We start from the raw sequence: 83,667 nt of genomic DNA, 5'->3' as shown, positions 1-83,667 counted from the left end.
AACTCGGCCTCGACCCCGCCAAGGTCAACGTCAACGGCGGCGCCATCGCCGTCGGCCACCCCCTCGGCATGTCCGGCGCCCGCATCGCCCTGCACCTCGCCCTCGAACTGCAACGCCGCGGCGGCGGTATCGGCGCAGCCGCACTCTGCGGCGGCGGCGGACAAGGCGACGCACTCATCGTCCGCGTCCCCAAGGCCTGAGTGTCTAAATACACCTGAACCAGCGCTCTCGCTCTGCGACGCCCCGTGGTTTTCCTCACACAACTACGGGGCGTCGTAGTTGTTCGGGCACAATGGCCTCATGGCGAACATCTTTGACGTATCCACTCCCGCGAAACGCTTCCGTCTGGTGGCGTGGTGGGAAGCTGTGACCTGGGCGGCCTTGCTGGTTGCCATGTTCTTCAAGTGGGTTCTCGGACACGAAGAAGCGATTCGCATCCCCGGAATGGTCCATGGCACCGCGGGCTTCCTGGTGTTCATCGTTGTTGCACTCCTGACCGCGTGGTCGCTCAAGTGGGACGTCAAGACCACGATCCTTGCGCTGATCTCGAGCGTTCCGCCCTTCGGCACCGTCATATTCGAACGCTGGGCAGTGCGAAACGGCAAGCTCGGTGAGCTGTCCACGGAGTTCGAGGCGTCCAAGGGCAACGCGGCGCTCGTCTGAGTGCTGCATCCCTCTACGTAGCTTCTCGCAACTCGTGACAAACTGGGAGCCGTGACTCGACCAGGTTCCAGGCCCCCCGCGCGTTCGTCCGCAGTTGCTGCCGCCATGAGCGGCGCAGTCGACTTGTCCGCCTTCAAAGAGCGGGCCACGGCCCCACCACCGCCGCGTAACACCAGCGGCGACGGGGCCGTTTCTGCTGTCTCCGGGGCAGTGATCGAGGTGACCGAGGAGAACTTCGAAAGCGAAGTCCTGCTGAAGTCGAGCCAGGTACCGGTGATCGTCAACATCGGTGGCCGCGCATACGAGCCCTCGGTCGTGTTCACCGAAGTTCTCGAATCATTTGCAGCGCGAGCCGGCGGCAAGTGGATTCTTGCCAACGTCGACGTCGACGTGAGTCCTCGCATCGCGCAGGCATTCGGTGTCCAGTCGGTTCCGACGGTTGTTGCTGTCGCGGCTGGTCAGCCGTTGGCCGATTTTCAGGGCGCTCAGCCAGAGGCGCAGCTCAGCCAGTGGTTCGACGCAGTGCTCCAAGCTGTCGAGGGCAAGTTGAGTGGGCCGGTGTCCGACGCGGACGAACCGGCGGAGGAGGTCGAGGATCCACGCTTCGTGGCCGCTGAAACCGCGCTGGACGAGGGCGATCTCGACGCCGCCATAGCTGCGTACCAGGTGATTCTCGACGCCGAACCCAACAATGCGGAGGCCAAGAGCGCTGTCCGCCAGGTGAAGTTCATGGCTCGGGTTCAGGGTGTCGATCCCGAGTCGATTGCGGCCGCGGATGCTGATCCGTCCGATCTCGAACTGCAGTTCGCTGCGGCCGACCTGGAAATGTTCGCCCAGCAACCCGAGGCGTCGTTCGCCCGCTTGATCTCGGTGGTCTCGCGAACTGCCGGCGACGACAAGGCTGCCGCTCGGACGCGCTTGCTCGAACTGTTCGAGCTGTTCGACCCGGCAGAACCGATCGTCATCGCGGCCCGTCGTAAGTTGGCTTCCGCTCTCTACTGACGTGTGGACCGGCAGTCGCTACTCCGTGTAGCGGCTGTCGCACACTTCCCGGCCACCGAGAACGCCGGTCCGGAACGCGTCGACACGTGCGAACCCGCTCGGAACCGTCTCACCGTTGACGTCACTGGCAGCCAGGCCGTCGGTCAGCAGCCCCGATACGGCTTCGTCGAGGTCGCCGGGGGAGAGTGTGACCTGTGCTCCGGACGCCGCGGCGTTGGTGGGACTGAGCGCTGCGGTGATGACGCCGGACAGGCAGGCGGCGCGCAGGGCAGTCTGCGGAGTGTCGAGCGATTGGCCGTTCTCCTTCTGCATCGCGAGGGTGTACCTCGACGCGAGCAGGACATAGGCGTTGTAGTCACCGGTGATGTTGGTCTGGATCAACTCGCGTCGCCCGACGCGACCCGGCGTGCCGCGCTCGGCAAGGTCGTTGACGCTGATTCCGATGGTGTTCGTCGACGGGCAGTACGAGACGGGTTCGGTCGCAACGGCATCGCTGCACCCGGTGTCTGCGCCGGTGAACACGACCTTCGGTGGCTGCGGTAGATCGAAGATCGCTTGGAAGGTCTTCACGAACTCGTCGAGAGTTGCCTCGGTGACGGGCAGTTCTCCGGAATCGTTGCCCTCGGCGAACTGCTGCGGGAGGTCTGCACGTCGTGACTCGATTTCGTCGGCGTCCATCTTCGCGCACGCACCGGCGCCGTCGGTGAAGCCGATCTGAGTGGCGGTGACGCGCTCGAACGCCGAACCATGGTGGCTCTCAGGATCATTAGGGTCTTCGTCGCGGATGGCGACCGCCGACGCCAACACCTTGTTGAGTCCGTCGGAGGTGTTCATCGTGAAGTGCGCGGCCTTGTCCTCGGCGACGTGCCGCAAGAAGGCGCCACCGAAACAGTCGGCTTGCTGTTCTCGCACCAGGGCTGCGTCTCGTTTACCGCCGACGATCCCGGCTTTGCGTTGAACCGCGTGGCCGTACTCGTGCGCAAAGATGAAGGCGACGGCCACTTCACCGAACTTCTCGCGTACCTCCGGCAGGAGCAGTTCGCGATCCCAACCGATGGTGTGATCGATGCTGCAGTACCCGGCGTTGATGAGTTCTTCGGTGGTCTCCTCACAGAAGTCCGGGCCGTTCGATTCGGTGGGGTCCCACGAGATCAGCTCGTCGACCGGTTCGAAGGGCTTGTCGAACAGAGCCGGGTACTCGGCGGCCCAGTAGGTTTCGATGTCTGTGATGGCGTTGGCTGCCAGCGCGTCGACGTCCCCGCCGTCGGTGCCGGTGATTGCTCGGTCGGCGTTGGGGGCTCCCGGACGCAACCCACTTGGTCCTGCCGTTGCGTCGAGTCCGGCGACGCGGAAGGGATCGTGATAAATCGAGACGGCGTGGCCACTCGTTCCCTGGGCACAACCGGCGAGCAGTGCGGCCACTGCCAACAGTGACGACGTGACAATGACTACTCGCCGGCCGACCATCAACGCTCCAGACTTATCCAAATCGCTCCAGCAGCTGGCAGCGCCACCTGTGCGGAGGCTGGCCGACCGTGCCACGAATGCGACGTTGCCGTGACCGCTCCGAGGTTCCCGACTCCGGAGCCGCCGTACACCTCGGCATCGGTGTTGAGAATTTCCACCCATCGGCCGGGCTCTGGTAGCCCGACGCGGTAGCTCGAGTGCTCACTGCCCGAGAAGTTGAACAGGCAGGCGACAATCGAACCGTCAGTACCGTAACGCAGAAAACTGAGGACGTTGTTCTCGGTGTCGTTGGCGTCGATCCAGGAGTATCCACCGGGCGAGGTGTCGAGGGTCCACATGGCCGGATGACGTCGGTACGCGGAGTTGAGATCGCCGACCAGTCGCTGGACGCCGCGATGGAGAGTGCCGGTGTACTGATCGTCGAGCTGCCACCAGTCGAGGCCGCGTTCTTCCGACCATTCCGCACTCTGACCGAACTCCTGTCCCATGAACAGCAGTTGCTTGCCTGGATGCGCCCACATGTATGCAAGCAGTGAGCGCAGGCCGGACGCCTTGGCGAAGTCGTTCCCGGGCATCCGGGTCCACAGAGTTCCTTTGCCGTGCACCACTTCGTCATGGCTGATCGGTAGCAGGTAGTTCTCACTCCACGCGTACATCAGTGAGAACGTGATCTCGTGATGGTGGTAGGTCCGGTGTACCGGGTCGTGACCGAGGAACCCGAGGGTGTCGTGCATCCACCCCATGTTCCACTTCATGTTGAATCCGAGGCCGCCGACATTGGTCGCCCGAGTGACTCCGGGCCACGCCGTCGACTCCTCGGCGACGGTGACGACTCCTCGATGGTTCTTGTGGACGGTGGCGTTCATCTCCTGCAGGAACGCCACGGCTTCGAGATTCTCGCGGCCGCCGTGAATGTTGGGAGTCCATCCACCTTCCGGGCGTGAGTAGTCCAGGTACAGCATCGATGCGACAGCGTCGACGCGAAGTCCGTCGATGTGGAACTCCTCGAGCCAGAAGAGTGCATTGGCGACGAGGAAGTTCCGCACCTCGCGGCGACCGAAGTCGAATACGTATGTGCCCCAGTCCAACTGCTCGCCGCGACGCGGATCGGCGTGCTCGTACAGGGGAGTTCCGTCGAAACGAGCCAGGGCCCACTCGTCTTTGGGGAAGTGTGCAGGCACCCAGTCGACGATGACACCTATCCCTGCGGCGTGCAGGTGGTCGACGAACCAGCGGAAGTCGTCCGGGGTGCCGAAGCGGGAGGTCGGTGCGTAGTACGAGGTGACCTGGTATCCCCACGATCCACCGAACGGATGCTCGGAGACGGGCAGCAGTTCGACGTGGGTGAATCCGGTTTCGGTGACGTAGACGGCGAGTTGCTCGGCCATCTGCCGGTAGTCGAGCCCGGGACGCCACGATCCGAGGTGCACCTCGTACACGCTCATCGGGGACTGCGAAGGATCGACACCGGCGCGGGTTTCGAGCCAGGCCGCGTCGTTCCACTCATGCGAACTGGTGGTCACTCGCGACGCAGTCGCCGGCGGGATCTCGGTACCGAATGCCATGGGATCGGCCTTGTCGCGAACGGAGCCGTCGTGGCCGTGGACCCGGAACTTGTACAGCGAACCGACTGCGATGTCGGGCAGGAAGAGTTCCCAGACCCCAGTGGATCCGAGGACTCGCATGGGGGCGAATTGCCCACTCCACCCGTCGAAGTCGCCGACGACGGTCACGCCGCGGGCGGCCGGAGCCCAGACGGCGAACGAGGTGCCGTCGACGGGTCCGTCCGGTGTCTCGTAAGAACGCGGATGTGCACCGAGGATGTCCCACAGTCGTTCGTGCCGACCTTCGCCGAACAGGTGAAGGTCGAGTTCACCGAGAGTCGGCAGGAACCGGTAAGGGTCGGCTGCGAGAACCGTGTGTCCACCCGGGTACGTCACGGAATAGCGATAGTCGATCAGGTCGGGGTAGGGGACCAGAGCCACGAAGATTCCGTTCGAAACATGTTCGAGAGGAAAGTCTTTGCCGCCGATGACGGCGCTGACGGACTCGGCGTTGGGACGCAACGCTCGCAGAACGGTGCCGTCGGCGTGGGGATGGGCGCCGAGGACACTGTGCGGATCGTGATGTTCACCGCGCGCCAACAGCTCCAGATCGTGATTGTCCGGTGCGATACCCGAAGGGAACTTCTCGGTTGACATCACTTGCCTCCACCTGCGCGGTGCGCATTGCGTGCTTGGTAGGCCAGAGAGATCCGGGCCGGATACGGAACGGGTGGGAGCGCGAGGATGTGCGCCACCGAACGCCAGGGCTCGAGGCGGACGAAATTGGCTTGGCCCCAATTGAACTGCTCACCGGTTACCTCGTCGAGCACGGTCATGTGGTCGTGCCATTCGCGTCCGAGCGCCGGCATGTCCAACCAGACGGTGCCCTCTTCTGCAGCGAACGGGTTGAGGTTGATCACCGTCAGGACGGCGTCACCGGTCGAGGCGTCGAACTTCGAGTAGGCGATCAACGCGTCGTTGTCGATGTGGTGAAAGTGCAGGTTCCGCAACTGTTGCAGGGCCGGATGTGCACGCCGGATGCGGTTGAGCGCGGTGATCCACGGCTCGAGAGACTCGCCTCGCGCTGCTGCTTCGGCGAAACGGCGCGGCCGAAGTTCGTACTTCTCGGAGTCGAGGTATTCCTCGCTGCCGGGGCGAACGGCTTGGTGTTCGTAGAGTTCGTAACCGGAGTAGACGCCCCACGTCGGCGCCAGGGTGGCGGCGAGAGCTGCTCGCAGTGCAAACATTCCGGGCCCACCGTGCTGGAGGGACTCGTGCAGGATGTCCGGCGTGTTCACGAAGAGGTTCGGTCGGGCTTCGTCGGCCTTCGCCGCCAGCTCGTTACCGAATTCGGTGAGCTCCCACTTCGCAACTCGCCAGGTGAAGTACGTGTACGACTGTGTGAACCCGCGCCGGGCAAGGCCGTACATGCGCGCCGGACGAGTGAAAGCCTCGGCGAGGAACAAGACGTCGGGGTCAGTTTTCTTGACCTCCGAGATCAGTGTCTCCCAGAAGTTGGGCGGCTTGGTGTGCGGGTTGTCGACACGAAAGATCTTGACGCCGGCACTGATCCAGTGTCGGACGACTCGCAAGATTTCCTTGTCCAGACCGCGAGGATCGGTGTCGAAGTTGATCGGGTAGATGTCCTGATACTTCTTGGGCGGGTTCTCGGCGTAGGCGATGGTGCCGTCGGGAAGGACGTTGAACCACTCCGGATGCTTCTTGGCCCATGGATGATCCGGGGCACACTGCAGCGCGAGATCCAGTGCCACTTCGAGATCGAGCTTGCGGGCCGCAGCGACGAAGGCCTTGAAGTCCTTGAGCGTGCCGAGTTGCGGGTGAACAGCGTCGTGCCCGCCGTCGACCGAGCCGATGGCCCACGGCGAGCCGACGTCACCGGGTTCGGGAGTGAGAGTGTTGTTGCGTCCCTTCCGGTTGATCTCGCCGATGGGATGGATCGGCGGAAGGTAGACGACGTCGAAACCCATTGCGGCGATGCGGGGTAGGTCTTCGGCCGAGGTTCGGAAAGTGCCGTGTTGCGGCACCCCGTTCTCGTCCCAACCGCCCGTCGAGCGGGGGAAGAACTCGTACCACGATCCGAACAGTGCACGGCTGCGATCGACGACGACGGGGTGCGACTCGCCCTTGGTGACCAGTTCACGGAGCGGAGTGGCGCGGAGCAGTTCGGCGACGTCGGAGGCGAAGGCCGGCGCGACGCGAGCAGTCAGTGCCTGATCGCTGCGCAGCGACGCCGTGACGGCCTCGAGCCTGGACCTGTTGCCCCGCGGTACCTCGTGCGCGGCCTGTTCGAACAGGCGCGCACCGATTTCCAGGTCGTTGGCCAACTCGGCCGCCCCCTGCCCGACGGCGAGCTTTGCTTCCACGGCGTGCTTCCAGGTGGCGATGGGATCGCTCCACGCCTCAATCCGAAATGACCACATGCCTTCGGCGGACGGTGTGAACACCGCGTCGACGGTGTCCGGTTCGGTGCCGGGGTCCATCGGAATGCGCAGCGGCTTGGTACCGCGCGGACCACGCACGACCAAAGTGGCGGAAATGGCGTCGTGGCCTTCTCGCCACACGGTTGCGTGCACTGGGAAGACTTCACCGACCACGGCCTTTGCCGGATAGTTACCCGAGATCTCGGGTACCACGTCGTCGATACCGAGGCGTCCTGACACGGGAAGCTCCATTTCTGATGATGGATCGCGGTAAAACGTTCTTTCGCCGGGTTCAACCGTAGTGGGTGCGGCGCCGGAGTGCTGATAACGACGAATTCGGGTCTGTCGGTGGTCAGGTCGGCTCGGCGTTCGGTTCCACCGGACAGAGTGCAAGGAACTCGACTAGGGTTCGCGGGGTGAAAGCCTTGCGTCGGTTCACTGTCCGAGCCCACCTTCCGGAGCGCCTCGCCGCGCTCGGCCCCCTGTCCACCAACCTTCGGTGGTCGTGGCATCCCGAGACACAGGATCTGTTCTCGCGACTCGACCCCGAACTCTGGCAAGCAGTCCAGTTCGATCCGGTCCGCATGCTCGGGGAAGTCGACCCCACCCGTCTCGACGAACTCAGCAGTGACGAGGCATTTCTCGGTGACCTCGACACTGCAGCAGCTGATCTCGACGCTTATCTGAGCACCCCGCGTTGGTATCAGTCCCAGCAGGCCAAGGGCGCATCGTCAGCCGGCGGAATTGCGTACTTCTCCATGGAGTTCGGAGTCAGCGAAGTTCTGCCCAACTACTCCGGTGGATTGGGCATCCTGGCGGGCGATCACCTCAAGGCCGCGTCCGACCTCGGGCTGCCGCTCATCGGCGTCGGACTGCTCTACCGATCCGGCTACTTCCGCCAGTCGCTGACCGCCGACGGTTGGCAGGCCGAGCACTACCCGCCGCACGACCCTCAAGGGTTGCCTCTTCGTTTGCTGACGGACGCAGGCCCGGCTTCCGAAGACGGATCGCCGGTCGTCATTCACGTCGCCATGCCCGGTGGCCGGGTGCTGCGTGCGCGAGTGTGGATCGCTCAGGTCGGACGAGTGCCGTTGCTGCTGCTCGATTCCGACATCGCCGAGAACGACGCGGATCTGCGCGGCGTCACGGACCGTCTCTACGGCGGGGACCAGGATCACCGCATCAAGCAGGAGATCCTCGCGGGTATCGGCGGCGTCCGCGCGGTGCGCGCCTACACCGCGGCGTACGGATTGCCCGATCCCGAGGTGTTCCACATGAACGAGGGGCATGCCGGATTCCTCGGCATCGAACGGATTCGGGAACTTGTCACCACCAGCGGTCTGGACTTCGATTCGGCTCTGGCCGCGGTCCGTGCCGGAACGGTCTTCACGACGCACACTCCGGTTCCCGCCGGAATCGACCGCTTCCCGGCGGATCTGGTCCGTCACTACTTCGGCGGAGCGAACGGCGAGAACGAATCGAGTTTGCTTCCCGGCCTGACCGTCGACCGCATCGTCGGGATGGGGCGTGAAGCCGATCCGTCGATCTTCAACATGGCGCACATGGGTCTTCGCCTGGGCCAGCGAGCCAACGGCGTCTCGAAGTTGCACGGCATCGTCAGCCGCGACATGTTCAACGGTCTCTGGCCGGGCTTCGACGCCGACGAGGTGCCGATCGGTTCGGTCACCAACGGTGTTCACGCGCCGACGTGGGCGGCGCCGGAGTGGATGGACGTGGCCAGGCGGATCGTCGGTCAGGAGCAACTCGAAGAAGCACGCGGGTGGGAGCGCCTGCACGAGTTGTCGGCAACCGAACTGTGGGAAACACGTAATGCGTTGCGCGGCAAGTTGGTCGACGAAGTTCGTCGTCGCGTCCGAGCGTCCTGGCTCGAACGCGGCGCGACCGAGGCCGAACTCGGCTGGACCACTGGAGTATTCGATCCCAACGTCTTGACAGTCGGGTTCGCGAGGCGCGTTCCGACGTACAAGCGGTTGACGCTGATGCTGCGTGATCCCGAGCGTCTGCGTGCGATGTTGCTCGACGAGAAACGTCCGGTGCAGTTGGTTGTGGCCGGCAAGTCGCACCCCGCCGACGACGGCGGTAAGGCACTCATCCAGCAGGTCGTGCGGTTCGCCGACGAAGCGGATGTGCGTCACCGCATCGTCTTCCTGCCTGATTACGACATGTCGATGGCCCGCTACTTGTACTGGGGCTGCGACGTGTGGCTCAACAACCCGCTTCGCCCACTCGAGGCGTGCGGTACTTCCGGCATGAAATCCGCGCTCAACGGCGGCCTCAACCTCTCCATTCGCGACGGATGGTGGGACGAGATGTACGACGGCGAGAACGGGTGGGCCATTCCGACGGCCGACGGTGTTCTCGACGACGTGCGGCGTGACGATCTGGAAGCCAGCGCCCTCTACGAACTTCTCGAGCATGCGGTACTGCCGACGTTCTACGACCGTGATGCAGCCGATCTGCCGACGCGCTGGGTCGAGAGGGTTCGCCACACCCTCGAGAATCTGGGCCCGAAGGTGTTGGCATCACGCATGGTTCGTGACTACGCCGTCGACTACTACGCCCCTTCGGCGGAATCAGCTCGAGCGGTAGTGGCGGATGATTTTGCCGGCGCGCGTGAGGTGGCCGAGTTCCGTCGCCGTATCGAGTCGCAGTGGCCGTCGGTCGCCGTCGAGCAGGTGGACGGTTCCGGCCTGCCGGACACTCCGGAGATCGGTGCGACCATCTCTTTGAAAGCCAAGGTCCGCCTCGGCGGCTTGTCGGTCTCGGATGTGGAGGTTCAGGCAGTCCTGGGACGCGTCAGCCCAGGCGAGGAACTCACCGACGTGGTGACGTTCCCGATGACACATTTCGGAACCGAGGACGGAGCCGAGATCTTCGAAGCCGAGGTTGCGCTTCCGGTCTCCGGCTCCGTGGGTTACACCGTGCGGGTGTTGCCGCATCACCGGTTGTTGGTCGATGCGTCCGAACTCGGGTTGGTGACCACTCCGAGCGTCTGACGTAATACATTCTGCCCCGGTCCGTTCGGTCGGTACCGGGGCAGAATTGTGCCCGCGTGAGAACTGGGTCAGGGACGTGAGTCGCGGATGCGGGTGAGCGCCTTGCGGACGACTTCGGGGTTGGTCGTCTCCCAGAACGGCGGCAGTGATGCGCGAAGGTAACCCGCGTATCTCGCCGTGGCCAGACGCGGATCGAGCACGGCCACCACACCTTTGTCGTCGGTGCTACGAAGCAGGCGACCCACGCCCTGTGCCAGGAGCAGCGCCGCGTGATTGGCCGAGACGCTGAGAAAGCCGTTACCGCCATGGGATTCGATGGCTTGTTGGCGAGCCATCAACAGTGGGTCGTCCGGGCGTGGGAACGGAATCCGGTCCAAGATGACGAGGCTCAGCGATGGGCCAGGGACATCGACGCCCTGCCACAGGGACAACGTGCCGAACAGTGACGTGGGTTCGTCCTTGGCGAAGGCCTTGACGAGGGTGCCGGTGGCGTCGTCGCCCTGGCACAGGATGGGGGTGTCGAGGCGTTCGCGCATCGCCTCCGACGCGGCTTTGGCGGCGCGCATCGAGGAGAACAAGCCGAGGGTGCGTCCGCCGGCGGCCTCGACGAGTTCGGCGATCTCGTCGAGATAGACAGGGGAGAGGCCGTCGCGGCCGGGCGTGGGCAGGTGGCGGGCAATGTAGATGATGCCGGCCTTTGCATGGTCGAAGGGCGACCCGACGTCGAGTGAGTTCCAGCGGAAAGCCGAAGCGTCAGAGGGTGCTTCGGTGCCGATGGCGGTACCCGAGTCGGGGCGCGCGGACGATTCCGCAGGAAGACCCCAGTTGACGGCGAGACCGTCGAACGATCCGCCGACGGTCAGTGTCGCGGAAGTGAGAACGACGGTGGATTCGGCGAACAGTCGCGAGCGCAGCAATCCGCCGACCGAGAGCGGAGCCATCCGGACGGAGCGCCGCACCGATCCGCGGAACTCGTCCGAGGACAGCCAGACGACGTCCTTGCGCTTGGCCGGGTCGGGTTCGTCGAAAGCGGTGAGAATACGCACTGCACTGTCGTGGACGTCGTCGACGGACGAGAGTGCGGCGTTGCGGGCCGCAGCGGCTTCGGGATCTGCAGCAGCCATACCCGGTTTGGCCGGACCGATAGCGGTGCGCAGCGACCAGGCCGCGTCGCGGATCGCAGCCAGTGCGGGTGCCGCCCCGTCCGGGAGGCCTTCCCAGCGACCTGGGCGCAATTCCTCGAGGAGTCCAGCCCACCCCTCGCCGGCAGCTTCGAGGCGATCGGCATCCTGCTCTTCGGCGATCTTGCCGCAACGCCGGGCCGCGGCACTGATCGACGCGGCAGTGAGATCGGCCGTGGCGACGCCGGTGACGCGGTCGACCAACTCGTGGGCCTCGTCGATCACCACGACGTCGTGGTCAGGCAGGATCTGGATGCCGGTGATGGCGTCGATCGCGAGCAGTGCGTGGTTGGTGACCACTACGTCGGCCTTCGACGCCTCGACTCGGGCGCGCTCGGCGAAGCAGTCCTCACCGACCGGGCACTGGTTCTTACCGATGCATTCGCGGGAGGTGACACTGACCTGCCGCCACGCCTGATCGGATACGCCCGGCACCAATTCGTCCCGATCACCGGTTTCGGTGTCGGAGGACCATTCGGTGAGGCGGACGACCTCCCGGCCGAGACGCGAGACCGTGAACGGATCGAACAACTCGTCCTCGGGTGGCTGCTCGGACGCGCCGGTATGGATCTTGTTCATGCACAGATAGTTGTTGCGGCCCTTGAGGATTGCGAACTCTGCGCGTCGGCCGAGTGGCTTCTTCAGGGCATCGGCGAGTCGAGGCAGATCTCGGTCGACGAGCTGACGCTGCAGCGCGATGGTGGCGGTGGACACGACCACGGTGCGTCCCGATTCGACCGCGTGGCGCAGGCTCGGAACGAGGTAGGCGAGCGACTTACCGGTACCGGTGCCGGCCTGGACGGCCAGATGCTCGCCGGTGTCGATCGAGTGCGCCACGGCGGACGCCATCGTCAGCTGACTGGTTCGTTCGGCACCGCCGAGCGACCGCACCGCTGTCTGGAGCAGTTCGGGAACGTTCGGGAGTTGATCGGCCACCCACGAAGGTTAATGGATCCCTACGTCAGAAACGTCCACGGATGATTCCCGGGGTGGTTCCCCGGCATTCGAGTCTTCTTGCGACGAGGCCTCGTCTCGCCCGATCAGCTGCACTCCCGCCTCCCGCATCTGCACCAATGCCGACTCGATCGTGGCGGTCGACACACCAGCGGTGAAGGGGAGAAGGACAGTCGTGGCGAACCCCGCGCGCGCGGCATCGACGGCCGTGGCCTTGACACAGTGATCCGTGGCAATTCCGATCACGTCGACGTCGGTGATCTCGTGGGCGCGGAGCCAGTCCTCGAGCGTCGTGCCGTCCTCGGCTGCTCCTTCGAAACCGGAGTAGGCCGCGCTGTAGGCGCCCTTGGAGAAGATCGCCGACCCGGCGACGGAAGCGTCGAACGCCGGATGGAACTCGGCGCCGGCTGTCCCGACGACGCAGTGAACCGGCCAGCTGTCGATGAAGTCGGGATTCTCGGAGAAGTGCGCCCCAGGGTCGATGTGGAAATCGCGAGTCGCGACTACGGCGTCGTACTCGTGGGAGTTGACGAAATCGTTGACGGCTCCCGCAACCGCAGCACCGCCGTCGACTGCAAGAGCTCCACCTTCACAGAAATCGTTCTGAACGTCGACAATTATCAGTGCTTTTGCACTCACTGGTGCTCACCTCCGGTGAATCGAACGGGCACGGCCGAGTCTCCGCGCGAGAGCTTGAGGCCTTCCCACGGCAGGCTCACGAGCCCTGCCTTCAGAACTGCTCTGCTCTCTTCGAGCGTCGGCGCGCTGTCGACGACCTTGCCTTCGCGAACCAGCGGGATCAGCAGTTCGGTCGCGCCGTCCGCCTCGGAGACAGGTGACGGTGATCCGGCGGGGTAGATGACTTCTTCGACGATCGTTCCGGTCGGACGCACTACGCGCAGTGCCTTCTTTGCGCCGCCGCGAGATGCCTTGTTGGTGCTTCTCTTCTCGACCGCGATTCCGTCGACCTCGACAAGTTTGTAGACCATGCCGGCGGTGGGGGCGCCTGATCCGGTGACCAGGGAAGTGCCGACGCCGTACGAGTCGACGGGTTCGGCGCGCAGAGCCGCGATCGCGTACTCGTCCAGGTCGCCGGAGACGACGATGCGTGTTTTGGTAGCACCGAGATCGTCGAGTTGTTGGCGTACCTGACGAGCAAGAACGCCGAGATCGCCGGAGTCGATGCGAACCCCGCCCAGCTCGGGACCGGCAACGGCGACAGCCGTTTTCACACCCTCGGTGATGTCGTAGGTATCGACGAGCAACGTGGTGGATACGCCGAGTGCCGCGACCTGACCGCGGAATGCCGCTGCCTCGTCCGGACCGTCTTCGGTGGTGTGCAGGAGCGTGAAGGCGTGCGCGCTGGTACCTGCGCTGGGTACGTCGTGACGCCGCGCGGCTTCGAGGTTGGAGGTGGCGTCGAAGCCGGCGAGATAGGCGGCACGTGAAGCGGCGACGGCGGCCTGTTCGTGTGTACGACGCGAGCCCATCTCGATCATCCGTCGACCGCCCGCTGCGCTCACCATGCGGGCTGCGGCCGAAGCGATCGCGCTGTCGTGGTTGAGGATCGAGAGAATCAAGGTTTCGAGGATGACGCACTCGGCGAACGTTCCGCGGACCGAGAGGATCGGTGATCCGGGGAAGTAGAAATCTCCCTCGCGGTAGCCGTCGATGTCACCGGAGAATCGATAGTTGCGCAGCCACTCGACGGTCGTGTCGTCGAGAAATTTTGCAACGATCGCCAGTTCAGGTTCACCGAACCGGAACTGCTCGAGTGCGTCGAGAAGGCGCTCGGTACCGGCGACGACGCCGTAGCGACGGCCGTCTGGCAGCCGCCGTGCAAATACCTCGAAACTGCAGTTGCGGAAGGCAGATCCGTCGGCGAGAGCCGCCGAGAGCATGGTCAGTTCGTACTGATCGGTGAGCAGTGCGGTGCTGGCACCGGCGTCGCGGATGTCGGAAATTTGCGTAGGCACGCACACAACTCTATGCGCGAGACGACGTGGGTGGGTGTTGTCGCCTCTCGTCGCGCCGTACCCTGGATACATGGTTTTCGGCGGCGCGACCGTGTCCGGCACTTACTCGGCGAACGTAACGATGAGAGGCGCTACGGCTTCTTCTCCTCAAGCCACGCCCGAGCAGTCGGAGGCTGTTGCGACCATCGAAGCCGCAGATCGGCCCTGGGTGACCATCGTCTGGGACGACCCGGTCAATCTCATGCATTACGTGACTTACGTGTTCCAGAAGTTGTTCGGCTACAGCAAAGCCAAGGCCACCGACCTGATGATGCAGGTCCATTCGGAGGGCAAGGCCGTGGTCTCGAGCGGTTCGCGCGACAAGATGGAGGCCGATGTTCGTCGCCTCCACGCTGCCGGTCTCTGGGCCACGATGCAACGCGACGACACCTGAGAAAAGCACTTTTTCGACCGATTTGTTCGCCTAACTCGTAGACGGGAGTCCGACGCGTGCGGACGTGGAGTAGGAAGAGTTCACTCGGCGGAGTGAAGTTCAAATCCGAGATGGACGGCCACGAGGCGGCGGTTCTGCGCTCGCTCGTGGAGTCGGTGACCGGGCTTCTCGACGAGCGCGCGTTTTCGGCGCCGCAAGACGAGCTCGCCGCGCTGACGGGTCTTCGTACCGGAAATTCGGAGCCGCCCGACAATCCGGTGTTGGCGCGTTTGCTTCCCGACTTCCAGCGCACCGATCCGGACAAGGTCGCTCCGGACAGTGACGATCTCGACGACGCCGGCGCCAATGTCAACGGCGCGCTGCGCAGTTTGCACGAACCCGAGATCATCGACGCCAAGCGTGAGTCCGCTCGCATGTTGTTGGCTTCGCTTCCGGAGGCCGGCGGCAAGGTCGTTCTCACGCAGGAACAGGCCGACGCCTGGCTGTCCTCGCTCAACGACGTCCGTCTCGCGCTCGGAACCAATCTCGGCATCGACGCCGACACCCCGGAGAGCCTCGGACCCGACGACCCGCGAGCCCCGCATCTCGACGTCTATCACTGGTTGACGTGGATGCAGGACTCCCTCGTCCAGGCGCTCATGCCATGACCACAACTCGGACCGGGCCCACTGATTCACTGACAGATGTCGCCGGCCTCGCCGTCGGTCATCACCACAAGCTCGACGAGGGAGCCACTCTCGGAAGCGGCGCAGCCACCGGCTGCACGGTCGTGCTCGCGTCGGCCGGTGTGGTCGCCGGAGTCGACGTCCGGGGCGGCGGTCCGGGTACCCGCGAGACAGACCTGCTCGACCCGAGCCATTCGGTTCAGCAGGTCAATGCCGTGCTGTTGACCGGTGGTAGTGCCTACGGACTTGCCGCGGCCGACGGAGTGATGCGCTGGCTCGAGGAACACGATCACGGGATCGCGATGGGCGCTCCCGGCCAGGTGGTACCGATCGTGCCCGGCGCCGTGATCTTCGATCTGCCGGTGGGGGACTGGACCGTTCGTCCGACCGGCGATTTCGGATTCCTCGCTGCCGACACTGCTTCGCGCGAATTCGCCACCGGCACGGTCGGCGCGGGGGTAGGTGCCAGAGCCGGGGCGCTCAAGGGTGGGGTGGGAACGGCCAGCGTCGTGATCGCCGACGGCCCCGCCGAGGGGACTACGGTCTCCGCCTTGATCGTGGCGAATCCGGTGGGTTCGGTCTTCGACCCCAGAACAGGCCTGCCGTGGGGCGTCGGCTCGGACGGCGCGGAGTCGTTCGGCCTCAGGCTCCCCGACGCGTCCGAACTCGCGGCGGCCAATGCCGTTGCAGCCAAGGGAACTGTCCTCAACACCACGATCGGTGTGGTCGCCACTGACGCCGCCTTGACGAAAGCCGGGTGCCGACGCGTCGCCGTCGCAGGTCATGACGGCCTGGCCCGAGCGATTCGGCCCGCACATTCGCCGCTCGACGGCGACACGATCTTTGCGCTCGCCACCGGTGATCACACTCCGAATTCGGAGATCACGGTTCCGGACGCTTTCCCGAACGATCTGCCGATACTCGACGCGGTGTGCGCGGCTTCGGCCCAGGTGGTCGAACGTGCGATCGTCACAGCGATTCTCGACGCCACGTCGGTAGCCGGAATCCCGAGCTACCGCGAACTCTTCCCGTCCGCATTTCTCTAGGCAGCACTCCTGGAATCGGCGGTAATCTCGAATTGAGCCTGGTCGCAAGTGACCGGATCAGAAGACCGGATCGACGGTGGAGGACGCACACGATGACGATGGATTTCAACAGTCCGGACTTCGGCACCCGGACGCCGGCACGGAAATCCGGTCCGCCCTCGGTGTGGAAGCAGTCGGCCGTGTTGGTGGGCGGCTTCGCGATCCTGCTCTACGTGATCGAGATCGTGGATGTCATCTCCGGTCAGAACGTCCAGAACGCCGGCGTCACCCCGCGCACGCTCGACGGCCTGTGGGGAATCCTGTTCGCCCCGGTGTTGCACGACGACTGGGGTCATCTGATCGCCAACACCATTCCGGTGCTGATCCTCGGATACCTCGTGCTGGTGTCGGGAATTGCGCGGGGACTCGCGGCGACCGGCATCATCTGGGTGATCGGCGGCGTCGGGACCTGGTTGTTCGCCGGCTCGAACTCGAATCACGTCGGTGCGTCCGTGCTGATCTTCGGCTGGGTCACCTACCTGCTGGTGCGCGGGTTCTTCACGCGGAGTTTCACACAGATCCTGATCGGCGTTGCCGTCTTCGTCGTGTACGGCGGAGTGCTGTGGGGCGTTCTGCCGAGCGATCCACGGGTTTCCTGGCAAGGGCATCTGTTCGGAGCGATCGGCGGCGTGGTTGCCGCCTGGGCGTTGACGTCGGGGGAGAGGGCCAAGCGCGCCGGGTCGGCGCCGGCCGTTCGACCACCGAGTTTCTGAACGGACGTGGGTCACACCCTCACTGCGGTGTGACTTCGACGCGCCAAAACCACCAAGAGCTTTTTCCCAGACGGGTAGACGTGGCAGCATGACCGGTATGCGCATGACCGTCCTGGGGTGTTCCGGCAGCGTCACGGGTCCGGATTCACCGGCTTCGGGATACCTGCTCACGGCACCGGGAACTCCGCCGCTCGTGATCGACTTCGGCCCGGGAGTTCTTGGGGCGTTGCAGCGATACGCCGATCCGGGCGAGGTGACGATCCTGCTTTCGCACCTTCATGCGGACCACTGTCTCGACATGCCCGGCCTGCTCGTCTGGCGTCGCTATCACCCCAACCCGCCGGTCGGCCGTGCTCTGGTTTACGGCCCCACCGACACCGCGTGCCGCATCGGAGTGTCCTCCGCCGAGTGCGCCGGCGAGATGGACGACATCTCCGACACCATCGACGTCCGGCTCTGGGCCGAGAACGAGCCGGTGACGTTCGGTGAACTGAGCGTCGTCGCCCGCCGGATGAATCATCCACCCGAGGCTTACGGTTTCCGGATCACCGGCGCCGACGGCCGCGTCCTCGTCTATACAGGCGACACCGGTATGTGCGACAACGTCGTCGAACTCGCGCGTGGTGCAGACGTGTTGCTCTCCGAAGCGTCGTGGACCGACAGTCCGGATCGCCCCGAGGGAGTTCACCTCTCCGGTAAGGAAGCCGGCCGTGTGGCTGCGCTCGCCGGCGTCAAGGAACTTCTCCTAACGCACATCCCGCCGTGGACATCGCGTGAAGACGTGATCGCCGAAGCGAAATCCGAATTCTCCGGACCGGTCCATGCCGTCTCCGCCGGAAGTGTCTACGACATCTGATTCCCCTCACATTCGGTGCAGCGCTCACCGGGCGACCGCTAGGCTCACGAAGGTGACTACACGAGAAGACGGTAGGGCGGACGACGAGCTCCGCACGGTCAAGATCACCCGCGGGTTCACCAGTCACCCGGCCGGATCCGTTCTGGTCGAGTTCGGGAACACTCGCGTCATGTGCACGGCCAGCGTCGAAGAGGGTGTACCCCGCTGGCGCAAGGGCTCCGGCTTGGGTTGGCTGACAGCCGAATACGCGATGCTTCCCGCCGCCACGCACACACGCAGTGGCCGCGAATCGGTCAAGGGCAAGGTCGGCGGCCGCACGCAGGAGATCAGTCGACTCATCGGCCGATCACTTCGAGCGTGCATCGATCTCGCGGCAATCGGTGAGAACACCATCGCCCTCGACTGTGATGTCCTCCAAGCCGACGGTGGCACTCGCACCGCGGCAGTGACGGGGGCATACGTGGCCCTGGTCGACGCCGTGACGTACCTGCGCGCAGCCGACCTGCTCTCCGACCCACAGCCCATCTCGTGTGGCATAGCGGCCGTCAGCGTCGGCGTCGTGGACGGACGAGTGCGTCTCGACCTTCCGTACGAAGAGGATTCGCGTGCTGAGGTCGACATGAATGTCGTGGCCACCGATACCGGCACGCTGGTGGAAATTCAGGGAACCGGTGAGGGCGCCACCTTCCCACGCTCGACGCTGGACAAGCTGCTCGACTCCGCTCTGGCTGGTTGTGAGCAACTTTTCGAGATCCAGCGTCAAGCGTTGGCCGAGCCGTATCCCGGGGTGCTACCCGAACCGAAGAATCCGGAACCCAAGAAGAAGTTCGGTGCCTGAGCTGTGAGCGTACGAGTACTGGTTGCCAGCCGAAATGCCAAGAAACTGAAGGAACTTCACCGGGTGCTCGACGCCGCCGGAGTGAGCGGAATCGAACTGGTCGGGCTCGACGAGGTCCCGCCGTTCCCCGAAGCCCCCGAGACCGGAGCGACGTTCGAGGAGAATGCGCTCGCCAAAGCGCGTGACGGAGCAGCTGCAACCGGAATGCCCTGCATCGCAGACGATTCCGGTGTCGAGATCGACGCACTCAACGGTATGCCCGGCGTGCTGTCCGCGCGATGGTCGGGCAATCACGGAAACGACGGCGCCAACACGGCTCTGGTCCTGGCTCAGCTGGGAGACGTGCCAGACGAGCGTCGAGGCGCGGCGTTCGTCTCCGCCTGTGCACTGGTGATCCCCGGCGGCGACGAGACCGTCGTGCGCGGCGAATGGCGCGGGGTGATCGGCCGCGAACCAGCCGGCGACGGCGGCTTCGGATACGACCCCATCTTCCGTCCGGACGGCGACACCCGCTCGGCCGCAGAACTCACCCCGGCCGAGAAGGATGCGGCGTCACATCGAGGGCGCGCGCTCGTACAGCTCGTTCCCGCGCTGGCGGCACTGGCCGGCTGAACCGAATCCGAAAAGTGGAGCCCTGAACGCGTCTGCGTTCAGGGCTCCACTTTTTGAAACTCTCAGAGCTGGTAAGCCTGCTTCACCTGGGCGGTTCGCTTGTGCTCGAACACGAACGACAGGAACGGGATCGTGCCGGCGAGCGCGGTGGCAACCGTCGTACCGGGCTTCCACCGGGCCTTGATCGCCAAGTCGATCGTGAATACGAGATAGAGCATGTAGAACAGGCCGTGGATCTGGCCGATGTAGAACAACCACGACGGTGCGTCCGCCGAATTGTCGAGAATCAGGTACTTGTAGACCATCTCACCGGTCAGGAACAGCAGCCAGAGGCCGGTGATCCAGGCGAGAACGCGGTATCGGACCAGCGCCGACGCAACCTTCTTCTGCTTTTCTGCGTTGACTGCGGGGGTAGCGATGCTCGCTTCCGAACCGGTACTCACGTCGTGCTCCTATCGGACTCGCGAGCGGCGAGCTGCGCAAGGTAGTCGTTGTATTCCAGCATTTGGCGGGCTTCAGGGTCGTCGACGTCGAGGTTCACATCGTCGAACTCGGCCCGCGGGCGTTGCGGCAAGAGGTCGGCGGGAATCTCACGCGGCTCAGCGGCGGCTTCCTCGGCTTCGGCCTCTTCGGGGTCCACGTCTTCGAGCTGAACGAACTTGCGATACGCGTACACGACAAACGCCGCGAACAGCGGCCACTGGAACGCGTACCCGAGATTCTGTCCCGAGCCTCCGACGGCTTCGAAGCGCTCCCACTGCCACCAGCCGAGCGCGAGGCAGCCGGCAGCTGACACGATGACCAGCAGAATCAGCGCAGGTCGGCGTTTAGTAGCGTTCTTGGACACACTAAGACGGTACCTGAGAGCTATAGTGCCTCGCCCTGCGATCTCCGACACGGTGTCGTAGAAGCCGTGCCACGGCGTGTCGTAGGAGCCGTGCCACGGCGTGTCGTAGAGGCCGTGCCACGGCGTGTCGTAGAAGCCGCTCCACAGCACCTGTGCGCTATGCCCATCCTCACCCGCAACGCCAGGGCACTGAACACATTCTCCCGGCTGTGCTGCATCGATAACCTCGGCGCGTATCCGAAAGCAGGGGAGTGTTTGATGCACATCAGAGTGATTCGCCCGGTCATCGACACCACACTGACTCCGGCGGTGACAGACGAGGTGGAGCACTGGGCGGCGCCCGGCACGACGGTCGACGTCGTTTCGCTGCCTACCGGTACGGCGAGCATCGAGTCCGAGTACGACGAGGCACTTGCCGGCCCCGGGATCGTGCAGCGGGTCGAAGAGGCGGCAGCCGACGGCGTCGACGGTGTATTCATCACGTGTTTCGCCGATCCCGGAGTGCATGCCGCCCGAGAGGTCATCGACGCTCCGGTGGTCGGCGGCTTCGAGCCGTCATTTCTGACAGCGATGAGTCTGGGCGATCGCGTCGGTGTCGTGACCATCCTGCCGAATGTCGTTCCGATGCTCCGATCGCTCACTCGGCGGTATGGACTCGATAGTCGGCTGGGCAGTATTCGAGTCGTGGACATGCCGGTGCTGGGCCTCACCGATCGGGAGGAACTGATCGATCGACTGGCCGCACAGGCGTCTACGGCAGTGGAGAACGGTGACGCCGACTCCGTCGTTCTCGGTTGCACCGGCATGCTCGGTGTGACCGCCGCAGTCCGAGACAGGCTGCATGGCAAAGGGATTCATGTTCCGGTTGTGGACCCGACGGCAGCGGCGATCACATGGTTGGAGAGCTCGGTCCGTCTGGGGCTGACACCGAGTCGGACGACGTACATGACTCCACCGGTCAAGGATCGAAAGCGCTGACCTTGCTCACGAGAACCGAAAAAGCCCCGCCGGATCAGATCCGGCGGGGCTCTTCGTTGTGCGCGAGGGGGGACTTGAACCCCCACGTCCTGAGACACTGGAACCTAAATCCAGCGCGTCTGCCAATTCCGCCACTCGCGCGCGGAATTCAAAGGATACGCGAGTGGAATCGCTCGCGGGCACACCACCCTGGTCGGGATGCGCCCGCCCGCTCTCAGGCCGTTTCGGCGAGTGGATCCGCTGCGGGCGGCATGGTGGATTTCTTCGATCGGCGAGGTTGCTCGGCCGTGCGTTGATACCGCCACGCAGCGTGGGTGAGTGTCCGAACATCGACATCGAGATGTTCGGCAACCGCAACGAGCAACTCGGCTGCGTCGGTGCTCGACAACAATTTCTCGCTACTGCTTGCTTCGGTGGCGAACCGTGCAAGCAGGTCGATCGAAGTTACCGTCAACCTCCCGGACAGGAACATCAGTGTCTCGAAGGTCCTGGGGCCGAGGCCTGGAACGGAGACGACTGCCGAACGGAGGCCTTCGGTGTCCTCGACGTCGGCACCGCACCGGCAACCGGCGTCGGCGAGCGCTTTGGCCGCACGAGCCGCGCCTTCGGCTTTGGTGAAGTAGTTGCCCGGCACGCGCTGGCGATTGCCGAGAATCGTTGCGAGCTCGTCGCCACGGTCGGTGAAGGCGGCGAGAGCGGGCAAGCTGTCGAGGCGATCGTCGGCGGCTACCGAGCGGTGTGTGCGCCAACGGTCGACGACGGCGCGGACTCCGGTCTTCGGTGTTCCATAGGCGGCGCGCGACGAGAAGATCGCATCGAGAAGGGCGGCTTCGGACTCGCGCGGCCATCCCTGATTCCAATGCGGCCACGCCTCGCGCGGAAGCTCGGCGCCGATGAATTCGGCCGCTCTGACTACGTCTGTGTCTTTCATGATTTCTCCCCCCGAGAAGTTGTCCGGTGTGGACGCGCTGAACGTAGCGAGGGGGTCCGACAGATTGAGGCCCGGAACGCACGGGATCGACCGTCCGTCAAGGAGGTCACGAATTGGTAACAATAAATATGAGGGGTTCCTCAGGTTTCTGAAAATCCCGGTAACAGTCCCAGGCAGGGCGTTCGCGACCTACTCGCGAGTCACTTTCTCGAAGTCTCGTGAGGAAGATCACGGCCCCGAAAGTCCAGATTTCCAGGGTGCCGACAAACGTGAGGAAATCCTCATGATTCTGTGTAAACCTTGTCTTGCACGAACGCCCTGACTCCGTCGATTCTCTCGACGAATTCGCGAGCACTTCAGCCGGGCAGCACACCGCAAATCCCACCTCGCCGCAGAGGTGACCAGGAGAGGACGTACGCGTGACGATCGATGACACGACACCTACAGGAAACGGACGCGACTCGAAGGGTGGACGCCGTTTCGGCGTCGATGGGGGACAGTCCCGCACGACCAGCAAAGGTGCCCTCGTCGATTCGCTGAACAACGGCGTTTCCTACGCAATCGCTTTCGGTGGACAGGGCGCTCCCTGGCTCACCTCGCTCGAGGAGCTCAGCCGTGACAACGGCCTGGAGCCCGTTCTGACCGATCTGGTCAACGACGCAGCAGCACGCCTCGCGCCCGTCGCGCAGGATCTCCTCGTGGTTCGCCCGGTCGGATTCGATCCGATCGCGTGGATGCTCGAAGCCGAGATCGTCGACGAAGAAGAAGGTGAGAAGTCGGCCGGGCCTTCCGCTGCCGCGCTCACCGCAGCTCCGGTGTCACTCCCCGGCGTCTTCCTCACGCAGCTTGCGGCGTTGCGTGCACTCTCCGCTCAGGGTCTGGATGTAGCCGGTAACCCGCCGGCTGCCGTCATCGGCCACTCGCAGGGCCTTCTGGCCACGGCTGCCGTAGCCGCGCAGGGCAACGACGACGGTGAACTCCTCGCCGTCGCACAGCTCGTCGGTGCTGCTGCCAGCTTGGTCGGCCGTCGCCGCGGCGTCATCGCCGGCGCCTCCGCGAAGCCGATGGTTGCGGTCTCGGGCGTCGATCCCGAGCGTCTCGCCGCCATCGTCGCCGAGCTTGCCGAGGGTGTGGCGCCTGAGCGCGCGGCTGTCCTCGCCATCCGCAACGGCCGTCGCCGCGTCGTTCTCGCCGGGCCGCCCGCTCAGCTGGCACGCGTGCAAGAGCGTTGCGAGCAGATCGAAGCCGAGGAAGCCCGCGAGCGTGAGGCTAAGAAGCGTGGCGGTTCCGTCTTCGCGCCGTCCTTCGATCCGCTCGACACCGAAATCGGCTTCCATCACCCCGCATTGACCGAGGCCGTCGAACTCGTCGGCAGCTGGGCGACCCGTTGCGGTCTCGACGCGGACCGTGCGCGCGAACTTGCGCAGGGTGTCCTCGTCGATCCGGTCGACTGGGTCGAGGCTGTCGACGGCGCAATCTCCGCCGGCGCCAAGTGGATTCTCGATCTCGGACCCAGCGATCAGCTGACCCGTATGACGTCCTCTTCGCTGCGTGGACAGGGCATCGGCATCATTGCCGCAGCCACCCGCGGCGGACACCGCAATCTGCTCACCCCCGGTGCAGCACCTGAGGTCTCACGTTCGTGGTCCGAGTTCGCGCCGAAGCCCGTTGCGCTTCCCGGCGGCCGTATCGGCGTCGAGACCGCGTTCACGAAGCTGACCGGTCGTTCACCCATCCTGCTCGCAGGTATGACGCCGACGACGGTCGACGCCAAGATCGTTGCCGCGGCAGCCAATGCCGGTCACTGGGCCGAGCTTGCCGGTGGCGGGCAGGTCACCGAAGAAATCTTCGAAGACCGTGTCGCAGAGCTGAAGATGCTGCTCGAGCCGGGCCGCGCGGTCCAGTTCAACTCCCTGTTCCTCGACCCGTACCTGTGGAAGCTGCAACTCGGTGGCAAGCGCCTCGTGCAGCGTGCCCGTACCGCCGGTGCTCCCATCGACGGCGTCATCGTCACCGCCGGTATCCCGGAACTCGAAGAGGCTGTTGCTCTCATCGACGAGTTGTCCGAGATCGGCATCACCAACATTGCATTCAAGCCCGGCACCGTGGCGCAGATCCGCTCCGTGATCCGCATCGCCAACGAGGTTCCGAACTTCCCGGTCATCGTCCACATCGAAGGCGGCCGCGCCGGCGGACACCACTCGTGGGAAGACCTCGACGACCTGCTCCTCGACACGTACGCCGAGCTGCGTACACGTCCGAACCTGGTCATCTGCGTCGGTGGCGGCATCGGAACACCTGAGCGCGCAGCCGATTACCTGACCGGTCGCTGGTCTGCCGCAGCCGGTTTCCCGGCCATGCCCGTCGACGGCATCCTGGTCGGCACCGCAGCCATGGCGACTCTCGAGGCCACCACCTCTCCCGAGGTCAAGCAGCTCCTCGTCGACACACCCGGTACGCCGGACTGGGTCGGTGCAGGTACCGCTGAAGGCGGAATGGCCTCCGGCCGTAGCCAGCTCGGTGCCGACATCCACGAGATCGACAACGCGGCTTCGCGTACCGGGCGCCTCCTCGACGAGGTTGCCGGCGATTCCGAGGCAGTGGCCGAGCGCCGCGACGAGATCATCGCCGCCCTCGACGTCACCGCCAAGCCGTACTTCGGCGACGTCGAGACCATGACGTACGCACAGTGGCTGCGCCGCTACCTCGAGCTGACCGTCGGCATCGACGCGGCGAAGGAATTCGACTGCGGCGCCGATCTTCAGGACGCCATCGTCGAGGCGACGTCGAGCCCGTGGCTCGACATCACCTGGCGTGCTCGCTTCGGCGAGATGCTCCAGCGCACCGAGGCGCGTCTGCACCCGGTCGACCGCGGCCCGATCCCCACGCTGTTCGCTGACGCCGAGACCCTCGAGCGCCCCGAGGCTGCAATCTGCGCACTGCAGGCGTCGTACCCGGACTACTCGACCACCGTTCTGCATCCCGCAGACGTCTCGTTCTTCATCTCGTTGTGCAAGACGCCGGGCAAGCCGGTCAACTTCGTTCCCGTCGTCGACGGTGACGTGCGTCGTTGGTGGCGCAGCGACTCCCTGTGGCAGGCACACGACCCCCGCTACACCGCCGATCAGGTTTGCGTCATCCCCGGCACCGTTGCCGTCGCCGGCATCACCCGTGTCGACGAGCCGGTCGGTGACCTGCTCGATCGCTTCGAGAAGGCGACCTACGACGAATTGGTTGCTGCCGGAACCACTCCGGTTGCACTCGCGAGCCGTCGCCACCAGGATTCCGCACCCGGACTTCTCGACGCCGTTCTCTCGGCTCCTGACCTCCAGTGGGCCGGCCGCCTGACCCAGAACCCCGTCCGTCGTCTCGGCGACCTCGACGAGTGGAGTGCAGAGTCTGCCGACAAGGCAGTTCACGGCACCACCGGTTCCAGTCTGACCGTCGTCGATTCCTCGCACGTGCTGCTTTCGGTTCCGTTGGTGGCAGGCAAGTCGGTCGACATCACGATCACGATCCCCGAGTCCGTCGTCGACGGCGGCGCTCCGGTTGTCACCGAAGCCGATGCCGAAGGTGCGATGTCCGCGCTCCTGGCAGTTGCTGCCGGACAGGAACTTCCGACAGTCAAGAACGGCAAGGCTCGCCTCAACGTCGCGTGGGTTCCCGATCGCATCGCCGATCACGCCGGTGTCACCGGTTCGGGTCTGCCCGCCACGCTCAGTGTCAGCGGCAAGGCTGTTCCGGACGTCGTCGTCGGAGCATGCTGGCCTGCAGTGTTCGCAGTCCTCGGCGCAGCCAAGCTCGACAGTCTTTCCGTTATCGAAGGCATGCTCGACCTGGTCCACCTCGACCACACCGTCGACTTCGTCGGTGAACTTCCCTCCGAGACAAGCATTCTCGTGGTCAATGCCGAGGTCGCCTCGGTTCTCGACACCGACCTCGGTCGTGTCGTCGAGGTCAAGGTCGAGGTCGGTGCCATGCTCGGCGAGGGCCTCGACGCCCCCGCAGTCGTCACCATGACCGAGCGTTTCGCGATCCGCGGACGCACCGGTGCAGGCGAACTCGCCGACCCGGCTCGCGCCGGTGGATCGATCAGCGATGCGGCTGTCGACACCTCGCGTCGTCGTCGCCGTGACGCGAAGATCCTCGCTCCGGTCAGCATGGGCGCCTTCGCTCAGGTTTCCGGTGACCACAACCCGATTCACACCTCCGACAACGCCGCTCTGCTGGCCGGCCTCGGAACCCCGATCGTGCACGGCATGTGGCTCTCCGCCGCAGCGCAGCAGGTAGTCACCGCAGTCGACCCGGCCGAGACCCGCGTCCCGCCGCGCCGCCTGACCGCCTGGACAGCTCGCTTCCTCGGGATGGTTCGACCCGGCGCCGAGATCGACGTCCGTGTCGATCGTGTCGGTATCGACCAGGGCGCGGAAATCGTCGAGGTCGGCTGCCGCATCGACGGTGAACTGGTCATGGTCGCCACCGGCCGCACCGCCGCGCCGAAGACCGTCTACGCCTTCCCCGGCCAGGGCATTCAGCGCCCGGGCATGGGCCTCGACGCTCGCGCACGCTCCAAGGCCGCCCGCGACGTCTGGGAGCGCGCGGACAAGCACACTCGTAAGGCACTCGGATTCTCGATTCTCGCTGTCGTGCGCGACAACCCGGTGACCGTCAAGGCCCGTGGTGTCGAGCACAGGCATCCCGACGGTGTCTTGCACCTGACTCAGTTCACCCAGGTGGCCATGGCCGTTCTCGGTGTTGCCCAGGTTGCCGAGCTGCGCGAATCCGGAACCTTCATCGAGGATTCCCTTCTGGCCGGTCACTCGGTCGGTGAGTACAACGCACTCGCCGCTGTCGCCGAGGTTTTCCCGCTCGAAGCACTTCTCGAGGTCGTCTTCCAGCGTGGCTCCGCCATGCACCAGCTCGTTCCCCGTGACGAAGCCGGACGCTCCGACTACCGCATGGCCGCTATTCGCCCGTCGCAGATCGGTGTTTCCGACGACGACGTGCAGGGCTTCGTCGCCGGTGTCGCCGAGACCTCCGGTGAGTTCCTCGAAATCGTCAACCTGAACCTGCGCGGCAGCCAGTACGCCATCGCCGGTTCGGTAGCCGGTCTCGACGCACTCGAGGTCGAAATCGACCGTCGCCGAGCAGAATTCGGTGGCAAGCGGGCATACATCCAGGTTCCCGGCATCGACGTGCCGTTCCACTCCACCGTCCTTCGCGGTGGCGTGGCGGACTTCCGCGTGTGCCTGCAGGACTTGCTCCCGCACGACATCGACCCGGACATCCTGATCGGCCGCTACATCCCGAACCTGGTTCCGAAGCCGTTCTCGCTGCGACGTGACTTCGTTCAGGAAATCGCCGACTTGGTGCCGTCCGAGCCGCTGCAGGAAGTCCTCGCAGACTTCGACAGCTACGCAACGCGCACTCACGAGTTGTCCCGCATCATCCTGATCGAGCTGCTGGCTTGGCAGTTCGCCAGCCCGGTCCGTTGGATCGAGACGCAGGACCTGCTCTTCGGTGACGAGTCCGAAGGAGGGCTCGGGGTCGAACGCTTCGTCGAGATCGGTCTCGGCGCTGCCCCGACCGTCGCGAACCTCGCGTCGCAGACCCTCAAGCTGCCGGGCCGCTTCGGCTACCCGGTCGAGGTTCTCAACGTCGAGCGCGAAGCTGCGATCGTCTACGGCACCGACGTCGACCCCGCTGTCGATGACGACGACGAGATCGAAGCGCCTGCCGCGCAGGCTGCTCCGGCCGCCGCGGCCGCTGCTCCGGTTGCCGCTGCCGCGCCGGCTGCACCTTCGGGTGGACCGCGTCCGGACGACCTCACCTTCAAGGCGCCCGACGCCACGAAGGTCCTGATCAGCCTGTGGACCAAGCTCCGTCCCGATCAGGTCGGCCCCGCGGACACGATCGAGGCACTGTGCGACGGCGTTTCCTCGCGTCGCAACCAGCTTCTGGTCGACCTCGGCTCCGAGCTCTCCCTCGGTGCCATCGACGGGGCCGCAGACGCCGACATGGGCTCCCTGGGGGCAACCGTCGACAAGCTCGCCCGTACGTACAAGCCGTTCGGACCGGTGCTCTCCGATTCGATCAACGATCACCTGCGTAAGGTCTTCGGCCCCTCGGGCAAGCGTCCCGGCTACATCGCCGACCGCGTCAAGAAGGTCTGGGAACTGGGCGACGGCTGGGCACACCACGTCACCGCAGCAGTGGCTCTCGGTACCCGTGACGGCGCCAGCATCCGCGGCGGCGACCTCGGTGGCCTGAGCTCCGGCGCACTGGCCGACGCGGCAGCAGTGGACGCAGTCATCGACAGCGCAGTTGCCTCGGTCGGGTCTGCTCGTGGAGTTAGTGTCTCGTTGCCCGCTACCGGCGGCGGAAGCGGCGGAACTGTCGACGCAGCTGCTCTGGGTGAGTTCACCGAGAACATCACCGGTCGCAACGGCGTTCTGGCCTCGGCCGCACGCCTGGTACTCGAGCAGCTCGGACTGAACGAAGAAACGGCAGTCGCGACGGTCGAGGACACCGAACTGGTCGACCTGGTCTCGGCCGAACTCGGCTCCGACTGGCCGCGTCTGGTTGCTCCGGCATTCGACGCGCAGAAGGCCGTTCTGCTCGACGACCGCTGGGCAAGTGCGCGTGAGGATCTCGCTCGCATTTGGCTCGGTGACACCGCGTTGTCGGTCGAGAACTTCATCGGTGCCGGCTCCACCGTCGCCGCACAGGCGAAGTGGTGGGCCACCCGTGCAACCGACGAAGGCCGCACCGCACTCGCCGAGGTCTACACCCGCATCGCTGATGCGGCTGCTGCGGCAGAATCCGACGCACCCGAGTGGGCAGGCGAGGTCGCAGTAGTGACGGGCGCCAGCAAGGGTTCCATCGCGGCAGCGGTCACGGGCAAGCTCCTTGCCGGTGGCGCAACGGTATTCGTGACCACCTCGCGACTCGACGGTCAGCGTCTCGGCTTCTACCGCGACCTGTACCGCGAGAACGCTCGCGCCGGTGCCGCCCTCTGGGTGGTTCCCGCGAACATGGCGTCGTACACCGACGTCGACGCACTGATCGACTGGATCGGCAACGAAGCCACCGAGAACGCAGGCGGCGCAAAGAAGCTCATCAAGCCGGCCATGACGCCGACGATGCTCTTCCCGTTCGCAGCTCCCCGTGTCGGCGGCGAACTCTCCGACGCCGGCGCTCGCGCCGAAATGGAAATGCGCGTGCTGCTCTGGTCGGTGGAGCGCCTCATCGGCGGTCTGTCGAAGATCGGTTACGACAGCGACGTCGACACGCACCTGCACGTGGTGCTGCCCGGTTCGCCGAACCGCGGAACGTTCGGCGGCGACGGTGCTTACGGCGAGGCCAAGGCTTCGCTGATCGCCGTGGTCAACCGCTGGAAGGCCGAGCGCAACTGGGCCGAGCGGGTCACGTTGGCACACGCGGTCATCGGTTGGGTTCGCGGAACCGGACTCATGGGTCACAACGATCCGATCGTCGACGCGGTCGAAGCTGCGGGCGTCCGCACCTGGTCCACCCAGGAGATGGCGACCGAACTGCTGAAGACGGCAACCCGCGAGTCGCGGCGCGCTGCAGCAGAGGCCCCGCTCGAGGTCGACCTGACCGGCGGACTGTCCGAGGCCAACCTGGATCTGGGTGCTTTGGCCAAGGAAGCTGCCGAGGTTGCCGAGATCGCCGAAGCTGTCGACGAAGCAGTGGACGAGTCCAGCATCCTGGCGCTGCCCGCGCCGGCTCGCATCGACGACTCGGTCAAGGCTCCGAGCTGGCCCGAACTGGACGTCACCCCCGCGGACCTCGTGGTCATCGTGGGTGCCGGAGAGCTCGGACCCTACGGTTCCTCGCGTACCCGCTTCGAGATGGAGGTCGACGAGCAGCTCTCTGCCGCAGGCGTTCTCGAATTGGCGTGGAACACCGGACTCATCGTCTGGGAGAACGACCCCAAGCCGGGCTGGTACGACGTCGAATCCGGTGACCTGGTACCCGAGGCGGAAATCGCCGACAAGTACCACGACGCAGTCGTCGAGCGTTGCGGCATCCGTCGCTACGTCGACGAGGGCGCGATGATCGACAACACCGCTCCGCTGCTCACCTCCGTGTTCCTGGACAAGGATCTGAGCTTCGTGGTCGGCAGTGAGGCAGAGGCTCAGGCCTTCGTCGAATCCGATCCGGAGAACACGACGGCGACGGTTTCCGCCGAGTCCGGAGACTGGACGGTCACCCGCCGCGCAGGCACCGAGATCCGCGTCCCGCGCAAGATGAAGCTGACTCGCAGTGTCGGCGGCCAGATCCCGACCAACTTCGACGTCACCAAGTGGGGCATCCCCGCCGACATGGCAGATTCGGTCGACCGCGTCGGCCTCTGGAACATCGTCGCAACGGTGGACGCCTTCCTCACCGGCGGCTTCACTCCGAGCGAACTGCTCCGCTGGGTACACCCGAGCCTGGTCGCCAACACGCAGGGCACCGGCATGGGCGGCATGACCTCCATGAGGAGCCTGTACATCGACACGCTGCTCGGCGAGAACCGTCCGAACGACATCCTGCAGGAAGCGCTGCCGAACGTCATTGCAGCGCACGTCGTTCAGTCGTACGTCGGCGGTTACGGTGCGATGGTTCACCCCGTCGCCGCCTGCGCCACGGCAGCGGTATCCGTCGAAGAAGGCGTCGACAAGATCCGACTCGGCAAGGCGCAGTTGGTTGTTGCCGGCGGGTTCGACGATCTGAGCACGGAAGGCATCATCGGCTTCGGCGACATGTCGGCCACTGCCAAGACCGAGGACATGCATGCCAAGGGCATCGAGGATCGCCGCTTCTCGCGGGCCAACGATCGTCGCCGCGGCGGATTCGTCGAGTCGGCCGGTGGCGGAACGATTCTCCTCGCTCGCGGTGACCTGGCACTCGAGATGGGTCTTCCCGTCCTCGGTGTGGTCGCCTGGGCCGGATCGTTCGCCGACGGTGTCCACACCTCGATCCCGGCACCGGGACTCGGAGCACTGGGCGCCGGACGTGGGGGAGCGGATTCGCAGCTCGCACTCTCGCTCAACGCACTCGGCGTGAGCGCCGACGACATCGCCGTGATCTCCAAGCACGACACCTCCACTGCCGCCAATGATCCCAACGAGGCAGAGCTGCACGAGCGCCTCGCCGGGGCATTGGGACGCAGTGAAGGCGCGCCGATGTTCGTGGTCTCGCAGAAGAGCCTGACCGGTCACGCCAAGGGTGGTGCCGCAGCCTTCCAGCTGATCGGGCTCTGCCAGGTACTGAGCCAGGGCATCGTCCCGCCGAACCGCAGCCTCGACTGCGTCGACGACAAGATGGCCGAATTCGAGCACCTCGTGTGGGCACGTCAGCCGCTCAAGTTCGGTGAGCATCTTCCGCTGCGCGCGGGCCTGCTGACCAGCCTCGGCTTCGGTCACGTCTCCGGACTGATCGCAGTCGTGCACCCGCAGGCATTCGTCGAGTCGGTTCCGGCCGACAAGCGTGACGCCTATGTTGCTGCGGCCCAGCAGCGGACGATCGACGGTCAGCGTCGCCTCGCGAAGGCGATGTGCGGTGGCGACAGCCTCTACGAGCGCCCGGCGGATCGTCGCCTCGGTGCCGACGGAACGCCGGCCAAGGCGTCGCGTCAGCTCGAAGCGGACATGCTGCTGAGCGAGGACGCACGACTCGGCGCAGACCAGGTGTACCGCTCGAATCTGCCCGGCTGCAAGTAGTAGTCACGGTATGGGAGTTCTGGGTATCGGCTTCGACCTCGTGACGGTGTCGGAGTTCGCCGAGCAATTGAACAGGTCGGGAACGGCAATGCTCGACAACTTCACACCGGGCGAGCGTCGAGACGCCGCTACCCGGAGCTCCGAACCGGCACGACATTTCGCCGCCCGGTGGGCTGCGAAGGAAGCAGTGATCAAGGCATGGTCAACTGCTCTCTTCGCCGGCCCACCGGTGCTGGGGGAAATGATCCACAATCAGATCGAGGTCGTCTCGGACGCCTGGGGGCGCCCCGGCATCCGGCTTCGCGGTGACGTGGCCAAACACCTGACCGGAGTGAAGATTCATATCTCGCTCACCCACGACGGGGACATGGCGGGCGCTTTCGCGGTCATCGAATCCGACCCGGAGTAGCACTGCCGCACACGAAAGAGCCGGTCTCCCAAGGGGAGACCGGCTCTTTGTCGTTCGACTAGTCCTTCGTGCGGGATTCCTTCTCGGCGACGAGGAGATACGCGATCATCAACCTTTTCAGTTCGGCGACGGCGTCGGCATGCGACTGACCGTCCTGAACCGAGAAATTGAGCATCGAATACACCACGTGGACAAGAACTTCCGCCATCATCAGGCGACGATCTCGCCGCGTACGAGGCGTCAACGGGCCGAGCATTTTCGCTACGGTCTCGGCGAACTGCTTTTCGTGAATGACTCCGGTTGCCCGCGTGGACGGCGTCGACTGCATCGCCAGCCAGACCTCGCGGCGCGACGGATCAGACGTCCACAGCCCGGCCATGTGATCGACGAAACTGTTCAGGAACCGCAACCAGTCGAGCGAGGGTACTTCGCCGCCGAACTGAGCAAGCTCGTGCTGGACCCCGACGAGGTCCTGGCGGTTCAATTCGCACACGATGACGTACTTGTTCGCGAAGAACTGGTAAAGCGTCCCAATCGGGACGTCAGCACGTGCCGCGACTTCTTCACAGGTGAACGATTCGAAACCGACATCGGTGAGGAGTTCCCGTGACGCAGCCAGGAGTGCGTCGAATTTACGCTGGCTGCGCTCTTGCGTCGGACGCTTGCGCGGCAGCAGTTCCTGCGGTTCTTCGAGGCTCTGGGGATTCTCCAGTGCTGGGTCGACTCGTCGCCGCGCGCGGTGACGAGTCGTGGGCTGCACGTCTTCCAGGCTATCGGTGTTTTCTGTCGAATTTGGGACTTGTGCATTATCCGGTGTCATCGGCCACCTACTTCGGCGGTCGTGATCGGTCGAAACGCACCGCGCAGGTGCGCGCACACGAGTCCCGATGCTGTTGCCACACCTCGATACTAGGTGACCAACTGTCCAGTAGCCGAAGAGGTTGCTGCGCGGTGTGGCGCAACGGCGATCCTGGCGCCTGCCTACGTCCGATTCGGGCAGACTGAGATTCTTCGGGCACACCGAGATTCGATGCCGAGGAGAGGGAGACGATGACGGAAGAACTGCGAACCGCGGTAGGTGAACTCATGCCGCGTGCCCGTGAGGATCTGAGTGCACTTGTGGCGATGAAGTCCGTCGCCGATGCACGGCAGTACCCGCCGGAAGAATGCGCGGCCGCTGCGCATTGGGTCCTGGAGGCATTCCGGGCTCAGGGTTTCGCCGATATCGAGGCGATCGAGACCTCCGACGGTTCGGCCGCGGTTGTCGGGCGTCGACCAGGCCCGGGCGGTGCTCCGACCGTTCTGCTGTACTGCCACTACGACGTTCAGCCGCCCGGAAACGAAGAGCTCTGGGGCTCCCCGCCTTTCACGCTCACCGAGCGCGACGGACGGTGGTACGGACGGGGCGCTTCCGACTGCAAGGGCAACGTCGTCATGCATCTGACAGCTCTGCGAGCGCTCGCCGCAGCCGGTGTGGATCCGAGCGTCCACCTGACGCTCGTCGCCGAAGGATCCGAGGAGATGGGCACTGGCGGTCTCGAGGATCTGGTGCGAGAGCGGCCCGAACTTTTTGCAGCCGACATGATCCTGATCGCCGATACCGGCAACACCGAAGTCGGGGAGCCGACGATCACGACGTCATTGCGCGGGATCGCGAACGTTGTGGTCCACGTGTCGACGCTCGAGGGTGAGATTCACTCCGGTGTCTTCGGTGGACCGGCGCCCGATGCGATCACCGCGCTGGTGCACATACTCTCGACGCTGCACGACAGCGCCGGAAACACCACTGTCGAAGGCTTGACCAACGACCAGGAGTGGGCGGGTGTCAGTTATGACGGCGATCAGTTCCGCTCCGACGCCGGGGTGCTCGAAGGGGTGCAGCTGACTGGTTCCGGTTCGGTCGCCGAGCAGGTGTGGGCTCGTCCGGCGCTGACCATCCTGGGTATCGACTGCCCGCCGGTCGTGGGTTCGGCGGCGGCGATCACGCCCCGCGCGTCGGCGCGCCTGAATCTTCGTGTCCCGCCTGGCACGGATCCGGCGCAGGCACAGAAGTTGTTGACGGACCACCTCCGCGCGGCGGCGCCGTGGGGCGTCCACATCGAGGTCGTTCCGGAATCGACGGGATCGCCGTTCTCGTCCTCGACGGAGGGTGCAGGTTTCGCGCAGCTGAAGTCCGCGCTCACCGATGCCTACGGCCGCGAAGTCGGATTTGCCGGCCAAGGGGGATCGATACCGCTGTGCAGTGCACTGGCCGAGCAGTTCCCCGACGCGGAGATCGCGTTGATCGGCGTCGAGGAACCGCAATGCCGCATTCATGCGCCCGACGAAAGCGTCGACCCGTCGGAGATCGAGAATCTCGCTTTCGCGGAGGCTCTGTTCTTGAGCCGGTACGGGAGTTAGACCGACAGATCGCGTCGTAGCTTGGCGACGTGACCGGTGGCCCGGACGTTGTACTGGGCCACCTCGATCTTGCCTTCCTCGTCGACGAGGAACGTCGAGCGGATGACGCCCTGGACGGTCTTGCCGTACATCTTCTTCTCACCGAACGCGCCCCAGGCTTCGAGCGTCGCCTTCTCGGGATCGGAGAGCAGCGGGAAGGTCAACTCTTCGGTATCGCGGAACTTCGCGAGTTTTGCGGGCTTGTCCGGCGAGATTCCGATGACTTCGAGGCCGGCGCCGTTCAGCTCGGCGAGGCTGTCACGGAAGTCGCAGGCCTGCTTGGTGCACCCCGGGGTGCTGGCCGCCGGGTAGAAGTACACGATGACCTTGCGGCCGCGGTAATCGTGAAGGGAAACCTCGTTGCCATCGGCGTCTGGGAGCGTGAAATCCGGCGCGACGTCGCCGGCGGACAATCTACTGTTCTCGGTCACGGGAATCGAGGTTAGTCGAGAAATTGCGCGGCAGGTGGGCGCGAGGGCATTCTGCTCCTCTACGGTAGAGCGAAGTGTCGGCGCGCTGCGTCCGCACAGCAGACCCGCACACAGAGCAGCAGAACACAGACAAGTTGGAGGACACGTGCCCAGGGACACCGAGAGCATCGAACGCGAGATCGAGAAGGCGCGTAACCAGCTCGCGAGCACACTCGACGAACTGACGGTCCGCACCAACCCGAAGCGGCTGGTCGAGAACACCAAGAAGACGGTGCTCGCCAAGCTCAACGAGCCGGCAGTGAAGTACGCGCTGATCGCAGTCGGTTCAGTGGTGGGACTACTCGTGGTCCGGAAGATCATTCGCTGACCCGAGTTGTCGAAGACAGAACATGAAGAAGGCCCCCACCTGGTGAGGTGGGGGCCTTCTTGCAAGTGCGCCCACAGGGACTCGAACCCCGGACCCAGTGATTAAGAGTCACTTGCTCTACCAACTGAGCTATAGGCGCTCGCTCTTGCGAGACAGAACATTAGCCGACAGGCTCAGGAGTTTGCAAAACGCGTGTTCATCGTGGTGACGATGGTTACATCGCTTCCGGAATTCACGAGTGTGGAGGGTGCGAATCCGGCCAGCGGACGGTGCTTTCCAACTGCTGTGCGACGGCGAGAATCGTCGGTTCACCACCGCTGCGCCCGACCAGTTGGACGCTCAGGGGGAGTCCGCGTTCGGAGAACCCGGCGGGCACAGCGGCCGCCGGGTTGCCGCAGACATTCCAGATCGAACAGTAGGCGGCGATCGGCAACGCCTTGCGGACTGCTGACAGAAGGCCGGTTCCTTCGAGTTGTCCGATCGGGCGTGGCAGCGCGGGCGTGGTCGGCATCAGGACCAGGTCGAAGGTGTCGAAGACCTGGTTGACCGTCGCTGCGATTCGCTCACCTTTGCGGTAAGCGAATTTCCCGACGCGCGCGGGAGCGGCTATCCGGCCGATCGACGCGAGTGCTCGTGTGCGCTTCTCGAGTAACGCTGGATGATCGACGCGCAGTGCTTCGTCGCGGACGCCGCCGAGTACCTGCGGGAGAAACGCTGCAGTTGCGTCCGGGTACTCGGGATCGTGCTCTTCGACGTGATGTCCCAACGCGCTCAACATCTCTGCGATCGAATGCACCGCGGCAACGACCTCCCGGGACGGGCGGACGCCCCGGACCGGACTCCGGGTGGACACTGCAATGCGAAGCGGCCCGGGCGCCGACGCGGCTGACTCGGCAAAGCTGGCGCGGAGCGTTTCGGCTGTGTAGTCGTCGATCCCGGTGGTACCGGTTATCACGTCGTACACGAGCGCGCTGTCCTCGACGGAACGAGTGAGGGGGCCGAGCGTGCCGAGTCCGCGCCAGAGGTTTCGGTTCGGCGCGGTGCTCACCCGACCGCGCTGCGGTTTGAGTCCGAACAACCCGCAGAACGCCGAAGGCAGTCGGATGGAACCGCCGCCGTCGCCACCGATTGCCGCTGCGACCATGCCTGACGCGACGGCCGACGCAGATCCTCCGCTCGATCCGCCCGTGGATACGCCGGTGTCCCAAGGGTTTCTGGTGTAGCCGTTTGCAGCAGTCTCCGTGAAGGGCCAGATGCCGAACTCGGGCATCGTCGTCTTGCCGACGATCACCGCGCCGGCCTCGCGCAACCGCCGGACGACCTCTGAATCGGCCGATGCGATGCGAGTTGCTGCCGCACCGCCGTACGTCGTCGGCGTTCCGGCGACGTCGTTCTCGTCTTTGATCGCGATCGGAACTCCGTGCAGTGGGCCCAGGCTGTGGCCGTCGGCCTGGCGCTGATCGAGACGTGTCGCTTCGTCGAGCGCTTCGTCTGCGAGAACTCGCACAAAAGCATTGAGCGTCGAATCGAGGCGTTCGATACGGCGAAGTGTGTTCTCGGTGAGCTCGCGGGCCGATATTTCTCCGGACCGGATCAGAGCGGCCTGACCCGCCACACCGGCAAATGCCAGCTCGCTGCCCGGTGTGGTTTCGCGCTCGGTCATCAATCCTCCAGGCCGTGGTTCCGATAACTGTGAAGTCTATTCACCACAACCTGTTCACCACGACACAAAGAAAAATCCCCACCTTCCGAAGAAGGTGGGGACCTTTGCAAGTGCGCCCACAGGGACTCGAACCCCGGACCCAGTGATTAAGAGTCACTTGCTCTACCAACTGAGCTATAGGCGCTCGCTCTTGCGAGACAGAACATTAGCCGAATCGCCGGTTCGGGAGCAAATCGCCAGGTGGAGGCGTCACCGCTGTAGTCCGATCGGAGGAAATCAGCTGAAAGCGGTAACAAAACGGACGGTTCGGAGCGATTGATACTTGAACGTTACTGACGGCGTGGCCTTTCATGACCGTTGGTAACGAGCGCGCCTGGCATCATTGGTGCAGCGCAGTCATACCGCAAGTCCCACTTGCCTTCCGGTAAGTGGGATTCGCATGTGACGCGGAAGTTAGTCGGAGAAATTGTGAAGCGGAGTCGAACGATGAGTCGTCAAAGGTGGGGTCTGTCCGTGCGCGGGGGGAACGGTCGAGCGTCGAAGGGCGCGGCGATGATCGCGGCGTCTCTCGGTGCTCTCGTTCTGATGACCGCGTGCACGTCGGGCGGCAAGGACGTCAGTACCGAAGGGTCGGCGCCGATCGATTCCAATCCGCTCACCGAACTCATCAAGCCGAAGCTCACCTCGACCGCTGCCGACGGCGCTGTCGGCTTCTCGCCGGGCGACCCGGTCAAGATCAACGTCGCTGACGGCGCTCTGTCCGACGTGACGATGGTCAATCAGGACGGCAAGGCAGTTGCCGGCGCGATTGCTGCCGACGGTGCGTCGTGGACCACCACCGAGCCACTCGGCTACAACCGCAAGTACAAAATCGAGGCCCGCGCATTCGGATTGGGTGGCGCAAGTACGACGGTCACGTCCTTCACCACCAGCGCACCCGGCAACGTCACCAAGCCGTATGTCTTGCCCAACGAGGGTGACGTGGTCGGCATCGGTCAGCCCATCGCGGTGCAGTTCGACGAGAACATCCCCGATCGCAAGGCTGCCGAAGCTGCGATCACCGTCACCACGACTCCGGCCGTCGAAGGTGCGTTCTACTGGGTCAACAATCGTGAGGTCCGTTGGCGTCCGGAGAACTACTGGGCACCGGGCACCAAGGTCGACGTGAGCGTCAACGTGTACGGGCGCAATCTCGGCAAGGGAGTCTTCGGGCAGGAAGACGCGAAGAGTTTCTTCACCATCGGTGATGCCGTCATCGCCACGGCGGACGACAACACCAAGCAGGTCACTTTCCAGGTCAACGGTGAGACTGTCATGACCATGCCCACCTCCATGGGCAAGGACAGCACTCCTACCGACAACGGCGTCTACATCATCGGTGACCGCTTCGCGAACATGATCATGGACTCGTCCACGTACGGCGTCCCGGTCACCTCGGCGCAGGGTTACAAGACCCCCGTCGACTGGGCGACCCGAATGTCCTACAGCGGCATCTTCTTCCACTCGGCGCCGTGGTCGGTCGGGCAGCAGGGCTACTCCAACACCAGTCACGGCTGCCTCAACCTGAGCCCGTCCAACGCCAAGTGGGTCTACGACAACACCAAGCGTGGGGACATCGTCGTCGTCAAGAACACCGTCGGCGGCACTCTCTCCGGCACCGACGGCCTCGGTGACTGGAACATCCCCTGGAGCGTCTGGAAGACCGGCAACGCGGACGTCTGAGTGCGTCCCTGAAGCCTTGAACGGCAGAATGCCCCCGACCGTCCGGTTGGGGGCATTCTGCATCTGTACACCTTTTGTGAGCGAAAGTGCCTCTCGGTCTATCTGAGGCGACGGGAGGTACGTTCGCTCGGTGTCAGCGTCGACCGAACGCGTCCACTCCGGTCATCTCAGCGGACAGTGCCCACAATCTGCGTGCGTCGGCGGGATCGGTAGCCCAAGGCTTCACGCCGCCGACGCTCATGTCATCAGTCTGCGCGACGTCCGCGATGTTGCAGTCCTGGAGATACGCGCCGGAGTGATCGGCGAGTATCGGTGCCGTCGCTGCCCACACCGTTGTAGCGGCGCCCTGGGAGGGAGTCTTGAACCCCGGCACGGCGTCGCCATTCGACGTCGTCCATCCGAGATCGTGTTTCTCCGATGCCGAGAAGTGACGTTGAAGGGGAGTGAGGATGCTCCCGGGATGGACGGAGAACGCACTGATACCGCGTGAAGCACCGGAGTTCGCCAGCTGTACAGCGAATAGAGCATTTGCAGTCTTGGCTTGACCGTACGCAAGCCAGCGGTCGTAACCGTTGCGGAAATGTATGTCATTCCAACGCACTCCCGACAGAAAATGTCCCGCCGACGAGACAGCGACTACGCGAGAACCGTTTGCGGGCATGGCTGGCACAAGCAGGTTCACCAGTACAAAGTGCCCGAGGTGATTGATCGCGAATTGTGATTCCCATCCGGAGCCGACACGGAGTTCCGGGCAGGCCATGACCCCCGCATTGCAGATGATGATGTCCGGAGTGATCCGGGATTCGAGAATTTCTCGCGCACACGATCTGACACTGCTCGGGTCCGACAGGTCGCACGCTCGCACTTCGATACCCGGAAGGTCGGCCACCGCCCTCCGTGCCTGTTCTGGTCGGCGGGCAAGAACTACAACTCGCGCGCCGACCGAAGAAAGTGACTGCGAAATCTCATATCCGAGTCCGGAGTACCCGCCGGTGACCAAAGCCGTAGTGCCTGTTAAATCTTGTCCGGCAAGTACGTCGTCGGCAGTGGAGACTCGGGAGTATCCGGTGCTGATTTTGCGCTGGATGGAATTCATGACTGCGACCGTAAAATCTGGAGTGCACTCCAGGTCAAGGAAAGGTCGCCAGGTAATGCGCGAACTGTCAATCGGTGACGTCGCTGTCCAGACCGGAATCAGTATCGATTCCCTTCGATACTTCGAACGTGAGGAATTGCTCGTTCACGAGGTGGCGCGCTCGGCAGGTGGGCGTCGGGTGTACTCCGAAAGCGATGTCTCTTGGTTGAAGCTGTGCAATCGATTCCGAGACTCGGGTATGCCGATCGCAACGATCCGCGAATTCGCCGCACTCGTCAGGTCAGGGCCGGGAAACGAGAAGGAACGGCTTTCACTTTTACAGTCGCATGAGGAGTTGATTCGATCCAGGATCGCTGCGATGCAGGAAAACCTGAACGTCATCCACGACAAGGTTTCGGCGTACGAGCGACATGTTCGCGAGGGGACCGTCGTAGGTGTCTGGGAGCCGCAACCGTCGCCCGAGTGATCGACGGCTGGGCCATTTGCGGCGAATTCCAGCTACCCCGATGCGAGCGAAAGTGGCTTTCGGTCTTTCTGAGGCGACCAGAGGTACGTTCGCTCAGCTCGGGCACGGGTTGCTCGGGAGCGCGCGATTTGTCGCGGTCGCCACCCCACCCACTTCGGGTGAACGTATCGCTGCCCCCGTCAGAGAAGGGGAGCGATACGTTCACCCGGCTGTGGAAGGGGAGATTGGGGCTGGCGCACAAACCAAAAGAACCCCCGAAAATGTCTTTCGACATCTTCGGGGGTTCCGCTTGGGTGAGCGACGGGACTCGAACCCGCGACAGCCAGGATCACAACCTGGTGCTCTACCAACTGAACTACGCCCACCATTGCCTCGGCCACCGGTTTGACCCGGCTGCTTTGACGAAAGAGATACTAGCGCGAAAGTCGGTCAGGAAGCCAATCGGCAGGTCAGGCGGGACCCAAGCCCTCTACGACGGCTGCAATCTCCGCGCTCGACGGTCCGGGCGCCGCGACGAATGCAGTGCCGCGGTAGTACTTGAGTTCGCGGATGGATTCCTTGATGTCGGCGAGTGCCCGGTGGGCGAGACCTTTTTCGGGCTGGCCGAAGTAGATTCGCGGGTACCAGCGGCGGGAGAGTTCTTTGATGGAGCTGACGTCGATCATCCGGTAGTGCAGGTATGTGTCCAGCGCCGTCATGTCCCGCGAGATGAATCCGCGGTCGGTGGCGATTGAATTACCCGCCAAGGGAGCCGTACCGGCGACGGGAACGTGCTTGCGGATGTACGCGAGCACCTCTTTCTCCGCCTCGGCGAGGGTGACCGTCGACTTACGAACCTCTTCGGTCAGTCCCGACTTTGCGTGCATCTTCTTCACGACGTCGGGCATTGCAGCCAACGCGTCGTCGTCGGCGTGGATGACGATGTCCACACCTTCGCCCAAGATGTTCAAGTCGCTGTCGGTCACCAGAGCCGCAATCTCGATGAGTTTGTCCGACTCGAGTCGCAGCCCGGTCATTTCACAATCGATCCATACCAATTTGTCCTGCACCAGGAACACAGTAGTGCGCGCGGGCGCGGGATAAGGTCTGCGGTGGAAACTCGACGTGTGTGAGACGGCGTTCGGGTGATGACAAGAACTTCGCCGCATTGCAACGAGGAGGGCTTTTCGATGACCGTGGATCCGAAGGACGGAGCCGCGCCGCTGACGCCGGCGGAGAAGGCGAAAGCTGCCAAGGCTGCCGCTGCCGAAGCCGCTCGGATTGCAGCTGAAGCCGCTGCAGCAGCTGAGGAAGCAGAGAAGGAAGCGGCTGCCGCCGAGGCCGAAGCATCGGCCAGAGCCACCCCCGCTGCTCAGGTGCCCTCGGGTGCTGCCGCTGAAATCGCGGCGGGCTATTCATCCGAGGGGCGGGCACTCGAGCTCGGCTCGGTGGTGATCGACGGTGTGGCAGATCCCACCGCACGGGTGCGGATTCCGTTGGCGACGATCAACCGTCACGGTCTGATCGCCGGTGCGACGGGTACCGGCAAGACCAAGACGTTGCAGGGCATCGCCGAGCAGCTGTCCGCCGCGGGTGTGCCGGTTGTGATGGCCGACGTCAAGGGCGATCTCTCGGGTCTGTCGAAGGCGGGGGATCCGAGCGAGAAGATGAAGGCTCGCGCAGTCGAGACGGGCGACGATTCGTGGACTCCCGCTGGGATGCCAGTCGAGTTCTTGTCGTTGGGAACGGACGGAATCGGTATCCCGGTGCGCGCGACCATCACCAGTTTCGGGCCGATCCTGCTCAGTAAAGTGTTGGGCCTCAACGAGACCCAGGAGTCGACTCTAGGGCTGATCTTCCACTGGGCCGACACTCAGGGCCTGGCCCTGCTGGACCTCAAGGATCTGCGTTCGGTCATCGCGCACCTGACGAGCGCTGAGGGCAAGGCCGATCTGAAGGGTATCGGCGGAGTTTCCTCGGCGACGGCGGGAGTGATTCTGCGCGCGTTGGTCAACCTCGAAGCAGATGGTGGTGACACCTTCTTCGGTGAACCGGAACTCGAAACCGAGGATCTGCTGCGTGTCGTCGGCGGTGCCGGTGTGATCACGCTGTTCGAACTCGGTGCCCAGGCGGCGCGCCCGGCAATGTTCTCCACCTTCCTGATGTGGGTGCTCGCGGACCTGTTCCAGACGCTGCCCGAAGAGGGAGATCTGGACAAGCCGAAGCTCGTGTTCATCTTCGACGAGGCGCACCTTCTGTTCGCGGACGCGTCGAAGGCCTTCCTTCAGCAGGTGGAACAGACGGTCAAGCTCATTCGTTCCAAGGGCGTCGGTGTGTTCTTCTGCACGCAACTTCCGACCGACATTCCGAATTCGGTGCTGTCACAGTTGGGTGCGCGGGTTCAGCACGCCCTGCGTGCCTTCACGCCCGACGATCAGAAAGCCCTCAACAAGACCGTCCGCACGTACCCGAAAACCGAGCACTACGACCTGGAAAAGGCACTGACTTCACTCGGCATCGGTGAAGCCATCGTGACCGTACTCTCGGAAAAGGGTGCGCCGACGCCGGTGGCCTGGACCAAGATTCGTCCTCCGAGGTCGCTGATGGACACCATCGGCAACGACGCGATCAAGGCGGCCGCGTCGTCGAGTCCGCTGAATCAGAAGTACGGCCAGACCATCGACCGCGAGTCGGCGTACGAGAAGCTGACGGCCAAGGTGGCCGGTGCTCCGACGGCGGATCAGTCCCTGGATCTTCCGTCGCTGCCCGATCTGCCGCCACCGCCGCCGGCCGAGCCGGAGGGCCCCAACATCGCCGAGCAGATCTTGGGCAACTCGGCTGTCAAGAGTTTCCTGCGCTCGGCGGCTTCGGCTGCGGGACGCGAGATTTCGCGAAACATCTTCGGCACCGGTAGTCGCCGCAGGCGCTGAGGCTCAGGCGCCCGCGAGGTCAGATGCCGACCTCGCGGGCCAGCAGGTCGTTGATCGATTCGCGCCTGATCAACGGCCGCGCAATCCCGCCCAGCACGGCGACGACCGGCGGCCGGCCGACGCTGTTGTAGGTGGAGGCCATGCTGTGGTGGTATGCGCCCGTACACGGCACTGCCAACAGGTCACCTTCATGTAGGTCGGCGGGAAGCCTTGCTCCGACGGCAATTTCGTCGCCCGATTCGCAGTGTCGCCCGGCGACGGTTACTTCCTGGAGCGGTGCGCGCGAATGTCGGTTCACCAGTTCGACGTCGTAGTGGCTGTCGTACAACGACACCCGAGGGTTGTCGCTCATCCCGCCGTCGACGGAGACGAAGGTTCGTCCCCCGCTGATCGACTTGATGTTCTGTACGCGATAGAGCGTGACTCCGGCCCGCGCAGCGATCGCTCGGCCAGGCTCGAGCACGATTTCGGGGCGAGGGAAGCGGTTTCGGGTGCACGCGTCGTCGAGAGTTTCGTCGATGACGTGAGCGAGGCGGGTCAGATCCAATTGGGCATCTCCCGGCACGTAGGCGATCCCATGGCCACCGCCGAGATCGAGTTCGGTGAGGATGATTCGATGCGTGCGTCGTATGTCGTCCATCTGTGCGATCATCGTCTCGATCGCGGGGCGGAAGAGTTCGGGATCGGTGATCTGGGAGCCGAGATGGCAATGCAGGCCGATGAGCTGCAGGTGCGTCGCGTTGGCGACGACGGATACCGTATGTTCCAGTTCTTCGGAAAACGCTGGTAGGCCGAACTTTTGGTCCACGATGCCCGTGGACACTGCCTTGTGTCCGTGTATGTCGATGCCGGGTGTGACTCTGACCAACACCTTCTGTCGGTGGGTGCACACCGACGCGAGCCGTACCGCTTCGCTGGGGGAGTCGAGGACGATCCGGCCGACACCCGCGTTGACCGCCGCCCTCAGTTCGGAAACCGATTTGGCATTGCCGTGCAGGATGATTCGGTTGGGGTCCACGCCCGCGGCAAGCGCGACGGCGAGTTCACCGGCGGAACAGACATCCACCCCGAGTCCCTCGTCGGAGACCCAGGTAGCCATCGCTCGAATCATCAGTGCCTTGCCGGCGTACACGATCTCCGAGTCGGGGAAGATCTCTCGATACGTGCGGCAGCGGTGCCGCACGTCCGCCTCGTCGACGACGTACGTCGGTGTGCCGTACTGGTCCGCGATCTCTTCGAGGGAGACGTCGCCGATGCAGACACGCCCGCTGTGGTCGTGGCGAGTACTGATGGGCCACAACGCAGGATCCATACGCGGTGTCATTGCGCCGCGTAGGGAGGGGAAGATTTCGAGTAGCGTCACGTCGATCTCCTGAAGGTGACCCGCCGTGTTGCGGGCTACTTTCAGATCTACTCCCGAAGATCACCGGTGGGGCGGATCTTGACGCTTACTTGACGCGCCGCCGAACGAGGTTGACGCGGCCCTGACGTCCTCGACTTACTGTGCTCGCCGGCGCTTCCATCCGAACCAACCGAGCACCGCGAGCAATGCCACCGCGGCGCCTCCGCCGATGACCGTCGATCGGTCGGCGGACACACCAACGGACGGAGTTCCGCCGGCACTCGGGGCGTAACCGGCGCCGTACACGGACTCGACCGCCGCTTGGATGTCGAACCCGGTTTCGGTAGCCGGCCCGCAGCGGTGCCCCTCGTGCTCGGCGTCGACGTCGTACGGCGCAGAAACGAACATCAGCTGCTCGGTGCCGAGCACGTAGCTTGTGCCACAACCGTTCCCGTTCGCGAGTGTCCCCACCGACGTCACCGATGCCAGATCGCCTTTGTAGACCCGGCTGACGTCGAACAGGTAGGTGTCCTCGAATCCGTCCGAAGTTTTCTCCGTCGGAGTTCCGAGGAAAACGGTGCTGGAGACGCTCACGGCTTCTTCCGGGGTAGCCGATGATGCGCACGAACATGCATTCGCTGCCGTGGGCAGCAGTAAGGGCAACCCTCCGGTCAAAAGAAGGATTGCCCCGACTGCCAGTGTTCTTCGCATCGCCATTAACCGACTATATGGTCTGCTATGGCCTGCTCTGAGAAGTTTGAGTGAATCAGCCGCCGAGCTTCTTGTAGAACGTGCCCACGATGGGCGCAACGACGGCACGCGGGCTGTAACCGCCCGCGACGGACATCGCCTTGCTCAAGATGCCCGGTACGACGCGCATCTTGTTCTCGGCCAGGCCGTCGAGCGAGACCTTGGCGGTGTACTCGCTCGAGATCCAGAAGAAGTCCGGGACGAGCTTGTCGACGATCGACGCTTCGGCCGGGTCCGGGGTTTCGGTGCGTACGGGGCCTGGGGCGAGCAGGGTGACGTTCACTCCGGTGCCCTTGAGTTCACCTCGCAACGATTCCGCAAAGGTGTTCACGAACGCCTTGGTGGCGGCGTACGTCGCGTTGTTGGGGATCGGCATGTTGCCGGCCGCGGACCCGACCATCAGGATGGCTCCGGACTTGCGCGCGAGCATGCCGGGCAGCACGGCCAGCGTGAGATCGTGCACTGCAACGGCGTTGAGCTCGACCTGGTCGCGCTCGTAGGCCGGGTCCAGCTCGGCGATCGGCCCGAAGGTGGCGATACCGGCGTTGTTGCACAGGATGCTGATGTCGCGGCCACCGAGTTCCTCGACCAGAACGGCACGCGCCGCGCTGTCGGAGAGGTCCGATGCACGGACCTCCACCTCGACGCCGTGCGCGGCGCGAAGCTTCTCGGCGAGGGCCTCCATGACCTCGCCACGACGGGCAACGAGGATCAGGGAGTGTCCGCGTGATGCCAGATCAGCGGCCAGTGCCTCTCCGATGCCGGAGGAGGCGCCGGTCACTACGGCGCGGGCTGTGGTTGTGGGTGTCGGCAGGCTCACGATCAGTCAGCGTAGCCGGTCAGATCTTCGCGGCCAGTCGTGTGCCCTGTTCGATGGCACGCTTGGCGTCGAGTTCGCCAGCGACATCCGCGCCGCCGATGATGTGGGTCACCACACCCGCGACGGTCAATTCGTCCACGAGATCGCGAACCGACTCCTGCCCGGCGCAGATGACGATGGTGTCGACCTCGAGAAGTCGGGGCTTCTCGTGCTTCTCACCGAAGGTGATATGCAGGCCGGCGTCGTCGATGCGCTCGTAGTTGACGCCCGAGAGCTCGTGGACGCCCTTGTTCTTGAGGGCCGCCCGGTGGACCCAGCCGGTGGTCTTCGCGAGGCCGGCGCCGATGCGTCCTGGCTTGCGTTGGAGGAGGTAGACCTCCCGCTCGGAGAGCTCTGGTACCGGAGTGGTGAGAGCGCCCGGGGCCATTTCGGGTTCGGTGACGCCCCATTCCTGCTTCCACTCCTTGAGATGAAGAGTGGGGGAAGTGGGGTGCGTGAGGAATTCGCTCACATCGACGCCGATGCCGCCGGCGCCGATGACGGCGACGGACTTGCCGACGGGCTTGCCCTCTCGGACGACCTCGGCGTAGGTCAGCACCTTCGGGTTCTCGATGCCGGGGATCTTGGGAACCCGCGGCGTCACGCCGGTGGCAACCACCACTTCGTCGAAGGATCCGATGAGATCTGCCGGTGCGACGCGGGTTTCGAGCTTGACCGTCACTCCAGCCACGTCCAGCATGCGGGTGTAGTAGCGAATGGTCTCGGCGAACTCTTCCTTACCCGGAATGAGCTGTGCGATCCCGAACTGTCCGCCGATCTTGTCCGAGGCCTCGAACAACGTGACCGAATGACCACGCTGAGCAAGATTGAGTGCTGCGGAAAGTCCGGCAGGACCGGCGCCGACGACGGCGAGATTCTTGGTCCGCCGAGTAGGGGAGAGGATCAACGTGGTCTCACGGCCCGCGCGCGGATTGAGCAGGCAGGAGACCTGCTTGTGAACGAAGGCGTGGTCGAGGCAGGCTTGGTTACAGGCAATGCACGTGTTGATCTCGTCGGACGCTCCGCGCTCGGCCTTGTTCACCCAGTCGGGATCGGCGAGCATCGGCCTGGCCATCGAAATCAACTGCGCGTCACCACGGTTGAGGATCTCTTCGGCAGTCTCGGGCATGTTGATCCGATTCGAGGCGGCTACCGGAATGTCGACGTGCTTCTCGAGTTTGCCGGTGATGTCGACGAAGGCTGCTCGGGGAACCGAGGTGACGATGGTGGGCACCCGTGACTCGTGCCACCCGATGTCGGTGTTGATGATCGTGGCGCCGGCAGCTTCGACTTCCTTTGCCAACGAGACGATTTCATCCCAGGTCTGACCGCCCTCGACCAGGTCTGCCATCGACAACCGGAACACGATGATGAAGTTCGGGCCGACGGCCTTGCGTGTGCGTCGCACGATTTCGACTGCCATGCGTCGACGGTTCTCGGAACTGCCGCCCCACTGGTCGGTGCGCTTGTTCGTGCGCTCGCAGAGGAACTGGTTGATGAAGTAGCCCTCACCGCCCATGATTTCGACGCCGTCGTAACCCGCGGACTTGGCCAGACGCGCGCAGCGAACATAGTTCCGGATCTGCCAACGCACCCCACGGCCGGTCAGCTTGCGCGGACGGAACGGATTGATAGGCGCCTTGATCGACGACGCGGAGACACTGAACGGCTGGTAGCTGTAGCGGCCGGCGTGCAGGATCTGCATGGCGATCTTTCCACCCGCGTCGTGAACCGCCTTGGTGATCCGGCGGTGACGGCGCGCTTCGATGCGGTTGGTCAGCTTGGCACCGAAGGGTAAGAGCCAACCGGTGCGGTTGGGCGCGTAGCCGCCGGTGATGATCAAGCCGACTCCGCCACGGGCACGTTCGGCGAAGTACTCGGCCAAGCGGTCGGTGTCCTTCGCGCGATCTTCGAGGCCGGTGTGGATCGATCCCATGACGACGCGGTTCTTCAGCGTCGTGAATCCGAGGTCGAGCGGTTCGAGCAGGCGGGGGAACTGTGTATCCGTCATGACTGAAGATGTCCTTCCGTGGCGTACTCGCCAGTGTCTTCGGTGGCGTACTCGCCAGTGTCTTCGGTGGCGTACTCGCCGGTGTCTTCGATGGCGTACTCGCCAGTGGGCAATGCGTCCAGAACTTCCTGGCACCAGTCGGTGAATCCTTCTTCGACGCGGATGCCGCCGCGAAGTACGAGGTACTGGTGCAGTGAAGAGCCGGAAAGCGCTGCTGGATTGGGGAAGTCACGCTTTTCGATGAGTCGGTAGACGTCGAGGCGGGCGGCGTGGCCGTCGCGGTGGCGAGCGACTTCGCGTCGTAGAGCGGGGAGATCGGCGTGCGCAGCGGCCCTGATCTTGATGGCCAACTCGTTGCGCAGGTGGTTCGGTTCGGACGGCTCTGCGATCCATCGGGTCAGTTCGGCGCGGCCAGCATCGCTGACGCGGTACATCTTCTTGTCCGGTCGGCCGTCCTGCGCGATGGCCTCCACCTCCACCCAGCCTGCCTCGTCCATTCGCTTGAGGACTCGGTAGATCTGCTGGTGCGTCGCGCTGTGGAAGAAGCCGATCGACTTGTCGAACCGGCGTGTGAGGTCGTATCCCGACGCATCCTGTTCGGAAAGGGAGACGAGCAACGCATGTTCGAGTGCCATGGAAAAAGTATCTATGCACTCAGGTGCGTATGCAACTAAGTGCGTACTAACTCGGGTGCATAGAGCGTCTTGTATGTCGACTTCGGAGAGAGGCGCCGAGTCGCCCGCGCGCAGTTAGGCTTCGCCGTATGAGCGCCGAGTCCACGAGCACGCAGGCAGAGCCACCCGCAGGCATCGGCGGTGCGGCCACGAAGAGTCAAGTGTTCGCATGGGGGCTGTGGGATTGGGGATCGGCCGCATTCAACGCAGTGATCCTCACGTTCGTCTTCTCGGTTTATCTCACCGACGCGGTCGGTGACGACCTTCCCGGCACGATTTCGGCAACTACGTGGCTCAGCTGGGCACTCGGAATCGCCGGCTTCTTCATCGCGATTCTCGCTCCGATCACCGGACAACGTTTCGATGCGTCGGGTAAACGTAAACTCTCGCTCGCGATACTGACCGGCATCACCGTGCTCTCGATGGCGGGCCTTTACTTCGTCGAAGACAACTACCGCTATCTGTGGCTCGGATTGGTTCTGCTCGCAATCGGTTCGGTGATCTTCGAACTGGCCGGCGTTCCCTACAACGCCATGATGCGGCAGGTGTCGACACCGGAGAATCTGGGTAGAGTCTCCGGCTTCGGCTGGGCCATGGGATATTTCGGCGGAATCGTGCTGCTGTTGCTGTGCTACTTCGGGTTCATCGTCGGCGACGGCGACACTCGGGGATTCCTCGGATTGACCACCGACGGCGGCATGAACATCCGGATGGTGGCACTGCTGGCTGCAGTGTGGTTCGCGGTCTTCGCGATTCCGGTGTTCTTCAAGGTTCCAGAGTTGCCCAGCCCCGCGGTCGATCCGGGAGCGTCCAAGGCCGGGTTCCTCGACTCCTATCGGGTGTTGTGGCGCGATCTGCGCGAACTCTGGAACGTCGACAGGCGCACGATCTGGTACCTGATCGCGAGCGCGCTCTTTCGTGACGGTCTCGCGGGCGTGTTCACCTTCGGAGCCGTGCTGGCTGTCAACGTCTACGGGATCAGTGCGGCCGACGTGCTGTTGTTCGGTGTTGCGGCCAACGTGATTTCCGCAATCGGTGCATTGGTGGCCGGACGTTTCGACGATCGGATCGGACCGAAACAGGTCATCACCGTCTCGCTGGCGTCGATGATCGTGGTCGGCGCAATATTGATCGCGGTGTCAGGGCCGGTGATGTTCTGGATCTTCGGTCTCGCGCTCTGCCTCTTCGTCGGGCCCGCTCAGTCTTCGGCACGAACCTTCCTGGCGCGCATCACCCCGCCTGGGCGTGAAGGTCAGATGTTCGGCCTGTATGCGACCACAGGCCGAGCAGTGTCGTTTTTGGCGCCGACACTGTTCGGCCTGTTTGCTTGGCTCTTCGGTGCAGACCGTGCCGGCATCATCGGACTGCTGGTGGTTCTCGGCGTCGGTCTTGCCGCATTGTCGATGGTGAAAGCGCCGGAAGGGGACAGTGCGCTTCCCGTCAATCCTTGAAGTAGACCAACTGGTGTGTCGTAGCGAGCAGTGCGCCGTCACTGCCCCAAATTTCGGCCGACTGATCGAAGTAGCCGTTTCCGAACCGTTGGGTCCGCGCCGTTCCCAGGACGGAATTGTCTGCCTGTTCGGTCAGCGTCTGAGCGTCGGCGTGGAAGTAGATGGTCATCGAGACCGTTCCAGCCGGAGCCATCTTGCCTCGGCGCAAGAAGACTCGTGGGAAGAAGACATCGCACAGTGCGGTCAGCGACGTGAAGTCGAGAGCGCGTGCCGGTTGATCGCGCACCCAGAGCGTCGTGGTCGAGTCGGGATGCTCGCCCGACTCCAGGTCGGGGATCGCACCCTCGACAAAGCGCATCTCGTAGTTCTGTGCCCAGGCGATGAACTCGGGGAACGGCAGCAGCGTAACGTCTTCGGCCGACGGAACTTCCGGCATCGTGATCTCGGTAGACGACCAGGTTTCACGCCTGGTACCGAACACTGCCGTCGCGGTAGTGGCGACGGTTCCGTCCTGAGACAGTTCGATGGACCAGTGCTGCGTCGAGCGGTTGGTGCGCACCGGCCGGGCGGAGATCTCGAAGGCGCCCTCGGTGATCGGACCGGCAAAGTTGACGGTCAACGACAGCGGATCGCCGAGGCGTTCGGGGTGCTTCAGTACGGATTCGAGCAACGTGGCAGCGGTGACGCCGCCGAACGGCCCGACCATGTTGTTGTACGCCGGATTGGTCTCGCCGGTCGACAGGCCGGCGGTGAGTGGCGTCAATCCGACAGCAGCGTCGAAAGGATGGGGTGGTGCAACGGTCTCGGTCATCGCAGAACTCCTGGTGATGGAATCAATTCGGCTCTATGTATGACAACATACATAGAGCCGAATTCGTCGCGGCGATCAGGATCCTGCACGTGCGAGGATCGCCTCGGCTAACTCTTCGGCTCGCTCTTCCGGAATCCAGTGACTTCCGCCGTCGAGCACGACGAACTCGTAGGGGGCGTCCACGAATTCGCCACAGCGTTCTGCGCCTGCGCGGCCGAGCGCTGTGTCGCCGGTGCTCCAGACGTACGTAGTCGGCACAGTGGTGCGATCGATGTCGCCGAAGTCGCGGGTCATCGCGCGGTACCAGTTCAAGGCGCCGGTCAGCGCGCCCTCCCCGCTCAGGACACGAATGTGCTCGTCGGCGAATTCAGGATCGATCTGGCCGTCGAACATGGCACGCAGCCGGCGAAAGTTGTCCTCCGACAACACTTCCTCGGCTTTTCCCTCCTGTCGGAGAAGTCCGATGTAGGACGAGCGTTGCTTCTGGTCCTCGTCCTCGCGGAGTGCCCAACCGAAGGCGGTGGGGTGGGGGACCGAGATCGCCGTCAGGCTGCGGATCCGGTTCGGATGGCGACCGGCGACCTGCCAGGCGACCGCCGAACCCCAGTCGTGACCGACAAGATGCGCGTCGGACAGGCCGAGCGCGTCGAGCAATCCGACGACGTCGGCTACCAGGTGCTCGATCTTGTAGGCATCCACCCCTTCGGGGCGTGCGCCGGCGGAGTAACCGCGCTGATTCGGTGCGATTACGCGGTAGCCCGCTGCGGTGAGCAGTGGTGTGACCTTGCCCCAGGATGCGGCGCTCTCCGGGAAGCCATGCAGCGCTACCAGCGGAATGCCGTCGTCCGGGCCCGAGATCAGTACGTCGAAGGTGAGGTCGCCAACGGGGATTTCGTATGTACTCGTGGAAGACATGACTCTCACCGTACGTCGAAAAGGTGAACCCGAGGTCAGTTTCGAGGTGGATTCCAGGTGGCCATTCCGAGCATGATGACTCGCAGTTGCTTCTCGGCTCGTGTGATGACGGCGGCTTCGTCGCGATACCCGGCGGTCCCGGCGTCCAGCAGTTCGACGACAGCACTGAACATCGTCGAGACGATCAGGTCGGCAGCCATTTCCAGATCGTCCGACGACCAGCTTTCCAGTCCGGCAATTCTGGAGAGGTCGATGGTCAGTTCGCTGACGAACAACCGCATTTCAGTGGCGATCGCACGTCGTACCTCACTGACGCCGCTGTAGCGTTCGCGGCAGAGGAACCGAAACTGTCGCTCGTGTGTATGCACTTGTCGCACAAGGATGCCCAGGGACGTAGCGGCGTCCTTGGTGCTGGGATTACGCCTTGCGTCGCGCAGCATCTGGCGCAACATACGCATGCTCTCTTCGACGAGGACGACACCGACGTCCTCCAGTGAAGCGAAGTGGCGGTAGAACGCCGTCGGAACGATCCCGGCTTCCCTGGCTACCTCTCGCAGGCTGATTCCGGCGAAGCCGCGATCGGCCGAGAGGTCCATGGCAGTGTCCAGGAGCGCTTGGCGTGTGCGTTCCTTCTTGGCGGCACGACTTTCCGGTTCCCTGTTGTCGGGCTCCCTGCGCTCTGGGTTCACCGGTCCGGCCTTCGTCACGACGTCGAGTGTAGGTACAGGCATTCCGGCTCCTTTCGGCAACTCGTGTAACTCGGATCACATTCTTGTTGACATGTACTTGTGTGCACCTGTCACACTATCTTCGGTGAACATTTGTACACTGAATTCACGCAGTCGGGGGAAGCTAGCCCAGCAATCGATACACCCGGCAATCGAAGTACGAGGAGGGTCATGACAATCGCATCTGCTCCTGAGAACACGACACCGAAGTCCGCACCTCGGCGCGGACTGTCCTTGGTGGGACTGATCGAAGCCATGGCTGCTCCACATCAGATCGATCGGTACCTCGAGCTGGTCAACCCGATGGCGACGGTTCGTGACATCCGCGCGCAGGTTGTCGCCGTCGACCATCCGACGGCTGACTCCGTCACTCTCACGCTGCGCCCGACTCGCCAGTGGCGCGGTTTTCAGGCGGGCCAGTTCGTGCAGTTGGGCGTGGTGATCGACGGTGTTCGTCACACTCGCTGCTACTCGCCGGCCGGGGGTGCGTCTACGCGCAGTGGGCTGATCGAGCTCACCGTGAAAGCGCATCCGGGTGGCCTGGTGTCGCAGTATCTGTACGCCAACGCGGCACCCGGACTCGTTGTCAGCCTCTCGCAGGCAGACGGTGTGTTCTCCCTTCCCGTCGACCGCCCGCGTCGGGTGTTGTTGATCAGTGGCGGCAGTGGAATCACCCCGGTCATGTCGATGCTTCGGACGCTGGTGGAGGAGCAGCACTCGGGCGAGATCGTGTTCGTGCATTACGCGAACACCGATGCCGACGTGGCGTACACGCGCGCGCTGAAGACCATCGCCGAGCAGAACCCGAACGTGAAACTGGTACTCGTGTACACCGAAAGCGGTGGAGGTGACCTCGAAGGTTTCTTCGATCGCGGGCACCTCGACGCGGTGGCTCCTTGGATCGCCGATCCGGACACGATCGACGCCCAGGCTTATATCTGCGGACCTCCCGGACTGATGCGGGGAGTGCGTGAGGTGTTCCGTGAGGTCGACGTCGAGCACTTGCTCAACACCGAGGAGTTCGCGCCGGCGGTGGCCGAGCCGGGGGAGGCCGGCGGCGAGGTGTCATTCACCAAAAGTGGGGTGGCGGCCGAGAACTCCGGCGAAACACTTCTCGAACAAGCAGAAGCTGCGGGCCTCAATCCCGAGTACGGATGCCGGATGGGAATCTGCTTCTCCTGCACCTCCGTCAAGAAGGCGGGCCGTACCCGAAACGTGCGCACCGGTGAGACAGACGACGAGCCGGACAAGAAGATCCAGCTGTGCGTCAGTGCTCCCGTCGGCGACGTCACCGTCGACATCTGAAGTCCCATTTTCCACACGACTGTCTGGAGACCGACATGTTTGGACTTTCACTTCCCACCCTCCCGTTCCTCGGCAACGGTTCCGATGCGAAGGACGACGCTCCCGTCGTCCTGACGTACGAGCAGGTCGAGGAGATCGGCCGCGAGTTGGACGCATTGCGCGATCGCACCGTCGCCTCGCTCGGAGCGGAGGATCGGGAGTACATCTACAAGATCATCAAGGCTCAGCGCGGGTTCGAGGTCGCAGGTCGCGGCTTGATGTACCTCGGCTTCCTGCCTCCGGTGTGGCTCGCGGCAGTCGGTGCATTGAGCGTGTCCAAGATCCTCGACAACATGGAGATCGGCCACAACGTCATGCACGGTCAGTACGACTGGATGCGTGAACCAGGGCTCAATTCCGAAGTCTTCGAATGGGATACGGTGTGCCCGGCCGACCAGTGGCGTCACTCGCACAACTACATGCATCACACGTACACCAATATTCTCGGCAAAGACCGTGACATCGGATACGGCATCCTGCGTATCGACGACGCGCAGAAGTGGAACCCCTATTACCTCGGTAATCCGGTCTGGGCCTTCGCCTTGATGGTGCTCTTCGAGTGGGGCGTGATGATGCACGATCTCGAGATCGAGAACGTCATCCAGGGCAAACGCAAGTGGCACGACGTCAAGCCGCTCCTGAAGGGCTGGTGGAACAAGGCGGGCAAGCAAGTCCTCAAGGACTACGTCATCTTCCCGGTTCTCACGGGGCCGCTGTTCGTGACCACTCTCGCGGGGAATGTCACCGCCAACCTGGTCCGGAACGTGTGGACGTACTCGATCATCTTCTGTGGCCATTTCCCCACCGGTGTCCAGAGTTTCACCGAGGACGAGACGGCCGACGAGACTCGCGGGCAGTGGTACGTGCGTCAGATGCTCGGCAGCGCCAACATCGAGGGAAGCCCGCTCTTCCACATCATGTCCGGCAACCTCTCGCACCAGATCGAGCACCACCTGTTCCCGGACCTGCCTGCGCATCGTTATCCGGAACTCGCTCCCCAGGTGAAAGAATTGTGCGGGAAGTACGGTTTGCCGTACAACACCGGTGGGTTCTTCAAGCAGATCGGTTCGGTATGGGGCAAGATCTTCAAGCTCGCTCTTCCGCCCGGTTTGGTCAAGTCGACGACCCCTCCCGGTGTTATCGTCGAGCGCCAGCGAACTGCAGCCTGAGAGGCACACACTGATGGTCGGGAAATTCGAACGCCGCAAGGACACGGTCCAGGAACTGACCGAAAGTGCAGCCAACCACGTGGGCTCGATCGCGATGATCATCGCCGGGGCCGTTCGAGACGTGACGCGCGAGATCGGCGACTGGGTGTCCGACGGAATCGAGATGCGTGAAGCAGCGAAAAAGGCTGCAGCTGACGATCGTTCGGAGTCCGTGACCATCGAGCACGACGACAGCGATCCACCTGAAGACTGGCGTTGATTCACCGCGGCGGACGGCCTGATCGCGTAACCGCGAGCCGTCTCGCCTGAACGACCGCGTTGCCCTCCGTCACAGATGACGGAGGGCAACGCGGGTTTCGTGGACTGCCTCGGCGGCCGAAGACGCGGATCGAACGCCGATCACAAGTGAGGTCCTAAGCAGCGCTGCCGAGGCTCGCCGAGTCGAAGCTGCCGAGCCCGGTGCTACCGAGACCGCTGCTACCGACTCCGCCCAGTGCGAGTGCATTGCTGCTGCCCGCGCTCAGTAGCTGGACGATGATGTTGATGACGATGGGGTCGCCGGTGAGCGGAATTGTAGGCACAGGGGGACCTGCTTTCTGTTTCGAGATGTGGTGAGAAGGTGAGCGGCGACGGGATCGTCGACGTGGTCAGGCGGGCTGTTTCAGCCACTTCCGGTGCTGCCGAGCGACACGATGGAGCCGTTGCCGAAGCCGAGTGCTCGGGAGAGTGAGCCGAAGTCGATGACCAGGCTGCCCAGGGTGTGCTGGTTTATCACGGTGGTTCCTGTCTGTGCCGCGACTGTGTGATGCGAGCGGGTAAGTCGATCAGGGAGCAGGCGTCGTGGGAGTTTCGCCGCCGCCGCCAATCGGAGAGTTGTCGGTGTAGAGGAAACTGCTGCCGGCGTTGAACATCTGTAGGACGGTGTTCAAGACGACGGCCAAAGCGCCTGTGGTTGGTGCGGCGATCATGTGCTTGCTCCTGGTTTCAGCGGTGGCGACGTGGTGGTCACCGTGGTCACCGCCATCACAGTGTCAGGCGGCTTGGAGCGGGCCCTGTGCGAGAGATTCTCTCGCACAGGGCCCGAGATTCGTCCTAGGAGACGCCGCCGCCATCCGTCGAGCCCGTGCCGGTGCTGCCCGCGTTGAAGAGCTGCAGGATGGTGTCGAAGAAGGCACCGAGGAGAGCGTTATCCTGGCCGTTGATCATGTGTTTCCCCTTAATTGTTACTGGTTTGCGCGGTGATTCGCACCACACTTTTATAGCCCGGTTCGGAGCGGAAAAGTGGGGTCCAGGCGCCACACGTGGACAGCTAATAGCGAGGATGTGAGTGTTCACATTTTCGCTGGACGATTGTCCACATCAGTGCTTGCGAAGGTCAGCGAGATCATGGCAGCGCGCAGTTTGAGCAGTTCAGAGGGCAGGGCCGGATCCAATCCGGTCAGGGTTGCGATGCGCTTGATTCGATTGTCGACGGTGTTGGTGTGCAGGCCGAGCGCCGACGCGGTGCGCTGACGATGCTGGCCGTTGGCGAGATGTATGGACAATGTCTGCAGCAGTTCCGGATTGCCGTCGAGTGGCTTGAGAAGATTGATCAAGCTGTCGCGGCCTGCGCCACCCCGAGTGAGTTGATACTCGAGCGCGAGGTCTTCCATTCGGTAGGACCGCGCCGGCAGTCTCAGGCGCCGCACGAGTTGCGCCAATTCGTGAGTGGTTGCTTGGGCGGCGGCGATATCTCGTACCGCGGCGTTCTCGGCGATTGCTGTGATCTCCACCCCGACCGTTGCGCGTGCGCGTTGGATGACCTCGCACACTGTTCCCCAGTCGGGTGTGCCCTCGATCAGGACCAGACCACGTTGCGGTGCAGGAGCTTCGAGCAGCGCCGACCCGAAGTGGGCCGCGATTTTCGATTGAGCGACGGAGAGGTCACGGTAGGCCTGTATGCGCTGGTGGTTGCCGTTGCGTGCTCCCGGGCGGATGGGCGGCAGGTTCACCAGGAGCCGCAGGACGAGATAGCGGGGTGCGAGTTCAACGCCCATCTGCAACGCAAGCTGGGTGGGATCGTCGCCGTCCAGCATGGCTTTCACGAGAGCGCCGGCGGAGTATTCCCCGAGTTGGGAACCGGCAGGAAGAGCCGAAAGATAGCTGATCGAGATGAACGAGTGAAGCCGCTGCGCAAGTGCGAACAAGAACTCGTTGAGATCCCCGAGATTGGCGGAGTCCTCGGCGTCGGCCCGGCTGAGGATGAGGGTGCGAAAAGTGCTGATGCCCTCGTTGGTCAAGTTGAGGATCGCGCTGAGTGGCACGCCTTTCAATGCTTGTTGGACGGTCATCGTGTGAATGCCGTCCAACTCTTGGTCGGTGGGAAGTTTGCGGTGATCCAATAGCTGGATCCCCACTTGGAGCCCCTGCACGATCACCGCAATCAGTTCCCGACGTACTGCCTCCGTTTGGAGGGAAGTCAACGTCGGGTTGGCACGGGACAGGTGATCTACGAGATCGCTTGCCAGTGGGATGACGTCGTTGACCGCTGTGGAGGCGGGCTTGCCTCCCAACATGAGCGGTCCCGGGTTGTTCAGCAGCGCTGGGGACATGGGTGGCCTCCTCTAGACAGGTGCGTCGCCTGGCACAGGCACCCGGAGGCTCGGCGCGTTACGAAGCGGGGTACACGCTGAGGCCTTGTTCGGGGGCATACTCGCCGCTGAAATTTGCGGATCGAATTGCGCCAGGCGTTGTGATTTCTACCACATGAACGATCGTCCAACTGTGAAATGGACAAATGTGAAGATAAGTCCATATGCCCCACGCGCTGCGGACCTAAACAATCGTCCACTTACGGTGTTTTTCGACGTCAGAGCGGAAAACGGTTTCGGAGGACACCACGAGTTCCGTCTGGGATCATTGCCGCGCCTACGGTGCTCGTCGCGGGCGATTTGCTCGGAGCAAGCTCGAGGGCCCTGGGTCCTCGCGGACCCAGGGCCCTCGAGGCCTAGGTATTGATTCGACCAGTCCGATGTACGGGAACCGGTTCAGGGTGAAATCACCCTTTTTGTACTGCTGTCTGTGGTGCGGAAATCTCTAGATGACGCCCAGTGAAATCATGGCGTCGGCCACCTTCACGAAGCCGGCAATGTTCGCGCCGTGCACGTAGTCGCCGGGCTTTCCGTACTCGGCAGCGGTGTTGATGGTGCGCTTGTGGATGCCGCGCATGATTCCGGCGAGACGCTCGTCGGTGTACTCGAAGCTCCAGGAATCACGCGAAGCATTCTGCTGCATTTCGAGAGCGGAGGTTGCAACGCCACCGGCGTTGGCCGCCTTGCCGGGTGCGAAGGCTACGTTCGCGTCACGGAAGAGCTGGATGCCACCGGGGGTGGTGGGCATGTTCGCGCCTTCGGCAACGGCCTGAACGCCGTTGGCGATCAAGGTCTTTGCGGCATCTTCGTCGAGCTCGTTCTGAGTCGCGCAGGGGAGTGCGACGTCGCACGGCACGTCCCAGATGGAACCGTCGGCGATGAACTCGGCATGCGGAACTGCGTCGGCGTACTCGCTGATGCGGCCGCGGCGAACTTCCTTGATCTCCTTGAGGAGGTCGAGATCGATGCCCTTCTTGTCCACGATGTATCCCGAGGAATCCGAGCAGGCGATCGCGACGCCGCCGAGCTGGTGGATCTTCTGGATTGCGTAGATGGCGACATTGCCGGATCCGGAGATCACGACGTTCTTGCCTTCGAGGCCTTCACCCTTTGCCTTGAGCATTTCGGCGACGAAGTACGCGACGCCGTAGCCGGTGGCCTCGGTGCGAACCTGCGATCCGCCCCAGGTGATGCCCTTGCCGGTGAGGACGCCCGACTCGTACGTGTTGGTCAGCCGCTTGTACTGACCGAACAGGTAGCCGATCTCGCGACCGCCGACGCCGATGTCGCCGGCCGGAACGTCGGTGTATTCACCGATGTGACGCTGCAGTTCGGTCATGAAGGACTGACAGAAGCGCATGACCTCTGCGTCGGAGCGGCCCTTGGGATCGAAGTCCGAGCCACCCTTGCCGCCGCCGATGGGCAGGCCGGTGAGTGAGTTCTTGAAGATCTGCTCGAAGCCGAGGAACTTCACGATGCCCAGGTTGACGCTGGGGTGGAAGCGCAGGCCGCCCTTGTAGGGGCCGAGTGCACTGTTGTACTGCACGCGGAAGCCACGGTTGACGTGAACGTTGCCCTGGTCGTCGGTCCACGGCACGCGGAAGATGATCTGGCGTTCCGGCTCGCAGAGCCGCTCGATGAGTCCGGCGTCGGCGTAGCGGGGGTGGCGTTCGAGCACTACGTGAAGAGACTCGAAGACCTCTGCGGCGGCCTGATGGAACTCGGGCTCTCCTGCATTGCGAACCAAAACCTGATCGTAAATCTGCGCTACGCGGTCACGTACGGACACCGCTCACCTACCTCGTTGTGAGAACTCTTTTACATTTCCGTTACATACTAGGCGCCTTTATTGCTGTATCGGACAACTGTCCTGTGAAGGTGAAATCGGACACAGCTGTCACTTGTGTCAGTTGAACGGGCGATTTATAACAATTTGCTCAGCTTTCACTCTCTTAACACATTCCAAATGGTTTGCTTCTGCGGTCGGGGATCACTGTGCCTGTGGTCCGAACGAGTCGAAATGATCAGAGGGGCTGCACGTGCGTAATAAACACTCCATGTCGGCGATGTTGTCGATAGGCGTCGTCACGATTGCCGCGACGATTGCCGCAGCACCGTCTGCGTCGGCGATCGGTGGACCGTGCGGTTCGGGAGGAAGTGGTTCCGCCGGATCGATGACGGGTTCGCTCGGCTCGCTGACCGGATCGCTCGGCAGTGGATCCGCCGGTACCGGCTCCCTCGCCAACGCGCTGCCTTGGATCACCGGCGCCCCCAACGGTGCTCTGCCGGTGCTGACCGGCCGGACCAAGGCGATCGAAATGGTCACTGGCCCAGGCAGTCCCAACAACACCATCGAGCGGTTCAACGTGTCGGGTACCGACCTCGGAATCATGTGGGACAACGGTCTTTCGGGGCCGGATCACGACGTGCTGATGGCATTCGGCGACACGGTGGGCGACTGCGACACCCCGGGTGACGACTGGCGCAGCAACGTATTGTTCCGCAGCAACGACACCGCCATTGCCGACGGGATGAAGATCGACAGTTCTCCTTTGGACGGCCCCAATCATTCCAAGGAGATCATTCCGGGATTCGGCATTCCGGGTGAGTTCACCACCATCCCGACCGCTGGAATCTCTTACGGTGGTGTGCAGTACATCAGATTCATGTCCGTTCGGTCGTGGGACGAACCTGGAGCCTGGACCACCAACTACTCGGCTCTGGCTTTCTCCACGGACAACGGTGAGAACTGGGAACTCGATCCGGCGACAGTTCGCGCCAATACCGAAGGACTTGGCATTCCGGGGATTCCGGCAGTATCGCCGATCAATTCCAACTTCCAGCAGAGCGCCTTCCTCGACGGTCGGGACGGCTACATTTACGAATACGGAACTCCCTCAGGTCGTTTCGGTAAGGCGGTCCTGGCGCGAGTGGCCGGCGCCGACATCAGAAATCTCGGCGCCTACGAATACTGGGACGGCTCCGGTTGGAGTCCGCGAGATACCGATGCCGTTCAGGTCATCAAGGCACCGGTCAGTGAACTCGCAGTGCAGTGGAACGACTACCTGAACAAGTACGTTGCCATGTACACCAGTGCCGAGGGCAACCTGGTGATCCGTCAGGCCGACCAACCGCAAGGCCCGTGGAGTGGTACGCAGACCCTGTTGAGTGGAATCACGTTGCCCGCGTTGTACGGCGGATTCATGCACCCGTGGGCGAGCGGACAGTTCCTCGAATTCGTCGCCACCACGTGGGACCGTTACAACGTCATCTACATGCGGACCGATTTGAACGGACTCCAGATGGCGTCGTCGGATTCGCGCGATCGTCCTGACCCCGCGACCACCGGTGAGGCTCGCGTACTCGAAGTCACGATGCCGGAAGACCGCTAGCCGAGCAAGATTCGACAATTATGGCCTGCAACTCGATCGAGTTGCAGGCCATAGTTCTGTGGGTAGTGATATTCGGGTGATACTCAGAGAATGAAGAGCATTTCCTGATACGTCGGGAGTGGCCAGTGATCGTCGGCGACGATGGTTTCGAGGAAGTCGGCCGCTGCACGTACCTCTGCCATGGCGGGCAGGAGTGCGTCCTGTGCGTGCTTGGCCTGATCGAATGGCGACTCGCCGGCGTCGGTGTCGATTGCTGCGCGCAGGGCCGCGAGCGCTGTGCGCAGAGCCGCAACGGGCGCCGACACTTCTTCGAGCGGTGCTGAATCCGGTTCGAGGCCGGCAGACTTCAGTGCGACGAAGTTCTGCGCAACTTCCGTCTGGTGGCGCACTGCAGCCGGAAGAATCAGCGTCGTACCGATTTCGGCGGCCAGGCGTGCCTCGACGCCGATGCTCAGTGCGTACTGTTCGAGTCCGACCTCGTAGCGGCTGTGCATCTCCCGGTGGTTGAAGACCTTGTACTTCTCGAAGAGTTCCATCGAGGATTCGGTGATCAGTTCAGGAAGGGCGTCCAGCGTCGTGCGAAGGTTCGGCAGGCCGCGAGACTCGGCCTCGATCTGCCAGTTCTCCGAGTAACCGTCGCCGTTGAAGACAACCGCACCGTGGTTGGTGATGATCTCGGTGAGCAGATTCTGGACGGCGGTGTCGAAATCGGCGCCGTCGGCGACCGCGGCCTCCAGTTCGGTGGCCATGTAGTCCAAGGCCTCGGCCATGATCGTGTTGATGGTGACCATCGGGCCGTTGACTGTTTGCAGCGATCCTGGCGCGCGGAACTCGAAACGGTTGCCGGTGAAGGCAAATGGGCTCGTACGGTTGCGATCGCCCGGGTCGGTCGGTAGTACGGGAAGGGTATCGGCGCCGATCATCATGGTGCCCTTGTCCTTCGACGATGTCGCGGCGCCCTTGGCGATCTGCTCGAAGACGTCGGCCAGTTGATCGCCGAGGAAGATCGAAATGATGGCCGGGGGAGCCTCGTTGGCACCGAGGCGGTGATCGTTGGTTGCCGATGCGACCGACGCGCGCAGGAGGCCCGCGTATTTGTGGACGGCCCGGATGACTGCGGCGCAGAATACGAGGAACTGGGCATTGTCATGCGGATTGTCGCCGGGGACAAGCAAACTGCCGAGTTCGGAGTTGCCCAGCGAGAAGTTGACGTGCTTGCCGGAGCCGTTGACACCGTCGAACGGCTTCTCGTGGAACAGACATTCCATGCCGTGCTTCTTGGCGATTGTCTTGAAAGTGGTCATCAGCAACTGCTGGTGGTCCGCGGCGATGTTGCCTCGCTCGAACATCGGGGCGATTTCGAACTGGCCGGGCGCAACCTCGTTGTGCCGCGTCTTGGCGGGGATACCGAGTTTGAAAAGTTCCCGCTCGGTGTCCATCATGAATCCGAGCACACGTTCCGGGATCGCCCCGAAGTAGTGGTCGTCGAACTCCTGGCCCTTGGGCGGCTTTGCGCCGAAGAGTGTTCGGCCGGCGTTGAGGAGGTCGGGGCGGGCGAGGAAGAAGTGTCGATCGATCAGGAAGTACTCCTGCTCGGGTCCGCAGAACGACACGATGTGCTCGGGATCGGTATGACCGAACAACTTAAGGATTCGTTCGGCGTGGAAACCCATTGCCTGTTGTGAACGCAGCAGGGGAGTCTTGTGGTCGAGCGCTTCGCCGGTCATCGAAACGAACACGGTCGGGATACACAGTGTGTTGCCGTTGGGGTTTTCGAGAACGTAGGCCGGGCTCGTGACATCCCAGCCGGTGTATCCGCGAGCCTCGAACGTGTTGCGCAGCCCGCCGTTCGGGAAACTCGAAGCGTCGGGTTCACCTTGGATCAAGGTCTTGCCGGCGAACTCCGCCAGTGCACTGCCGTCGCCGACCGGCTCGAGGAAGCTGTCGTGCTTCTCGGCGGTCAACCCGGTAAGCGGATAGAAGACGTGGGCGTAGTGGGTTGCGCCTTTCTCCAACGCCCAGTCCTTCATCGCGGATGCGACCGCGTCGGCGACCATGGGATCGAGCGGTTTGCCTTGCTCGATCGTCGCCATCACCGATTTGTAGACAAGCTTGGGCAGTCGCTTCTGCATGACCACCTTGTTGAAGACGTTGGCTCCGAACACCTCTCCGGGTGTCTCGTCGGTCGTGAAACTGACCACCGGAGGTGTGTAGGCCTCGACGTCCTTGATCGCTTGCAAGCGAACTGCATTTCCACTCATGTGCTTACCCCTCGCCCGGGCCCAGGGCTGCGCTGCTGATTGCGAGCCCGACTTCGGCAAACCCTACGAACCTCCGGTATCGGGGGTGTTTCGTAGATATTGCGCCTGTCCGCAAACTTCGAGTCACAACGGAAATGTCGATCTGTCGGAGGTCTACGGCAGACTTCGAGCCGACGGGCTATTGCAGGACAGTCGAATCGGAGAGTCTTTGTGATCAGGGTGTTGGTGCCAACAACGGTGGAGCAGGGCGATCTCGCGGAAGTGCTTCGGTTGTACGACGAACTTGTCACCGAGACCCGAAAAGAGGACGGCTGCATCAATTACGAGTTACTGCAGCGCACCGAAAATCCCTGCGAGCTCGTGTTGGTGGAGGAATGGGAATCGCAGGAGCACCTCGACGCCCACACCCATACCGAGCACTTCGTCAGGTTGGTTGAGGCGCTGGACAAGCTCGAGACGGCAGCGCCGGCGCAGATCTTCACGAAGGTTCTGTAGCGGCGGAGGCAGGTTTCAGTGCTCGCTAAGGCGTCGAACAAACATTCCGGAGAGCCCCGAGCGTCAACGAGGCGACCCGTTCCGACACACGCGGAAACTGGTTTGCATCGACACGCCAGAATCATCGTAGATCCGTCGAGTCCGATGTAGGACAGCACCTTCGGGCTCCAGCCGGGCGTTGTGCAGGTGTCGGCCGACCTGCACGGGTGCTCTATACGGTGACGTCGGAGTAGGGCATATGCTCTGACACCCAAGGAAATACGAATTCCATGAGTAGCAGCACCACCGCGACCACGAGAACGATCGCCAGCAGGGCCTTCACTGGTCGGGGGCCGGGGAGCGCTCCCCAGAGGTATCCGTACATTCATTGCTCCTGGAATGCCGCGGGAATGGTGCCCGAAGTCTTCGAGATTGTTTCGACGAGAACCGCGTGGACGATCAAGCGTTCGCTGTTCGAGTAGAGCGGATGGCACGTGGTCAGTGTCAACATACTTTCCAGCGTGGCGTCGGGCTCGGCCCAAGGGCTTCCGGGCAGCGGGTTGACGACCGCAACATCCCCGGGCACGGTGATGCGCCGCCCGAGGAGATGGACGTAGTCGCCTTCGGAAACACGATCGGCTTGCTCGGGATTCAAGCAGGCTTTCGCCGCAGCGCGACGTTCGGGCGAGGCCTGGTCGAGTGGGAGCAACCGGTACGTCATCCATTGGAACTCGGTCTCCACGACGACGGCATCGCATGCATCGAGTCGATCCAGGTGCTGGAAGACTGCGCCGGAACCATTGCGGTGCCCGGCGAGCGCGAAGTTTCCGGCTTCGCCGGGCATCTGCGAGTCCGGGTAGTGGCCGGGGCCGGCCCGCAGGTCCTCGTTGCGTGTGCCCTCGACGATTGCGTACGCGGCGCCGAGTGTGGGGAAATGCACGCGCGCGAATCCCTCGCCGAGCACAGGGATCAGCGGGGACACCGGCTGACCATCGATCACTCCTGAGGCTTCGGGGACTTCGGCCCAGGATTCCTCCAGACTGTTGTTGAGCTCGTCCTGCAGCCGCCCCGAGACGATATTGGTCCAGAACGCCTCATAGATGACGAACAGCAGGATGACGACCCCGGCCGTGAGGAGCAGTTCGCCGATTACCTGGCCTGCGCCCGGCCGACGACGCCCTGAAACTTCGGTATCGCTCACGGACCGGGGTCTCCTCTCCACAGATCTACCGAGATAGCTGATGTGTCGAATTGGTGCCGTATCGAACTAGCTGCCCGCGTCGATCGTGGCGCTCCCGGTACCGCCGAGGAGATCGTAAAGGAGTACGGACAGGCGACCGAGGCCGTCGATCGCGGCAGAACCAGTGGTCTCGATGCCTTCGATGACGATCGGGAACGGGAGGAATGACATGGTGTTTCTCCTTCGAGGGGTGGGCCGCGGCGGCGGCCGCGAGATAGATGCGTCGTGACGGTGAAACAGGGCGGGTGCGACCAGGTGTATGTTGCACCCGCCCTGTTTCGGTATTTCTGGTTGGGAGTTACTCCTGGCCGGGTGCGCGCTTGCGGTTACGCAGGGTGAGCCATGCGCCACCGCCGATCAGTGCCAGCGCCAGACCGGCGAGCCAGATGACGTTCGCGCCGGTTACCGGCAGGGACGAGGACTGGTCCGGTTTGGCCTGAGCAGGATTTCCCGGAGCAGGTGTGCCCGGAGCACCGTTGTGTCCACCACCGTTGTTGCCGGGAGTGTTGTTGCCGGGAGTCGACACGTCAGTGCCTGGTCCTCCGGGTACTTCAGAGCCCGGCCATGTCGGGATTTCCCACGGCGGCAGCGGGATCGGGATCGGGATGATGATCAGCCCATTGCTGCTGGTTTTGTTCTCGAGTCCCAGGACCACCGACTTGTTTGCTTCGCCGGTGAGCTTGACGGAAGTTGCGGTCGGTTCGCCGTCGATCTTCGAGACATCCGCCTTGCCTTCCTTGACGCCCCAGATCACTTCACCCCACTTGACGTTGGTGACGTCGGTGTGAGCACCGGTTTCTGTGAAAGTGATGTCGGTGTTCAGCGGGAACTGGACCCGGCCGTCGATGACGGCTGCGTCGCACTGGGCGGTCGGAGTGACCGAAGCGCCCGGCTTGACATCGAGAACACAAGACCGCGCCTCATTATCGATGTCCGTCCACGTAGCCGTGACCTGGAAGATCGTGGATCCGTCTTTGGCTACCTGGCTGCCCTTGGGGCCGGTCACGATCTTGTCGATATCCACCTCGGTGGTCGGGATCGGGCGGTTGTGGATCTCCACCACAGCCTTCTCACCCGCCACCGCCTTGACGGTGTCGCGGTAATCGGCGTCACCGGCATCCGCGGAGACGTAGTAGTACGGCCGCGCCCAGTCGATACCGGCCAGTGGCTTGGGGTCGACCTCGGAGAAGGTGATCACGGTGTTCCGCGGCACAACCTCGTCGGACGTCCAGCTCCAGTCGTTTGCGGCATCGAGGGTGATGGTCTGGCCCACTGCCGGGAAATCAGTTCCAGCGGGGAGTGCCGGATCGATCCCGTCGATACGGACCTCGAACGTCGCGCTGTCAGGCAGGTCGGCCTCGGGTGCGCGGACGGGGTTGCCGTCAGCGTCGAGGATGAACTTCGTGAATTCGACCGATCCGAATTTCCACAGCGCCTCGTTCGACAGCGTGATCAGTCGACCGTCGGTCGGGTCGTCGGAGACTATGCCCGTCGCGGTGCCGTCGAGGTTCGAATGCAGCCACGATTCGCCTTCCGGGCTGGTGCCCCAGGAGATCGTGCCCCACTCGACTCCGTCGACATCGGGACGGCCGGTCTCAGTGAAGGTCACCTCGGTGCCGACAGGGAGGTCGACGCCGAGCGGTGTGGTCTGTCCCTGCTTGACGCTCAGCACCTGGGTGCGGTACTCCACACCGTCGCGCCAACGCGCCTCGACCGTGAACTCCACGTCGTCGCCGACGGCCTCGGCGGCCTCACCGCCGACCTGCTTTGCGATGCGCAGAGTGCCGTCGTTGACGTCGACGAAGTTCGACACCTCGATCTTGCGCAGATCCTTGCCGATGGTCACCACGGCTGCGTTGTCCGGACTGATCCTGACATTCCCGGAGTATGCGGGCACGCCATAGGCGAGACCGTCACCGTTTGCCGGAACCAGCTCTGTCAGTGTGACTTCGGTGCCGCCCGGCAGGTTCTCGCCGAACGGAACCGGGGTGCCGTCGGACGGAAGAGACAGCGTCTTGCTCTGCGGGTTGTCGTCCGTATCGAGCCAGGTGGCAATCACGTCGAAGCTCGCCGGTACGGCCTTGTCGGACGCCTTCGGGCCCGTGAGCTTTTTGCTCACTTCGAAGGTGCCTTGCGTGATCGTGGCCTCGTTGGTGACGGAGACCGTGTTCGCCGACGCGTCGGTGCCGATGGTGAGCGTCTTCGGGCTGATCACCGGCAGCGACCACGTCACGAGGTCGGTGTTCGTCGGTTGGACCTCGGTGAAGGTGACTTTCGCTCCGATGGGCAATTTGCCCAGGTCGTAGTGCTGACCGTCCTTCAGGGTGAATTGACGCAGCTCGTTGCCGGCGGCGTCGTCACCGAAGGCGATCTCTGCGTTGACGACGAAAGCCTCGAGCCCCGTGCGCGCTCCGTCACCGATGACGGATTTGGTGATCCTCGCCGATCCCAGGCTCGCTTTGTTGAGCAGTGTGACACCGACATTGCTCTTCGGCGTGATGGTCACCAGCGCCTCGGTGCGGTCCCCGTTGAGCGTCACACCCTCCGACGGGCGGAACGTCCCTCTCTCGAAGTACACACCGTCAACGGTCGGGAGGTTGATCTCGGACAGGCGGATCTGCCAGCCGGTTCCGCGGGGGTTGATCCCACTGACGGGTGTCCCGTCAGCCTTCACCTTGATCTCGTAGGAGCTCACCGGGGCGTCGGTCGCTGGATCTTGCCCGGGGGCGAACTCCTCGACTTTCACAGTGAACTCGGTGTCTTCCGGGAATTTCTCGGAGAAGGGAGCGATCTCCTTCAGAAGCGAGAACGAGCCCCGCGACACACCTTGGCCGGTGCCGCCGCCGCCCCATTCCTGCTTGACGCTCTTCGACAGCGTCTGCTTGCCGGCATAGGTGAGGGTGTTGGAGTATTCCGTGTCGCGCTGGTCCAGTCCGCCGCTGCTGGTGCACAGGGTGTAGCTGACGAGGTACTTCGTCTGACGGCTGTAACCGTCCGCGTCCCGAGGGAGGGTGAGATCGAAACCGCCGTCGGCGCGCGCCACCGAGGTGGCGTCGGTTATATCGCGTTTCTTGTTGCCGTCGAAGAAGTCTTGCGCGACGACCTTGAGATTGAGGTTGCTCTTGAGATCGCCGCCGATTTCACACACCGTCATGTTCGGTGAGAACCTGTCGTTGATGACCGCCGGTTCCGTAAGGCCCTCGAGATCGTGTCCGGAGATTTCCACGGTCCAATTGAGGGTGGTGCCTGCCGGCTGCTCCACACCGCCGATCGTCTGCGACGTGGTGTTGATCGCGCCGTTCTTGCCGCTCGTGAACCCAGGTCCCTCAGTCTTTCCCGTGATCGACGTCTTGTTGACGACCGCCGAGTTGGTGAGATGGTCCTCGGAGTCCGGCACCTCGGTGGTGGTCAGGCAGGTCCGGTACGTGAAGTAGTAATACTGTTCTTCGTTGAATGTGTCCGGGTTATCCACAGTGATCGCCGCGGTGAAGGTACTCGCGCCGGCTACTGCGCCGATGGGAGCAATGGTGAATCCTGCGGCAGGAGTGCGGTAGTTGGGTTCGTTCTCCCGCCCTGGGAGGTAGTCAGACTTCTCGATGACTACCTGCACGCCCGAGGCACAGACCGCATGGGGGCCGCCGAAGGTGTCGGTGATGTCGATCTTGTGGTTGTTGGCGGCAATGTCGGTGCCCGGAACCACAATCGTCCAGACGGCTTCCATATTGCGCTTACCGCCGTCGAGGTAGCCGCCCTTCCAGGGCTCGGTCTGCGGCGCGTAGTCCTGTCCCACGCCATCCGAAGCCACCGTGTTGTCACCGATCGTCACGGAGTTGGTGTACTGAGTCCCCTTGAGATCCACAACGCCGCTGGTCGTGCATGAGGTGTACTCGATGCGGTAGAGCTTGCTGCCCTCGAAGGGCCCGCCGTTGTTGATGTTGATCGTGACCTGATCACCCGCGTCGGGTTGGGTGACGGTGACGCCGCCAGGGGTCTCTTTGAGATCGCCCGGGCGACCGGACCACAGCTTCGCGTTGAGCAGGCTGCCCGCACACACCTTCATGTTGTCGGAGAGCTCGTCGCTCAGGGTCACCGAACCGGTGTTGCCTGTGTCCAACTTGGCCAGATCTGCGCCGGGGATGTCGATGGTCCACCGCACTGACTGCTTGTTGTCCTGGAGTTTGCCGGACTTCGTCGACTCGCCGATTACGCGGCCGTCGGTGATGCCGCCCGTGCCGGGCAGGTCGACCTGCGTGACCTTGTTGTTGATCGTGAAATCCACAGTCTCTGACGTGGTGTACTCGACTGCCTTCGTGTAGACGAAGAAATCGCCCTTCACCTCGTCCGGCCGATCCGCCACAGCGTCGGAGAGCACGCAGGTCATGAGATTGGTGGAAGCAGCCAGATCGCATGTGCCCCAAACCGTCCCGTCGTCGCCCTCGAGCGCGATCGTCGGGTTGGACTGGAGCTTCAACTCGTCAGGGAATCCGATGGTGAACTGGTCGCCCGGTTGCGGGCTCGCGCTTGACGCGTCCCAGGTGCCCTTCACCGTGACGGAGTCCCCGACCGTGATCTGCTGGTCGTTCTTTCCCTCGACCTGGACGTCGGTGATTTTCACATCGATGCCGGGATTGACTCCGCGTGCGGCCAGTCGCTGCGCCGCCACAGAAGTCGTAGACGGGGGCGCCGTGGTTGTGATCGGCGGTTTCGCAGAAGTGGGTGACTCCGACGTGGAAGTAGGCGGCGCCGTCGTTTTCAGTGGCGCCTCCGCCGTAGTCGCGGGCGGCTTCGTTGTGTTCGGAACTGTGGTGGTCGGACCTGTGGTGGTCGAGGTCCCGATGTCATCTGCCGAGGCAACTTGGACGAATGAGAACGACGATATGACCAGCGCCAGGACCGCAACGATCATCCCCAAAGCTGCCCACCGAGACACCACCCCCTCCCCGGCACGGCGTGGGAAGACACGGTTACGCATGACGAACACCTTTCGTTCAGAACACATGATTTGGGCCCCGTTTCCGGGGCCGTCGAATAGCGAAACGGGACCTTTGAGCAGCTCTGGAGCCTGGATGCGAGCGTTGGTGATTCTCAGGCGTCCTATTGCGGAGCCGAACAGTTGGTAATCGGATCTGGTTGGCGCCAGCGCAGACCGACGGCCGGCTCTGGGTAGGCCAGGAAATTCCAAGAAAGATCGACCGCCGGTATTACCTAACGCGACGACCTACGAGGTACTAAAGGCTGCGGCCGAGGATCTTTCCTGCGCGATTCATTGCAGTTCGGGCATGAGCACCATCCCGGATAGCAATAGCAACAGTGCGATGGCTCCGAGGGGGAGTCTTCGTGCTGCGTGCTTCGCTGCCGTGACGGTTTTCATGAAATTCCTTTCTTTGGCACAACGTAAAGAAATGTGCGCGGGGCCGTTCGCGAGAAGATGCAAATTCCGCGCAAACAACGCAGAAGGCGCAAACCGGGCGATGCGCAATCAGGAATCTAACACGAGCAAATCGCATAGCTGGACACGCCATGGACGTGCGTCCATGCAAGAAAAACTGCGCTTACCTGGCTATATCTATCTTCCGTTGATTTATTTCGAGTTAACTGGCTGGTTCATCACAATTCGATCTCGACCATCAGTTATATACCTGCCTTGGCCCCTGTCGACAATCGGTGAGCGGCCGAGCCGAGTCGGCGCTGCTGTACCGAATGGGCCTTTATGCAGTTCACCGCCCCTTATTTGCTGTCGGAACGACAAGGCGTGGAGCGAATTATCTGTGCGCACATGCTCGGCATAAATGCAAATCATGTTTCTGCGTATAGGAGGAGGGTGAATTTGGGGGTGAATTCAGTCGCTGGTCATCGAAACCCCTGTTCTGAAAGGATTCAGAGATAGGGGTCACATTAGATTCGTTTTTCTTAGCAGATTGGATTTCGGCCTGAGTTAACCGTCGATAATGCTTCGGGGGCCGACATGGCATTTCGAGACGAAGAATCGCCCAGCTTTTCGTAGAAAGCCTTCGGTACGCTTACGTCAGTCCAGCTGATCACGCGCCGCAGCGACTTTTGGCGACGCTCTTGTGCGCACGGATGAGGCACTGCCTGGGATGTGTGTGGATCTCGGAAAATGCCACGTCGGAGGCTTCTTCGAAGATCTCGAGACCTCGCAAGTTCAGGTCGTTCTCGCGCGCCTCGGCACGATGAACTGGCTTACTTTTCAAGCGCTTTCGATGCCCGGAGTCAAATGGTGACGGTGGTTGCGTAGTTGCCGACGGTGGATGCGACCGGCTCGATCGGTGCGCAGTCGCCACATCCGAGCAACCGCACCGAGTAGCTGCGAGGTCCCAGAGCCGGCGCCTCTCACGGCTCCCTGGAAACTTCGCGAAATTAGAACTTCGAATCGAGTTCTCGCTCAACCATTCTGACGCAGCTTGTGTCATTGGTGCTACGCCCACGGCCGCCAGCAAGGTCCGACTACTCCGGCTGCTGTTATACGCCCTGGGATCCGGAGCCCAGAGATTCTGTGACACTGTGCGGCGGCTCTGCTGAGCGTGTTGCATGCGACTCGGCTGGCATTGGTGGATTCTTGGCTACCGGCTCGTTGTCGTAGAACTTCGTGAGACGACCTTGTCGCAGTCGCAGGGAAGGGCTACAACGATTGGTCGGGTCCGGTCAACGACGCGGGACCGGTCGTCGGTTGGTGTGCGCCGGTGAACCGCTCGACGACGGATACAACGACGATCGCGAGTGCCAGGATTCCAACGGTCCGGGCGAGTGACTTCAGGGTCTTCGGAAGTGCCTTCTTCATGCGAGGCAGATTACTGCGGACGGTACGCAATTTGTGGGCTAGGTTTCGGTCCGGATCGGATCGGTCTGGAGAGAGATCGCTTTATCCACGCAGCGTGACTATTCGTGATGCAAATCTTGTGGTGCCCCCGGCAGGATTCGAACCTGCGGCCACACAACTAAGTGCACCACAGCACCGACAAGACACCTCTCGCGAACTGGCGGGCTGTGGTGCAGCGGGCGCCGCAATCTAGACCGATTTCGACCGTGCAGTGTGCCATGACTGGCGACATGTCGGAGAGTCGCGGTGACGCAAGGTTCTCCTACGTGGGATTCTGTGCGAAATCCCCAACCAAATGGCTAGGGCCCGCGTCCGACGAAGGATATGGCTGAGGCTTACTCTTCACTCGGCGGTGCTCCGCGATGGACCAACACGCGAGCACTGCCGAGGTCGCGAAAAGGATTGGGCGGTTGTAGCCCCAGGGTGAAAATACTACATCCCAAAGGCCTTGTATCGACACGAGGATCACCAACGCGGCGTATTGCCCTCGCGCTCGGATGGCTGCAGCGGAAAATAGGAAGATTAGCAAGGCAGGGAATCCGGCGGCCAAGATTCCACCAGCGGCCCACGATTCGAAGAATACCGAATGCAGGGAGACTTGCCCCCCGTCTCGAATCCAGATCTTTCGGTACGAGTCGGGGTTTGCCATTCCGAGGTCTTTGGCGATTTGGACGCCCGACGCTTCGGTGGCGCGGTCAATCTTGTTCAGATTGCCCCACCCTATTAGCGGCTTCTCTGAGATGGCCGCGATTGAGAATGGGGGCTCGACCCGGCCTGCGAGAAAGGATGGCGCGTCGGAAACTTGTTCCTGAGCAATGGTCCGAGCCTGTACGTCAGCTCCGAAAGTGCCAGACGAAATAGCATTCGGCAGGAGCACCGCCAAAGCATAGATGCCGACTAGTGCGACCCCAATCTTAGCCCATCTGGGACGGCTTGATGGACCCTTCGCTATCAGCATGACCACAGAAATCAGGCAGACGAGTGCGTGGGACCGGAACCCTAGAGACATGCTGGTGACGCCCAGGGTTGCGAGCAGTACAACTGACACCCATGTTTTACCAGTCGACACGGCCATGTAAATCAGAATTATCGTCACGGGTGTGGCGATCCCATACTTCCACAAGTGTTCAAATGAGTCTGATGTATTGCTAGTGCCGATCAAGATGAAAAACAAGGCATGGCCAGCAGCGGTCCAAGCGATCAATTGCCCTGCATCTCGTTCGCCGGCCGTCAACTTAACCGCCGATGATGCGAACAGTGCCGCAGCGAGAAGCGATACGACCGCTGTCACGGGAAGCGGCACTCCTTGAAGGAAAGCGCTGACGGCGATCATAGATGCAGCCCCGATGGCCGCCCCAATGAGCGCCTTACTCCATCGGGGCCATCCATTCAGGGGCTTTATCGGAATCAGAAATATTCCAGGTACTGATGCTGCGCAGAACGCGGAGCGAAACCACGGCATAGGCACGGCGGCAAGCAATCCGAAAACTCGTCGGTAATTGTCATATGTCGTCGACTTGGTTCGTGGCACCCTTCCGAATGCCCATGGCATGACGCTCGCAGTGACTGCCGAAATGGCCGTTCCGATGAAGATGGCGAGGATCGCGGTGTCTACTGTTTCAGGTTCAAGCATCGACACGGTCCTGCGCAAGGTGAGCCATCGTTTCATTGTCCGGTAAACCGGTGTGTTGGCCTATGGATTTTGGTGCGCGGATTGTGCGACGAAAGTCCTGTCTTTCCTTGCGATGTCTCGATAGGGAAGCCCCCCAACCTCGCAATGAGGGTGGGGGGCTTTCGTCATCCGCAGTAGAACTGTTGCTGCTAGCTGCCGAAGATGTCGCCGAGTGAACCGAGCGAACCGGTGCCTGTCTCGGGCTTCGGATCCTTCTTGGCGAAGTTGGTGGTGCAGCCGTTGAACTTCACCGCGTCGACGAAGACGCTCGAGGCCGCCGAGCCGGTGCCGACGCTCACACCGTAGTGCTCGACCTTCGCGCCGGGGTTGGCTGCCACGATGGCATCGAGTGAGGTGGGCTCGCCCTTTACTGCACCGCCGATGGTACGGGTGCTCCACCAGAGTCCGTCCTGGATGTTCTCGTGCTTGACCGCAACGTCCGTGACAGGTGCGTCGTTCTGGCTCGGCACCCACACCAGAGTGGTGAAACCGTTGTCTTTCGGATTCGTGGTACCGGTCAAACGCAGCTGGAACGCGGCGCTGGTGGTTACGGCGCGCTCGGAGAACCCGATTTCCTTGGCAGCCGCGTCGGCGAGCTTGATGCTTCCAGCCGCGTGGTACGACACCGAGCGGTCGTTGACGTCGGTGACTTCGAGTTTGAGTGAGCCGTCCTTGTCGAAGACATTATCGGCCGCGTAGGAGGCGATCTGGTCCTTCTCGTCGGTGAACGGGATTCCCCAGCCGTTCGCGGTGGTTTCGGTAGACGTTGTGGAGCAGGTGAAGCCCGCTTCCGGCTCTGCGGAACCGAGTGAACCAGTGGGTGCTGCGCCCGCGAAAGCCGGTGCAATCAATGCAGCGGAGCCGACAAGTGCGGCAACGATTCCGGCGCGGCGGGTGGCTTTAGACATGCGTGATGAACCTCTCGGAGGGTAAAACGGGGGTGAAGGTCTGTAAAAATTAGCACAGACTGTCCGGTTTGTGAATGTTGAGGATGGGGAACGATTGCCCAAGGTTGTCCAAGGAAAAAGGCTGGCAAGTAACGTATTTCGGTTTCCCGCGCGAATTACGATCAAGGTTTGTGTGAATCGGCACTTGTGATTTCTCAGCGAGTGAGAACGAGCTGCCTTGTGGCTGCCCCTTGTAGTGGGGTCGCCTGCCGGGGTGGCCCCCGCGTGCACTCCGGCAGGTCGGCGCACCTGAGCTGTCGGGAACACGTGCACCCAGGATGACCCACTGGGCGACCGGCCAGGTCGAGGCCGGTGGATCAATGCAGGGCGAAATGACGAATCGCGACGTGCGTTTGATCGGCCACCGCAGCGTCCGACTCAACGAAAGTAATTCGCGATCTACCGATTAGCGTGCGGATCGTACAGAGTTCCACCATTCGAACGAACGCTGCGCCCAAACTTCAGGGGAGGGTCGGGTGCCGCGCTTGACACCACGGGGGTTCCTGTTCGGCGCCCACGCGAGTACGACACTCTTGCGCCAGACGTGCTGGCGCCCGAGCTTGAATCTGAGAGGCCCATTACTGATGTGGGCCCAAATAGCCTGGTTCCCTTTGGAGTTCCGGGTGTGACAGAAGCATTGCAGGGCTTTCCAGAACTCGTCTTCCGTACCAATTCGCTCCGCCGCTGGACAGCAAGATTGTCGATGACAAGCCGGGATTCGGCGCCCAACTTATGGTGTATCCACTGGACTCACCTGAGAACCGCACAACAACACTTACTCAACACTTTGGTCGGGATTGAGTGGGATAACGCAGGAATGCCGCGTCGGTCATGGCTTCGTACGTGCAGGTGTAGAGGGTATTCGTTCCTGGGAAAACGATACAAAAGTGCCCCCGGCAGGATTCGAACCTGCGACCAAGAGATTAGAAGGCTCTTGCTCTATCCCCTGAGCTACGGAGGCGCGTGGAACATCATACTCGAGGGTTCGGGATGTGACGCGCGCCGCCCAACTCCGACGCGTTGTCGTAGTCGGTTCGCGAAGGTCCTACCCTTGAGGTATGGCTACACCCGACCTCGCGCCGACAGATTCCCCACCGGAGTCCACACAGCACAGCGGTGCACCCGCTTCTTCGACCGCGATATTCGTGGTCAGTGGACTCATCGCAGGGCTCACCGCAGCCATCGTGGTGGGATTCTCCGCGTCGCAGGCACTGACTCTTCTGGGCATCCCGGATCCAGGCCCGATCACCACGTACGGCCTGCCCGCGATGCGCGCACTGGGGGAGATCGCCGCGGTCATCGCGATCGGGTCACTGCTTCTGGCCGCGTTCTTCGTGCCGCCGCAGAAGTCGGGTGTCCTCGACGTCGACGGCTATCGGGCAGTCCGAACTGCATCGCACGCCGCGATCGTGTGGGCGATCTGTTCGTTCATGATGGTGCCTCTGACGCTCTCTGACACGTCGGGTCAGCCGTTTGCCGAAGCGATCAAACCGGCGAACCTGTGGTCGGGACTCGATCAGGTCGAGATCGCCGGCGCTTGGCGTTGGACGGCGATCATCGCGGTTGTTCTGGCGATCCTGGCCCGACTGACACTGCGCTGGTGGTGGACTCCGCTCCTGCTGCTGGTCGGTCTCCTCGGACTGATGCCGCTTGCTCTCACCGGTCACTCGTCTTCGGGCGGCTCGCATGACATCGCTACCAATAGTCTGATCCTGCACCTCGTGGCGGCTTCGCTCTGGGCCGGCGGGTTGTTCGCGCTACTGGCACACGCGCGCCGCGGCGGCGATTACACCGACGTAGCAGCCCGACGCTTTTCGACGGTCGCATCCATCTGCTTCGTCGTCATGGGATTCAGCGGCGTCATCAACGCGATTGTCCGTCTGCCTCTCGACGACGTATTCACCACGACGTATGGACGATTGATCGTCGCGAAAACCGTTGCACTGATCATCCTCGGGTTCTTCGGTTGGGCTCAGCGGAGTCGGGCGCTACCGGCGCTGGCGGAGAACCCCAAGAGTCGCTCTGCCCTGATTCGATTTGCCGGCGCTGAAGGCATCGTGATGGCGGCAACCATCGGTCTCGCGATCGGCCTCGGTCGTACCCCGCCGCCCCCGCCGCTGTCGATTCCCTCGATCCCCGAGGTCGAACTCGGTTACAACCTTCCGGACCCGCCGTCGTTCATGGCCTTCGTGACGGACTGGCGATTCGACCTCATGTTCGGCACCGCCGCGATCGCCGCGGCGATTCTGTACGGAATCGGCCTGCGCAAGCTGGCCAAGCGTGGGGATTCCTGGCCTGTCGGCCGAACCATCGCCTGGATGAGCGGTTGTGCGGTGCTCCTGATCGCCACGTCTTCGGGCGTCGGCAAGTACGCGCCGGCAGTATTCAGCGTTCACATGGGTGCGCACATGGCGCTGTCGATGTTGGGCCCAGTCCTGCTGGTTCTGGGTGCGCCGATCACTTTGGCTCTGCGGGCCCTGGATCCGGCAGGCAAGGACGGCGTGCCCGGCATTCGCGAGTGGATTCTGACCGCTCTGCACAGCCCGTTCTCGCGATTCATCACCCACCCGATCGTGGCGGCAGTTCTCTTCGTCGGCGGTTTCTACGCGCTGTATCTCGGCGGAATCTACGGTGCGACGGTCGACTCGCACAGCGCTCACCTGCTGATGAACCTGCACTTCATCCTCAGCGGCTATCTCTTCTATTGGGTGGCGATCGGAATCGACCCGTCACCACGTCAATTGCAGCCAGTGACCAAGCTGGCAATGGTCTTCGGCTCACTTCCGTTCCACGCCTTCTTCGGCGTGGCATTGATGAGCACCACCGCCGTCATGGGCGGCGCGTACTTCCGTTCGCTCGGCCTCGGCTGGAACAACGACCTGATCGGCGATCAGCAGCTGGGCGGCAGCATCGCGTGGGCGACCGGCGAGATCCCGCTCATGGTGGTCATGCTCGCGCTACTGGTTCAGTGGTCGCGCAGCGATGGCAGGACAGCGCGCCGAACCGACCGTGCGGCCGAGCGCGACCACGACGCCGACCTCGCCGCGCACAACGCGATGTTCGCCGAATTGGCCAGGCGGGACCGCGAAGGGTGGAAACCCCGTGAGGCTGCTGACGCCGAGACTGCAAGCGAGGACTCTGCGGACGAGACACCCAGCGAGAAGAAATCCGACGAATCCTCCACTAGCACTTAGCTCCGACACTGCCCGGGCCGTTTGGCTCGGGCAGTGCTGTTTCTCCACAGCTGTTCCACCGATGCACAGGTGGAAATCGAAGATCCCGAGCCACGCGTTTGTCGTTCCACAATCGAAACTGCCGACGCAATGATCGGCCCCGCGGCAGTTGGCGGGTTCTGGAGTTCGAAGGGGGATCGGACATGTACGAAACGCATGCAACGGTTGTCGGAACCGTCATCACCAATCCGGTGAAGCGGCAGACCGCCAATGGCGAAGAGGTGCTGAGCTTTCGGATGGCGAGCAACACGCGTCGCAAAGACGCGGTGACCGGAGAGTGGACGGACGGAGCGACCCTCTATCTCACGGTCAGCTGCTGGCGGCGGTTGGTCACCGGCGTCGGCGCATCCATCATGAAGGGTGATCCGGTCATGGTGGCGGGGGAGTTGCGCACCAACGAGTACACGACCAAAGAGGGTGTGCCTCGTTCCGATCTCGAGCTACGGGCGACTGCGGTAGGCGCGGACCTTGCTCGTTGCATCTCGAAGATCGAGCGTCAGAGCAAGCCGACGTCGGCGGAGAATGTCGAGGACGCAATCGACACCGTCGCTGCGTGAGGACTCACACCGAAGGTTTCGGGCAGTCGCGGGGCCGAGAGTCGTGCCCCGCGTCCACTCGCTCGAGAAGTTCGGTGAGAATTGCTCGCTCCGATTCGTCGAGGTCGTCGAACACATCCGAGGATTCGCGTCGTTGAGCTTTCGCGACGTCGGCAGCGAGGGTAGCGCCGGCGTCGGTGAGCTCGAGTAATACAGCTCGCCGATCGTTCGGATCGGGAGTGCGGCGCACCCATCCGGCCTCTTCGAGGGAATCCACGACGTCGGTCGCCGACCGCGGAACGATGCGCAATCGCTCGGCAAGAAACCCGAGTCGAACCGGCTCGCCCACTCGGGTCAGTACTCGCAGCGCTCGGCTTTGCGACGGCGAGAGGCCGAATGGTTCCAGCGCTGCCACTTGGCGTCGGCGGATGAGCCGTGCCACGGACATCACGACGTCGGTGAGTTCGCGCTCTCGGGAATGCATGGCGTCAGTCTAGCGTTGTTGGTGTCAGCCTCATAGTGAGGTAACCTCATCAATATGAAACTAGGGTGAGAAAGCCTCCAGGAGGTAGAACGTGAAACCAGATCACATGCGAAACATCGAACGATCCGCTGTCGAGATCACTCCGGCGGAATCCGTACCGGCAAAACGCGTACTCGGACTGTTCGCGCCGTATCGAACTCAGATCGCCATCGTCACCGCGGTCATCACACTCAGCGCGATCGTGGCGCTGGGCAGTCCGCTGCTCCTACGCGAAATGCTCGACAAGGCGATCCCGGACAAGAACCTCGGACTCGTCAGCGTTCTGGCCATCGGCATGATCGCCATTGCCGTGATCACGAGCTGTCTCGGCGTGGCACAGACCTGGATGTCCAACAGCATCGGCCAGAAACTGATGCACCAACTGCGCGTGCGGGTCTACTCGCATCTGCAGAATCAGTCGCTCGGATTCTTCGCTCGAACCCGAACCGGAGAAGTTCAGTCGCGTATTGCCAACGACATCGGCGGTATGCAGTCGGTGGTCACCAACACGGCAACATCCATCGCGCAGAATGCAACGACCGTGGCAGCCACCATTGTTGCTCTGTTCCTTCTGGATTGGCGGCTTGCCATCTTCTCGCTGGCGATCTTGCCGGTGTTCATCCGTATCGCACGCAAGATCGGTGACGAGCGCCGCAAGATCTCTGGTAAGCGGCAGAAGCTACTCAGTGATCTGTCGGTCCAGGTGGAGGAATCTCTCTCCGTCAGTGGCATTCTCCTCGGCAAGACGACCGGCGCGAAGTCGGCTCTGACGGATCGATTCACCGAGCGTTCAGCGGAAGTCGCAGACGTCGAACTCCGAGCCATGATGGCCGGCAAGTGGCGCATGGCGACCATGTCGATCACCTTCGCAGCCATGCCTGCACTGGTCTACTGGTTTGCCGGTTTCACTCTCGATCACGGCAACACCATCACCGTCGGCACCCTCGTCGCATTCACCACGCTGCAAACACAATTGTTCCGCCCCACCATGATGCTGCTCAACACGGGCGTCGAGGTGCAGAGCTCGATGGCACTGTTCAGTCGCGTGTTCGAGTACCTGGATCTGCCGATCGACATCGCGGATCCGGAAGAGTCGAAGAGCTTCGACCGCACCAAGATGTCCGGCGAACTTCGGTTCGACCACGTCGACTTCTCGTATCCAGGAACCGACAGCAAGACCCTCGACAACATCGACCTCACGGTCCCGGCCGGCGGAACCTTGGCGCTTGTCGGCTCCACGGGTTCGGGCAAGACCACTCTCGGATACTTGGCCGCACGTCTGTACGACCCGACTGCGGGATCGGTGAGAATCGACGACGTCGATCTGCGGGACCTCGATCTGGCGACGGTCTCCGACCTGGTAGGTGTGGTGTCGCAGGAGACGTATCTCTTCCACACGACGATTCGTGAGAACCTTCGGTTCGCGAAACCCGACGCCACGGACGCCGAGATCGAGCAGGCAGCGCGCATCGCGCAGATCCACGAGTTCATTTCCGGTCTCGACGACGGGTACGACACCATGGTCGGCGAGCGCGGCTACCGATTCTCCGGCGGTGAGAAACAGCGCATAGCGATCGCGCGCACAGTCCTGCGGAATCCGCCGATCCTCGTCCTCGACGAGGCGACGAGCGCCTTGGACAATCGCACTGAACGTGCGTTGCAGGACGCGCTCGACGAGCTGATGGTCGGACGCACCACTCTTGTTGTGGCGCACCGACTCTCCACGGTTCGAGATGCGGATCTCATCGCGGTCCTCGACCAGGGCGTGGTTGTGGAAAAGGGCACCCACGACGAACTGGTGAAGCAAGGCGGGCGGTACGCGCAGCTGCTTGCGGCTTCGGGTAGCGACGCGGTCGAACTGCCTGCGGAATTGCAGACTGTGTGACAGTGCATCCATCGCGTTGGCGAGTCACCGAGCACCGACCAGAGGTGGCATGGATGGTTCGTCCAGGCCACCTCCGCGTGGTTGTACGTCGTGCCGACGGGAACGGGAACGACTCCGATCTATCGCGGGTCCTGTCGGCGGTCAGCTGCGTGGCGCGCCGCGATGTATCCGAAAACCATCGCCGGCCCGATGGTCGCGCCTGCCCCGGCGTAGTCGTTGCCCATGACCGCGGACGAGGTGTTGCCCGTCGCGTAGAGACCTGCAATCGGTTCACCGGAACTGTGCATGACCTGTGCATGTTTGTTGTAGACGAGCCCGCCTTTCGTTCCCAGATCGCCGGTTCGTAGTCGAATCGCGTAGTACGGACCTTCGTCGATCATGTCCATCGAGGGGACTGGCAATGTCGGGTCCCCGTAGTAGTTGTCGTACGCACTCTTTCCACGCTCGAAGTCTTCGTCTACACCGTTGTGCGCAAACCTGTTGTATCGATGCACAGTGAGAGCTAATTGTTTCTTCGGAAGTCCGAGGCGGCCGGCCAACTCGTCGAGCGTGTCGCCGGTGTAGAGGAGTTCGTTGTCGAACCAGGATTTCGGGAACTTCTGCCCCGGCATGATCGCTCCGATCTGATAGCGATTTTTGGCCTTCGCGTCGAAGATGAACCACGCTGGGTCGTGACCCCCGGCAATCTGGTTGTGGACGAATGTCACGTAGGGAGCGGATTCATTGGTGAACCGAACTCCGTTCTGGTTCACGATGATCGATCGGGGAACCGACCGTTCGGAGACCAATCCGTGCATGATCCCGTCAGGTCTCTTGAACGAGGGCATCCACCACGCGTCATCCATCAGGTCAACTGAGGCACCGATTTGTTGTCCCGCGCGGATGCCGTCTCCAGTGTTGTCGACCGAACCGAGGCTGTAGTTGGCGCTGGCGTTTTCCGGGAGATATTGCCGACGCATCTCGTCGCTCTGTTCGAAACCGCCGCAGGCGAGCAGTACGCCTTTGGAAGCTCGGATTCTGACAGTGCGGCCGTTGCGCTCGGCCACCACACCCACCACGCAATCATCGTCGTCGGTGATCAGCGATTCCATCGCAGTGTTCAGCCAAAGCGGAACGCCGGCTTGTTTGATCGCCAGGCGCAGACGGCCGACCAGGGCCTGCCCGAGTGTCTCCATGTGCCTTCTGGTCAGAACACTCTTCGCTGCACGCCACCCGGTTGCCAGCGCGGCACGTCGCCCTGCCCAGGTACGCATGACCATGTTCAGTTTCACGAACTCTTTGGATGTGATGTACAGACCGGCGGGAGTCGGAAGTGCGCCGGGGCGCAGACCGGACTCGTCGGTGCCGAGCATTTTCAGGTCGAAAGGAAGCGGTTCGATGGTACGTCCACGTGGGCGACCGCCCGGCTTCTCCGGGTGATAGTCCGAATAGCCCGTACACCATTGGAATCGCATGAGCGGGCTGGTCTTCTCGAGGAACTCGAACACGCGTGGACCTTCGTCGACGAATGCGTCGATGTTGTCCTCGGGAACTCCATCACCAACGACAGCTCGCATGTACGCCCGGACGTCGTCACGGCTGTCCGAGAGCCCTTCACGGATGAGAGTTGGATTGTTGGGCACCCAGATGTTGCCGCCCGACAGCGCGGTGGTGCCGCCATAAACGTCTGCTTTTTCGATGACGAGGGTGTTCAGACCATTGGCGGCGGCTGCCAACGCCGCGGTCAACCCACCGGCACCGCTGCCGACAACGAGGAAGTCCACTTCGTGATCGAAGGACACTTCCCTCGATTTTGACGCGCGAGGCATTTGCCTCTCCTATTCAATTGGTTGAGGTTTTCTCTTCACGGGCCGCAGCCCGAAGGGGTTGACCGAGGTCAACCATGCGCTCGAGTGGACGAAGGCTGATGATTCAGCAATACAACGGCTTTCGCGGGCCTCGAACACCGATCGCCGTCAGCGGTGCTTGCGCAACTCGTGGCGTGCGACGCTCCTGATATGCACTTCGTCTGGTCCGTCGGCGATACCGAGGATCCGGGCACTCGCCCACATTCTCGCGATCGGGAAGTCGTCGGTGACACCGCCACCCCCGTGGCACTGGATCGATCGATTCAGGACGTTGCGCGCCACACGAGGACCGATGACTTTGACTGCCGCGATCTCGATCTGAGCGCCCTTGGCTCCGACCTGGTCGATGAGCCATGCTGTCTTCAGCACCAGAAGGCGGGCCTGCTCGATTTCCATTCGCGATTCGGCGATCCAGGTCCGGACAACTCCCTGATCCGAGATCGGCCCGCCAAAAGCGTTACGAGACTGGGCACGTCGAACCATCAAGTCCAATCCGCGCTCCGCCATGCCGATACAGCGCATGGCGTGGTGAATTCTGCCCGGACCCAGGCGCGCCTGTGCGATGGCGAACCCGTCTCCTTCGGACGCAAGCATATTTGTTGCCGGTACTCGAACGTTATCGAACCGAATTTCACAGTGGCCGTGTTGGTCGTGGTATCCGAATATCGGTAAACTGCGCACGATTTCGACTCCAGCGGT

At 63.0% G+C, this 83,667-nt stretch carries 62 protein-coding genes, 5 tRNA genes and 2 pseudogenes (1 of these 69 only partly in view); 28 read left to right on the top strand and 41 right to left on the bottom strand.

Annotation, left to right across the window (positions count from 1 at the left end):
* The 3 genes and pseudogenes from ATN38_RS14010 to ATN38_RS14000 form a co-directional block, all read left to right on the top strand.
* A pseudogene (locus ATN38_RS14010) lies at positions 1-200 on the top strand (acetyl-CoA C-acyltransferase); the annotation flags it as partial.
* 100 nt (positions 201-300) lie between these two features.
* On the top strand, positions 301-663 hold the full coding sequence (locus tag ATN38_RS14005) for a DUF3817 domain-containing protein (RefSeq protein ID WP_003945330.1): 363 nt from the start codon (positions 301-303) through the stop codon (positions 661-663).
* 105 nt (positions 664-768) lie between these two features.
* Entirely contained in the window at positions 769-1,665 is an 897-nt protein-coding gene (locus tag ATN38_RS14000) for a tetratricopeptide repeat protein (protein ID WP_218748134.1), read from the top strand.
* Between the two features lie 18 nt (positions 1,666-1,683).
* Here the strand turns inward: ATN38_RS14000 and ATN38_RS13995 are convergent, their stop codons facing one another.
* From ATN38_RS13995 to ATN38_RS13985, 3 genes are read right to left on the bottom strand one after another with little or no spacing between them, the layout of a single operon-like run.
* Entirely contained in the window at positions 1,684-3,132 is a 1,449-nt protein-coding gene (locus ATN38_RS13995) for a neutral zinc metallopeptidase (RefSeq protein WP_218748124.1), read from the bottom strand.
* Complete coding sequence (glgB, locus tag ATN38_RS13990; RefSeq protein WP_218748122.1) at positions 3,132-5,333, bottom strand: 1,4-alpha-glucan branching protein GlgB; 2,202 nt, start codon at positions 5,331-5,333, stop codon at positions 3,132-3,134. Before glgB ends, ATN38_RS13995 begins: the two co-directional genes overlap by 1 nt.
* Positions 5,333-7,357 carry an alpha-1,4-glucan--maltose-1-phosphate maltosyltransferase gene (locus tag ATN38_RS13985; RefSeq protein ID WP_218748121.1) on the bottom strand — a complete coding sequence of 675 codons (2,025 nt, stop codon included), beginning with the start codon at positions 7,355-7,357 and terminating at the stop codon, positions 5,333-5,335. The genes glgB and ATN38_RS13985 overlap by 1 nt, the downstream gene beginning before the upstream one ends.
* 176 nt (positions 7,358-7,533) lie before the next feature.
* On the opposite strand from ATN38_RS13985, the gene glgP reads away from it, so the two are divergent.
* Complete coding sequence (gene glgP / locus ATN38_RS13980; RefSeq protein WP_065352705.1) at positions 7,534-10,134, top strand: alpha-glucan family phosphorylase; 2,601 nt, start codon at positions 7,534-7,536, stop codon at positions 10,132-10,134.
* A 68-nt stretch (positions 10,135-10,202) separates the two neighbouring features.
* On the opposite strand, the gene ATN38_RS13975 is transcribed toward glgP, so the two are convergent.
* The 3 genes from ATN38_RS13975 to ATN38_RS13965 are packed head-to-tail and all read right to left on the bottom strand — an operon-like array spanning position 10,203 to position 14,245.
* On the bottom strand, positions 10,203-12,251 hold the full coding sequence (locus tag ATN38_RS13975) for an ATP-dependent DNA helicase (RefSeq protein WP_058038870.1): 2,049 nt from the start codon (positions 12,249-12,251) through the stop codon (positions 10,203-10,205).
* 9 nt (positions 12,252-12,260) lie between these two features.
* Positions 12,261-12,908 carry a nicotinamidase gene (locus ATN38_RS13970; RefSeq protein ID WP_042446164.1) on the bottom strand — a complete coding sequence of 216 codons (648 nt, stop codon included), beginning with the start codon at positions 12,906-12,908 and terminating at the stop codon, positions 12,261-12,263.
* Positions 12,905-14,245, bottom strand: a complete 1,341-nt coding sequence (locus ATN38_RS13965) for a nicotinate phosphoribosyltransferase (RefSeq protein WP_030537905.1) — start codon at positions 14,243-14,245, stop codon at positions 12,905-12,907. The genes ATN38_RS13970 and ATN38_RS13965 overlap by 4 nt, the downstream gene beginning before the upstream one ends.
* Before the next feature lie 121 nt (positions 14,246-14,366).
* Between ATN38_RS13965 and clpS the strand changes: the two genes are divergently transcribed.
* The 7 genes from clpS to rdgB all read left to right on the top strand — a co-directional run bounded on the left by clpS (position 14,367) and on the right by rdgB (position 19,447).
* On the top strand, positions 14,367-14,678 hold the full coding sequence (clpS, locus tag ATN38_RS13960; protein WP_029255695.1) for an ATP-dependent Clp protease adapter ClpS: 312 nt from the start codon (positions 14,367-14,369) through the stop codon (positions 14,676-14,678).
* Between the two features lie 56 nt (positions 14,679-14,734).
* Positions 14,735-15,325, top strand: coding sequence for a DUF2017 domain-containing protein (locus ATN38_RS13955; RefSeq protein ID WP_218748120.1), 591 nt, complete (start codon positions 14,735-14,737; stop codon positions 15,323-15,325).
* Positions 15,322-16,389: a P1 family peptidase gene (locus ATN38_RS13950; protein WP_003945309.1), complete on the top strand. Its 1,068-nt coding sequence runs from the start codon at positions 15,322-15,324 to the stop codon at positions 16,387-16,389. Before ATN38_RS13955 ends, ATN38_RS13950 begins: the two co-directional genes overlap by 4 nt.
* Before the next feature lie 92 nt (positions 16,390-16,481).
* Positions 16,482-17,141: a rhomboid family intramembrane serine protease gene (locus ATN38_RS13945; RefSeq protein ID WP_030537907.1), complete on the top strand. Its 660-nt coding sequence runs from the start codon at positions 16,482-16,484 to the stop codon at positions 17,139-17,141.
* A gap of 97 nt (positions 17,142-17,238) precedes the next feature.
* Positions 17,239-17,997: a cyclic nucleotide-degrading phosphodiesterase gene (locus tag ATN38_RS13940; protein ID WP_007733274.1), complete on the top strand. Its 759-nt coding sequence runs from the start codon at positions 17,239-17,241 to the stop codon at positions 17,995-17,997.
* Positions 17,998-18,049: 52 nt separating this feature from the next.
* Positions 18,050-18,835, top strand: a complete 786-nt coding sequence (gene rph, locus ATN38_RS13935; protein ID WP_003945332.1) for a ribonuclease PH — start codon at positions 18,050-18,052, stop codon at positions 18,833-18,835.
* A gap of 3 nt (positions 18,836-18,838) precedes the next feature.
* Complete coding sequence (rdgB, locus tag ATN38_RS13930) at positions 18,839-19,447, top strand: RdgB/HAM1 family non-canonical purine NTP pyrophosphatase (protein WP_042925783.1); 609 nt, start codon at positions 18,839-18,841, stop codon at positions 19,445-19,447.
* A gap of 62 nt (positions 19,448-19,509) precedes the next feature.
* Here the strand turns inward: rdgB and ATN38_RS13925 are convergent, their stop codons facing one another.
* Together ATN38_RS13925 and ATN38_RS13920 are read right to left on the bottom strand one after the other, a co-directional pair.
* Positions 19,510-19,890 (bottom strand): DUF3817 domain-containing protein, encoded by a 381-nt coding sequence (locus ATN38_RS13925; RefSeq protein WP_003945334.1) that lies wholly within the window; start codon positions 19,888-19,890, stop codon positions 19,510-19,512.
* Entirely contained in the window at positions 19,887-20,294 is a 408-nt protein-coding gene (locus tag ATN38_RS13920) for a hypothetical protein (RefSeq protein WP_020970031.1), read from the bottom strand. The genes ATN38_RS13925 and ATN38_RS13920 overlap by 4 nt, the downstream gene beginning before the upstream one ends.
* A 258-nt stretch (positions 20,295-20,552) precedes the next feature.
* Here ATN38_RS13920 and ATN38_RS13915 point away from each other — a divergent pair, with 258 nt between their 5' ends.
* A complete protein-coding gene (locus ATN38_RS13915; protein WP_218748119.1) occupies positions 20,553-21,272 on the top strand; it encodes an aspartate/glutamate racemase family protein in 720 nt (239 codons plus the stop codon).
* A 59-nt stretch (positions 21,273-21,331) separates the two neighbouring features.
* Here the strand turns inward: ATN38_RS13915 and ATN38_RS13910 are convergent.
* Positions 21,332-21,413 (bottom strand) — tRNA-Leu (locus ATN38_RS13910).
* 73 nt (positions 21,414-21,486) lie between these two features.
* Positions 21,487-22,203, bottom strand: coding sequence for a hypothetical protein (locus ATN38_RS13905; protein WP_064689267.1), 717 nt, complete (start codon positions 22,201-22,203; stop codon positions 21,487-21,489).
* A 419-nt stretch (positions 22,204-22,622) separates the two neighbouring features.
* Here ATN38_RS13905 and ATN38_RS13900 point away from each other — a divergent pair, with 419 nt between their 5' ends.
* Both ATN38_RS13900 and ATN38_RS13895 read left to right on the top strand, forming a co-directional pair.
* Entirely contained in the window at positions 22,623-31,934 is a 9,312-nt protein-coding gene (locus ATN38_RS13900; protein ID WP_218748118.1) for a type I polyketide synthase, read from the top strand.
* Positions 31,935-31,944: 10 nt separating this feature from the next.
* Positions 31,945-32,343: a holo-ACP synthase gene (locus ATN38_RS13895; RefSeq protein WP_054187168.1), complete on the top strand. Its 399-nt coding sequence runs from the start codon at positions 31,945-31,947 to the stop codon at positions 32,341-32,343.
* 58 nt (positions 32,344-32,401) lie between these two features.
* Here the strand turns inward: ATN38_RS13895 and ATN38_RS13890 are convergent, their stop codons facing one another.
* Positions 32,402-33,103 carry a TetR family transcriptional regulator gene (locus ATN38_RS13890; RefSeq protein WP_003945379.1) on the bottom strand — a complete coding sequence of 234 codons (702 nt, stop codon included), beginning with the start codon at positions 33,101-33,103 and terminating at the stop codon, positions 32,402-32,404.
* Positions 33,104-33,393: 290 nt separating this feature from the next.
* Here ATN38_RS13890 and ATN38_RS13885 point away from each other — a divergent pair, with 290 nt between their 5' ends.
* Positions 33,394-34,743 carry a dipeptidase gene (locus tag ATN38_RS13885; protein ID WP_007733289.1) on the top strand — a complete coding sequence of 450 codons (1,350 nt, stop codon included), beginning with the start codon at positions 33,394-33,396 and terminating at the stop codon, positions 34,741-34,743.
* Here the strand turns inward: ATN38_RS13885 and bcp are convergent.
* Positions 34,740-35,213 carry a thioredoxin-dependent thiol peroxidase gene (gene bcp, locus ATN38_RS13880; RefSeq protein WP_007733290.1) on the bottom strand — a complete coding sequence of 158 codons (474 nt, stop codon included), beginning with the start codon at positions 35,211-35,213 and terminating at the stop codon, positions 34,740-34,742. The genes ATN38_RS13885 and bcp overlap by 4 nt on opposite strands.
* Positions 35,214-35,358: 145 nt before the next feature.
* Here bcp and ATN38_RS13875 point away from each other — a divergent pair, with 145 nt between their 5' ends.
* Entirely contained in the window at positions 35,359-35,580 is a 222-nt protein-coding gene (locus tag ATN38_RS13875; protein ID WP_003945299.1) for a DUF3618 domain-containing protein, read from the top strand.
* A 66-nt stretch (positions 35,581-35,646) separates the two neighbouring features.
* Here the strand turns inward: ATN38_RS13875 and ATN38_RS13870 are convergent.
* The 3 genes from ATN38_RS13870 to ATN38_RS13860 form a co-directional block, all read right to left on the bottom strand.
* A tRNA-Lys gene (locus ATN38_RS13870) sits at positions 35,647-35,719 on the bottom strand.
* Between the two features lie 93 nt (positions 35,720-35,812).
* Complete coding sequence (locus tag ATN38_RS13865; protein WP_218748117.1) at positions 35,813-37,243, bottom strand: amidase; 1,431 nt, start codon at positions 37,241-37,243, stop codon at positions 35,813-35,815.
* 111 nt (positions 37,244-37,354) lie between these two features.
* Positions 37,355-37,427 (bottom strand) — tRNA-Lys (locus ATN38_RS13860).
* Positions 37,428-37,795: 368 nt separating this feature from the next.
* Here ATN38_RS13860 and ATN38_RS13855 point away from each other — a divergent pair.
* Complete coding sequence (locus tag ATN38_RS13855) at positions 37,796-38,965, top strand: Ig-like domain-containing protein (protein WP_374104620.1); 1,170 nt, start codon at positions 37,796-37,798, stop codon at positions 38,963-38,965.
* Positions 38,966-39,098: 133 nt separating this feature from the next.
* Here the strand turns inward: ATN38_RS13855 and ATN38_RS13850 are convergent, their stop codons facing one another.
* Positions 39,099-40,061 (bottom strand): oxidoreductase, encoded by a 963-nt coding sequence (locus ATN38_RS13850; protein WP_208690480.1) that lies wholly within the window; start codon positions 40,059-40,061, stop codon positions 39,099-39,101.
* Positions 40,062-40,116: 55 nt separating this feature from the next.
* On the opposite strand from ATN38_RS13850, the gene ATN38_RS13845 reads away from it, so the two are divergent.
* Positions 40,117-40,527: a MerR family transcriptional regulator gene (locus ATN38_RS13845; protein ID WP_099698696.1), complete on the top strand. Its 411-nt coding sequence runs from the start codon at positions 40,117-40,119 to the stop codon at positions 40,525-40,527.
* A gap of 292 nt (positions 40,528-40,819) precedes the next feature.
* Here the strand turns inward: ATN38_RS13845 and ATN38_RS13840 are convergent.
* Together ATN38_RS13840 and orn are read right to left on the bottom strand one after the other, a co-directional pair.
* A tRNA-His gene (locus ATN38_RS13840) sits at positions 40,820-40,892 on the bottom strand.
* 84 nt (positions 40,893-40,976) lie between these two features.
* Positions 40,977-41,576 (bottom strand): oligoribonuclease, encoded by a 600-nt coding sequence (gene orn / locus ATN38_RS13835; RefSeq protein WP_024487359.1) that lies wholly within the window; start codon positions 41,574-41,576, stop codon positions 40,977-40,979.
* A 120-nt stretch (positions 41,577-41,696) separates the two neighbouring features.
* Here orn and ATN38_RS13830 point away from each other — a divergent pair, with 120 nt between their 5' ends.
* Positions 41,697-43,436, top strand: coding sequence for a helicase HerA-like domain-containing protein (locus ATN38_RS13830; RefSeq protein ID WP_218748116.1), 1,740 nt, complete (start codon positions 41,697-41,699; stop codon positions 43,434-43,436).
* Between the two features lie 19 nt (positions 43,437-43,455).
* Here ATN38_RS13830 and lysA read toward each other — a convergent pair whose 3' ends face one another.
* From lysA to ATN38_RS13805, 5 genes and pseudogenes are all read right to left on the bottom strand, one after another.
* Complete coding sequence (gene lysA / locus ATN38_RS13825) at positions 43,456-44,799, bottom strand: diaminopimelate decarboxylase (RefSeq protein ID WP_047270266.1); 1,344 nt, start codon at positions 44,797-44,799, stop codon at positions 43,456-43,458.
* A gap of 135 nt (positions 44,800-44,934) precedes the next feature.
* Positions 44,935-45,372 (bottom strand): hypothetical protein, encoded by a 438-nt coding sequence (locus tag ATN38_RS13820; protein ID WP_007733324.1) that lies wholly within the window; start codon positions 45,370-45,372, stop codon positions 44,935-44,937.
* A gap of 172 nt (positions 45,373-45,544) precedes the next feature.
* On the bottom strand, positions 45,545-46,348 hold the full coding sequence (gene cmrA, locus ATN38_RS13815; RefSeq protein WP_007733327.1) for a mycolate reductase: 804 nt from the start codon (positions 46,346-46,348) through the stop codon (positions 45,545-45,547).
* Positions 46,349-46,367: 19 nt separating this feature from the next.
* Positions 46,368-48,398, bottom strand: coding sequence for an NADPH-dependent 2,4-dienoyl-CoA reductase (locus ATN38_RS13810; RefSeq protein ID WP_084324804.1), 2,031 nt, complete (start codon positions 48,396-48,398; stop codon positions 46,368-46,370).
* A 110-nt stretch (positions 48,399-48,508) separates the two neighbouring features.
* Positions 48,509-49,033, bottom strand: a pseudogene (locus ATN38_RS13805) (PadR family transcriptional regulator); the annotation flags it as partial.
* Between the two features lie 128 nt (positions 49,034-49,161).
* Here ATN38_RS13805 and ATN38_RS13800 point away from each other — a divergent pair.
* Complete coding sequence (locus tag ATN38_RS13800) at positions 49,162-50,523, top strand: MFS transporter (RefSeq protein WP_007733331.1); 1,362 nt, start codon at positions 49,162-49,164, stop codon at positions 50,521-50,523.
* Here the strand turns inward: ATN38_RS13800 and ATN38_RS13795 are convergent.
* The 3 genes from ATN38_RS13795 to ATN38_RS13785 form a co-directional block, all read right to left on the bottom strand.
* Positions 50,513-51,334, bottom strand: a complete 822-nt coding sequence (locus ATN38_RS13795) for an acyl-CoA thioesterase II (RefSeq protein WP_007733332.1) — start codon at positions 51,332-51,334, stop codon at positions 50,513-50,515. The two genes, ATN38_RS13800 and ATN38_RS13795, sit on opposite strands and share 11 nt — an antisense overlap.
* A gap of 75 nt (positions 51,335-51,409) precedes the next feature.
* A complete protein-coding gene (locus ATN38_RS13790; RefSeq protein ID WP_003945355.1) occupies positions 51,410-52,249 on the bottom strand; it encodes an alpha/beta fold hydrolase in 840 nt (279 codons plus the stop codon).
* A gap of 35 nt (positions 52,250-52,284) precedes the next feature.
* Positions 52,285-52,980, bottom strand: a complete 696-nt coding sequence (locus ATN38_RS13785) for a TetR family transcriptional regulator (RefSeq protein ID WP_003945327.1) — start codon at positions 52,978-52,980, stop codon at positions 52,285-52,287.
* A gap of 168 nt (positions 52,981-53,148) precedes the next feature.
* On the opposite strand from ATN38_RS13785, the gene ATN38_RS13780 reads away from it, so the two are divergent.
* Genes ATN38_RS13780 through ATN38_RS13770 form a run of 3 tightly spaced genes read left to right on the top strand, consistent with a single transcriptional unit; the run spans position 53,149 to position 55,749 of the window.
* Positions 53,149-54,282: a ferredoxin reductase gene (locus ATN38_RS13780; RefSeq protein WP_218748115.1), complete on the top strand. Its 1,134-nt coding sequence runs from the start codon at positions 53,149-53,151 to the stop codon at positions 54,280-54,282.
* A 35-nt stretch (positions 54,283-54,317) separates the two neighbouring features.
* Complete coding sequence (locus ATN38_RS13775) at positions 54,318-55,490, top strand: acyl-CoA desaturase (RefSeq protein ID WP_003945297.1); 1,173 nt, start codon at positions 54,318-54,320, stop codon at positions 55,488-55,490.
* Between the two features lie 13 nt (positions 55,491-55,503).
* Positions 55,504-55,749, top strand: a complete 246-nt coding sequence (locus ATN38_RS13770) for a hypothetical protein (protein ID WP_003945295.1) — start codon at positions 55,504-55,506, stop codon at positions 55,747-55,749.
* Positions 55,750-55,903: 154 nt separating this feature from the next.
* Here ATN38_RS13770 and ATN38_RS13765 read toward each other — a convergent pair whose 3' ends face one another.
* The 4 genes from ATN38_RS13765 to gdhA form a co-directional block, all read right to left on the bottom strand.
* A complete protein-coding gene (locus tag ATN38_RS13765; protein WP_003945367.1) occupies positions 55,904-56,071 on the bottom strand; it encodes a hypothetical protein in 168 nt (55 codons plus the stop codon).
* 243 nt (positions 56,072-56,314) lie between these two features.
* Complete coding sequence (locus ATN38_RS13760) at positions 56,315-56,458, bottom strand: hypothetical protein (RefSeq protein WP_003945326.1); 144 nt, start codon at positions 56,456-56,458, stop codon at positions 56,315-56,317.
* A gap of 363 nt (positions 56,459-56,821) precedes the next feature.
* Positions 56,822-58,081: a CdaR family transcriptional regulator gene (locus ATN38_RS13755; RefSeq protein ID WP_003945374.1), complete on the bottom strand. Its 1,260-nt coding sequence runs from the start codon at positions 58,079-58,081 to the stop codon at positions 56,822-56,824.
* A 484-nt stretch (positions 58,082-58,565) separates the two neighbouring features.
* Positions 58,566-59,909 carry an NADP-specific glutamate dehydrogenase gene (gene gdhA / locus ATN38_RS13750; RefSeq protein ID WP_003945368.1) on the bottom strand — a complete coding sequence of 448 codons (1,344 nt, stop codon included), beginning with the start codon at positions 59,907-59,909 and terminating at the stop codon, positions 58,566-58,568.
* Positions 59,910-60,177: 268 nt separating this feature from the next.
* Between gdhA and ATN38_RS13745 the strand changes: the two genes are divergently transcribed.
* Positions 60,178-61,512, top strand: a complete 1,335-nt coding sequence (locus ATN38_RS13745; RefSeq protein ID WP_021344745.1) for a DUF4185 domain-containing protein — start codon at positions 60,178-60,180, stop codon at positions 61,510-61,512.
* A gap of 83 nt (positions 61,513-61,595) precedes the next feature.
* Here ATN38_RS13745 and ATN38_RS13740 read toward each other — a convergent pair whose 3' ends face one another.
* The gene (locus ATN38_RS13740; RefSeq protein WP_003945365.1) at positions 61,596-63,773 is read right to left on the bottom strand and encodes a glutamine synthetase III; all 2,178 of its coding nucleotides are present in this window, start codon (positions 63,771-63,773) and stop codon (positions 61,596-61,598) included.
* A 225-nt stretch (positions 63,774-63,998) separates the two neighbouring features.
* On the opposite strand from ATN38_RS13740, the gene ATN38_RS13735 reads away from it, so the two are divergent.
* A complete protein-coding gene (locus ATN38_RS13735; RefSeq protein ID WP_230358829.1) occupies positions 63,999-64,268 on the top strand; it encodes a putative quinol monooxygenase in 270 nt (89 codons plus the stop codon).
* 211 nt (positions 64,269-64,479) lie between these two features.
* Here the strand turns inward: ATN38_RS13735 and ATN38_RS13730 are convergent, their stop codons facing one another.
* The 7 genes from ATN38_RS13730 to ATN38_RS13700 all read right to left on the bottom strand — a co-directional run bounded on the left by ATN38_RS13730 (position 64,480) and on the right by ATN38_RS13700 (position 75,905).
* Positions 64,480-64,632 carry a hypothetical protein gene (locus ATN38_RS13730; RefSeq protein ID WP_003945315.1) on the bottom strand — a complete coding sequence of 51 codons (153 nt, stop codon included), beginning with the start codon at positions 64,630-64,632 and terminating at the stop codon, positions 64,480-64,482.
* Positions 64,633-65,448 carry a class E sortase gene (locus tag ATN38_RS13725; protein ID WP_007733340.1) on the bottom strand — a complete coding sequence of 272 codons (816 nt, stop codon included), beginning with the start codon at positions 65,446-65,448 and terminating at the stop codon, positions 64,633-64,635.
* Between the two features lie 66 nt (positions 65,449-65,514).
* Entirely contained in the window at positions 65,515-65,658 is a 144-nt protein-coding gene (locus ATN38_RS13720) for a hypothetical protein (protein ID WP_007733341.1), read from the bottom strand.
* A 127-nt stretch (positions 65,659-65,785) separates the two neighbouring features.
* Entirely contained in the window at positions 65,786-70,393 is a 4,608-nt protein-coding gene (locus ATN38_RS13715; protein WP_218748132.1) for a DUF5979 domain-containing protein, read from the bottom strand.
* A gap of 1,734 nt (positions 70,394-72,127) precedes the next feature.
* The gene (locus ATN38_RS13710) at positions 72,128-72,286 is read right to left on the bottom strand and encodes a hypothetical protein (RefSeq protein WP_003945304.1); all 159 of its coding nucleotides are present in this window, start codon (positions 72,284-72,286) and stop codon (positions 72,128-72,130) included.
* A gap of 1,860 nt (positions 72,287-74,146) precedes the next feature.
* Entirely contained in the window at positions 74,147-74,905 is a 759-nt protein-coding gene (locus ATN38_RS13705; protein WP_042923865.1) for a hypothetical protein, read from the bottom strand.
* Positions 74,906-75,832: 927 nt separating this feature from the next.
* Positions 75,833-75,905, bottom strand: a tRNA-Arg gene (locus ATN38_RS13700).
* 97 nt (positions 75,906-76,002) lie between these two features.
* On the opposite strand from ATN38_RS13700, the gene ATN38_RS13695 reads away from it, so the two are divergent.
* On the top strand, positions 76,003-78,138 hold the full coding sequence (locus tag ATN38_RS13695; RefSeq protein ID WP_042446115.1) for a cytochrome c oxidase assembly protein: 2,136 nt from the start codon (positions 76,003-76,005) through the stop codon (positions 78,136-78,138).
* A 182-nt stretch (positions 78,139-78,320) separates the two neighbouring features.
* Positions 78,321-78,734 (top strand): single-stranded DNA-binding protein, encoded by a 414-nt coding sequence (gene ssb / locus ATN38_RS13690; RefSeq protein WP_218748114.1) that lies wholly within the window; start codon positions 78,321-78,323, stop codon positions 78,732-78,734.
* A 4-nt stretch (positions 78,735-78,738) separates the two neighbouring features.
* On the opposite strand, the gene ATN38_RS13685 is transcribed toward ssb, so the two are convergent.
* The gene (locus ATN38_RS13685) at positions 78,739-79,197 is read right to left on the bottom strand and encodes a MarR family winged helix-turn-helix transcriptional regulator (protein WP_030537583.1); all 459 of its coding nucleotides are present in this window, start codon (positions 79,195-79,197) and stop codon (positions 78,739-78,741) included.
* A 106-nt stretch (positions 79,198-79,303) separates the two neighbouring features.
* Here ATN38_RS13685 and ATN38_RS13680 point away from each other — a divergent pair, with 106 nt between their 5' ends.
* The gene (locus tag ATN38_RS13680) at positions 79,304-81,121 is read left to right on the top strand and encodes an ABC transporter ATP-binding protein (RefSeq protein ID WP_007733348.1); all 1,818 of its coding nucleotides are present in this window, start codon (positions 79,304-79,306) and stop codon (positions 81,119-81,121) included.
* A gap of 119 nt (positions 81,122-81,240) precedes the next feature.
* Here the strand turns inward: ATN38_RS13680 and ATN38_RS13675 are convergent, their stop codons facing one another.
* Entirely contained in the window at positions 81,241-82,929 is a 1,689-nt protein-coding gene (locus ATN38_RS13675) for an FAD-dependent oxidoreductase (protein WP_218748112.1), read from the bottom strand.
* Positions 82,930-83,076: 147 nt separating this feature from the next.
* Positions 83,077-83,667: the 3' portion of an acyl-CoA dehydrogenase family protein gene (locus ATN38_RS13670; RefSeq protein ID WP_218748110.1), read on the bottom strand. It continues 609 nt past the right edge of the window; 591 of the gene's 1,200 nt are visible here — the last part of the coding sequence; its start codon lies off the right edge, out of view; it ends in the stop codon at positions 83,077-83,079.

Origin of the sequence: Rhodococcus sp. FH8 (assembly GCF_019266085.1) — a bacterium.
Lineage (GTDB): Bacteria > Actinomycetota > Actinomycetes > Mycobacteriales > Mycobacteriaceae > Rhodococcus_F > Rhodococcus_F qingshengii.
Note: the sequence above shows the minus strand (reverse complement) of the source record. Positions and strands in the feature narration are given on the sequence as shown.

Bases quoted from the DNA above. Each gene is read 5' to 3' on its own strand.
- ATN38_RS14005 (WP_003945330.1), top strand. From the start codon at position 301: ATGGCGAACATCTTTGACGTATCCACTCCCGCGAAACGCTTCCGTCTG.
- ATN38_RS14000 (WP_218748134.1), top strand. From the start codon at position 769: ATGAGCGGCGCAGTCGACTTGTCCGCCTTCAAAGAGCGGGCCACGGCC.
- ATN38_RS13995 (WP_218748124.1), bottom strand. From the start codon at position 3,132: ATGGTCGGCCGGCGAGTAGTCATTGTCACGTCGTCACTGTTGGCAGTG.
- glgB (WP_218748122.1), bottom strand. From the start codon at position 5,333: ATGTCAACCGAGAAGTTCCCTTCGGGTATCGCACCGGACAATCACGAT.
- clpS (WP_029255695.1), top strand. From the start codon at position 14,367: ATGAGAGGCGCTACGGCTTCTTCTCCTCAAGCCACGCCCGAGCAGTCG.
- ATN38_RS13950 (WP_003945309.1), top strand. From the start codon at position 15,322: ATGACCACAACTCGGACCGGGCCCACTGATTCACTGACAGATGTCGCC.
- ATN38_RS13945 (WP_030537907.1), top strand. From the start codon at position 16,482: ATGACGATGGATTTCAACAGTCCGGACTTCGGCACCCGGACGCCGGCA.
- ATN38_RS13940 (WP_007733274.1), top strand. From the start codon at position 17,239: ATGCGCATGACCGTCCTGGGGTGTTCCGGCAGCGTCACGGGTCCGGAT.
- ATN38_RS13915 (WP_218748119.1), top strand. From the start codon at position 20,553: ATGCACATCAGAGTGATTCGCCCGGTCATCGACACCACACTGACTCCG.
- ATN38_RS13905 (WP_064689267.1), bottom strand. From the start codon at position 22,203: ATGAAAGACACAGACGTAGTCAGAGCGGCCGAATTCATCGGCGCCGAG.
- ATN38_RS13895 (WP_054187168.1), top strand. From the start codon at position 31,945: ATGGGAGTTCTGGGTATCGGCTTCGACCTCGTGACGGTGTCGGAGTTC.
- ATN38_RS13885 (WP_007733289.1), top strand. From the start codon at position 33,394: ATGACGGAAGAACTGCGAACCGCGGTAGGTGAACTCATGCCGCGTGCC.
- ATN38_RS13865 (WP_218748117.1), bottom strand. From the start codon at position 37,243: ATGACCGAGCGCGAAACCACACCGGGCAGCGAGCTGGCATTTGCCGGT.
- ATN38_RS13855 (WP_374104620.1), top strand. From the start codon at position 37,796: ATGATCGCGGCGTCTCTCGGTGCTCTCGTTCTGATGACCGCGTGCACG.
- ATN38_RS13850 (WP_208690480.1), bottom strand. From the start codon at position 40,061: ATGAATTCCATCCAGCGCAAAATCAGCACCGGATACTCCCGAGTCTCC.
- ATN38_RS13845 (WP_099698696.1), top strand. From the start codon at position 40,117: ATGCGCGAACTGTCAATCGGTGACGTCGCTGTCCAGACCGGAATCAGT.
- ATN38_RS13830 (WP_218748116.1), top strand. From the start codon at position 41,697: ATGACCGTGGATCCGAAGGACGGAGCCGCGCCGCTGACGCCGGCGGAG.
- ATN38_RS13810 (WP_084324804.1), bottom strand. From the start codon at position 48,398: ATGACGGATACACAGTTCCCCCGCCTGCTCGAACCGCTCGACCTCGGA.
- ATN38_RS13800 (WP_007733331.1), top strand. From the start codon at position 49,162: ATGAGCGCCGAGTCCACGAGCACGCAGGCAGAGCCACCCGCAGGCATC.
- ATN38_RS13795 (WP_007733332.1), bottom strand. From the start codon at position 51,334: ATGACCGAGACCGTTGCACCACCCCATCCTTTCGACGCTGCTGTCGGA.
- ATN38_RS13790 (WP_003945355.1), bottom strand. From the start codon at position 52,249: ATGTCTTCCACGAGTACATACGAAATCCCCGTTGGCGACCTCACCTTC.
- ATN38_RS13785 (WP_003945327.1), bottom strand. From the start codon at position 52,980: ATGCCTGTACCTACACTCGACGTCGTGACGAAGGCCGGACCGGTGAAC.
- ATN38_RS13780 (WP_218748115.1), top strand. From the start codon at position 53,149: ATGACAATCGCATCTGCTCCTGAGAACACGACACCGAAGTCCGCACCT.
- ATN38_RS13775 (WP_003945297.1), top strand. From the start codon at position 54,318: ATGTTTGGACTTTCACTTCCCACCCTCCCGTTCCTCGGCAACGGTTCC.
- ATN38_RS13770 (WP_003945295.1), top strand. From the start codon at position 55,504: ATGGTCGGGAAATTCGAACGCCGCAAGGACACGGTCCAGGAACTGACC.
- ATN38_RS13760 (WP_003945326.1), bottom strand. From the start codon at position 56,458: ATGATCGCCGCACCAACCACAGGCGCTTTGGCCGTCGTCTTGAACACC.
- ATN38_RS13755 (WP_003945374.1), bottom strand. From the start codon at position 58,081: ATGTCCCCAGCGCTGCTGAACAACCCGGGACCGCTCATGTTGGGAGGC.
- ATN38_RS13745 (WP_021344745.1), top strand. From the start codon at position 60,178: ATGTCGGCGATGTTGTCGATAGGCGTCGTCACGATTGCCGCGACGATT.
- ATN38_RS13740 (WP_003945365.1), bottom strand. From the start codon at position 63,773: ATGAGTGGAAATGCAGTTCGCTTGCAAGCGATCAAGGACGTCGAGGCC.
- ATN38_RS13730 (WP_003945315.1), bottom strand. From the start codon at position 64,632: ATGTACGGATACCTCTGGGGAGCGCTCCCCGGCCCCCGACCAGTGAAG.
- ATN38_RS13720 (WP_007733341.1), bottom strand. From the start codon at position 65,658: ATGTCATTCCTCCCGTTCCCGATCGTCATCGAAGGCATCGAGACCACT.
- ATN38_RS13715 (WP_218748132.1), bottom strand. From the start codon at position 70,393: ATGATCGTTGCGGTCCTGGCGCTGGTCATATCGTCGTTCTCATTCGTC.
- ATN38_RS13710 (WP_003945304.1), bottom strand. From the start codon at position 72,286: ATGAAGAAGGCACTTCCGAAGACCCTGAAGTCACTCGCCCGGACCGTT.
- ATN38_RS13705 (WP_042923865.1), bottom strand. From the start codon at position 74,905: ATGTCTAAAGCCACCCGCCGCGCCGGAATCGTTGCCGCACTTGTCGGC.
- ATN38_RS13695 (WP_042446115.1), top strand. From the start codon at position 76,003: ATGGCTACACCCGACCTCGCGCCGACAGATTCCCCACCGGAGTCCACA.
- ssb (WP_218748114.1), top strand. From the start codon at position 78,321: ATGTACGAAACGCATGCAACGGTTGTCGGAACCGTCATCACCAATCCG.
- ATN38_RS13685 (WP_030537583.1), bottom strand. From the start codon at position 79,197: ATGCATTCCCGAGAGCGCGAACTCACCGACGTCGTGATGTCCGTGGCA.
- ATN38_RS13680 (WP_007733348.1), top strand. From the start codon at position 79,304: ATGCGAAACATCGAACGATCCGCTGTCGAGATCACTCCGGCGGAATCC.
- ATN38_RS13675 (WP_218748112.1), bottom strand. From the start codon at position 82,929: ATGCCTCGCGCGTCAAAATCGAGGGAAGTGTCCTTCGATCACGAAGTG.